The following is a 115,343-nucleotide window of genomic DNA, read 5'->3' on the forward strand; positions in this document are numbered from 1 at the left end:
CGAGCGGTGCGCGGCGGTCATGGCGTTCTGGTTGAAGCGCTGGCCGGAAGCGGTGCGGCTGCCCGACTCATTGCCGTAGAACGAGGCCATCCCCGAGAATGTGTGGCCGCCGGACGGCTGGATCGATGCATTGGCATCGCGCCAGGACAAACCTTCGGCGCGGGCCTGGTGATGATGGTGGTGACGATGATGGTGGTGCCTGGACTTCGCGGACGCCTCCGTCACGCTGCCCCCGACCAGAATAGTTGCGGCTACAAAAGCAAGCGCCGTACGCGAGCGGGTTATATTGCCCGCCGCCTTCTTGATATTCAGCATTGATAAGACCCTCAGACAGTATTGCCGCTAACACGGCAAGTGGAACCCCCGTCCCGTCGTTGACCAAAGCCGTTTGGTTTCGCAATGAGGCACGAATTGGGCAGTAATTCCCAATTGTCTCGGGCTGAAATATCTTGTTACCGCTTTAGGGTACTCAATCGAGGTTCCGTAATCTTGGCCTTTAACAAATTTTTAACCAAGAATATACTAGCGAATACTGATTAGTAGGCTAGCGGTAAGTTTTCGGTAAGTAATCGCCAAATGAAACGGCGGCCCGTTTCGGGTTCCCTGCGCGCTCGGCCATAGGCCCATGCAAATTTCGATGGAACAAATCTGCGGCGGCGCGAATCGGGGGCTGCGCGCTGAATTTCCGCGCGCCGAATTTTCCTGATTCGAGCGCCGGCTGCGGTCGCCAAAAACCGCATGCGACAAGGCGGCTCGCACGATGCCGTCATGTTGCACCTGCGCGATTGCTATGTTAGCAAAGCCGCGATTTTAACGATCCCGGCATGTCCTGTGCCGGTCGAAAATCGAAGTCCCGCTTGAATTCCAAGGGCTTGGATCGCTAGGCGCTGCTTTGGTGGCGACGGTTTTTCCCTTGCGAATTTGACAGCAAAAAAGAGCGAGCTCGTGGCTGCTGAAGATCCGTCCGTTTCGGGAGTGTCCGGTCGTTACGCAACGGCCCTGTTCGAGTTGGCGCGCGACGAGCAATCCGTCGATCAAGTCAGGGCCGATCTCGACAAGTTCGAAGCCATGCTCAACGAGAGCGCGGATCTCAAGCGCCTCGTCCGCAGCCCGGTGTTCGCCGCGGATGCCCAGCTGAAGGCGCTGACCGCGGTGCTCGACAAGGCCGGCATCTCCGGCACGTCGGCGAAATTCCTCAAGGTGCTCACCGCCAATCGCCGGCTGTTCGCCGTGGCCGATGTGATCCGCGCCTATCGCGCGCTGGTGGCAAAGTTCAAGGGCGAGGCGACTGCGGAAGTCACCGTCGCCGAGCAGCTCAGTGACAAGAATCTCGACGGGCTGAAGGCCGCACTGAAATCAGTGACGGGCAAGGACGTCGCGCTCAACGTGAAGGTCGATCCCTCCATTATTGGTGGCCTGGTGGTCAAGCTCGGCAGCCGCATGGTGGATAGTTCGCTTCGCACCAAACTCAATTCGATCAAGAACGCGATGAAAGAGGCAGGCTGATGGACATCCGCGCCGCAGAAATTTCTGCGATCCTCAAGGACCAGATCAAGAATTTCGGCCAGGAAGCCGAAGTCACCGAAGTTGGCCAGGTGCTGTCGGTCGGTGACGGTATCGCTCGCGTCTACGGTCTCGACAACGTCCAGGCCGGTGAAATGGTCGAGTTCGAGAACGGCACGCGCGGCATGGCGCTCAACCTCGAAACCGATAACGTCGGTATCGTGATTTTCGGCGCCGACCGCGAGATCAAGGAAGGCCAGACCGTCAAGCGCACCCGCGCGATCGTGGACGCACCGATCGGCAAGGGCCTGCTTGGCCGCGTCGTCGACGCGCTCGGCAACCCGATCGACGGCAAGGGCCCGATCCAGGCCACCGAACGCAAGCGCGTCGACGTCAAGGCGCCCGGCATCATTCCGCGCAAGTCGGTGAACGAGCCGATGGCCACCGGCCTGAAGGCGATCGATGCGCTGATTCCGATTGGCCGCGGCCAGCGCGAGCTGATCATCGGCGACCGTCAGACCGGCAAGACCGCGATCGCGCTCGATACCATCCTGAACCAGAAGCCGCTGAACGCCCAGCCGGACGAGAACCTCAAGCTGTATTGCGTCTACGTCGCGATCGGCCAGAAGCGCTCGACCGTCGCGCAGTTCGTCAAGGTGCTCGAAGAGCAGGGCGCGCTGGAATACTCGATCATCGTCGCCGCCACCGCGTCCGATCCGGCGCCGATGCAGTACATCGCGCCGTTCACCGCCTGCACCATGGGCGAGTACTTCCGCGACAACGGCATGCATGCCGTGATCATCTATGACGACTTGTCCAAGCAGGCCGTCGCCTACCGCCAGATGTCGCTGCTGCTGCGTCGCCCGCCGGGCCGCGAAGCCTATCCGGGCGACGTGTTCTACCTGCATTCCCGCCTGCTCGAGCGCGCCGCCAAGCTCAACAAGGAGCATGGTTTGGGTTCGCTGACGGCGCTGCCGGTCATCGAAACCCAGGCCAACGACGTGTCGGCCTACATCCCGACCAACGTGATTTCGATCACCGATGGCCAGATCTTCCTGGAAACCGACCTGTTCTTCCAGGGTATCCGTCCCGCGGTGAACGTCGGTCTGTCGGTGTCGCGCGTCGGTTCGTCGGCGCAGACCAAGGCGACCAAGAAGGTCGCCGGCAAGATCAAGGGCGAGCTCGCGCAGTACCGCGAAATGGCGGCGTTCGCGCAGTTCGGCTCGGACCTCGACGCCTCGACCCAGCGCCTGCTCAACCGCGGCTCGCGCCTGACCGAACTCCTGAAACAGCCGCAGTTCTCGCCGCTGAAGATGGAAGAGCAGGTCTGCGTGATCTGGGCCGGCACCAACGGCTACCTCGATCCGCTGCCGCTCAACAAGGTGAAGGCGTTCGAGGACGGCCTGCTCTCGCTGCTGCGCGGCAAGAACGTCGAGATCCTCGACGCGATCCGCACCAGCCGCGATCTGTCCGACGACACCGCAGCCAAGCTCAAGACGGTGGTCGAGGGCTTCGCCAAGACATTTGCGTAAGAAGACGTTTGCGTAAGAAGACCTTCGCATAAGGGCATCGCCTGGCCGTTGGCCGGGCGATAGGAACAGAGAGGCTTGCGATCTGACCGTTGCGGTCGGATTGCCGGGGTGGACGAAGAATGGCGTCACTGAAAGACATGCGGGTCCGCATCGCCTCGACCAAGGCGACGCAGAAGATCACCAAGGCTATGCAGATGGTCGCAGCCTCGAAGCTGCGCCGCGCGCAGAACGCCGCCGAGGCGGCGCGGCCCTATGCCACCAAGATGGATGCGGTGATTTCCAACATCGCCGCCGCGGCCAACGGCTCGCCCGGTGCGCCGGCGCTGCTGGCCGGCACCGGCAACGATCAGGTGCACCTGCTGCTGGTCTGCACCGGCGAGCGCGGCCTGTCCGGCGCTTTCAACTCAGCGATCGTGCGCCTGGCGCGCGAGCGGGCGAACGCGCTGCTCGCACAGGGCAAGGAAGTCAAATTCTTCTGCGTCGGCCGCAAGGGCTACGAGCAGCTGCGGCGGACGTTCGAGAAGCGGATTGTCGAGCACCTCGACCTGCGTTCGGTGCGGCAGATCGGTTTCGTCAACGCCGAGGACATCGCCAACAAGGTGCTGGCACGGTTCGAGGCCGGCGAATTCGATGTCTGCACGCTGTTCTATTCGCGCTTCCAGTCGGTGATCGCGCAGATCCCGACCGCGCAGCAGATCATCCCGCTCGAGGTGGCTGCACCCGCGGCCAGCGCGGCTCCCGCGACCTCGTACGAATACGAGCCGGAAGAGGACCAGATTCTCGGCAGCCTGCTGCCGCGCAACCTCGCGGTGCAGGTCTTCCGCGCGCTGCTGGAGAACAACGCCTCGTTCTACGGCGCGCAGATGAGCGCGATGGACAGCGCGACGCGCAACGCCGGCGAGATGATCCGTAAGCAAACCCTGATTTACAACCGAACCCGTCAGGCCCAGATCACGAAGGAGCTGATCGAGATCATCTCCGGCGCTGAGGCGGTCTAAGGCAGATTTTCGAAGGAGAACAGTCCATGGCTACAGCAGCCAATCAGATCGGTCGCGTTACCCAGGTCACGGGCGCCGTGGTCGACGTGCAGTTCGAAGGCCACCTTCCGGCGATTCTGAATGCGCTCGAGACCAAGAACGGCGGCAACCGCCTGGTGCTCGAAGTCGCGCAGCATCTCGGTGAATCGACCGTCCGCACCATCGCGATGGATATCACCGAAGGTCTGGTGCGCGGCCAGGAAGTCACCGACACCGGTGAGCCGATCCGGGTGCCGGTCGGCGAAGGCACGCTCGGCCGCATCATCAACGTCATCGGCGAGCCGATCGACGAAGCCGGTCCGATCAAGTCCGAAGGCCTGCGCGCCATCCACCAGGAAGCGCCGAGCTACACCGACCAGTCGACCGAAGCGGAAATTCTCGTCACCGGCATCAAGGTCGTCGACCTTCTCGCTCCGTACGCCAAGGGTGGCAAGATCGGCCTGTTCGGCGGCGCCGGCGTCGGCAAGACCGTATTGATTCAGGAACTGATCAACAACGTGGCGAAGGCGCACGGTGGTTACTCCGTGTTCGCCGGCGTCGGCGAGCGGACCCGTGAAGGCAACGACCTCTATCACGAGTTCATCGAATCGAAGGTCAACGCCGATCCGCACAATCCGGATCCGAGCGTGAAGTCGAAGTGCGCGCTGGTGTTCGGCCAGATGAACGAACCGCCGGGCGCCCGCGCCCGCGTCGGTCTGACCGGTCTGACGGTCGCCGAGCACTTCCGCGACCAGGGCCAGGACGTGCTGTTCTTCGTCGACAACATCTTCCGCTTCACCCAGGCGGGTTCGGAAGTGTCGGCGCTGCTCGGCCGTATTCCTTCGGCGGTGGGTTATCAGCCGACGCTCGCGACCGACATGGGCGCGCTGCAGGAGCGCATCACCACCACCCAGAAGGGTTCGATCACCTCGGTGCAGGCGATCTACGTGCCGGCCGACGACTTGACCGACCCGGCGCCCGCGACCTCGTTCGCGCACTTGGACGCCACCACGGTGCTGTCGCGCGCGATCTCGGAAAAGGGCATCTATCCGGCAGTGGACCCGCTCGACTCGACCTCGCGCATGCTGTCGGCGCTGGTCGTCGGTGAAGAGCACTACAACACCGCGCGTATGGTCCAGCAGATCCTGCAGCGCTACAAGTCGCTGCAGGACATTATCGCCATTCTCGGCATGGACGAATTGTCGGAAGAGGACAAGCTGACGGTCGCCCGCGCCCGCAAGGTCGAGCGCTTCCTGTCGCAGCCGTTCCACGTCGCCGAAGTCTTCACCGGCTCGCCGGGCAAGTTCGTCGACCTCGCCGACACCATCAAGGGCTTCCGCGATCTCTGCCAGGGCAAGTACGACCATCTGCCGGAAGCGGCGTTCTACATGGTCGGCACCATCGAAGAAGCCGTCGAGAAGGGCAAGAAGCTCGCCGCCGAAGCGGCCTAAGCTTTGGGATGTCGTCATCGCCGGACTTGATCCGGCGATCCATCGAACGAGAAGCATTTTGGCTGATGGACCCGCGGGTCGAGCCCGCGGGTGACAGCGCAAAGAACGGAAATAACATGGCCACCTTCCACTTCGATCTCGTCTCTCCCGAAAAGCTCGCCTTCTCCGGCGAGGTCGATCAGGTTGACGTCCCCGGTGTGGAGGGTGATTTCGGTGTGCTCGCCGGACATGCTCCGGTCGTCGCCACCATTCGTCCCGGTATCCTGACGATCACGACCGCCGGCAAGCGCGAGAAGGTGATCGTGCTCGGCGGCCTCGCCGAGGTGTCGGACAAGGGCCTCACCGTGCTCGCCGACGTTGCGACCACGATTGCTGATCTCGATCGCGCGAAGTTTGCCGAGACGATCAACGAGATGCAGGAGAAGCTCTCCGAGAAGGAAGGCTCCGAGCTCGACCACGAGATCGAGCGGCTCGATCACTTCAAGAGCATCCAGCACGAGCTCAACGCGACCGCTATGCACTGAGGCGCGATTGCCGACCAGCGATCGCGCCATAGCGTCGAGTGAGCCGACTCCCTTTGTGAAATCGCTCACACTTTTCCAGTCATCGTCTGCCAAGACCTGAACAATTCAACGCTCGCCGTACCCCGGCGGGCGTTGAATGCCTGTTGCGCCCGGAAGCGTCTGCGACGGCTGAAATGCGGTCGCGGTCGGGACGCAGGGCCGGGACTGGGATTGAAGGCCGAGAACGAGCAGAACGCGGTCAACGCCGCGCTCGGCGACTGCGCCAGGCGCGACAGCGATTGCCATGTCATCGCGGTCGGCCCGTCCACGGTCGGCCCGAACTAGAGCATGATCTGGAAAAGCGCGAAGCAGCTTTCCCTCGCGACGAACGCGTCTGTGCGGGAATCATGCGCAGATCGAGAGCCGAGGCGCGATGAGATTGCGATGAATCGTTATCGCGCTCTGGAACATGATCCGGAAAATGTGAAGCAGCTTACAGCAGGGATCGTGCACCAATGACAAGCTGTGCCGCGATGACGAATTGGCCCAATCGCATCGCGATGCTACTTCGGATGTAACGGACAAGATGCTGTGCTGACTTTCTCCACGGATGCTCTCCGCCCGCAGGACCGCTTCGAGCACTGGTGCGACGTGCGCGGCAAGAGCCTGTTCGGGGTTACCATCGAGCTCGAGCGCGACAAGCGGCCCGATTTCCGCGGACAGTTTTCCGCGACGCCGGTCGGCGGTGCGGTGCTGGCGGAAATGTCGGCATCCTCCTACCGCGTCAGCCGGACCTCATCTGATATCGCGCGCGTTCCGAGCGACAGCCTGCATCTCGCGTGGCAGGTGCGCGGTCCTGGCCACATCAATATCCGCCGCGACCGCATCCAGTATGTCCGCAACGGAGATCTGGCGTTCGGCCATTCCAATCGTCCGTTTGCCTCGACGCCCGAACGGACCGATGGCTTTCATTTCTTCAGCCTGAAGATTCCAGCCACCAGCGAACTCGTGCTAGAGCATTTCATTGCTTAACTGAATCGGAGGGGATTCCGGTTTTTGGCGGTTTGTGATTCAAGATGCTGACTGGATTGGAGGCCAGCATCGCATGACCCGACCTCTTTCCCTGGATCTTCGCGAGCGTGTGGTGGCGTCGGTTTTGGCGGGCGAGAGCTGCCGATCTGTGGCGGAACGGTTTGGTGTTGCGGTCTCGTCGGTTGTGAAGTGGTCACAGCGGCAGCGGGCGACCGGCTCGGTTGCGCCCGGCAAGATGGGCGGTCACCGCAAGCCCTTGCTTGATCCGCATCGTGCCTTCATTGTCGAGCGGATCATTCAGACGCCGCACCTGACGCTGCATGGTCTGAAGGCGGAACTGGCAGCTCGTGGGGTCAAGGTCTCACACAACGCGGTCTGGCTGTTCCTGCGCCGGGAAGGGCTGCGGTTCAAAAAAAACACTGTTCGCCCTCGAACAAGCGCGCGCCGACGTCTCTCGTAGGCGCCAGCGTTGGCGATCCTGGCAGGCCGGACTTGATCCGGGCCGGCTCGTCTTCATCGATGAGACTTGGATCAAGACCAACATGGCCCCTTTGCGGGGCTGGGGCCCCAAGGGCGCACGCCTGCGCGGCTTCGCCCCGCACGGTCACTGGCGTACCCTCACATTCCTCGGCGCGCTCCGCCATGACCAACTCACGGCACCCTGCGTCTTCGACGGCCCGATCAACGGCGAATGCTTCTGCGCTTATGTGAAGCACCTTCTCCTGCCAACCCTGCGCGAAGGCGACATCGTCATTCTCGACAACCTCGGAAGCCACAAGTCGAAAGCTGTCAGGCAAATGATCCAGGCTGCTGGCGCCAGGCTCTGGTACCTGCCGCCATACTCGCCCGACCTCAACCCGATCGAACAGGCCTTCTCCAAGATCAAACACTGGATGCGGCAGGCTCAGAGGCGCACCGTCGAAGACACTTGGCGCCACATCGGTCACCTCGTTCAGGACATCCAGCCTCGCGAATGCGCAAACTACTTCGCAAACGCCGGTTATGCTTCAGTCAAAATGTGAAACGCTCTAGGTGCACGGATCGAGGACATGCCGCCGGTCGCGCTGGCGCGTGATGCGAGCCTGACCCGGCTTGTCGGCACCATGTTCCGCGCCATGACGCGCGATCCGGCGCAAGCCGGGCAGTTCGCTGGTGAGGTCACGCATATGGTGCGGCTGGCGCTGCTTGCGCGCGGACGCTTGCGGCCACGCCAGGATGAGGTCCGTGCCGCGCTGCATGCCGGCTACCTTCATGCCGCGCGAGAAATCCTGCTGCGCGATCTGCATCGCGCCTCGCTCACGCCGGCCGCGGTCGCCACCGAGCTCGGCATTTCACTCCGGCAATTGCATGCGCTGTTCGAGCCGACCGGCCTGTCATTCGCGCGAACGCTGACGGCAGCGAGGTTGAAGGAGGCGAAGCGGCTTCTCTCAGCGATGCAGGAACGCGGGATCGACGAGATCGCGTTCTCGTGCGGCTTCGACAGCATCGCGACCTTCTATCGCGTGTTCCGCGCGACCTACGGGATGACGCCGGGCGATGCGCGGCGCCTTCCGCCGCAGGATCAGCCGGCGAATTCCGCGAACCGGATCGCGACCGCGCGATAGACATCGCGGCGGAACGGCACCACGAGATCGGCGACGCGATCGAGACGCTCCCAGCGCCATTGGTCGAACTCGGCGGGCTGGCCGTTGCGCGGCGTCAATGGATCGATATCCTCGTCGCGTCCGGTGAAGCGCAACGCAAACCATTTCTGCCGCTGGCCGCGGAATTTGGCCAGCCGATGCGATGCCGGCCCGTCATAGGCCGGGAATTCGTAGGTCATCCAGTCGGTCTCGCCGAGATAGTCGGCGTTGACCGCCCCGGTCTCTTCCCACAATTCGCGCATCACGGCCTCGCGCGGGTCCTCGCCAGCGTCGATGCCGCCTTGCGGCATCTGCCATTCGAGGCCGGGCAGCACGATCTCCGGACCATCGTCCTTGATCCGGTGGCCGATCAGCACGCGTCCGTCGCCGTTGAACAGCGCGATGCCCACATTGGGGCGATAGGGCTTATCTGATGACATCTCGACCGGTGCCGCCGCGCGTTGTCTGGCCGATCATATGGCCGTCTATTTGGCCGCCAGACCGGCGAATTCCTTCACGACGCGCTCATAGACCGGACGCTTGAACGGCACAATCAGCTCCGGAAGATTCTTCATCGGCTCCCAGCGCCAGCTGATGAACTCGGCCTTGTGGCCGCCGCCGGGGTGGGCGACGTTGATCTCGTTCTCGTCGCCGGTGAAGCGCAATGCGAACCACTTTTGCCGCTGGCCGCGGTAGCGACCCTTCCAGGCGCGGCCTGCGACGGTGCGCGGGATATCATAGATCAGCCAATCCGAGACCTCGCCGAGCTTCTCCACCGACTTGACGCTGGTCTCTTCATACAGCTCGCGCCGTGCGGCCTGAAACGTATCCTCGCCGGGATCGACGCCGCCTTGCGGCATCTGCCAGACATGCGCGTCGTCGACATGCTCGATGCCGCCGGCGCGGCGTCCGATGAAGACCAGTCCCGCCGTATTCAGCAGCATGATGCCGACGCAGGTTCGATAGGGCAGGTCTTCATAACGTGCCATGCCGCCGCTACCTCGCACAGTTCCTGGCGCCGCCCGACCCGGCCCCCCGGCAAGGTCTTAGGCTGCACCAACAGATTGATCTCTAGCCCGATTTTGATTTCAGCATCGCCGTTGTCAATGGCACAAGCATGATGCCCTTGGAGTCCAGTGTCTTGAGCCAGGCGCCGAGCCGCTCGATCGAGACCGGCAGCGCCGAGGCGACGCCCACGGCCGTGCCGCGTTCCTTGGCGATCGTTTCCAGCTTGACCAGCGCGCGGTCGATTTCCGCCGACGTCGGCACCGCGTCGATGGCGAAATCGGCCTTGGCGAACGGCAGCGATTGGCCGGCCGAGAGGCTCTGCGCGACGCTGCGCGGGGTGGAACTGTCGTCGAAAAAGCTCAGGCCGCGCTTGGCCGCCTCGCGCACGATGGGCTGCATCACGGGATCGGTCGCGACGAACCGGGCTCCCATGAAATTGGCGATCCCGGCATAGCCCTGCAGGCGGCTGAGGTGCCAATAGAGACGGTCGAGGTTCTGCTCGCTGCTCAACGTGGTCAGCAGGGTCTGCGGGCCCGGATCGTTGTCGGGATAGTCGAACGGCTCCATCGGGATCTGCAGCAGGATCTCGTGGCGCTGGGTCCGGGCGCGTTCCGCGAGCTTGCCGGGGTCGGCGCCGTAGGGCGTGAAGGCCAGCGTCACGGCCGGCGGCAGCTTCATGATGGCGTCAGTGGTCTTGGCGGCGCCGACCCCGAGGCCGGCGACCACGATGGCGACCACGGGCATCCGGGCGGCCTTGGCACGGTCGGCTTCGCCCGCATAGACCGTGAACGGCTTCAGGCCGTCGGCGACAACAGGGATCATGCCGTAGCGCGACTTTTCCAGCAGGCGCGGGTCGATCCCAGTCATCGCGAGCGGCGGCGCCTCGCCATCCGCCGTCTTTTCGGCTGGATCGCCGGCGCCGATCACCATGTCCTGGCGCTTGCCGCTGGAGCCATCGATGATGGTGACGGTCTTGGCGTCGTTCTTGGCATCGCCGGCTGCGGCCGGCGCTTTGGCGGCGGATTTGACCGCAGATTCGGCCTGCCCGGCCGGGGCGTGCTTGTCGTCGGCGGCTGGGGGCGAGGGATTACGGAGTGTGATTCGGGCGATCGGTTCGCCGCCGAGCGGGTTGTCGTTGAACAGCGCGACGCCGGCGAAGCCGACCAGCGCGAGGCCCAGCAGCACGGCGAGCGCCTGCATCGCCGTGAACGGCAAGCGGACACGGCGCGTCTTGCCCACGGTGTTCTGCCCAAGCGGCGTGCTCAGTTCGTCGGCCGCCTCTGCCATGACCCTCCCCGAATCAACAGCGCGAACGATAGCACGATGCGGTGCATTCCCGCGCGCCGGCCTGCCCGTCAAAGCACGGCTGGCAGTGGAGGGCGAAAGCAGAAAGGGCGGCCCGAGGGCCGCCCTGCTCGCTGAAAAGATTGGATGGGATCAGTTCGCGGACTTGTTGGCCGGCTTGTCGGCGGCGGCCTTGTCGCCGGTCGCCTTGTCACCGGACGGAGCGGCCGGTGCCGGCGTAGCGTTCGAGGTCGACTTGATGCCGTGCAGCAGGTCGTCGGCCATCTTCAGCGCCTTGTCGTCCTTGGCGTCCGGCGGAACGTAGGACTGCGAGCCGGTCTTCTCGTCGCCGTCGTTCTTCAGATGGCCGCGCAGCGAAGCCTCGCCCTTGGTGTCGGTGCGCGCCTTCAGCTCTTCCGGCACGTCCTGCAGCACCTCGATGTCGGGCACGATGCCCTTGGCCTGGATCGACTTGCCCGACGGCGTGTAGTAGCGCGCGGTGGTCAGGCGCAGCGCGCCATTGCCCGAGCCGAGCGGGATGATGGTCTGCACCGAACCCTTGCCGAACGAGCGGGTGCCGACCAGCGTCGCGCGCTTGTGGTCCTGCAGTGCGCCGGCGACGATTTCGGAGGCCGATGCCGAGCCGCCGTTGATCAGCACGATGACCGGCTTGCCCTTGGTCAGGTCGCCCGGATGAGCGGCGCGGCGCTGGGTTTCCTCGGCATTGCGTCCGCGGGTCGAGACGATCTCGCCGCGCTCCAGGAAGGAGTCGGACACGGTGACGGCCTCTTCGAGCAGGCCGCCGGGATTGTTTCTGAGGTCGATGACGTAGCCCTTCAGCTTGTCGCCGATCTGGCTCTGCAGGTTGGCAACCTCCTTCTTCAGACCTTCGGTGGTCTGCTCGTTGAAGGTGGTGATGCGGATATAGGCGATGTCGTCGGCCTCGACGCGCGCCCGTACCGAGCGGACGCGGATGTTGTCGCGCACCAGCGTGACGTCGATCGGATTGTCCTGGCCCTTGCGGATGATCTTGAGCTTGATCTTGGTGTTGACCGGACCGCGCATCTTCTCGACGGCCTGGTTCAGCGTCAGGCCCTGCACGGCTTCGTCGTCGAGATTGGTGATGATGTCGTTGGCCATGATGCCGGCCTTCGAGGCCGGGGTGTCGTCGATCGGCGAGACGACCTTGATCAGGCCGTCTTCCATCGTGACCTCGATGCCGAGGCCGCCGAACTCGCCGCGGGTCTGCACCTGCATGTCGCGGAAGCTCTTGGCGTCCATGTAGCTCGAGTGCGGATCGAGACCGGACAGCATGCCCGAGATCGCGGACTCGACGAGCTTGCTGTCGTCCGGCTTCTCGACGTAGTCGCTGCGCACCCGTTCGAACACGTCGCCGAACAGATTGAGCTGGCGGTAGGTGTCCGACGTCGCGGCGCGCGCGCTCGATCCCATCAGCACAGCGCGGGGCTGCGTGACGAAAAGCGTCAGGGCCGCGCCGGTGGCGGCGCTAAGGAGAATTACCGAAGTCTTGCGCATCATCCGCGAACCTTTTCGCCTTCATTTGCGGCCCACCATGGACCTGGATCGATTGGAGTGCCGTCTTTCCGGAACTCGACATAGAGCACTGGCTGGCTCGCATTGGTGGCGAGAATCGATGCAACCTGGGATGTCGACCCCATGGTCGCAACCGGCTCCCCCGTTAGCACAAACTGGCCGATGTTTACCGAAATACGCTCCATCCCGGCGATCAGGACATGATACCCGCCCCCGGCATTGAGGATCAAGAGTTGTCCGTAGCTGCGGAAAGGACCAGCGTAAACAACCCAGCCGTCACACGGGGTTGTGACCTGCGCGCCCGGTTTGGCGGCCAAAGAAATGCCCTTTTGTACGCCCCCCGCGCCGTCGGAACCGCCAAATTCGCGAATCTTGGTGCCATTCACGGGATAAGAGAACAGGCCCTTGGCCGAGGCGAAGGCGACCGCCGGGCTCATGCGGGCCGGGTCCTTGAGCGCCCCCAGATTGGGCTTGCCGTTCACGGTCGCCGGGGCGCCCTGGAGGCTGGCCGTGGCGGCGGCCTTGGCCGCGCTCTTGAGATCCTGCTCCATCCTGGCGATCAGGCTCTGCAGATCGGCGGCCTGCTTCGACAGCGCGATGGCGCGGGCGCCCTCGGCCTCCATGTCCTTTTCGGCCGCGCTTTGCTGGCGCTGCCGTTCGTCGACCAGCGCCGCCAGGCGAGCTTGGTCTTCCCTGAGCTTGTCGCGATCGGCCGCCAGCGAATCGCGCTCGGTCGAGATGGTCTTGCGCAGCGCCACCAGTTCGCCGAGATCGGCCGCAAGCTTTTCGGCGCGGACGCGCAATTCCGGCACCACCGCGCCGAGCAGCATCGCGGTGCGCAGCGATTGCAGCGCGTCCTCGGGCCGCACCAGCAGCGCCGGCGGCGTGCGCCGCCCGGCGCGCTGCAGCGCGGCCAGCACCTCGATCACCTCGGAGCGGCGTGAATCGAGCGAGCCGCGGATTTCGCGCTCGCGGCCGTCGAGCGGCTGCAGGCGTGCCTCGGCGTCGGCGATCCGTGTCTCGACGCCGCGCACCTGGCCGGCAATGTCGATCAGCTGCTGATTGAGCTTGCTGCGGTCCTGGCCGATCGCGGCGATGTCGGCCTTCAGCTTCTCCTGCAACTCGGTGGCCTTGCGCTGCTGTTCGCGCGCGGCCTCGAGCTCCTGCTCGCGCTGCTTGATGGCGTCGGGCGATGTCTCTGCCGTCGCGGCTTGCTGTGCCGGCGATGCGGACTGTTGCGCGGGCGGTGTCGCTTGCGCATGCGCTGCGGCCAGCGGAGCGGCGGCGAACATGGCGATCGACAAGGGCAGGGATGCCGGCAACCAACGGCGGCGCGCGGTGCCGAGATGCGAATCCGAAGCTGTGTCCCGCTTGTGCTGCATTCGCGTGCGTTCAGCGCTTTCGACTGTCCGTCACCGCGCCTCAGGCGCGATGATAGGGGTGGCCGGCCAAAATGGTCGCGGCCCGATAAATCTGTTCCAGAAGCATGACGCGGACCATTTGGTGCGGCCAGGTCGCGGAGCCGAATGCAATACGCAACGAAGCTTTGCGCTGCAATTCAGGCGAAAGTCCGTCCGCACCGCCGATCACGAAGACAGTATGTGCTGCCCCCTCGTCGCGCCAGCGGCCGAGTTGCTGCGCAAAGCTCGCGCTGTCGATGCTCTTGCCGCGTTCGTCGAGCGCGACCAGCATGTGCTTTTCCGGCAGCAGCGCCGCGATCGCCGCGGCCTCCTCGGCGATGCGCGCGGACGTATCGCGCGCGCGGCTCTCCGCAATCTCATGGATGTCGAGGCCGCGAAAGCCGAGCTTGCGGCCGATATCCTCGAAGCGCTCGCGGTAACGCTCGGCGAGCTCCCGTTCAGGGCCCTGTTTCAGGCGGCCGATGCAGATCACGACAAGGCGCATCAGCGCAAACTATATGCGCTGCAGCCGATTCGCATCGGCTTCGATACGTCTTAGACCGCCGCGACCGCCGGGTTCTGAGTCCACAACCGCTCGAGGTTGTAGAACTCGCGCACCTCAGGCCTGAACACGTGCACGATCACCTCGCCGGAATCGATCAGCACCCAGTCGCAATTGGGCAAGCCCTCGACATGGATGTTCTTGACCCCGTTTTCCTTGAGGCTCTTCGTCACATTTTCCGCGATCGCGCCAACGTGCCGGTTAACCCGGCCGGTGGTGACGATCATGTAGTCGGAATATGCGGATTTGCCGCGAAGGTCGATGGTGACCGTCTCTTCCGCCTTCATATCGTCGAGGCGAGAGAGGATCAGGCTCAGCGTCTTGTTGGCATCCGGTTTGTCGGCATCCGGTTGCGCCTGCAAGGCCGCGGTTTTCGTCGATGTTTTACGCGCAGTCTTGGGACCTGAAGTCTTGGGAACCTTGGGTAAAACAGACTTGGACAATACAGATGTGGCCAGGGACCATTCCTTTCACTGTATCGCGGGTGCCGAATCCTCGGCCCCACGCGCCATATTACGCATGTGGGGTTAATGGTTTCAATATTCCAGTAACCCTTTTGCGCTTCACGCCGTTCTCCAGCTCCCGTCCGGGTTCCGCAGTCCGGTCGAAGACAGATTGGATTTCATTCCTGTCAGGAACACCCAAGCCGGCGCCTGCTGATCGGCCAGCCGGGTCGCCTGATTTTCGGGCAAGCGATAGCGCATGAGCGCCTGCGCCGCCGGTGCGGCAAGGGCGCGGAAACTCTGGGGTGGACGGTCGATCACGGCAATCGGCACATCGGACGCGATGCGCCGCCAATCTTTCCAGCGATGGAATTGCGCGAGATTGTCAGCGCCCATGATCCAGACGAAGTGCACGCCGGAGACACGGCGGCGCAAGTGGATGATCGTGTCGACAGTGTAGCGGACACCGATGACAGCTTCGAGACAGCTGATGTCGATGCGCGGATCGTCGGCAACGCGGCGCGCAGCCGCGGCACGCTCGTTGAGCGCATGCAGGCCATCATGGTTCTTCAGCGGATTGCCCGGCGTCAGCAGCCACCATACGCGGTCGAGCTGCAGGCGCTTGAGCGCGAACAGGCTGATCGCGCGATGCGCGGCGTGCGGCGGGTTGAACGAGCCGCCGAGCAATCCGATGCGCATGCCGTTGGTATAGAACGGCAGTGCCTGGGCCTTCGGGGACGGCACGGTGGAAGCTTGTTGCAAGGATCTACCGTGCGCGTGCGACAATGATCACGGCCGTGTCTGCCCGGTGCCGTGGACGCGGTACTTGAAGCTCGTCAGCTGCTCGGCGCCGACTGGCCCGCGGGCGTGGAATTTGCCGGTGGCAATTCCGATCTCGGCGCCGAAGCCGAACTCGCCGCCGTCGGCGAACTGGGTCGAGGCGTTGTGCAGCACGATCGCCGAATCGACCTCGTTGAGAAATCTCTGTGCGGCAGCGGCGTCCTCCGTCACGATCGCATCGGTGTGATGCGAGCCGTGATGTTGAATATGCGCAATCGCTTCATCGAGACCGCCGACGATCTTCGCCGAGATGATCGCGTCCTCATATTCGGTGTCCCAGTCCTCGTCGGATGCGGGCTTCACCCTGGCATCGGCGCCTCGCACGATGTCGTCGCCGCGCACCTCGCAACCGGCATCGATCAACATCTCGACCAGCGGCTTCAGCTTCGTCGCGGCAGCGTTGCGATCGATCAGCAGGGTCTCGACGGCGCCGCAGACGCCGGGACGGCGCATCTTGGCGTTCAGCACGACCGCCTTGGCCATATCGAGTCTGGCGCTGGCATCGACATAGATGTGGTTGACGCCCTCCAGATGCGCGAACACCGGAACGCGTGCCTCCGCCTCGACGCGCGCGACCAGGCTCTTGCCGCCGCGCGGCACGATCACGTCGATGCCGCCGTTCAATCCCGTCAGCATCAGGCCGACGGCTGTGCGGTCACGGGTCGGCACCAGGGTGATCGCGGCCTCAGGCAGGCCGGCTTCACGCAGGCCCTGCACCAGACAATCATGGATCGCGCGGCAGGATCGGAAGCTGTCGGAGCCACCGCGCAGGATCACGGCGTTGCCGGATTTCAGGCACAGCACGCCGGCGTCGGCGGCGACGTTGGGGCGGCTTTCGAAGATCACGCCGATCACGCCGAGCGGCACGCGGACGCGCTCGATGGTCATGCCGTTGGGGCGCTGCCAGCTTTCGGTGACGGCGCCCACGGGATCAACAATCTCGCGCACGGTGGCCACGCCATCGGCCATGCCGGCGACGCGCGCCGGCGTCAGCGTCAGGCGGTCGACGAAGGCAGAGGTCATGCCGGCAGCCCGCGCCTCGGCGACATCCTCTGCATTGGCGGCGAGGATGGCCGGCGCGTTGGCCCGGATCGCGCGCTCGATCGCGGCGAGCGCCCGGTTCTTCTGCTCCGGCGGCACCAGCGCCAGCACGCGCGCGGCGGCGCGGGCCTTGGCGGCGAGGTCGGTCATCAGGGCGGCGAGATCGGCGTTGCCGTCGATCGCCTTCAGGGGCGCGCTCATGGAAGTCCCGGCTTTGGATTAAGGCCATGTTCTAGCATGGCAATTGAGGGGTGGCGAGGCGCGGAACCGGCATGGCAGGTGGTCGGCAGGCCCAGCCCGTCGGCAATAGCCTATCCAATGCCCTACTTGGCCGGGATCGCCCCGGCCGGGCCGATCACGAGGTCGTCGCGGTGGATCATCTCGGAGCGGCCGCTGATGCCCAGAATGGCCATCACGTCGGGCGAGGAGCGGCCCTTGATCTTCTCGGCATTCTCGGCGTCGTAGGCGACCAGGCCGCGGCCGATCTCATGGGTGTCGGGGCCGCGCACCACCACGGCGTCGCCGCGGGCGAACTGGCCGTCGACCCGGATCACGCCGGCCGGTAGCAGGCTCTTGCCGGCACGCAGCGCCGCCACCGCACCGGCATCGATCGTAAGTGTGCCCTTCGGCTCGAGCGAGCCGGCGATCCAGCGCTTTCGCGCGGTGACGGGATTGGCCGGGGTCAGGAACCAGGTGCAGCGTCCGCCGTCGGCGATCGCCTGCAAGGGGTGCTCGATCTTGCCGGAGGCGATCAGCATGTGGGTGCCGGCAGTGGTCGCGATCTTCGCCGCCTCGATCTTGGTGGTCATGCCGCCGCGCGACAGTTCGGAGCCGGCCGAGCCGGCCATCCCCTCGATCTCCGAGGTGATGCTTTCGACCACCGGGATCAGCTTCGCGTCGGGATCGACCGCGGGCGGCGCGGTGTAGAGGCCGTCGATATCGGACAGCAGGATCAACAGGTCCGCGCTCGCCATGGTGGCGACGCGGGCGGCGAGGCGATCATTGTCGCCGTAGCGGATCTCGGTGGTCGCGACCGTGTCGTTCTCGTTGATGACGGGCACCGCGCGCCATTCCAGCAGCTTGGCGATGGTCGAGCGCGCATTGAGATAGCGGCGGCGCTCCTCGGTATCCTGCAGCGTGACGAGGATCTGCCCGGCGCCGATGCCGTGATGGCCGAGCACCTCCGACCAGATTCGCGCCAGCGCGATCTGGCCGACTGCGGCGGCAGCCTGGCTCTCCTCGAGCTTCAGCGAGCCGCGCGGCAGCTTCAGGCGGCTGCGGCCGAGCGCGATCGAGCCCGACGACACCACCATGATCTCGCGGCCGCCCTTGTGCAGCTTTGCGATATCGTCGACCAGTGCGGCGAGCCATGACGCGCGGACCTCGCCGGCCTGCGAGTCGACCAGTAGCGATGAGCCGACCTTGACGACGATGCGGCGAAAGTTCTTGAGCGCGGGGCGTTTCATGGGTTTGGTCTGGCGGGAAGGTGGAAGCAAGAGGCGCCACGATGTGGCTTGGAAAGTCCAAGTGTTGTTCGGCTTGCGCCGTCAACCCTGCGGCACTGGCACAGCCCACGGCTCCGCCTGGCCCTTGGCCTTGTTGGACACCGGCGCCTCGCCGATCACCTCGACCAGCGCGCGCAGCGCATCCTGCACGCCTTCGCCGGTCGCGCCTGAGAGCAACAGCGGCGTCTTCTTCGCCGCCCGCTTGAGGCGGTCCTTCTGCTTCTTCAACTCGTCCGGCTCGACCGCGTCGATCTTGTTGAGCGCGACGATCTCGATCTTGTCGGCGAGCTGGCCTTCATAGGCTTCAAGCTCGGTGCGCACCGTCTTGTAGGCCTTGCCGGCGTGTTCGCTGGTGGCATCGACCAGATGCAGCAGCACGCGACAGCGCTCGACATGGCCGAGGAAGCGGTCGCCGAGGCCGGCACCTTCATGCGCGCCTTCGATCAGGCCGGGGATGTCGGCGAGCACGAATTCGCGGCCACCGTAATTCACGACGCCGAGCTGCGGATGCAGGGTGGTGAAGGGATAGTCGGCGATCTTCGGCCGTGCCGCGCTGACCACCGAGAGGAAGGTCGATTTGCCGGCATTGGGCAGGCCGACCAGGCCGGCATCGGCAATCAGCTTCAGCCGCAGCCAGATCCAGCGCTCCTCGCCCGGGGCGCCGGGATTGGCGTTGCGCGGCGTGCGGTTGGTGGAAGACTTGAAATGCGCATTGCCGAAGCCGCCATTGCCGCCTTCGGCCAGCACGAATTTCTCGCCGAGTTCGGTGAAATCGTGCAGCAGCGTCTCGCGGTCCTCGTCGAACACCTGGGTGCCGACAGGCACTTTGAGTACGATCGACTTGCCGTTGGCGCCATGGCGATCCTTGCCCATGCCGTTGGTGCCTTTTGGCGCCTTGAAGTGCTGCTGGTAGCGGTAGTCGATCAGCGTGTTCAGCCCGTCGACGGCCTCGATGATCACGTCGCCGCCGCGGCCGCCATTGCCGCCGGAGGGGCCGCCGAACTCGATGAACTTCTCGCGCCGGAACGCGACGCAGCCGTTGCCGCCGTCGCCGGAGCGAATATAGACCTTGGCTTCATCGAGGAATTTCATGATCCGTACTAGTTAGGGCAGGGGGGCCGCGGCGGCAACCCGGAAAGGCCCTGACTTCGGCGAAAAGCCTTAATTTTCGGGCCTTTTTGCGACCCCGAGCGGTTAAGTGGGCCGCCGCCGCACCAGGAATTTCTGCACCCCCTCCAACACCAGCTCGCGGCGCTGGTTGTGCACGGTCGAGCGCAGCGTCACGACGCCCGTGGTCCGGCCGGGTGCGAGCTCGACCACCTCCAGCGCGGGGTAGATGGTATCGCCGGCATAGACCGGTTTCAGGAACTTGCTCGATTGTTCCAGGAAGCCGACCAGCGATTCCTCCACGACATAGGGAAACAGCCCGGCGCCGGGCGCGGTGTGCACCAGGGTCTGGAAGCCGTGCGCGAGCAGGTCCGGCATGCCCCGCGTGCGGCAATATTCGACGTCGTAATGGATCGGATGGGTGTCGCCGCTCGCGGTCTGGAACGCCGCGAACACGGCCGAGGTCTGGGTCCGGCTCGGAATCACGAAGCGCTCGCCGAGCACGAAATCCTCGAACCACCGCTGCGCGGGGACCATGCGATGCTGGGTGGGGTCGAATTCGCTCATGCGGCGTTTCCTGCTCTGCTTCTTGAATGGCTGCCCTACCGGTAGCGCAGGCGCTGCACTGCGACAATTAGTTCGATCTGCAGCTGCCGGGGTTGTCCTGCGCAACGACGTCGGTAAAACCGGCGGCAGGTCCGGCCCGACTCAGAGGCGGCGACAACAAGAGAACAATGAGCCTGTTCGCAAAACTGTCCTCCTACGATGATCGATCGGCGCGGCTCGCCGGCATCGGGTTGATGCTGCTGTCGATCTTCATGTTCTCGTTCGGCGACGCGATGGGCAAATTCATCGTCGCCACCTATTCGGTCGGGCAATTGCTGTGGCTGCGCGCATGCGCGGCGCTGCTCGTGCTGCTGCCGATCGTGTGGCAGCGGCGTGCGGATTTCCTGCATTTGGAGCGTCCGTGGCTGCAATTGCTGCGCGTCACGCTGTCGACGCTGGAGGTCGCGGCGTTCTTCCTGGCGACCGTCTATCTGCCGCTCGCCGACGTCATCACCTACTATCTGGCGGGACCGATCTTCGTCACCGCGATCTCGGGTCTCGTGCTCGGCGAGCATATCGGCTGGCGGCGCTGGACCGCGATCCTGGTCGGCTTTTGCGGGGTGCTGATCGCGCTGCGGCCATCGGCGCAGACCATCAGCTGGCCGGCGATGATCGCGCTCGGCGGCAGCCTGTCGTTTGCGGTGCTGATGCTGATCACGCGATCGCTGCGCGCGACGCCCGATATCGTGCTGGCGACGTCGCAATTCGGCGGCACCTTCATCCTGGGCCTCGTGCTCTCGCCGTTCGGCTGGGTGACGCCGACGGCCGGCAGCCTCGTGCTGTTCTTCACCGCCGGCATCATCTCGGTTGCGGCGCTGCTGTGCGTGAACCGCTCGCTGAAACTCGCGCCGGCGAGCGTGGTGGTGCCGTACCAGTATTCGATGATCGTCTGGGCGGTGATCTTCGGCTTCGTGGTATTCGGCGACGTGCCGTCCTGGGCCACGATCATCGGCGCCGCCGTCATCATCGCGGCCGGCCTTTACATCTTCGTGCGCGAGCAGCAGCTCGGACGCACGGATTCCGCGATCAATCCGCCGGCGTAAGGCTCACCCTCCCCTGGAGGGGGAGGGTCGACGCGAATGCAATGAGCGGCGGGGTGGGGTGAAGGTCCCTCCTCATCCGACAGCGCCAGATGGGAGAGATCACCCCACCCCGTTGCGCCTTCCGCTGCGCTCCACGCGCAACGACCCTCCCCCTCCAGGGGAGGGTGAAGACCAGAAGCCTTAGCTCTCCCGCCGGGTCGAGTTGTTCCAGCTCTTCAGCGAAGCCCAGACGCCGCGCGACAGCCGGAAGGCATCCACCGGGCTCGATGAGCCCAGCGCCTCGAAGCGGTGCAGCTCGACGCCGCTCCACTGGAAGCCGCACTTCTCGAGGATGTTGCGTGACGACGGGTTGACGACGCGGGCGCCAGCGATCAGCTGGTCGAGATCGAATTCCTCGAAGAAGTAGTCGATCACCGCGCGCGCGGCCTCGGTGCCGAAGCCCTGGCCCCAATGGTCGACACCGAGCCAGTAGCCGAGTTCGGCCGCGGTCTCCTCGCGCCAGTCGATGCCGACCATGCCGATCGGCGTGTGATTGTTCTCGATCAGGAAGACGGTTTCGCGTCCGCCGGCGCCGAGCGCGCGCACGAAGTCGATGGCGTCGTCCTGCGTATAGGGATGCGGCAGGCGGCGGGTGTTCTCCGCGATGCGGCGATCATTGGCGAGGCGTGCGATGGCTTTTACGTCCGCGAGCGTCGGCTTGCGCAATGTCAGCCGTTCGGTCTCGAGGACGCAAGCTCTTGCTTCGCGCAAGGTCGACGTCGGGATGTCCTGCAACATGTCGAGCTCCTGTGATGCGACAATCGGTACGCAACGCTTGGAACGTTGCGCGCGGTCGAAGTCGAACGCGCGCAACAAAAAGGGGAGGCCGGTCATCCCGCCTCCCCCTGGAGCCCTTGTGCTGCTCCGCCGGTTCAACAGGACCCGGCGGACTCATGTGTGTCCACCGTCTACTCGGCCGCCTCTGCCATCGGAATAACCGAGATGAACGTGCGGCCATTGGCTTTGGCACGGAACTCGACATGACCCTCGACCTTGGCGAAGAGAGTATGATCGGTGCCCATGCCGACATTAAGGCCAGGATGCCAGGTGGTGCCGCGCTGACGCGCGATGATGTTTCCGGGGATCACGCGCTCGCCACCGAACGCCTTGATGCCAAGGCGCTTGCCCTTGGAATCACGTCCGTTGCGCGATGAACCGCCTGCTTTTTTATGAGCCATAGCTCGTCTCCGACTTCGCTTTGATCTCTAGATCAATTCCTTGACGGAATCATTTCACGTTTTGTCACGCATCACATCTGAAGGCGCGACGATCACTTCTTCTTAGCTCTTGGCCGCGGCCTTCTTGGCCGGAGCCTTCTTCGCGGCCGGCGCCTTTGCGGGCGCCTTCTTCTTGGCCGCCTTCGGTGCTGCGTCCTCGCCATCGGCGGGCGCTGCGACCTTTTCCTTCTTCGGCCGGGGGCCGACGGTCGGCTTGGCGTTATCGGCGAGGATCTCGGTGATGCGAAGCACCGTGAGCTCGTCGCGATAGCCGCGCTTGCGGCGTGAATTCTTGCGGCGACGCTTCTTGAACGCGATCACCTTGGCGCCGCGCTTGTGCTGCAGCACTTCGGCTGCAACGGTGGCGCCTGCCACGGTGGGCGTTCCCAGCACCGGCGTGTCACCGCCGAGCACCAGAACTTCGCCTAGCTGCACGATCGTGCCGACATCGCCGGCGATCTTGCCAATCTCGAGTACATCATTCGGAACGACACGGTACTGCCGGCCGCCGGTTTTGATGACTGCGAACATCGTTTGATTCCTTCGTGTTCGGTTCCGGCCTCGGACGGTTAGCCCGGGTCGGCTTTTTGTTCAGTCGCTATGGGTTATGTGTTTCGCGCGAAGGGAATGAATTCCCAAACTGGATCGCACAAAAACAATCGGCGCGAGAAAACTCCGCGCCGGATGGGCGGACTTATAGCTGCTGGCGACGCGGAGTCAAGGTAAGGCAAGGCAAAAACCGGCCAAAAATGAAGGGTTTGGCGTGTTTTCGGCCCGCATTGCCCTCAGGCGGCGGTCTTTGCCGCGGCCCGCGCGTGCCGGCGGATGGTCTGCGGCGGCTGGCCCAGCACCCGCAAGAACGCCCGCCGCATCCTTTCGCGATCGGCAAAACCGGTCTCTACAGCAATTTCGTCCATTGAATGGCGGCCGTCGCCGATCAATTCTCTGGCAGCCTCGACCCGGAGCTGCTCGATTGCCTTGGCCGGCGACTGCCCGGTCTCGGCGCGGAAGGCGCGGCTGAACTGGCGCGGGCTGAGCCGTGCCACCTCGGCCAATTCCTCGACCGAGAGCTCGTTGCGCGGGTGCGCCTTGGCGTAGTTGAGGGCGTTCTGGATGCGGTCGGATTTCGGGTCGAGCTCAAGCAGCGCCGAGAACTGCGACTGGCCGCCGGTGCGGCGATGATAGACCACGAGCTTGCGGGCCACCGAACGGGCGACCTCGACGCCCAAATCATGCTCAATCATCGCCAGCGCCAGATCGATCGTCGCGGTCATGCCGGCCGAGGTCCAGATCGGCCCGTCGACGATGTAGATGCGGTCCTGCTCGACCTTGAGCCCGGGAAATCGGGCCTGCAATTCCGGGGCGAATTGCCAGTGCGTGGAAACGCGCCGGCCGTCGAGCAGGCCGGCTTCAGCCAGTGAGAAGGCGCCGATGCAGGGCGCGGCGATGCGCTGCGATGTCGTCATGGCGCGTCGCATATAGTCGATCAGCTTCGGGGATGCCGGGTGAAGCTCGTGGCCGGCGCCGATGAACAGCGTGTCGAAGCTGCGATCGCCAAAGGCTTCGGTTTCGACATTGAAGCCGGCGGAGGATCGCACCGGGCCACCGTTCTCCGACAGCAGCGTGACCTCGTAGAAGGGCGCGCCTGCGATAAGGTTGGCGACCTCGAAGGCGGTGATGGCGGTGAAGCCCATCACCTGGAAGTCCGGGAAGATGACGAAGCCGATCTCCTGCATGGAACCCTCCGACCGAGCCTATGTCCTAAAAAGGTGTATATATGACATTTGAGACATGCAAGGGCGCCTGTAAAACCTGAGCAGCGGCCAAGACCGGCCGTTCGGGTCAAACAGGAGACCAACATGACCAAGTCAGCCAAGGGAACGGCGCTCGTTACCGGTGCGTCGTCCGGAATCGGTGCCATCTATGCGGACCGGCTCGCACGGCGTGGCTACGATCTGATCCTCGTTGCACGTAACCGCGAGCGCCTCGATGGGCTTGCCAAGCGTCTTTCGCAGGAGACAGGCCGATCGATCGAGATCGTTCCCGCCGACCTCGCCAAGCGCGGCGATGTATCGCGGATCGAATCCGTTCTGCGCAGCAACGAAGGCATCAGCGTGCTGGTGAACAACGCCGGCGTCGGCGCCACCGCGCCATTGCTCGCATCCGATGTCGACAAGATGAGCGACTTGATCGCGCTCAATGTCGACGCGCTGATGCGCCTGACCTATGCGGCGGTGCCGGGATTCGTCGCGCGCGGCGGCGGCACCATCATCAATATCGCCTCGGTCGTCGGCGTCCAGCCGGAACTGCTCAACGGCGTCTACGGCGGCAGCAAGGCCTTCGTGCTCGCACTGACCCACTCGCTGCAGCACGAGCTGAAGGACAAGAACATTCGCGTCCAGGCCGTGCTGCCGGGGGCCACGGCCACCGAGTTCTGGGACATCGCCGGCACGCCGGTCGAGCATCTGCCCGGCGAGATCGTGATGAAGGCCGAGGACATGGTGAACGCTGCGCTGGCCGGCCTCGACCAGGGCGAGGTCTTCACCGTGCCGTCGCTGCCGGATGCCGCGGATTGGCAGGCCTATGAGGCGGCTCGCCAGAAGCTGATGCCGAATCTGTCGCGCAGCACGCCCGCGGCGCGCTACAGGGCAGGCTGTGCGAAAACGCCAGCGGCCGACCGCATCGCCAGCAAACTTCGGCTGAGGCGAAGCGAGGCCCCACCTCAGTTCGGTGTAATTACCTTGTTCCGAAAGTGTTGGCCGCGTGGAGAATATTGAAGGCCATGATCGATAACGCGGCTTCCGCCTTCACCGCCCTGAGCCCTCTCGTCAGGAACCTTCCGCCGCCCGACATTCGTTTAATCGTGCCGAACGGATGCTCGACCGTGCATCTCCTGATCGTCATCAGACTGGGGTTAGCATGGATTCGGGCCTCCATGCGGTCGAGAGCGCTTTGATCGACAAGCCGATGGATCGTGCGCTGCGCCCCGGGCGTGAATTTCGATTTGAGGGCACAGGTCGTGCAGGCGGAGGTGCGATAGCCGATCGCTCGATTGCGAGTATGGATTCCGGATGGGCGCAGTGTTTTCCCTCCGGGACAACGGATCGTGTCGCTGTCCTCATCGTAGATGAACTGCACCGGCCGAAAATGTTCGGAATTCATTGCACCACGTTTGATCGGCGCGGCGACCTCGATGTTCTCACGTTCGCAGCGAGCGACTTCCTCCGCGTTTGAATAGCCGCCATCGGTGAGCACCTGGAGCTGATCTACCTCCAGCACAGCTTTGGCCGCGACAGACATCGGATGAAGAAGATGGCTGTCGTTCGCATGGGCATATCCCATCGGCTTGGCCTCGGGCTCGCCGAACACGAGCACCTTCTCGTCCCGTCGCTCGAGTTCGTGCTGTCGCCGGGCCAACCGATCCTTCCGGCGCTGCAAGGGGGCGATGGCGGTCTTGAAGCCCTCGCGGTGCAGCGGTTGATCTTCGAAACCCTGCCCTACGGTCTCGTCGATAATGTCCAGGCGATCGAGATAATAGGCGATCTCTTTTTCGGTATGCGCAATGTCCCGAGAGAGCCGCTCCGCTCCGGCGATGTTCTTCGGACTGGCGACAGCCCGCATCTTAGTGCCGTCTAGCGCGACCGATCGACCGCCCACCAAGTTCTGTTCGCGACAGAACAGTACGAATGCTGCGCTGGCCGCTACGATCGCGTCGGGATAGTCGTGCCGGAACGCGGCAATGGTCCGATAATCTGGCACGAGCTGGCGCATCAGCCACATCGCCTCAAGGTCACGCTTGCAGGTGCGCTCCAGATGCCGCGATGATCGGACCTGATTGAGGTAACCCCAGATATAGAGGCGAAGCATGTCGCCGGGATGATAGCCTGGTCGTCCGGTCGATGCCGCAATAGCGCGCGTGAAGCCAAGCTTGAGCAGGTCCAGACTGTCGATGAAAGCATCGACGACACGGACGAGTGTGTCAGGCCCAACATAGTCATCGATACAAGGAGGAAGCAGGTTGGACTGATCTCGCGCTGTACCCTCAATGAAGCTCATAGCCACCTTGGCGAAGCAGATCAGGAGAGGTTTGATTCTACATTTTTTTGTTTTCGATAAAGAGCTCCTGTGCTGGGTTCGAATACCTACACGAACGCGGGATCGCGGCATCTCCCCGACCTTCCAGACTTCCGAAATGGCGGAAAGCCGATAGACAGGCTTTTCGGTCGCGCCAACGCATAAGCCGCCATATAATGAGTCCACTATTAGGCGGTCGAATGGGAGGCAGCTGTGCGAGTGTTCGTAACCGGTCCAACTGGCAGCGGCAAATCCACCTTTGCCGGTAGAGTGGCAGACGGGGCGGCACTGCCACTGTATTCGTTGGATGACATCCATTGGGTGAAGCAACCCGGCGGGGATCGTCGGCGTGCGCCGGATGAGCGATTAGCGATGCTCTTGTCGTTGGTTCAGCAAGGCGGCTGGGTCATTGAGGGGGTTCAGTTCAAATGGGCTGACCCAGCTTTGGATAGCGCCGACAAGATCGTCGTTTTGGACATTCCTCGATGGTCCAACACCCTTCGCATTTTGCGGCGCTTCGCCCGTCGCCGCCGTGCTTCGAAAGAGAACCCGCGCGCAACTTGGACAGCGCTGCGGGAGGAATTGCGTTGGTCTAGCGACTATTATCGCTATGAGCGCGCGCTGCTCTTTGAAAAGCTGGCCCGGTATCGAGAAAAGGTCATCGAGATCCATGACGAACGAACCCTGCGCCGTGCGCTCGCTCACACTATCGTCGCGACCGCTATCGGGCAGCCTGCAAATTTACCTGCGTGACCGAAATTGGACGGAAGTAGCCAAAAGCCACGCCATAGAGGGTATTAAATTACTCGCTGCGCTCGCACGATAGGTGGGTTTTAGCACAGCCTGGGGGGGAGGCCGCCTGAGACATTTGCGAAATGGCGTCCCGCAACCGGCCACGCGCCGCCGTGCGGGACGCAACCATTTGAGTTCCCCGTCGTTAGTGCAGGGAATCTCAAGCGGGCAGGGCGAATGGCCGAAGACACTGGACTGACCACGGGAATCGCGCACCACGGTGCCGCGCGGCTGCCATCCGTCGAGATCGACAGCTTCAACATCGAGCTGAAGGACGACGAGGGTTTTCTCGGCGATCGCGCCTCCAAGGGCGCTTTCCGCAAGATCCTCGACCGCTGGCGCAAGCCGCTGCGCAAATCGGAGGAGGATCCGTTCGGCGACGAGCCCTCGGACCAGATCAGCAAGAAGAAGCTCGACGAGTTGCTGGTCGGCGAGGACACCGAGGCCTCCGCGGTCGTGCACAGCGCGATCGAGGAGTTTGCGCAGGAGCTCGCCTATGTGACGCGGCGCTTCCTCGGCACCAAGGCATGGGCCAGGACCGAGCGCATCGTGGTCGGCGGCGGCTTTCGCGACTCCAGGCTCGGCGAACTCGCCATCGCGCGCACCGACATCATCCTGAAGTCGGAGGATTTCAAGGTCGATCTGGTGCCGATCCGCTTTCATCCCGATGATGCCGGCCTGATCGGCACGCTGCATCTGGCGCCGTCGTGGATTTTCGAGGCCCATGACGGCGTGCTCGCCGTCGATATCGGCGGCACCAATATCCGCTGCGGTATCGTCGAGACGCGCTGGAAGAAAGCGCCCGATCTCTCCAAGGCGGCGGTCTGGAAATCGGAGCTGTGGCGCCACGCCGATGACGAGCCGACGCGCGAAGGCGCGGTGAAGCGGCTGGTGAAGATGCTGAAGGATCTGATTGCAGCCGCAGGGAAGGACAACCTCAGGCTCGCGCCGTTCATCGGCATCTCCTGTCCCGGCGTCATCAACGAGGACGGCTCGATCGAGAAGGGCGCACAGAATTTGCCGGGCAATTGGGAGAGCAGCAAATTCAACCTGCCGGCGAGCCTGGTCGACGCGATCCCGCAGATTGGCGACCATGACACCGCGATCGTGATGCACAATGACGGCGTGGCGCAGGGACTGGCCGAGGTCCCGTTCATGCAGGACGTCTCGCGCTGGGGCGTGCTGACCATCGGAACCGGCCTCGGCAATGCCCGCTACACCAACCGCAAGAAAGACAACGGCAAGGACGAGAAGAAGAGCGAAAAGAAGGACCAGGCCGACGAGGGCGAAAAGGGCGAGAAAAAGGCCAAGAAAGCCAAGAAGGCCGATGCCTGAGCGGCTTGGGTGGCCCGATCGCCAGGTAAGGTTGATCGGTTAGGTTAAGATCGGGTTCGCGTTGCTGATCCAGCGCCGGCCGCTACCGTGGACAGTGTCGCTCCCGCCGACCGGCGAAGCCGCACTTCCCGGCCGGCAATATTGAGAAGCGGCACGGGACCGCCAGTTTTTGTCGCGTCCTGGCGGTCCCACCACTTTCTACTTCCAATTGATCCGCGCGAAGAAGCCGGCGATCTCGGCGGCGGCGCGGTCGGAATCCTCGCGATGCGGGAAGTGCCCGACATCGGGGAACATCTTCAGGTCCAGATTCGAGAAGGTCTCGCCCAGCCGGTCGGTCCAGGCATAGGGAAACAGCGGGTCGTGCTCGGCCCAGCGGATGCAGGTCGGCACCGTGATCGGCGGCAGCGCAGGCGCTTCGCCCTGCATCATCTTCACGCGCCCCGCATGGGAGGCGCGATAATGCGCGAAGCCGCCGGCGAGGTTGCCGGGCTTGAAGAGGTTGTCGGCGAAGTCCTCGATCACGTCGTCGAACGCGGCCTTGCGGTGCGTCCAGTTGTGCAGGAAATGGCCGATATACGTGCGGCAGGTCTCGCGGCTGGCGCCGACCAGCGCGGGCGCCATGTCCATCTGGTGGAACGACTGGTACCAGATGTGGTTCAGCCGGTCGGGCGTGGCCATCCGCGCCCCGATGCCGGGATAGACGAAATCGAAGAAAAACAGCCCCGCAATGCGCTCCGGCGCCTTGCGGGCGAGCGGCTGCATCACGGCGCCGCCGACGTCGTGGCCGACCACGCCGGCCTTGTCGATGTCGAGTGCGTCCAGCAGCGCCAGCATGTCGTCGGTATGCTGATCGGGGCCGTAAGGGCCCTGCGGCTTGTCGCTGTCGCCGAAGCCGCGCAGGTCGGGCGCGATCAGGGTGTAGCGATCGGCGAGGCGCGCCATCACCGGCTTCCAGGTCAGCCAGAATTCCGGCCAGCCGTGCAACAGCAGCAGCGGCCTGCCGCTCCCGGTCCGTGCGACGTGGAACGCCGCGCCATTGGCTCGAATCGTCACATGCTCCATGGGCCGCTCCTGCTGCTTTTGCTTCGCCCGCGCGCCGATCGAACCCGAACCGTCCCGCTAGCGCTTTGTTTCGGCGCGCTTTCTTGCTTCATTCCGTGCTTCGCTGGGGCGAGCCGCCGGTGACGGAAATATTATTGCAGCGCCTTGTCTGGCCCGCCATCCTCGCCTAGAACACGCCCCGACCGCGGGTGGCGCAAATCACCCGGGCCATCGGAGAGGTGGCAGAGTGGTTGAATGCACCGCACTCGAAATGCGGCATAGGTGCAAGCCTATCGGGGGTTCGAATCCCTCCCTCTCCGCCACCCTGCCCCCTGCCGGGCTTCGGGTGGCAGGCCACCCTTTCAGACCAGCGCGAAGTTTGTCTCCCGAAGGTTCGCGAGGAGCACGGGGCCATCACTTCTGGTACGTCTTCGTGCCGGGCCACTGACCCAAGCGCGGCTTAGGGGATGAGTCTGCTTTCGTTCTCATTCATGCGGTAGTGCTAGCCGGCCTTTACCCTGATTGCCTGGCTTGATTTTCGCAGTGCCCTTAATCGGTTGGCGGCGTTTGCAGTGGGGGGCATCGACCTTACGCCCATAGGGGAATTTTATGGGGTCACCAAGCCGTTCCTTACGTGATTCTCCGTAAGGGAAATCACGGGGCACCGGCCAGAGTGCTCAACCAAGAACGTTCCATGTCTTTTGTGGATTCTGTCCCACGCCCTAGGAACAAGTGTTCACTTTGTAACTTAATTTCTCGCCTCGCTGGAGGGGCAAGTCCATGGGCGCAATCGGGCAGAGAATCCAAGAGATCGAAAACCAACAACCGGCCAAACCCTGTCGATGCGGCAAGCCGCAAGATTTGGTCCGGACCATGCTGAGTATCCACACTGGCAAGCACGTCCGCATGTTCGAGTGCAGCGCATGCCACGAGCGAACCTGGGACGATGACTAAGGCCGACTCCAATCTGCGGTGCCACCTAAGTAGGCCGCGCCCGGACATTCACTTTAGCATCGTCCGGTCGCTGCACCTAACAGCCAGCCGAGCGGCTCACCTGTCGCCACATCCCGCGACTACTCCGATTCCGTGAGGCCGCTTCAGTTGGCGGGCTCTTTCTTTATCAGATCAAGCTTGCCATGTCGCTTGATGGCCCTTTTCGGAAGTGCTGCGTTAGCTATCGAAAGTCCGGTGTCGGGGGAGAAGCAGACAAGTCACGATCATCCGAGTTTGACCCAGAGCGGTAAGGCCGTGGGCTCGATCACCGAAAGGCGACATAGGTGATGAGCAAGCCAATGATGAAGAAGGCCGTTAGAGTGCCTGGTGCGCGCTCAACAGCGACGTTCAAGAAAACATAAAAAATGATGATGCCACCGAAGATCACGAACCCGTAGAAGAAAATTAAGAGAGCCCCTGCCCCCATAGAGGTGGCCCCGGCATGGCGCGCCTCCGCTGATTGAATGCCGTTCGACCGTAGCCCGACGACGGCTAATTCCGTGCAAGCCGAACAAATGTCCGGGCCGCTCCGACGTTCCGGCACCGCTTGCAATACAGTTTCAACTCGCACTTCCGCTAATCACTACGATTGATTTCGGTCAATCAGCGTAATTGGTCTGGCGCTAACATTTATGATCTTGCTCTATCCTCCGGGGGGACACTTGGATGTCGGGGCTACTGACTGAAAGGATGTTTCGACGAGCATTGATTGCGATAGCGCTTGGGGGGCTCGCTTTTGGAGTTGTGGCTTGGGCCAACGGGCGGAGCGATGTTGCAAATTGGTGTTGGGGCGCCGGCACTTTGCCGGTGGTCATAGGTCTGTTGATTTCCATGATCCGCGACTTCTTGGCGGGTCGTATTGGGGTGGATTCGGTCGCCTTCGTCTCAATGTCGGGCGCGCTCGTGCTCGGTCAGAATTTGGCCGGCATCGTCGTCGCCATCATGTACGCGGGCGGAAATCTGCTCGAGGACTTTGCGGTCGCACGGGCTGAGCGTGATCTTAGGTCGTTAATTGATAGAGCACCAAGAATTGCCCATCGTTGCATCGACTCGATTATCGATGACGTGCCTATCGAGCAAGTCGAAGTAGGTGATTACATTCTCGTTCGCGCAGGCGAGGTCATACCTGTCGATGGGTTCATAACCAGCCAACTGGCCACGATCGATGAGGCGGCGCTCACCGGGGAGCCGATTCCGGTTTCCCGTCAAGCTGGTGAACTCGCTCGAAGCGGCTCGCTCAACGCTGGAGATACATTCGAACTCCGCGCATCCGCCCCGGCAAGCGAAAGTACCTATGCGGGCATTGTCCGCATGGTCAGTGCGGCGCAGACGGCAAAGTCGCCATTCATACGCCTGGCAGACCGCTTTGCGCTGCTGCTCTTGCCGATCACGCTGGCAATTGCTGGCGGCGCCTGGTTCTTCTCTAACGATCCTGTCCGCGGACTTGCCGTGCTGGTTGCAGCAACGCCATGCCCGCTTATTCTGGCGGCGCCGGTCGCCTTCATCTCGGGGGTCGCACAGGCCGCAAAGCGCGGAATTCTCATCAAGGGCAGTGGGCCGCTCGAAGCGCTCGCTCGCACTCATACGGTGATGTTCGATAAGACGGGTACGCTGACGGTCGGCGGGGCGCGGCTCGTTGCAATCGAGGTCGCTCCCGCCCAAAGCGCTGACGAAGTTCTGCGGATCGCAGGTTCCTTGGAACAAGCCTCACATCATGTAGTCGCTGCGGCGATCGTCGAAGCGGCCATGGGGAAGGGGCTCAAGCTCACTATTCCATCCGAAGTCCGAGAGACCATGGGCTCTGGTTTGGAAGGTGTGGTTGACGGACAGACTGTTCGAGTGGGCTCGTATCAAATGGTCCATGGGGCTCGCAAGCCGGAGACCTGGGCGTCTCGGGCCCTGAGACGTGCGACATGGCGCTCCGCGCTGAGTGTATTTGTGGCCGTAGGTGGACGCACAATCGGCGCAGTATTGCTCGCTGACGAGCTTCGACGCGAGACGCCGCGCGCCGTACAATCGCTGCGAGCGGCCGGAGTTGCGCGGATCGTCATGGTGACGGGCGATCGAGCAGACGCCGCTGAGACTATCGGCGCCGCGCTTGATCTCGATGCGGTTCTTGCTGAACGGGAGCCGGCCGACAAGGTCGATGCCGTCGCAACCGAGCAGCGCCAAAGCCCCACCGTGATGGTCGGTGACGGTATCAATGATGCGCCTGCGTTGGCGGCAGCTAACGTCGGCATCGCCATGGGGGCCCGCGGTGCAAGTGCTTCGTCGGAAGCAGCCGATGTTGTAATTCTCGTCGATCGTCTCGATCGAGTTTCCGATGCCGTCGCCATCGCACGGCGTACCCGCGGCATCGCGCTGCAGAGCATAGTTTGCGGAATGGCACTCTCTGGATTGGCAATGTGCTTTGCCGCCGTCGGCCTGTTGCCGCCAATCGCAGGCGCTTTGACGCAGGAAGCCATCGATGTTGCGGTGATCCTCAATGCGTTGCGCGCGCTGACTTCCGGCCACGAGTTTGGTCATAAAAAAATGCCGGCGGCTGCAGCTACAGCGCTGCGCCAGGACCACGAGCGAATGGAGCCGACGCTCGACCGGCTGAGAGAGATTGCGGATGCGCTTGATGCCGTTGAGGGAGCGGGAGCGGTGACGCTGATTTCCGAAGCTGACGATATCGTTTCGAGGCAGATCGCCGAACATGAGCGCGACGATGAAAGTGTCGTGTATCCGCGCGTCGCTAAATTTTTGGGAAATCGCCACGGGCTAGGGGCAATGAGCCGAGCGCACCGCGAGATTATACACATGGCGCGACTTCTGCGTCGGCTCGCCGATGGCCTCACTCCTCCGGATACGGACCATTACCTGATTAGGGACGCGCAGCGCGTCATTGAGGGAATTGAAGCGCTTGTGCGTATCCATAATGCCCAGGAGGAAGATATCTACGAGCAAGCCATTGGAGCTTAGTTGCGAGCACGATATTTCCTGGACACGTCAGGCGGCTCTCGTGTGGGTGCGATGACCTCTAATGGAATAATCCGGCCGTGCTCCGCGACGTCTGAAACTGCCCCCTGTGCGGGCGCCAGATCGTAGGCGGTCGTATATTCTCTAATTCCAGCGTGCCGTGGCTTCCGGTAGCATACGGCGGTTGTTCGTGGCCCGCCATCCACGAACAGATCCGATCCCGCCAAGGCCATCCAGTATGATGCATGGTGTCCTCTGCTGCTGCCATTGCAGAAGCTGGGACAAGGCAGCGCGTCGAACGTGACATGCCCCCGAGCCTTCGTCCGGAGGATGTTGCTCCAATTGACAGCCACTCAGGCTGGAGCGGTGGCTGCTGGCTACTTTGCATGGGGTTGTTTTCGATATTTTGGCGGGAGCGCCGTGGCAGCCGGGCGCGATCGACCCTTGCCAAGGGATGACCCCGACGATCCGATCTGTCGTCACCGGGTATAGGCGCCGAGCTCGATCCTGCGGGTGACCGCGATCGCCTCGAGGGAGGCTTCATCGTGGCTGACAACCAGCCGCGCGTCGGTAACCTTAATTTTCTGTTTCGATTGTCGATAAAATTTTATCGATTATCCTCGTGACAGTTGAGCGGCGTGACGAACCGCACGATGAGAGGCGACAGCCGAGTGGCTTGACGACCTCTCTGGAATCGAAGGGGTGGGCAGAGCGCAGTGCCAGCCACCTTTCGGGCCGTCCGGTTGCGGCCGGCGGGGCAAATCAATTCTGAAGTGCATTTGATTGCCAGGTTGCGGTGCATGTCGCGCCGCATGAAGCTTCTCAATTGGGATTTCCAAGATGACGTTCGCGCATTTCTTGATCGCGGCCGGTGGCGGCTTTTTGCTGCTGGCAGGCTTCGTCGCATTTGCCCTCTGGAGAAACGCACTCCATTCGACGGCGCGGATTTAGCAACAGACGAGATTTGGTTCCGACGGCCTCGCTCACGGGGTGAGCGTGGCTGGCGGATGGCCGCACCGCCGCGCGGCCCGACAGCCGAGCACCGCGCCTACAACCTGCCCCAAGGCGACGCGTGCTCGGCTGTTCACTTCCTGACCAACCTTCGTCGCTCGAAGCATTGATCGTGATGGCAATTCCTCCAAATCTCCGCATCACCGCCACGAAGCGAGATCCAACCTGCGGGTGATTGCGATCGCCTCGAGGAAGGTCTCGTCGTGGCTGACCACCAGCAGCGCGCCGTCATAGGCGCGCAGTCCGGCCTCGACCGCTTCCATCGATTCGATGTCGAGGTGATTGGTCGGTTCGTCGAGGATCAGGAGCGGCGGCGGGCTCACGCCACCCAGCACACAGGCCAGGCCGGCGCGGAGCAACTGGCCGCCGCTGAGGCTCGCGACGCTCTGCAGCGCTGCATCGGCGCGAAACATGAAACGCGCCAGCGCGGCGCGGCAGGCGTTCTCATTGGCATCCGGATTGATGCGCCGGAAATTATCCAGGATGGACACGGACGCATCGAGCAGGCTGACCGCCTGATCGAATATCGCAAAGCGGGTCATCACCTCGACGCTGCCGCGCGCCGGGGTCAGATCGCCGCTGACGAGCTTGAGCAGCGTCGTCTTGCCGGCGCCGTTGGGACCTGTGATCGCGACGCGCTCCGGACCCGACATGGAGAAGGTGAGATCGCGCAGGATCGGCGCGCCCGCGCTGTAGCCGGCATCGGCACCTTCGATCCGCAGCACCATCCGCCCCGCCGGCAGCTGCGTCGACGGCAGCTGCACCGAGAACGGTTGCAGCACCTCGATGCGCTGGCGCGCCGCGGTGGCCAATTCGAGCGCTTGCGTCCGCCGCCGCTCGGCGAGACGGGCATTCTCGCCGCCGGTGTCCTCGCTGCGATCCTTGCGCAGCCCGGCGGCGATGCGCGGCAGACCGCCCTTGGCGCGCTTCTTCGCGCCGGCGCCGTCCTTGCGCGCCTGCCGTTCGGACGTTTCCCTCGCCCTGCGGTCGATCTCGGCGACGCGCTTCTCGGCATCGGCCAGATCGTGCCGTGCTGCCGACAGCTCGATGGCCTTGCGCGCACGGTACTGGCTCCAATTGCCGCCGTAGCGTCGGGCCTCCAGTGAGGTCAGTTCAACGATCGCATCCATGGTCTCCAGCAGCTCACGGTCATGGCTGACGATGATGGCGCCGTGCCGCCAGTCGGCGAGCAGGTCGATCACCGCCTGGCGTCCCGCGCGGTCGAGATTGTTGGTGGGTTCATCCAGCAGCAAAAAGTCAGGTTGCGCGAATGTCAGTGCGGCGAGGCGCGCCCTGGTGGCCTGTCCGCCGGACAGCGTCGCCAGCGGGGCTTCCAGAACATCGCTCAGTCCGACGCGCGCGAGCGTGGATGCGATGCGCGTGTCGAGCGTCCAGTCGATATCCGCAAGCTCTTCAGTGCTCGCAAGGCCCTGTTCGGCCCGGCGCAACGCGGCCAGCGCACCGCGCGCGCCGAACAGGTCGACGACGCCTTCTTCCGGCTGCACCTGAACCGTCTGATGCAGCATCGCGACGCGTCCCTGAACCGAGACCGTGCCGGATTGCGGCGCGCGCGCGCCTGCGATCAGGCCGAGCAGCGTCGTCTTCCCGACGCCGTTCCTGCCGACAAGGCCGGTCCGTTCGGGTCCGAAACTGAGATCGATATTGGAAAGGAGAACCCGGCCGTCAGGCGCGGACAGGGTCAGATGGGAGAGCGTGATCGATGCAGTCATGGCAATGGATATCCCCGTGGGCAAGGCTGATGGGCATTGCTGTCCGGATGAAATCCATGGCTGTCGGCATCCTCTCGAATTGATGACTGAACAGATGTAATCGTCTATTGAGCCCCGATCAAGGCACGACGCTCTTCGTCACGCCGCTTCGGCGAATGTCCAGCGGTCGGGATCAGGCGTGCGGCCGATCAGCGCGAGGCCATAGGCGATCGATTCGAATTGGTCCGCCGAGGTCAGCCGCGCTTCGCCGAAACGCTCGGCGAACAGGCGCTGCACCGCCGGCACGAACGAGGTGCCGCCGGTCAGGAATACCTTCTCCACGTCGCGCGCGGTAATGCCCGACTTTGCCAGCGCCTCGTCCACCGTTGCGCCCAGCCGCTCGATGTCGTCGGCGATCCAGGATTCGAAATCGTCGCGCGTCACGGTCGCGCCGATATCGATGCCTGCGCGGGCAAAGCGGAACTCGACGCGGTCGCGGCTCGACAGCGCGACCTTGGTGTCGGACACGGCGCGGTACAGCGCAAAGCCGAGATCATGGTCGACGATGGTGATGAAGTCGTGCAGCGGCGCCGGATCGATCGCGGTGCGCGCGAGCTGCTGCAACTCGCGCAGATCGCCATTGCCTCTCATCATCGCGAGCTGATGCCAGCGCGCGAGGCTCGAATAATAGTGATTGGGGATCGGCAGCACCTTGTCGAACGAGCGGTAGTTGGTGCCCTTGCCGAGCCGCGGCGAGACGACGTGGTCGACGATGCGGTAGTCGAAGGTGTCGCCGGCGATGCCGATGCCGGAATGTCCCAGCGGCTCGGCGCGCAGCACGCCGCCCTTGCGCGAGAAGCGCATCACGGAGAAGTCGCTGGTGCCGCCGCCGAAATCGGCGACCAGCACGGTCGCATCGTGATCGAGGCTGCGCGCGAAGGAGAACGCCGCGCCGACCGGCTCGTAGACATAGCGCGCGTGGCCGGCGCCGAGCCGCTCGAACGCGGCCCGGTAGCGCTGCATGGCGAGTTCGTCATTGGGATTGCCGCCGGCAAACTTCACCGGGCGGCCGACCATGATGGTCGGCGCGCCGAGGTCGAAGCCTTCGCCGGCATGGCGGGTCAGCGTGCGCAGGAACGCCGCGAGCAAATCCTCGAACTTGTAGCGCTGCCGGAAGATCTGGGTGGTGTTGAACGCCGAGCTTGCCGCAAAGGTCTTGAACGACTGGATGAAGCGATGGATCGTGCGTCCCTCGAGGAACTGCTCGATCGCCCACGGGCCGCCCTCGGCGCGCGGATGCAGGCTGGCGCCGGGCCGGTCCTCCCAGAAGCACAGCGCGGAGACATAGACGCTATGCGTCCGGCCGCCATGGTCGAAGCGGATCGCCTCGACGCGGCCGTCGCCATCGGACAGCGCAACCACGGTGTTGCTGGTGCCAAAATCGACACCAATCGAGACGGCGGGCGGGGCGCTCGTCATGTCATGCTCGGATTGTCTGTGAAAGGGGGCGGACCTTTAGCGGCTTTGGCCGGTCTTGCCAACCCTTCCGGACGCTATCCGGGTTGGGCCAGTTCCACCTCCACTTGCAAAGGGGAGGTCGCTTTGCGCGCCAGAGCAAAGCGGGTGGGGATCCACTCTCTCCTCAGGAAGCATCGCCTGCTGCTGGACCCCATCCCGACCTTCCCCCTTTCAGAGGAGAAGGAGAAGAAAGATTACGGCCTCGATGAAGCAACTCAATCCTTCAGTGCGTAGGCGATGACATAATCGCCCCGCTTGGTGCCGAACGAGCCGTGGCCGCCGGCCGCGGTGACGACGTACTGCTTGCCGCCGACCTCGTAGCTCATCGGCGTCGATTGGGCGCCGGCAGGCAGGCGATCTTCCCAGAGCACCTTGCCGTCGCGCACGTCGTAAGCCCGGATCGTGTACTCATAGGTCCCAGTGTAGAACGCGACGCCGCCGGCGGTGGTGATCGGCCCGCCCAGCATCGGCACGCCCATTTTGAACGGAAGCGGCAGCGGCGTGGTGTCCCTGATCGTGCCGTTGGGATGCTGCCAGACGATCTTCATCGTCCGGAGATCGATCGCTGCCATCGAGCCCCATGGCGGCCGGTAGCACGGCACGGAGAGCGGCGAGAGGAAGCTCGAGATGTCCACCCCGAACGGCGTGCCGTACATCGGCTGCGTCCCGACCTCGCTGCCGACCGGCTTCTCGGCGGTCGGTGCCGGGGGATTCTGCGGGCCGCGCGGAACGAGTCTTGAGACGAAAGGCAGCGACATCGGATTGGCGATGGCGATCTGCCTGACAGGATCGACCGCGATGCCGCCCCATTCGAACATGCCGAGATTGCCCGGGAAGACCAGCGTGCCCTGCAACGAGGGCGGCGTGAACGTGCCCTCGTAGCGCAAGCGGTGGAACATGATCCGACACAGCAGCTGATCGAAGATCGTGCCGCCCCACATGTCGGCGCCGGTCAGCTTTGCCTCCGGTCGGAATGTCAGCTCGGAAAACGGCTGGGTCGGTGCGGAGCGGTCGCCGGGCGCGGGGCCCTGCGGCACCGGACGTTCCGGCGCCGGCACGATCAGTTCGCCGGTCCTGCGGTCGAGCACGAAGATGTTGCCCACCTTGGTCGGCTGGATGATCGCGGGGACGACGCCCTTGGCCGTCGTCACATCGACCAGGCTCGGCTGCGAGGGAACGTCCATGTCCCAAAGATCGTGATGCACGGTCTGGTACGACCAGGCGCGCTTGCCGGTGTCGACATCCAGCGCGACGATCGAGCTGGAATAGCGCTCGACCAGCGCATCGCGATTGCCGCCCCAGATGTCGGGCCCGTTGTTGCCGGTCGGGATGTAGACCAGATTCAGTTTCGGGTCGAACGAGGCCGTGATCCAGGAATTCGGCGAGCCGTTGGTGTAATGGCGCGTCGGCGACGGCAGCGCGTTCTCGTCGGCCGCGGCGGAGTCCCAGGCCCAGACCAGTTTGCCGGTGTAGACATCGAAGCCGCGGATCACGCCCGAAGGCACTTCGACGCCGTAATTGTCGATCACCGCGGCGGCGACGACCAGGATCCTGTCACTGACGACCGGCGGTGACGTCGGTTCGAAGAAGCCGGCGGTCTTGATCCCCATCCCCTGCTGTAGGTCGAGGATGCCGTGATCGGCAAAGCCATCGCAGAGCTTGCCGCTGTCCGCATCGAGCGCGATCATGCGGCCGTCATTGACCGGCAGGAAGATCCGACGCGGGCATTCGGCCGGCGCCGGACTGCCGCTGCTGTCGACGGCACCAGCCGCGGTCTCGTGATAGGAGACCCCGCGGCAGGTCATGTGCTGGAACGTCTTGTTGTGCACAAGCTTGGGGTCGTATCGCCAGCGCTCCGTGCCGGTCCTGGCATCGAGCGCAAACAGCACCTGGTGCTGCGAGCAGAGATAGAGCGTGTCGCGCACCTTGATCGGGGTGACCTCGAAGGTGGTCTCGCCCGAATCCTCCGGCGTCGACACGTCGCCGGTGCGAAAGGTCCAGGCGACTTTGAGGTTGCCGACATTGTCGGGCGTGATCTGCTTCAGCGGCGAATAGCGCTGTCCAAATTGCGTGCGTCCATAGGCGCGCCAATCGCCATCCGGTTGCGGATCGGCCTCGCTTTGCTGCACGGCAGGACCGGCTTCCGCAATCGTGCCATTGATGTCGTGATAGCTCGATAGCAGCCCGGCCACGAGGACCGCCGCAGCCGCCACGACGCCGACCCAGAGTGGCGCGGTCGCACGCCTGTAGGATACCGGCTCGTTTCGTTGCAGCCCGCGAACGATCACGGGTGTCAGCAGCCAGAGCGCCATCGGGAAGATGATGTCGCCGCGCGCCGCGAGCGGCCACCAGTCGAATTTCACCTCGTAGACGGCCCACGCCAGCGTGCCGACCAGCACGATCGCAAACAGCCAGAGCGCCTGATGTCGCTGCGCCAGCAAGAGCGCAGCCGTGGCGAGAATGCCGACGCCGATGACAATGTGGGAGATGGATCCACCCAGCGCGGCGAGCCAGATGCCGCCGCCCGCGAGGATCAAGCCGATCAAGGCGTAGACGATACCCGTGACAAAGACGGCCCTGGATCGCTGCATGGCTGCACCGGTGCGGAAGAGGCACCGGGCTTGTCCTGCGCAAGCGCAACAGACCGCGTCCACTTTCAAGAACTGTGGTTCAATCAACCGCAACTTGCAACCGGGAACTGCGACGTTGATGCAACACAAGCGTGCAAAGTTGCGATATCAATTCTTGCCGAAGCAGGATCATTCAAACTGCGCGCACTTTGTTCAACAAGGGGCAACGCCAGGCGCCTGGCACTGACGCAGAGGTGTCCTCAGCGAATCTTGACTCGACGCGCTCTTCCGGTTCTGTACCAGCGCAGCTTGATACCGTTCCGCAGATCTCATCGCAGATGCCCGGCTCGCAGGAGAAGCGGCAATGTCACTGAACCCTACGGCCAGGAATTATCGCGTCGCCGTCGCCGCCTATGAGGCGGGCCGCCCCAGCTATCCGGCGGAGATCGTCGCCGCGCTGCCGCTGCAGGCCGCGCGCTGCGTCGTCGATCTCGGAGCCGGAACCGGCAAGTTCACCCGCCTTCTACTTCCGCATTTGTCCGAGACGGCGCGACTGGTCGCTATCGAGCCGGTCGCCGAGATGTCGGCAAAACTCGCGAACGAAGCCGGGATCGAGGTCGTCAACACCCGCGCCGATGCGATCGGCCTCGAAACCGGCAGCGTCGATCTCGTGACCTGCGCGCAGGCGTTCCACTGGTTCGACAACGAGCCATCCGTCGCCGAGATCGCACGACTGTTGCGTCCCGGCGGTACGCTTGCGCTGGTCTGGAACAACAGGGATGACCGCGCGCCGTGGGTCGACGCGTTATCGGTCATGATTGAAGGCTACGCGGGAGACACACCCCGGCAACGCTCCGGGCACTGGCGCTGGATCTTGCAGGATCCCCGCTTTGCACTCGAAAGGGAAATCGTGCAGGAGCATCCGCATCGGATGGCGCGCCAGGGTGTCTATGAGCGCGTCGTGTCGACGAGCTATGTCGCCAATCTCCCTGATGCGGAGAAGGCGGCCCTTCGCGACAAGACCGACGCCATCCTGCGTGAGGCAGGCCTCGGTGACGCCGACGAGGTGGTGTTTCCCTATGTCACGCAGCTCTTCTTGCTGAAGCGGACGTAGAGCGTTTTCGAGAGCTCGCTATTGCGCGGCACGTCCTTGCTCGACGGCCTGCTTCAGGCGCGGCAGCGCCATGCGCCAGTAGAATGCGACGTGCTTCGCGCCGGAATCTGCGCCGATTTCCCATCCGTTCCCGCGGCGGATTGGCGATGGCGGCACCTGCTGGGTGACGGTCAGCATTGTCTCGCCGCCGCTGGCCGCGAGCGTCATCGTGACCGTCGCATAGGATTGCGGAATATCCGGCAGGCCGGAGACCTGCGACCAATAGGAGTAAGCGAGCAGCGCTGGCGGCTCGACGTGGAGGACGCGGCCCTTGTCGCGATAGCGCTTCGCGCCGATCTCGGCCTCGATCTCGATCGGTGCGCCGATCTGCCAATCGGTGTTGAAATGCGCGTTCCGCCATATCTCGCCGGCCCTGGGATCCGTAATCGCGTCCCACACCTGTTCTGGCTGCGCGGCGATTCGGATCGATTCGGTGACAGTCTGCAAGGTGCGGGATTCGTCCGTCATCGCATGCTCACTTGCCGCTCACGACTTTCCATTTTCCGTCCGCGCCACGCCGCAGCGCCGGATCGCCGATGCGGATGTGTTGTGCAAGAAAATCGATGAAGGCGCGGACCCGCGCCGGCAGCGGGCCGGCGTGGCCGACATAGACCGCATGGATGTCCTCGCGATCGCCGGGATTGAGGTTCTGCAGCACCGGGACCAGGCGTCCGGCTTCGATATCGGGGCCGATGTGGAACAGCGCCAGCCGTCCGAGCCCGATGCCGCCGAGCGTGAGTTGGCGCGCGGCTTCACCGTCGCTGACGCGGGCGACCGGCGGCGGCAGCGCCTCATCGATTTTTTCAGCGCGGCGGAACGGCCAGCCGCGGATGCTGCGCGGAAAGGTCCAGCCGATGCCGCGATGGGCGGCGAGGTCCGCCGGGGTTTTCGGCGTGCCAAAGCGCGCGAGATAGGACGGTGCGGCGACCACCACCATGCGGCTGGTGCCGAGCTTGCGTGCGATCAGCCGCGATGCGCCGAGCGGGCCGACGCGGATCGCGACGTCGGCGCGCGCCTGCATCAGATCGACCAGCGTGTCGGTCAGCACGATGTCGAGCGTGATGTCGGGATGCTCGCGCATGAAGCGCGGCAGCAGCGGCATTACATGCAGCATGCCGAACGGGATGTTGCTGTTCACGGTGAGATGGCCGCGCGGCACGCAGGATGCGGCTTCGCGTTCAGCCTCGTCGATGTCGGCAAGGATGCGCTGGGCGCGCTGGTAGAACGCCTGGCCCTCCTCGGTGAGTTGGAGCTTGCGGGTGGTGCGGTTGACCAGCCGCGTGCCGAGCCGCGTCTCGAGCCGGGAGACCAGCTTGCTGACGCCCGACGGCGTCAGGCCCAGGCTGTTCGCGGCAGCCGTGAAGCCGCCGAGATCGACGACGCGGACGAACACGTCCATCTCCCCGGAGCGGTTGGTGTCTGTTCGAGACATCTTGAATTCACGTCACAAATGATTGGATTGCGGTCATTCTAATCCTTCCTCGTCCGGACCGCTATGTCGCATTGCGGAATCCTCACCCTCCGGAGCGACACATGCCTGCTGCAGTCCTTGCCTTGACCGCCGGTGCCTTTGGCATCGGCACCACCGAATTCCTCATCATGGGGCTGTTGCTGCAGGTCGCCGCCGACATGCACGTGTCGGTCTCCGCGGCGGGGCTGTTGATTTCCGGCTACGCGCTCGGCGTGTTCGTCGGCGCGCCGATCCTGACGCTGGCCACGCGGCGGATGCCACGCAAGGCGGTGCTGCTGGCGCTGATGGCGATCTTCACGCTCGGCAACGCGGCCTGCGCGCTGGCGCCGAACTACGAACTGCTGATGGCCGCGCGCATTCTGACGTCGCTGGCGCACGGCACTTTCTTCGGCGTCGGCTCGGTGGTCGCGACAAGCCTCGTGCCGGAGGACAAGCGCGCGTCGGCGATCGCCACGATGTTCATCGGGCTGACGGTCGCGACCCTGCTCGGCGTTCCCTTCGGCGCCTGGTTCGGCCTGATGCTCGGCTGGCGCGCGGCGTTCTGGGCGGTGGCGGTGATCGGCGTGATCGCCTTCGTTGTGCTGGCGATGCTGGTGCCCGGCCTTGTCGGAGCCAACGACAAGCCGGTGCCGCTGCGCGAGGAACTTGCCGTGCTCGGCCGCCCGCAAGTCCTGCTCGGGCTTGCCATGACGGTGTTCGGCTTCGGCGGGCTGTTCGCGGTCTTCACCTATGTGCAGCCGATCCTGACGCGGCTCACCGGATTTTCCGACACCGCGGTGTCGCCGATCCTCTTGGTGTTCGGCGCCGGCTTAGCGATCGGCAATGTCGCGGGCGGCCGGCTCGCCGACAAGGGAGTTGCGCGTGCGCTGCTGGTATCGCTCGGCGGCCTCGCCGCCGTGCTCGTCGCGCTGGCGGCGGTGATCTCGATCAAGGCACTGGCGGTCGCCCTGTTGTTCGTGCTCGGCATCGCCGCGTTCGCGACCGTCGCGCCGCTGCAGCTTCGCGTGCTCGAAGCTGCCGGCGTGGAAGGGCGGACGCTGGCCTCCAGCCTGAACATCGCGGCCTTCAATCTCGGCAACGCGCTCGGCGCCTGGGCCGGCGGCGTCACCATCGATCGTGGCTTCGGCCTGGGCGCGCTGCCGCTGGTTGCCGCCGTCATCACCGCGGTCGGGCTGCTGCTTGCGCTCTGGAGCCTGCGCCTCGACCGGCCGGTGGTCCTCGCCACGCAGTGCCCTGCGGAATGAACCGGATCAAAGGAGTATGACGATGGAATATCGTAATCTTGGTGCGTCCGGCCTGAAGGTCCCGGTGCTCAGCTTCGGCACCGGCACCTTCGGCGGCCAGGGACCCTTGTTCTCGGCCTGGGGCCGCAGCGGTGTCGACGAAGCGCGGCGGCTGATCGACATCTGCTTCGAGGCCGGCGTCAATTTGTTCGACACCGCCGATGTCTATTCGAACGGCGCATCGGAGGAGATCCTCGGCGCCGCGCTCAAGGGCCGCCGCGACAAGGTCTTGATCTCGACCAAGACCGGCCTGCCGATGGGCGACGGTCCGCTCGATGCCGGCACGTCGCGATACCGCCTCGTCGCTTCGGTCGACGCCGCGCTGAAGCGGCTCAACACCGACTATATCGACCTCCTGCAACTTCATGCCTTCGACGCCTTCACGCCGATCGACGAGGTGCTGTCGACGCTCGATGCGCTGGTGCGTGCCGGCAAGCTGCGCTATGTCGGCGCCTCGAATTTCTCCGGCTGGCACCTGATGAAATCGCTCGGCATCGCCGAGCGGCACGGCTGGCCGCGCTATGTCGCGCACCAGGTCTATTATTCGCTGGTCGGCCGCGACTATGAATCCGAGCTGATGCCGCTCGCGCTCGACCAGGGCGTCGGCGCGCTGGTCTGGAGCCCGCTCGGATGGGGCCGGCTCACCGGCAAGATCAGGCGCGGGCAACCGTTGCCCGCGAACAGCCGGCTGCACGAGACCGCGCAGTTCGGGCCGCCGGTCGACGACGAGAAGCTTTACGCGATCGTCGACGCGCTGGACGTCGTCGCCACAGAGACCGGCCGCAGCGTGCCGCAGGTCGCGATTGCCTGGCTGCTCACGCGTCCCAGCGTGTCCTCGATCATCATCGGCGCGCGTGATGAAGCGCAGCTTCGCGACAATCTCGGCGCGGTCGGATGGTCGCTTTCGGCAGACCAGATCGCGCGTCTCGACAGGGCGAGCGCGGTGATGCCAGCTTATCCATACTACCCTTACCGAATCCAGGAAGGTTTTGCGCGATTGAACCCGCCGCCGGTGTGAGCCGGCCGCCGGGCCGCCGGCATCATGGTCTCACGATTGCGCGGAATGTTTGCAGACTTGCCGGCGATATTCCGCCGGCGTGACGTTCATGTGCTGCCGGAAGACGCGATTGAGGTGGCTTTGATCGGCGAAGCCGCTCAGCAGCGCGATCTCCTTCAGCGCAACGCGGTCCTTGCGCAGATGCTGGCACGCGTGCTCCACCTTGCGCCGCAGGACATAGGCATGCGGCCGCGTGCCGTAATGCACGCGGAACTTGCGGGCGAACTGGATCGGCGTGCAATTGCAGATGTTCGCCAGCTCTTCCAGCGTGATGTTCCGGAAGATGTTCTGCTCGATATAGTCCTCGATCAAGCGAGCATGTGCCGGGCGAAAGCGTCCTTGCGCGCACGGCATCTTGAATTCGATCGCCGCATATTTCCGCAGGATGTGCACGCTGGCTTGAAGCGCCAGCGCGTCATAGCAGAGGCGTCCGCCCGGACCGCCTGCGGCAACTTCCTGAACCATCTGGTCGTTGATCCAGGTCAGCATCGGATCATCGGCCTTGAGCAGATCGTGAAGTTCGATCGCCTCGGCGTCGCGGTCGAAGGCATCGCTCGCGGTCTTCATCATGAGCGCTGGAGCGATATAGAAATGGGTGACTTCGATGTCGTTCTTCCAGTTCCAGCTTGATGGCTCGGCGCGGGTCAACAACGAGGTGACGCCGCGACCGACGTGATCCTGCTTCCAAGCGCCGGTGACGCGACGGTTCATCGACGTCACGCCGTCGCGATAGAGCACGAGCAGGAAGTTTTCCGACGGGGGAACCCAGATATCCGATGGTCCATAGCGGAAAATCCGCAGCCGGAAGTCGTTCCTTCCGACTGAGGCGCTGTCCAGCTTCAGCTCACCGGGCGCATAGCGCGGCAGCTCCTCGACCGTGATCAATTGGCCCATCGCGCGAGCCTCCTCCGTGGAATCCGTGGCGCGGTTGACGCTTCTTCTTGGCCGGACGTTTGAGCGCAGGATAGGCCGCTCTTGCCGTTTGCCAAGCCGACCAACGGCCGATGCGCGATTGAACAGCCGCGTTCCAGAGATTGTCGGTTTCATCCAAGCCGCTCGGTCGCACGACCCGTAGCCTGCTCTGCGTCTCGGCTACAGCGTCCGAGACCCAATTGACGCAGCGCACCATTTCCCGGCGACACGGTCGGTTGGGAGCGCTTGCGAAGCCAGACAACAGGAGGAAACGATGACCGAGACCGTCACACGGTCGAATGGAAGTAATGGTGCGCGTGCGACGACCAAGCTCGACGCCGTGGTCGTCGGCGCCGGCGTCGCCGGTCTTTATCAACTGTTCCGCCTGCGCGAGCAGGGACTGAGCGTGAAGGCGATCGATGCCGGGTCAAGCGTCGGCGGCACCTGGTACTGGAACCGCTATCCCGGCGCCCGGTTCGATTCTGAAGGCCACACCTATCAGTATCTGTTCTCCGAAGAACTTTACAAAGGCTGGAGCTGGAGCGAGCGGTTCCCGGGCCAGCCGGAGATCGAGCGTTGGCTGAACTACGTCGCCGACCGCCTCGACCTCAGGAAGGACATCCAGTTCGGCACCACGGTCAAGAGCGCGCACTTCAACGAGGCGACACAGCGCTGGCTGGTGACGACGGACCAGGGCGATGTGATCGACGCGCAATTCCTGGTCACCTGCTGCGGCATGCTGTCGGCGCCGCATGTGTCCTTCCCCGGACAGGAGACCTTCAAGGGCGAGTTGTTCCACACCGCGCGCTGGCCCAAGAGACCGATCGAACTCGCCGGTAAACGTGTCGGCGTGGTCGGCAACGGCGCGACCGGAATCCAGGTGATCCAGTCGATTGCCGGCGAGGTCGGCCATCTCAAGGTCTTCATCCGCACCCCGCAATACATCATTCCGATGAAGAACCCGAAATGGGATGCGGCGGATGCCGAGGCCTACAAGTCGAAGTTCAAGTTCCTTACCGAGCGGCTGCCGAAGACGTTTACCGGATTCGAGTTCGACTTCGAGCATGTCTGGGCCGACCTGACGCCGCAGCAGCGCCGCCGGGTGATCGAGGACTGCTGGAATGACGGATCGCTCAAATTGTGGGTTTCGTCCTTCGCCGAATTGTTCTTCGACGAAGCCATCAACGCCGAGATCACCGAGTTCGTGCGCGAAAAGATGCGCGAGCGGATCAAGGACCCCAAGCTGTGCGAGCAGCTGATTCCGTCCGATTACGGTTTCGGCACGCATCGGGTACCGCTGGAGAGCAATTTCCTCGAGGCCTTCCACCGGCCCAATGTCGAGATCGTCGGCGTCAAGAACAATCCGATCGCCCGCATCACGCCGGAGGGCATCCAGACCGCCGACGGCACGGTGCACGCGTTCGACGTCATCATCCTGGCCACCGGCTTCGACGCCGGAACGGGGGCATTGACGCGCATCGACATTCGCGGTCGCGACGGACGATCGCTGAAGGACGATTGGGGCAGGGACATCCGCACCACGATGGGCTTGCAGGTCCACGGCTATCCGAACCTGTTCACGACCGCGGTGCCGCTCGCGCCCTCGGCGGCGCTTTGCAACATGACGACCTGCCTGCAGCAGCAGGTCGAGTGGATCGCCGACTGCATCAAATACCTGCGCGGCAAGAACCTCAACGTCATCGAGCCGACCAGGGACGCCGAGGATCAGTGGGTGGCGCACCACGACGAGACCGCCAACGCAACGCTGATCGCCAAGACCAACTCCTGGTACCTCGGCTCGAATGTCGAGGGCAAGCCGCGCCGTGTGCTGTCCTATTGCGGCGGCGTCGGCACCTATCGCCAGAAATGCGACGAGGTCGCCGCGAGCGGCTATCAGGGCTTTGCCATGCAGTAGCTCCGATCGTGACGTGGCGCTGCGGTCTTCGTGAACCGGCAGTGCCGCTTGCGATCGACGACATCACAATCATTATGGGAGAAAGACAATGAGCACGAATTTCGGTGCGACGGCAGATGCGATTCTCGACGGTGTGGTGACCTCTAACCCGCGCGTTCCCGGCGTCGTTGCCATGGTGACCGACCGCCATCGCAACATCTATGAAGGCGCCGCCGGCAAGCGCCGGCTCGATCAGGCCGCGGACATGACGACCGACAGCGTGTTCGCCATCTTCTCGACCACCAAGGCAATCACCGGGACGGCCGTCCTGCAACTCGTCGAGAAAGGCAAGCTCGATCTCGATGCGCCTGCCAAGACCTATGCGCCCGACCTCGGCAAGCTCCAGGTCATCGAGGGATTCGACGACGACGGCGAGCCTCGGCTGCGTGCACCGAAGCGCGACATCACCACGCGCATGCTGATGGTCCACAGTGCAGGCCTGGGCTACGACTTCATCAATCACACCTACAATCGCCTCGCGCAGGAGAAGGGGCAACCCAGCGTGATCACGGCGTCCAAGGCTTCGTTGATGACGCCGCTGCTGTTCGATCCCGGCGAGCGATGGGAGTACGGCACCAACCTGGATTGGTGCGGCCAGATCGTCGAGTCGATCGCCGGCCGCCGGCTCGGCGAGGTCTTCAAGACACGGATCTTCGAGCCGCTCGGAATCCAGGACACGGCATTTGAGCTCACCGACGCGATGCGCCGCCGGCTTGCCGGCATTCACGCCCGCAACGCCGACGGCTCGCTCACGACGATGGATTTCGAGCTGCCGGCCAATCCGGAGATCCATATGGGCGGCCACGGGCTCTACGGCACCATCGGCGACTACATGCGCTTCATCCGGATGTGGCTGAACGACGGCGCCGGCGAGCATGGCCGGGTCCTGAAGGCCGAGACCGTGCGGATGGCGGAGAAGAATCATCTCGGCAACAACAAGGTTACCGCCATTACCGGCGTGATCACCTCGCTCGCCAACGACGCCGAGTTCTTCCCCGGCCAGTCGAAGTCCTGGGCGCTGAGCTTCATGATCAATGATGAGCAAGCTCCGACCGGCCGGCCCGCCGGCGCGCTCGGCTGGGCCGGCCTCGCCAACCTGTTCTACTGGATCGATCGCCAGAACGGTTTCGGCGGATTCTGGGCGACGCAGATCCTGCCGTTTGGCGATCCGACATCCTTCATCGGCTACATCAATTTCGAGACCGCGTTCTACGAGGCCCTCAAGCTGCGCAAGGCGGGCTAGAACGTTTTCGAACGACCTGGACTCAGGTTCGCGTAAAGAAGAATGCGCCAAAACAAGAAACGAGAGCGCCGTTCCGATGCCATCGGAGCGGGCTCTTGTGTCGCGGCGCGCCTCGACCGCCTCCGCTCGATCAGCACGCCGTCTGAGCCTTCGGGAACACCATGCGCATGCAGGCGCCGCCGGACGGTGCCTGATCAACCTCGATCCGGCCGCCGTGCAGACGCATGATGCTCTGCACCAGATCGAGGCCGAGGCCGGCGCCGCGTCCGCCTGGTTGCAGCCGACGGAATGGCTCGAAGATCTGCTCGCGCTCGTCGGGCGGAATGCCGGCGCCATCGTCGCAGACCTCGATGCAACCGGCTGTCGTCACCCGGACCAGGATCGTGCCGCGCCGCTGTCCGTGGTCGACGGCGTTCTGTACGAGATTGGTGAGGGCCCGCTCGAGCGATGTCTGGTCGCCGCTCACCATGACCGTCTCGACGTCGTACTCAAACGACATTTCATATCCCGCCGCGAAGGCGAGCGGCGCGAGGTCGAGGACGACCTGCCGCGCGATGCCGACGAGATTGACGGGCCCGAACGTGTCGGCGCGCTGATCGAGCCGTTGCAGGTCCAGCAGTTGGCCCGCCATGACGCTGAGGCGTGTCGCGTCCTCGAGCAGATGGGTCTTCTCCGGCCCGGCTTCCAGCGAAGCGACCCGTGTCGAGAGAATCGCGATCGGGGTGCGCAGCTCGTGCGCGGCATCGGCGAGGAAACGGCGGTGACGTTCGTAACCCTTGTCGAGGCGGTCGAGTGCGGCATTGATGGCCTTGACCAGCGGGGTGATCTCGATCGGCACCTCGTCGAGCGGCAACTGCGCGCCGCGCTGGTCGATGTCGATGCGCTCGGCCTGCGCCGCGACCTGTGCGAGGCCCTTCATGGCCCGGCGCACCACGAATGGAGTCGCGATCAGCGTCGCCAGCGTCATCAGCACGACGATCGGCAGGATCATGTTGAGGAACAGCAATGGTGTGCTCTCCAGCGCGCGCCACATCGAGAGCTGGCCGTATGTGCCGGTCAGGATCTGGATCCGTCCGGCCGCCGTGTCGACCCATTTGACGAGACCCGCCGGCCGCGTGGCTTCCTCTGCATTCCATTTGAGCCGCGCCTCGCTCACATGATCGAGGGCTGAGGCGATCGGCGCGAATTGTGCGGGCACCGCGCCTTCGGCCAACTGGTGTCCCTCGGTGTCGCGGATGACGAACCAGAAATCGGCGTGCTCGCCGCGCAGGGCGGCCAGCTCCGGCGTTTGGCGCAGCATCAGTCCGCCCGCTTCATCGCGGGTGACGGCGTCGCGCAGCGTATCGAGCGTGCTGCCTTCGTACTCGCCGATCAGCAGTCCCGCCCGCAGCAGACCGATCGCGGCGGCTCCGATCAGCAGAATCAGGAGGGTCAGCGTGACGGCCTGCAGGCCCGCGAGCCGCCCGATCAGGCGCCAGGTCAGGGATCGCGGTCGCAGCACGCTCACGGTGTTTCCCGCAGCACATAGCCGAGGCCGCGAACGCCGTTGATGGTGACGCCGGCGTCGGCCTCGGCGAGCCTGCGGCGCAAACGCGACACATGACTGTCGAGCGCATTGGGCTGCACCTCGTCGTCGAGGCCGTAGACCGCCTCCATCAGCGCGGAGCGCTGCACCATGCGTCCCATCCGATGCAGCAGCGTCTCGAGCACCAGCCGCTCGCGACGCGGCATCTCCAGGGGATGTCCATCGACGCTGGCCTCGCGATGGGTGAAGTCGAACGACAGGCGGCCGATCCGCGCGGCATGCTCCTGCACGCTCGCGGGGCGGCGCAACAGCGCGCGCAGCCGCGCCAGCAACTCCTCGAATGCAAATGGCTTGCCGAGATAATCGTCGGCGCCGCTATCGAGACCCGAGACCCGGTCCGCGAGCTCGCCGCGGGCGGTCAGCACCAGCACCGGCACGGTGTTGCCGCTCGCACGCAGTTTCGGAATCAGCGACAGTCCGTCGCCGTCAGGCAACTGGCGATCCAGCACGATCGCGTCGTAACTTCCCGCTGCGGCAATCGCCTCGGCTTCCAAGAGATCCGGCGCGTGATCGACCAGCATGTCGTGGCGCGCGAGTGCCGCACGCAGCGCCGCGACCATGTCCGGCTGGTCTTCCACCAACAGCACGCGCATTCGTCGTCCCTATCCCTGCATCGGTTCGTCATTCGATCCGCCGACTTTATGCCCGATTCATTGCGGCAACCTTGCGGTTTTCTCCGCGCGAATGCCTCGCGAGCCAAAATTTCGCGCGCGCGCATTCGCGACAGGCTAGCGCAACCTTCGCATGAGACAGAGGCGTCGGTCGGAGCGGGTCGAATCGTCCCGTCACGGTCCAGCACTGCTCAACTGGCGGGAGCCTCCCACACACGGTGGTGGGCACCCACAATGTGAAAGACACACGAATGGCCTTGTTAATGAATCCGTGGCGCCAGACCGATTGCGCGCTCATCGTGCGGGAGCTCCAGCATGTCGGCCGCTGACATCCTGCCGTTCGTCCGCGCCTGGGTGCGTAATCCGTTGCGTGTCGCCGCGGTCGCGCCGTCGGGGCCCGCTGTCTCGTCGCTCATGGTGCAGGAGATCACCGCGGACACCGGCCCCGTGCTCGAGCTTGGCCCCGGCACGGGCGTCTTCACCCGCGCGTTGCTGAAGCGCGGCGTCAGGCAGCAGGATCTGACGCTGGTGGAGTACGGCTCCGAGTTCATCCCGCTGCTGCAGCGGCGCTTCCCGGGCGCGCGGGTGCTCTGGATGGATGCGGCCTGGCTGCGGAGGGAAAGGCTGTTCGACGGGGCACCGGTCGGTGCGGTCGTGAGCGGCCTCGGGCTCCTCATGATGCCACCGGAGAAAGTCATAACCATCCTCAACGGCGCCTTCGGCTATCTTCGCGCCGGCGGGGCGTTCTACCAGATCACCTATGGTCCGCGTTGTCCTGTCGCAGACGCGATCCTGGATCGCCTCGATCTGCAGGCGAGCTGCATCGGGCAGACGTTCCTCAACCTGCCTCCGGCTTCCGTGTACCGGATCAGCCGCCGCCACTCCCACGCTTGATCGAGGCGCCATGGACACGTCGAGCACGATCGCGATGTTTCTGCACTTCGGCCTGGTGGGGGTTGGCTGCCTCGCCGTCGCCGAGAAGTTCATTCCGTTGCTGCCGTCCTACGTGCTGCTGATGCTTCTCGGCTTGACGGTCTCCGACGGCACGATGCTTGCGATGACAATCCTCGTGACCAGCGCCGGGTCGGTCGTCGGTGCCATCGGCTGGTACGGGCTCGGGCGCGTGCTCGGCTCGCGGCGCATCGAAGGGCTGGTGGCGCGCTATGGCAAGTTCGTGTTGCTGCGGCCTTCGCTCTACCGACAGCTCACCGACGCCTATCGCGGCAATCATTTCTGGGTGACGCTGATCGGTCAGACGCTGCCCACCGTGCGGATTTACCTCGCTCTCCCAGCCGGTGTGTTGCACCTGGAGCCACGCGCCTTCGTGATGGCAACGGCGATCGGTACCGTGATCTGGAACATGCCGTTCCTCACGCTTGGCTATGTCCTGCGCGGCAGCGGCCACGATCCGATCAGCCTTGGCTTCTGGGTGGTGGTCATCCTGATCGCTGTGGAGGTCGCGCTCTTCCTCGGATTTCGCTTCTACAAGCGCTCGCTCGCGGCGCGCCCTCTCGGGAAGCCGCGCGCGCTCCCCTCACGCTTGCCGGTGGAGGAAGGCGTATGAGAACCCTGTTATCCCGCCTGAGGCCGGGCTCGGATACGCTCGAGCGCGCTGCCGCGACGCTGCTGGTCCTGGCAGCGAGCTATCAGTTCGGTCACGCGGCTTCGGGCGGGAGATATCGCGCGGCCGAGTTCGCGCTGCTGGTGCTTATCGCAGGCATCTATTGGCACCGCTCGATCTTCAGGCGATGCGCCAGCCGCGATGTCACGAAAGTTCTCGCGGGATTGGCCGAGGCCATGGCGGCGGCGTTTCGGCCGGACGGCGGCATGCACCGGGCTGGCGATCGCGCGGACGGCAGGCGGGTCTCGCCGCGGGACGTCGTCAAGGTCAGGAGCCTGTTCGTCTCCGATGTCCATCTCGGGACCCGGGGATGCCAGGCCGAGCGGTTGATCGACTTCCTCCGCCACCATGATGCCGAAACGGTGTTCCTGGTCGGCGACATCGTCGACGGCTGGTGTCTGCGGTCGAGCTGGTACTGGCCCACGGCGCACAATGCGGTCGTGCGGGAGCTGATCGAGCTCGCGCAACGGGGCCGGCGCCTGGTCTACATTCCCGGCAATCACGACGAGTTCCTGCGTGACTATTCGGGTGCGGCGTTCGGCGGCGTCGAGATTGTCGATCGGGCGATCCATCGTGGCCTCGACGGCCGCGACTATCTCGTCGTTCACGGCGATCATTTCGATCTCGTGGTGCGGCATGCGCGCTGGCTCGCGCTGATCGGCGATGCCGGCTATCGGGCCGCGCTCGCCTGCAATATCTGGCTCAACTGGATCAGGCGCCGATTTGGGTTCGGCTATTGGTCGTTCTCCTCCTGGGCGAAATTGCGGGTCAAGAATGCGGTCAACCACATCGGCCGGTTCGAGGAGGTGCTGGCGTCGGAGGCCGCGCGCAGCAACGTTCAAGGCGTGATCTGCGGCCACATCCATCACGCGGCGCTGCACGACGATTTCGGCGTCCGCTACATCAACACCGGGGATTGGGTGGAGTCCTGCACGGGCGTGGTCGAGCGCTATGATGGGCAGTTTGAAATCGTCCGATGGACGGAAGAGCGGAGCGCGTCGGGTACTGCAGACCTCGCGCCGCTCGCGCAGGCGGCCGCCTGATGCGCGTGCTGGTGGCAACCGACGCCTGGCGCCCGCAGGTCAATGGTGTGGTCCGCTCGCTCGAATATCTCGCCAGTGAAGCGCCGGCGCTCGGCGCGGATATTACGTTTCTGACGCCGGCCGATTTCCGCACCGTGCCGTTACCCGGCTACCCGGAGATCCGCCTCGCGCTGCCGACGATCGGGCGGATCGCGCGCGCCATCGCGGCTGCGCGCCCGGACTCGGTGCACATCGCGACCGAGGGTCCGATCGGCTGGATCAGCCGGCATGTCTGCCAGACACGCGGCTATCCGTTCACGACCAGTTATCACACGCGCTTTCCCGAATATCTCGCCGCGCGGCTACCGGTCCCGCTGCGGTGGAGCTACGCGGCGTTGCGCCGTTTCCATAACGGTGGAGACGGCATCATGGTCGGCTCGCCGTCGCTTGAGCAGGCGTTGAAGGCGCATGGCTTCCGCAAATTGATGCCATGGTCGCGCGGCGTCGATGCCGAGCTGTTTTGCCCGCGGACAGAGCGGCCGCTCGCCTTCCCGGAGCCGGTGTTTTTGTATGTCGGCCGCGTCGCGGTCGAGAAGAATCTCGATGCCTTTCTCGGTCTCGACCTGCCGGGCTCGAAGGTCGTGGTCGGGGACGGGCCGCAGCGCAGCACATTGCAGACCCGGTTTCCGCAGGTCCATTTTCTCGGCACGCGGACGGGCCGGGCGCTCGCCGATGTCTATGCGTCCGCTGACGTCATGGTGTTTCCAAGTCTCACTGATACGTTCGGGATGGTGATCCTCGAGGCGCTCGCCAGCGGCCTGCCGGTTGCGGCCTTTCCGGTGATGGGACCGCTCGACGTGATCGGCAAGTCAGGCTGCGGTTGCCTCGATCACGATCTGCGCCGCGCCGCGCTCGGTGCGCTGCTGGTGCCGCGCGAGAAGTGCCGTGCCCACGCCCTGACCTTCACCTGGCAGGAAAGCGTGCGTCAGTTCCTCGACAATATCGGGCGGGCGCACGCCTCGCCGTCGCGCGCAGCCGCCGCGGGCTGACTAGAGCTTCGATTCTTATTGAATCAGAACCGAAGCTCTAGCTTCTTGTTGTGACGCATTTTCTTCACGCGAACCGGTGCCTACTTCGCTCGAAAACGCTCTAGGTGCCCAGCAGCTCCGTGATCAGCCCGGCTGCCTTGATCCCGGTCCCGCTGATGATGACGACGGTGCGCTCTGTCGGCCGGATCGCGCCGCGCGCCGTCAGGACGTCGAGTGCGGCGGCGGCCGAGGCGGAGGTCGGCTCGACGAACAGGCCGGTACGCGCCAGCCGCCTCAATGCGGCGACGATGCCATCTTCGGGAATCGCGACGGTGGCGCCGCCGCTCTCCTTCAGCGCCGCGATCATCTGCTTCAGGCGCAGCGGATACTTGATCGCGGTACCTTCGGCGATGGTCTTGCGGACCGCGCGATCGACCGGCGTGTCGACGCCGGCGGCGAAGCTGGCATCGACCGGCGAGCAGTTGAGCGGCTGGGCCGCGAACAAGCGCGGCAGCCGCGTGATCTGTCCGGCCGCCAGCAGCTCCTTGAAGCCGATATAGCAGCCGAGCAGGCTGCTGCCGGCACCGACCGGCATGATGACATTGTCGGGCGCGGTGAAGCCGAAGTCTTCCCAGATCTCGTAGGCCAGCGACTTGGTGCCTTGCAGGAAGAACGGCTGCCAGTTGTGGCTGGAGTAGAAGATCTGTTTCGACTGGCGGATCGCTTCCGCCTCGGACTCCTCGCGCGGGCCTTCGACCAGTTGCACCTCGGCGCCGAAGGCGTGCATCTGGGCCACCTTCATCGGCGATGTCGTCGTCGGCGCAAGGATCCTGACCCGCATGCCGCCCGCCGCGCCATAGGCCGAGACCGACGCGCCGCCATTGCCGGAAGAGTCCTCCAGCACCGCGTCGACGCCGAGCTGGCGCAAGAAGGACAGCATCACGGTGGTGCCGCGATCCTTGAAGCTCGCGGTCGGATTGAACCATTCGAGCTTGAAATGCGGCCGCAGATCGCCCCACGCCTTCTCGACCGCAGGTGTGCAGCCTTCGCCCATCGTGATCGGCTGCTTGATCTCGACCGGCAGCGCCGCGCGATAGCGCCACAGCGAGCGCGTCCCGCGCTCGACCTCGTCGCGGGAGATGCCGGGCAGCGGCGTGACGAGCAGCGGCTTGCCCTCGTCGGAGCACCAGCGCGGAACATCCAGCGGGTAGAGCTTTCCGTTGAGCGGGTCGATGTAGCTGGGTGATGGCATCTCGGTTCGGTCCTCAAGTCGCGCGCCGGCCGGACATCTCGCGACCGAGCACGAAGGCCGGCAAGGTCGCAAGGTTGTCACGAACAACGATCGGGGCGGGCGCCCCTTCCGGCGGGTTCATTCCGGCACGATTATGCCACCAAGTCGGCAACTGCACACGTGCCGTGCCGAACAGATCATAGCCCGATCCCGCGACGAACAGGCATCGATCGGCGGGGACCGGCAGTTCGTCGAGGGCGAGCTGATAGGGTTGCGGCTGCGGCTTGTAGTAGCCGGCGCGTTCGGCCGTCACGAACACGGTGAGGGGAACGCCGATGCGATCGGCCGCGATGCGACCGAGCCGCTCCGAGCAGTTCGTCACGACGCCGAGCGCGACGCCGTCGCTGTGCAGCGTTTGCAGGATATCGAAAACCTCGGGCCAGGGATCGAGCTCCGCATAGCGTGCGCCGAGCTCCTCGGCCAATTCGAACGGCAGCCCGACATTGCGCGCGGCCTCGCCCACCAGATCCTCATAGGGACGATAGCGTCCGGTGGCATAGGTGTTTCTGAGATATTCGGCCCGCCAGCGAAGCCCGGCGTCGTCGGAGCCCGCCACCTTGTTCCAGAGCGTCCAGCTGTCGAGCAACGCGGTCAGCAGATCGAACAGAACGGCGTCATAGGCTCGGGTCATGGGCTGCGCTCCGTTTCCTACCATCCGCGAAATCGCTCCCATTGCCTGACCGAGCCGGCGCCTGTGGCGACGACATGATAGCGGTCGTGCTGGGCTCCGGTCGCGCAGGCATGGTTCGGCAGGATCCGCACCTTGGCGCCGACCGGCAGCGTTACCTGGGGCTCCGTGCTGCCGGGGCGGCGGGCGATGATGCCGTGCTCCTGATTGGTTTCGGTCACGATCAGGTCGGGATAGGGCCGTCCATCGATGTCGCAGACGATGCCGTAGCCCTGGTCGATCGGCTGCTTCGCGGTGCCACGATCGCGCGACAGCGCCATCCAGCCGGCGTCGATGAAGGTCCAGCCGCGGTCGGCGCGATGGCCGATCACCGTCGCGAGCACCGACAGCGCTATGTCCTCGACCGCGCAGACCCCGATCCCGGCCATGACAAGGTCGAACATCACGAACACGCCGGCGCGCACCTCGGTGACGCCATCGAGCCGGCGCGCAAAATGCGCTGTCGGCGTCGAGCCGACGCTGACCACGGGGCAGGGCAGTCCGGCCGCGCGCAACGCCTCGGCGCAGGCGACCGCGGCGGCGCGTTCCTGCTCGGCCGCCTGCTCGAGCGCCGCCGCGTTGCGGCAGGAATAAGATTCGCCGGCATGGGCCATCACGCCGCGCAGTTCAGCGCCGCCTTGGTGCAGCGCGCGGCCGATCTCGACCAGCAGCGGGTCGCCCGCGCCGACACCGGCGCGATGGCTGTCGCAATCGATCTCGATCAGCACGGGAATGCGGTCATTCGTTGCGCGGGCCATCGTGGTGACGGCGGCCGCCTGCTCCATGCTGTCGAGCACCACGGACAGGTCCACGCCCTGCCGCCGCAGCGCCGCGACGCGATCGAGCTTTTGCGGCGCGATGCCGACGGCATAGAGGATGTCCTTGACGTCTGCCGCGGCAAACATCTCGGCCTCCTGCAGGGTCGAGACCGCGGCCGGGCCGCCCGGGCCGTCCATCACAGCGCGTGCCGCCGGAATGGATTTCGCGGTCTTCAGATGCGGGCGCAGCGGCACGCCGAGCCGCGACAGCCGCGTCTTCAGGCGGGCGATGTTGTGCAGCATCCGGTCTTCGTCGAGCACGAGGCAGGGCGTCTCGATCCCGGCAAGCGGATGCGGTGCGTTCACGGCAGGGGCTGCTGACATGCGGCGAGACTAGCCGTTTTCATGCTAAGTACAATTTACCGAATGTCATTCTTATATTAAGTCTGGACTTAATGATCTCGACCGACGACATCCGCTTCTTCCTGGCCATCTCTGCGGCTCGGTCGCTCGCGGCCGCGGCCCGGGCGCTCGACGTGACGCCATCGGCGGTCTCGCAGCGGCTGCAGAGCCTCGAGCAGCGCCTGGGCGTTCAACTGGTCAGCCGTTCGCCCCAGCGGCTGACATTGACCGATGAGGGCGAGCTGCTGGTGCTGCGCGGCGGCACGCTCCTCGACGAGACGACGGAACTGACGGAAGCGCTGCAGGCGCGGCGCGGGACCATCGCCGGCCACCTGAAGATTCTTGCGCCGCTCGGCTTCGGACGCCGCTACGTCGCGCCGGTCGTTGCTGCCTTCCGGTCCCGCCACCCCGATGTGTCGGTCGAGCTCGACCTGTCCGATCGGCCGGCGCGTGCCATTGCGAGCGCGTGGGACGTCATGATCCATATCGGCGCGCTGAAGGATTCCACGCTTCGCTTGCAGCGCCTCGCGCCCAATGAACGCTTTCTTTGCGCCGCGCCGGCCTATCTGAAGCGCCACGGAACGCCGGCGAGCCCGCAGGAGCTGCGCGGGCATCAATGCATCGCGTTGCGCGAGAACGAAGAGGACGTGACGCTCTGGCGCTTCTCGCGAAGGCGCGCGGCGGCGGAGCCTGACGTCGTCAGGATCGAGCCGATCCTGTCGAGCAATGACGGCGAGGTCGTGAAGGCCTGGGCTCTCATGGATCACGGCCTGATCGTGAGGTCGGAGTGGGATGTCACAGAGGAGCTCGCCGGTGGCCGGCTGGTGCGGGTCCTGCCGAACTTCCGCCTGCCGCCGGCCGATATCGTTGCGCTGCTCAATCCGGGCCGCAGTGGCCGGGCCAGGCGCACGCAGGCTTTCGTCGAGCATCTGCGCGCCGCCCTCGCGCCGCCGCCATGGCGCAACAGGCTGCGATGATCGACGGCGCGATCGCTTATGCCGCGCCGGCTTGCCTGCTCAGATAGCCCTTGGCAAAGTCGAGATACCAGTCGAGGCAGCCGGGATTGGCCATCGCATCGCGGTTGATGACCTTCTCGACGGGGTGGCCGAGCAGCAGCTTCTTGACCGGAAGCTCCTGCTTCTTGCCGGACAGCGTGCGCGGAATTTCCGCCACCACGAAGATGTCGTTGGGCAGGAAGCGGCGCGACAGCCCGGCCTCGACCGCCTTGTTGATCTTCGCCTTCATCAGGGCATCGAGGACAATGCCCTCGCGCAGCACCACGAACAGCGGCATGTAGCTGTCGCGGCCGAGATATTCGAGGTCGACGACCATCGAATCCAGCACCTCCGGCAGCGCCTCGATCGCCGAATAGAGCTCGCTGGTGCCCATCCGCAAGCCGTGGCGGTTGATGGTGGCGTCGCTGCGGCCGTAGATCACGCAGGAGCCGTCGGGGTTGATCTTGAGCCAGTCGCCATGCCGCCACACCGGGCCGCGCCCGGTGCCGTCGAAATTGTCGGGATAGGTCTCGAAATAGCTCGCCATGTAGCGCGCGTTGCCGGGATCGTTCCAGAAGCGCAACGGCATCGAGGGCAGCGGCTCGGTGCAGACGAGCTCGCCGACCTCGTCGATCACGGCACGGCCCTGCTCGTCGAAAGCTTCCACCGCGCAGCCGAGCAGCCGGCATTGCATGATGCCCGGGGTCTGCGGCAATTCGCGGTTGCCGCCGATGAAGGCGCCGGCGAAATCGGTGCCGCCGGAGATATTGGCCCACCACATGTCGGCCTGCGCGGCGTTGCCATTCTGCTTCGAAAGCGCGGCGAAGCGTTCGTTGAACCAGGCTTGCGTGTCGGCGCTGAGCGGCGAGCCGGTCGAGCCGAGCGTGCGCAGGCCGGAGAGGTCGCCGACATCAGCGAGATCGATTTCCGCCTTGGTGCAATTGGCGAAGAACGCCGCGCCCGCGCCGAAGAAGGTCGCCTTGGCATCGGCGACGAAGCGCCACAGCGTGGTCCAGTCCGGCTTGTCCTTGGTGCCGCCGGGACTGCCGTCGAAGATGCAGCAGGTCGTGCCGTTGAGCAGGCCGTTGGTCTGACAGTTCCACATGATCCAGCCGGTCGACGAGTACCAGTGAAAGCGTTCGCCGAACGAGCTCGGCTGGTAGCTGCAGCCGATGTCGTTGTGCAGGGTCGACAGCGGTAGCGCCACGACGATCACGCCGCCATGGCTGTGCAGGATCGGCTTCGGCAATCCCGTGGTGCCCGAGGAATAGACAATCCAGAGCGGATGATCGAATGGCAGCCATTCCGGCTCGAAGGCGTCGATCTCCGCGCTCTGGGCCGCAAGGATGGACGAGAGCCGCGTCTCGGACGGCGCGGCATCGCTGTGCAGGATGACATGCTCAACCGTCGGCAGCGCGCGCCGCAATTCCTCGATCACCGACTTCCGGTCATGACGCCGGCCGGCATAGGTCACGGCGTCGCAGGCAATCAATACCTTTGGCTCGATCTGCTTGAAGCGGTCGATCACGGCGGGCGCCGCCATGTCGGGCGCGCAGACGCTCCAGATCGCGCCGATACTCGCGGTCGCAAGAAACGCGATGATCGTCTCCGGGATGTTCGGCAGATAGGCCGCGACGCGGTCGCCGGCGCGGACGCCCTTGGACTTCAGATGCAGCGCAAGCGCCGCTGATTTGCGCTGCAGCTCCGGCCAGCTGGTCTCCGAAAGCTTGCCGTCCTCGCCGCTCGAGATCAGGGCCGGCTGGCCTGCGGCATGCGCCGGCGCGACGTGCCGGAAGACCTGACGCGCATAGTTCACCGAAGCGCCGGGAAACCACACCGCGCCCGGCATCTTGCGCTCGGCCAGAACCGCCGAATGCGGCGTCGGCGAGCGCAGGTCGAAATAATCCCAGACGCTCTGCCAGAAGGCGTCGATATCGGTGACCGACCAGCGCCGCATCGCCTCGAAATCCGCAAACGCGAGGCCGCGCGTGTCCTTCAGCCATTGGCGGTAAAGGGCCATTTGCGGGACGTAAGGTGCTGTCATGGGCGTTTCCGAAATGTCTTGTGTTGTGGCATGCGCGATCGAGGCGTGCCTGCGTGTCTTAACATAGTGAAGCGAACGCGGGGAACGCAGTCGCGCAGCAAGCCGCGTCATATTCTTACCGTCGTCGCAGCGTGCTATTCCGTAGGGGTGCGGGCTGATTCCATGTGCACCCAATGAGCGAGCGGCGATGTCCGTCGGCGAACTTTTCATCCTCGGCTTCCATGGCAAGGTCATCCCGTCCTGGCTGAGGGAATTTGCCGCGCGGTTCGGGCTGGGCGGGGTGATCCTGTTCGATTACTCCTGCCAGACCCGGCAATACGACAACAACGTCGCTTCGCCCGCGCAGCTGCAGTCGCTCTGTGCCGAGATCGCGGCGCTGCCGTCACAGCCGCTGGTCTTCATCGACCAGGAGGGCGGTCTGGTGCGCCGGCTCAAGGACGGGCTGGGTTTCCAGCCGCTGCCGAGCGCGAAGGATTTCAACCGGCTCGGGCATGCGGAAAAGCAGACGATCCTGGCTGCAAGCTATGGCGAGCTGCGTCGGCTCGGCATCCGCTACAACCTCGCGCCCGTCATCGACGTCGATTACAATCCCGACAATCCCAACATCGGCAGGATCAAGCGGTCGTATTCGTCCGAGATCGGCGAGGTCGAGGCCAATGCCCGCCTGGTCGACGCCGCGGCGCGGCAGGCAGGCGTGGGTCTTTGCCTGAAGCATTATCCGGGCATCGGCGGCGCGCATGTCGATTCACATCTCGAGTTCATGGACATTTCCGATGCGCTGCGGCCGGAGCAGGAAGAGCTGTTCTACGCGTTGGCCCCGGATATCTTCGGCGATGCGGTGTTGGTCAGCCACGCCATTGTCCGCCAGTGGGACGCGCAGCATCCGATGACCCTGTCGCCGGCGGGAATCGGCCGGCTGCGCCACCGGCTGCCCGCGACGCTGCTGATCACCGACGACATGCAGATGCAGGGGCTGCAGAAGGCGCTCGGCACAAGCGCGGCCAGCCTGCAGGCGATCGCCGCCGGCATGGACATGATCTGCATCGGCAACAATCTGCTCGATCAGGAGCAGGCGATGGCCGGCATCGCCACAGCAGTCGCGGGTGCAGTGCACGACGGATCGCTGGATCAGGCCGCGGTGCAGCGCTCCATTGCGCGGGTGCAACAGCGCAAGGCACTGCTCGCCTGACGGCATTGAACCAAATTCTCTGCCGCGCGACCATAGGGAGCGGAACCAAATTTCATTGCCGCGATTTAACAACGACGCTCATCGGGGCTAACAACCATGAAGATGCTCAAGCGTCTCTTCCGATTGACCTGGCTACGCCGCGTCGCACGCAGCCCAGCCGATCTTCCACCTGCCTCCATCGATCCCGACGAATTCAGCCGCTTGCTTTGCAGCGGGCGCCGCAAGGATTTGCGGACACTGGCAAAGCGGCTGAGCCAGCGCACGCGGGCCCACGCATAGGCAATGCATCGGGTCAAAGGTGAGCCGGTTCTGACTGATTCAGAACCGGTAAGTCCGGCGCATGGCTTCAACTCTACTCTTGCGACCGGCTATTGTTTTGCCTTTTCATGCTTGTCGACTCCGACCGCCTTGTAATCGTAGGTCGGATAGAACTCAGTGTGGTAGGCGCCCCAGGCACTGTTCTCGATGACGCGGTTGACCTCGCGCAGCCGCGAGGCCGGTAGCCGCAGGGTCACCACCTGGCCGACCCCCATCATCACGTACCAGCTCACGACCTCGACACCTTCGGGTGGAAACGCCTTGTAGAAGCCCTGCCGCTCGAGTTGCGCATTCAACTCACTGAGCGGGCGTGACTGATCATGCTTGAAGAAGATGGTGACCATGATCGCGCTGTCTGACGTCGGCGCTGCATTGCCGGTCGGGGGCGTGGTCTGGGCCTGCGCACCGGTACCGAACAGCAGTGCTGCGGCGAGCGCCCCAATCGTCATCCAGGATCCATTCCGCCCGTTCCGCCCTCGCTTCATTGTCGCGCCCTTTGTTGTTGATCGAGAGGCGGCGATCATCGCGGCGCATGCCGGGGCTGTAAATTGACATTCGGCTGGCCCCGACGCCCTCCCGCGCCACCTCTGGGCCGATGTGATCCGTCTCATACGCGCGGCGGCCGGCGTGCGGTAAGCCGATGCGATCCTGATGGCCGGAGGGGTGGTCGATGACGACCCGGCGAATGGCGTATTGGTGGTTCAGGTTCGTCCTTTCGGGACGGTTCCTGCAGAAATTCCCTCGGCTCCGGCGTCCTTGATGTCTGACGGGCGGCGCGCATCCCGCCCATTTCAACCTGAAGCCAGGGGCGAGCGAATGCGGCCGGGAGCGCCTCAGGAAGGTAAAGATCCACCTGTGGGATCATCGAGCTAAAGCGCCTCGATGTCCCGTAAGACTACTGTCCTTCGACTCAAACAAGCGAGATTCGTTGCCAAATCAGCGGTAATCTGCGCCTGCTTGGCAGGTCGGGGCCCGAGGTCACAGTTGCGCCACCCGTAGTTCTACGGAGCCCCGTGTTAACGCGGCCACAAGTTCACCTTCGGTAAACCATACTTATGACGCAACATGACAATCGAGCCGAGGCGCGCCTTCCGCCATGGATAGGCGGAACCGCGACGCTCGAGGCGCAGCCGCCTGAGATTCAGGGAGCCGCCGGGCCGCGAACGCAGGTGACCGCGGACGCCGGGGCGGCGATCGTCCGGCAGTTTAACGGGCCGGTGACGGCGCTGCTGCTCTACATGAACGAGCTCAAACAGCACAGTCAACAGTTCGCGCATGCGCCCGGCAACGGCGTCTATCTGCGGCAGGTGATCGAGAACGCGCTCGAGCAGACCGAGCGAGTGTCTGCGATGCTGAAGCAGATCTCCGATCTCTACCCGAATGCGATACCGGCCACCGATCTCAGGCCGCCGCTTGACGACAAGCCGGCAGGCGCCCGGTCACCCGATGTCATGTTCACGCCGGAGGCAGGCCGCAAGCCGCTGACCAAGCGCGAGCGTGAGGTGCTCAGCCTGATCAGCGACGGCTATTCCAACAAGCAGGGGGCGCTGCGGATGAACATCAGCCCGCGCACGTTCGAGAGCCATCGCGCCGAGGCCATGCGTAAACTGGGTGCGCGCAACACGGCTGATCTGGTCCGCAAGGCCTTGTTGCATTCCGCCTAGAGCGTTTTCAAGCGAAGCCTGCCTCGCAAGTCCAGAGCCCGTCCGATTCCATCGGAGCGGGCTTTGAGCGGTGTTCGCGGTTCTCAGAAATCGTCTTCCGCGGCGAAGCACAGGCGCGGCGCGAGCCGCGCGGCGGAGGAGGCTGTCTTCGGCTCGTCAGGAACGATCGTGACCACCCAAGCCGCCGTTGCGCCGGACTTGCTTTCGACGATCGCGCGCACACGTCCCGTGACTGTCGCGCCGGCGGACCTGATGGTGGCGGTCCGGCCGTTGAACTGGGCCATGCGGAAGCGCCGGGCTTCCTTCCGGTCGGTCGTCTCGTACGTGAACATCGGCTCCCCCGTGCGTCGACGCGACTTTGCGGATGCAGCGTTATCCGACGGTGAAAATCGTACGCCGTAGAAGTACGGCATGTGCGCCGGCAGGAGCACTTTCGCGCAAAACGGGTAGCGGTTCGCGTGAAGAAGACGCGTCAAGAATGGCAGCTCTAAGCCATGATCCGGAAAAGTGCGAAGCGGTTTTCCGAAAAGATCATGCTCAAACGGGGAGCCAAAGCGCGATGACGATTCAACCTGATCTCATCGCGCTTTAGCCGCCGGTTTCCTGGCAGCCCAGCAGCCTCGCATACTGCGCCTTGACCGTGGCATAGCATTCGCACGCGGTCCTTATCAGTCCATCCGCATTGGTGATCTCGATGTGGCCGCGGCTGTAGTGGATGAAATTCGCCTGTTGCAGGGTATGCGCGACCAGCGACACGCTGTTGCGGCGTGCGCCGATCATCTGGGCCATCGCCTCCTGCGTCAGGGCGATCTTGTTGCTGCCGGAGAGATCGCGCGTCTGCAGCAGGCATCGCGCCAGCCGCGACTCCACGGTGTGCGCGGCGTTGCAGCCGGCCGTCTGCTGGATCTGGGCATAGACGGCGAGACCGTGCCGAATCAGCTTCGCTCGCAGAGTCGGGCTCTGGCCGGCGGCCGTCCGCAAGGCTTCGACCTCGATCGTCGAAGCGACGCCCGGCACCAGCACCACGGCGCTGTTCAGCGTGGGGGCTTCACCAAGCCCCGCGAACGCACCATAGATACTGCCGCGGCCGACCATCGCGATCTGCACGCACACGCCTCTTGCCAGCTTGACCACCAGCGAGATCACCCCCTTGTGCGGCATGTATGTCCGCTTGAGCATCTCGTCGGTCTCGATCAGGACCGAATCGGCGGCGAGGTCGATCGTCCGCAGATAGGGCCGGATCAGCCCAAAATCGCTCTCCGAGAGCGAAGACAAAAATCCGTTGGGCGATCGCGGAACCGTATCCAAAGCAACCTCCGGCCTCCCGGCAAAGCTTGTCTCTGGTTATCAGGATTTTCGCGTGCAGTTGAGCCGTTATGCAACTTATTCTGGCACGTCTTAGTTCCAATGGAAACATATCTTGGTTCCATTAGGAATACATATCGCCGCGGGATCGCGTTTGTGTGGCCTGGCAATCAGTTGAGCGTGCGCGCCGCCCCGATCAATCTTCCGGCCCGATCAATTGTTCGGCGTGCACCTTGACGGTCGCATAGCATTCACACGCCGCCTTCCGCAGACCGTCGATATCGGTGATTTCGATATGGCCGCGGCTGTAGCGCAGGATACCGGCCTGCTGAAACCCATGCGCGACGATCGAAACCGCATTGCGCCGGACACCGATCATTTGCGCCAGCATCTCCTGGGTCAGCGGCAAGGCTTCGCTGCCGCACAGGTCGCGCGCGCGCAGCAGCCAGCGCGATAGCCGCGCCTCCACCGGATGCGACACGTTGCAGGCGACGGATTGCTGTGTCTGCGCCATCAGCGCCTGCTCATACAGAGCAACCAGGGTCCGGAACTCCGCGCTGCGATTGGCGGCCTCGCGGAAATCTTCCGCCCGCACCATCGATGCCGTGCCCGGCACCACGACAATCGCGTCGGCGAGCAGCGGCCGCTCATGCAGGGCGGCGGATGCGCCGACGATGCCGTCACGACCGATGGTTGCAATCTCGACGGATTGCCCGTCGGACAGATTGACCATCATCGAGACCACGCCGCCGTGCGGGAAATAGATCCGCTGCACCGGCGCGCCGGCATCGGCGAGCACCGTTTCCTTGGTCAGGTCGACGGTTTCCAGAAGGGGATGAAGTTGCGCGTATTCCGTGGAGGGAAGTGCTTGCAACAGACGATTGGGCGGACGCGATACCGCAGACATTGGGGCTCCTGCCGAGGGCGGGAGCACTACGGTCTCGCATCACCTACTCTTGGCGTGTGGAGTGCGAACATAGCTTGCCTGTCCAATAGCACAAGGGTTGTGGTGCGAACTCTATACCCTCTAGGGGGCAGACGGTCGGCAATCGCATCGGCCTGCGCGATGTGCGAGGCGATTCGAATGCCGCGCATCCCGGACGAGATGGTTGCGGCATTGTCTCGCATTTATTGATTTCCATTAACTCTCATGCGTACCTCAGCGTGCGCCGTCGCGATTGCCGTGGCGGATGTTGAAGCGCGCGGTCGGCAACGCGAGCATGTGGCAAGTCCCGCAAATGCGAGGACAAATTCGCCGTCACGAGATTGATCCGTCGGCGGATGCGCGCCGCTCGGCCGGGCGTCTGCGCCGGCGGCCGTAGAATTACCGGCAAAGCCATTCTGGGTATTTGTACGGAGCGGCCCTTTAACGAACGGGTAGCGCGGACGGACCAGTGTGGCACCGGTCGCCGTGCGAAATTTACGGCGTCGCGTCAATCGTGTTCATCCAGAAGGGTATCAGTATGTCCGGCATCGTCCTCTCGGCATCGGTCCGTCAAAACCTGCTTTCGCTGCAGTCGACGGCCGACCTGCTCGCCACCACGCAGAACCGCTTGTCCACCGGCAAGAAGGTCAACACCGCTCTCGACAATCCGACCAACTTCTTCACGGCGCAGTCGCTCGACAACCGCGCCAGCGACATCAACAACCTGCTGGACGGAATCGGCAACGGCGTGCAGGTGCTGCAGGCTGCCAACACGGGCATCACCTCGCTGCAGAAGCTCGTCGACAGCGCCAAGTCGGTCGCCAATCAGGCCCTGCAGGCCGCGGTCGGCTATTCCCAGAAATCGCAGGTGACGACCGCCGTGGTCACTGGCGCGACCACCGACGATATCCGCGGCACCGCCACCTACAGCAATGCCACCCTGGCTGGTACGGTCGTCAACAACAATCTCACGGTGCCCGCGCCGATCACCGCCGCCACCAAGCTCGTCACTGCGACCAACTCCGATACCTTGGCGGCGACCCCGACCGGTACGATCAGCGTCAACGGCAAGTCGATCACGTTCTCGACCTCGCAGACCACCGCGACGACGGACTCGTCGGGCAACGTGACCCTCGGCACGGGCGCGGGCAGCACGCTGACGGTCGGCGACCTGCTCACCGCGATCGACGGCATCACCGGCACGGCCACCGCCTCCACCGTGGCGGCTGGTGCGCTCCAGATCAGCACCGGCACCAACCAGGATCTCAACATCTCCGGCTCGGGCCTCGCCGCTTTCGGCCTTACCGCCGGAACCAAGGCACGCACCGTGGCAACGCCTTCGCCGCTGGATGGTTTGACGCTGACGATCGGCGCGACCGGCAACGGCAAGGCCACCAACATTACGTTTGGTAGCGGCGCGGGCCAGGTGAAGTCCCTCAACGACCTGAACAACGCACTGTCCGCGAACAACCTGCAGGCGTCGCTCAGCGCGGGCGGAGCGCTCACCATCAGCACCACCAACGATGCTGCGTCCGCGACCATCGGCACGATCGGTGGCACGGCAGCCGGCGCCGGCAAGCTGTTCAACGCCCTTGTGGGCAGCGCCCCGGTGCAGGATCCGAATGGGCTGGCGAACCGCGCCAACCTGGTCAACCAGTACAACAACATCCTGGACCAGATCACCACGACCGCCCAGGACGCGTCGTACAACGGCATCAACCTGCTCAATGGCGATCAGCTCAAGCTGACCTTCAACGAGACGGGCTCCTCGACGCTGAAGATCCAGGGCGTCACCTTCGATGCCTCCGGCCTCAACCTCACCAAGCTGACCGCTGGCACGGACTTCATCGACAACGCTTCGGCCAACGCCACGCTGAAGACGCTCAACAGCGCGAGCGGTCTGCTGCGCACCCAGGCTTCGACCCTCGGTTCGAACCTGTCGATCGTGCAGATCCGCCAGGACTTCTCGAAGAACCTGATCAACGTGTTGCAGACCGGCTCGTCCAACCTCACGCTGGCCGACACCAACGAGGAAGCGGCCAACAGCCAGGCGCTGTCGACCCGCCAGTCGATCGCGGTGTCCGCGCTGGCTCTGGCCAACCAGTCGCAGCAGAGCGTGCTGCAGCTGCTCCGCTAAGCGTAGCCGCGACAGACAACGACTATCGAGGCGGCGGAGGAAACTCCGCCGCCTTTGCTTTTGGTTTTGCTTAACCAGCCCGCCGGTTTCAACCCATGGGCGATCGCGTCCTGATGCAGGCGGATGTCATGGCCGCCAGCGTTTCGCTGGATTTTCGTTCAAATTGCGACGACAGGTGGAACGGGCTCTTTCCCGTCCGGGTGGTAAGGGCCTGTTGCTGTGAAGCCGGCCGTGATGTCGTGATGCGTCCGTTCTTGAAGGGCTTCATCGTCCGTATTTGCACGGACGACAAAATTAACGTCGCCGTGAAGCCGGCCAAGTTATCGATGCAAGGCGAGCGTTCCGTAGCACCTTGAGGGGACCGATTCATGGACGATCTGTTGCGCGAGTTCCTGACGGAGAGCAGCGAGAGCCTGGATACGGTCGACAATCAGCTGGTGCAGTTCGAGCAGGATCCGAACAACGCGAAGATCCTGGATAACATTTTCCGGCTTGTGCACACGATCAAGGGGACCTGCGGCTTCCTCGGGCTGCCGCGGCTGGAAGCGCTGGCGCACGCCGGCGAGACCCTGATGGGCAAATTCCGCGACGGCATGCCGGTGAAGGCGGAAGCCGTGACGCTGATCCTGTCCTCGATCGACCGCATCAAGGAGATCCTTGGCGGGCTCGAGGCGACCGAGGCCGAGCCGGAGGGCAACGACCGCGACCTGATCGATCAGCTGGAAGCGATGGTCGAGCACGGCATGGTGGCGATGGCTGTTGCTGAAGAAGATGTGCCCGTCGTCGAAGCCCCGTCGGTGCAACCGGCCATGACCGAAGGCACGCTGGTGGTGCAGACGCTGGAGCGTCCGCTGCGCCCGGGGGAGGTCTCGCTCGACGAACTCGAGCGCGCCTTCCGCGAGACCGAGATCGAAGTCGCAGCACCCGCGCCGGTCGCGAAGCCCGTCGCCGCTGGCCCCGCAGCCGAGCCGGCCGAGGCTGCGAAGAAGCCAGCCCGCAAGGCCGCCACCGAGGACGTCCAGGAAGGCGACAAGATCGCCAACCAGTCGATCCGGGTCAATGTCGACACCCTCGAACACCTCATGACCATGGTCTCCGAGCTGGTCCTGACCCGCAACCAGCTGCTCGAGATCTCGAGGCGCAACGAGGACACCGAGTTCAAGGTGCCGCTGCAGCGGCTCTCCAACGTCACCGCCGAGCTGCAGGAAGGCGTCATGAAGACGCGCATGCAGCCGATCGGCAATGCCTGGCAGAAGCTGCCGCGCATCGTCCGCGATCTCTCCGGCGAACTCGGCAAGCAGATCGAGCTCGAGATGCACGGCGCCGACACCGAGCTCGACCGCCAGGTGCTCGACCTGATCAAGGATCCGTTGACGCACATGGTGCGCAACTCCGCCGATCATGGCCTGGAGACCACCGCCGAGCGGGTCGCTGCCGGCAAGCCCGAACAGGGCACCATTCGCCTCAGCGCCTATCACGAAGGCGGCCACATCATCATCTGCATCGCCGACAATGGCCGCGGGCTCAACACCGAGCGGATCAAGGCTAAGGCACTCCAGAACGGTCTCGTCACCGAGACCGAACTGGAGAAGATGACGGAAGCCCAGATCCACAAGTTCATCTTCGCGCCGGGCTTCTCGACCGCCGCGCAGGTGACCTCGGTGTCCGGCCGCGGCGTCGGCATGGACGTGGTGCGCACCAATATCGACCAGATCGGCGGCACCATCGATATCAAGAGCGTGGCCGGCGAGGGCGCCTCCGTCACCATCAAGATCCCGCTGACGCTTGCGATCGTCTCCGCCCTGATCGTGGAAGCCGGCGGCGACCGTTTTGCCATCCCGCAGCTCTCGGTGGTCGAGCTGGTGCGGGCCCGCGCCAACTCCGAGCACCGCATCGAGCGGATCAAGGATACGGCAGTGCTGCGGCTGCGCAACAAGCTGCTGCCGCTGATCCATCTGAAGAAGCTCCTGAAGATCGACGACGGCGCGACCAGCGATGCCGAGAACGGCTTCATCGTGGTGACGCAAGTGGGCAGCCAGACCTTCGGCATCGTGGTCGACGGCGTGTTCCACACCGAGGAGATCGTGGTCAAGCCGATGTCGACCAAGCTGCGGCACATCGACATGTTCTCCGGCAACACCATTTTGGGCGATGGCGCTGTCATCATGATCATCGACCCCAATGGGATTGCCAAGGCGCTCGGCGCCTCCAGCGCGGCGGCCCATGACATGGCCGACGACAATGCCGCCGCGCATACCTTGAGCGGCGAGCAGCTCACCTCGCTTTTGGTGTTCCGCGCCGGTTCGAGCCAGCCCAAGGCGGTGCCGCTCGGCCTCGTCACCCGGCTGGAGGAGATCGCAACCGACAAGATCGAGCTCTCGAACGGCCGCTACATGGTGCAGTACCGCGAGCAGCTGATGCCGCTGGTGCAGATGGCCGGGGTCGAGGTGCAGACGCAGGGGTCGCAGCCGATCCTGGTGTTCGCCGACGACGGCCGCTCGATGGGGCTCGTGGTCGACGAGATCATCGACATCGTCGAGGAGCGGCTCAACATCGAGGTCGCGGGCTCGCAGGACGGCATTCTGGGCTCGGCCGTGATCAAGGGCCAGGCCACCGAGGTGATCGACGTCGGCCACTTCCTGCCGATGGCGTTCGCCGACTGGTTCTCGCGCAAGGAGATGCGCCCGTCGGCCTCGGCGCAGTCGGTGCTGCTGGTCGATGACTCGGCGTTCTTCCGCAACATGCTGGCCCCGGTCCTGAAGGCCGCCGGCTACAAGGTCAGGACCGCGGGAGGCGCGCAGGAAGGGCTCGCCGCGCTGCGCTCGGGGCAGGCCTTCGACGTCGTGCTGACCGACATCGAGATGCCCGAGATGAACGGCTTCGAGTTCGCCGAGAACATCCGCTCTGACCACAACCTCATCGGGCTGCCGATCATCGCGCTGTCGGCGATGGTGTCGCCGGCGGCGATCGAGCGCGGCCGCCAGGCCGGCTTCCACGACTATGTCGCCAAGTTCGATCGTCCCGGGCTGATCGCGGCGCTGAAAGAGCAGACCGCCGAACTGCGCCGGGCGGCATGACGGAATCCAGGGAAACAGCATCGATGAGCAGCAAGACCGAGACCAGTGAAGGCGCGATGGCCGAATACGTCACTGCCGTGATCGGCGGGCAGCTGTTCGGGCTGCCGATCTCGCGGGTGCAGGACGTGTTCATGCCGGAGCGGCTGACGCGGGTGCCGCTGGCCTCCAGCGAGATCGCCGGCGTGCTCAATCTGCGCGGCCGCATCGTCACCGTGGTCGACATGCGGGCCCGGCTCGGCCTGCCGAAGGCCGACGACGGCACGCCGCCGATGGCGGTCGGCGTCGACCAGCGCGGTGAATCCTACGGCCTGCTGATCGACCAGATCGGCGAGGTGCTGCGGCTGCCCGACGACAGCCGCCAGGACAATCCGGTCAACCTCGATCCCCGCATGGCCAGGCTCGCCGGCGGTGTTCACCGCCTCGACGGCCAGCTCATGGTCGTCCTCGATGTCGATCGCGTGCTCGAACTGGTGCCGAAGACACTTGCTGCAGCATAACGCTCCGCCGCGGAGACGGCGGACTCTACAAGGAGGCCAACATATGAAGACATGTCTTGTCGTCGACGATTCCGGTGTGGTGCGAAAAATCGCACGCCGCATCCTCGAAGGAATGGAATTCACCGTCATCGAAGCCGAGGACGGCGCGGTCGCGCTCGAAGCCTGCAAGCAGGCGATGCCGGACGCGGTGCTGCTCGACTGGAACATGCCCGTCATGGACGGCTTCGAATTCCTCGTGCAACTCCGCCGCATGCCCGGCGGCGATGTGCCGAAGGTGGTGTTCTGCACCACCGAGAACGGCATCGACCACATCTCGCGGGCGCTGCATGCCGGCGCCAACGAGTACATCATGAAGCCGTTCGACAAGGACATCGTGATCGCGAAATTCCAGGAAGTGGGTCTGCTGGCGCTCGATGCGCCGGCCGAAGCCTAATACCCAGTTTCACCCTTTGTCTTTGCGAGGCTCCCGTGACGCCCCCCGACTACGAGTATCTGCGTAAGCTCCTGAAGGGCCATTCCGGTCTCGACCTGTCCGCGGACAAGCAATATCTGATCGAGAGCCGCCTGCTGCCGCTGGCGCGCAAATGTGGTCTGTCCGGCATTCCCGACCTGATCGCCAAGATCAGGGCCGGCTCGTCCACGCACACCGTCCAGGTGGTCGAGGCGATGACCACCAACGAGACGTTCTTCTTCCGCGACAAGGTGCCGTTCGATCATTTCCGCGACACCATCATGCCCGAGGTCCTGAAGGCGCGTGCCGCGCGCCGCAGCGTCCGGATCTGGTGCGCCGCCGGCTCGACCGGCCAGGAGCCCTACTCGCTGGCGATGTGCCTCAAGGAGATGGGCGCAGCGCTGGCGGGATGGCGGGTCGAGATCACGGCGACCGACCTGTCGCAGGAGGTGCTGGAGAAGTCGAAAGCCGGCATCTACAGCCAGTTCGAGGTGCAGCGCGGGCTGCCGATCCAGATGCTGGTGAAGTATTTCAAGCAGTCGGGAGAACTCTGGCAGATCAATCCCGAGTTGCGCGCGATGGTGCAGCACCGTCCGCTCAATCTGCTGCACGATTTCTCCCAGCTCGGCACGTTCGATGTGATCTTCTGCCGCAACGTGCTGATCTATTTCGATCAGGACACCAAGATCAACATCTTCAACCGGCTCGCCCGGTTGATGGAGGCCGACGGCTTCCTGGTGCTCGGCGCCGCCGAAACCGTGGTCGGCCTGACCGATACCTTCAAGCCGATTCCCGAGCGGCGTGGCCTGTACCGGCCGAGCGGGGTGCGGCCTGCGCTTGCGATGCCGAGGACTGCCATGGCGGTCGGATATTGAGCGATGACGGAGGACGGCAAATCCATTGAGCGTGTCACGTTCAGCCGGGGCGTCGATGTCTGCATCATGGCCATCGACGGCACCTGGCGGCGCGACTGCCAGCTCAATGCCATCTCGGACAATGACGCGGCGCTGACCGTCGAGGGTTCCATTCAGGGGCTCAACCTGAAGGAGTTCTTCCTCTTGCTGTCGTCGACCGGGCTCGCCTATCGCCGCTGCGAGCTGGTCCGTGTCAACGGCACCGAAATGGACATCAGCTTCCTCAAGGGCAAGCCGAGCAAGCGGCGGTCGGGCTCCGACGAAGAGCGGGCCAGAGCCTGATATCAAGAAGGCCTGACGTGAAGAAGGCCTGACCCGGCTGGATGGTCGATGCCTGCCGTCAATCCGAATGTGGAACGGATGGCCGCCTCGAGGGTTGGGGCGTCGTCGGCACAATCTGCACGATGGCGCCGAATTCGGTGGCGGCCGGTCCGGCTGATCAGTTCAGGAGACGCGCTAGCGCCTCTGGATCGCGCAGCCGATCGAGCGCCATGCCGAGACCGGCGTCGCAGGCCTTCAGGGCCGTGGACGCCACGGCGTAGCGCGGGGTGACGTCGTCAAGCACGAAGATGTCGGCGGCGGCGTCCTGCTCCGCCAGAAATGCCTCGCGCGCAATCGCCGCCTCGATCAGCCGCAGGCTCGCCTGGACATGGCCGATCAGCGCGACCAGGTCCATCACGATCAGGCTGTAGGGATCGCTGCCCTCGTCCAGGCACACCGCAACGCCGTCCGCCGCTGCATTTTCCATGCATGTTTCTCCACTGCCCCCACTTTTAGGGAACGCGGTGCTACTTGTGCGTTAAGCGGACGTCCCGTACAAATACGGGTCCATTGATCGAGATGGTCGAGTTACTTCTTGTGCAGTCTGGGCAGCACGCTTCACCACTGATGGACGAGACATATGGTTGAGAATGGCGCTCCTCGCGGGGAAATCTTTGTAGTCGACGACGACCCTGCCGTTCGCGAGACGCTTTCCGTGGTCCTGTCGACCGCCGGCTACAAGGTGATCTGCTTTGCGGACGGCGCGGCGCTGCTCGCGGTGGCGCGCAGCCGGACGCCGGCCTGCATCCTGCTCGACGTGCATATCCCCGGCAAATCCGGCCTCGATATTCTGAAGGAACTGCACGGCGAGGATTATCCGGCGCCGATCTTCATGATCTCCGGTCAGGGCGACATCACGATGGCGGTCAGCGCCATCAAGAACGGCGCGCTCGACTTCATCGAGAAGCCGTTCCGCGGCAACGAGATCGTCAGCCGCCTCAATGAGGCGATCGACGCCTATACCAGGCGCCAGGCCGAGACCTCGGCATCGCGCATCGCCTCGCTGCACTTTCCGGGGCGCGAACCGCTGACCCGCCGCGAACGCGAGGTGCTCGAGCAGTTCACCGCGGGCGCTTCCAACAAGGAGGCCGGGCGTCACCTCGGGATCAGCCCGCGCACCATCGAGGATCACCGCGCCAACATCATGAAGAAGCTGGGTGCGCGCAACGCCGCCGACCTCGTCCGCATCGTGATGACGGCGCAGCAAAAGTAAGCCAGGGCCGGCCCAGCCCGGTTTACGCTCCGATTTCGACATCGCAGGGTTTGTGCGGCGCATGCCCGGCACACGGGCGGCGAACGGCACGTCTGCGCCGCGCGCGGGACGACAGGTCCGAAAATCCTGTATACGCGAGGCGCAGGGGATGCGTGCCGAGACCGCGCGCGGGCGAGCAGTATCGAGACACGCGATATCGAAACACTCAATATCGAAGCATATGGCGCCAAGATGACCAAGAAGAACAAGACCCCGGATCAATTGCGCAGCGCGCGCTGGTTTGCGCCCGACGATCTCAGAGCCTTCGGGCATCGCTCGCGCGCGATGCAGATGGGTTACGCGCCGGAGGAGTGGCGCGACCGGCCGGTGATCGCGATCATCAACACCTGGTCGGACGCGCAGCCCTGCCACATGCACTTCAAGAGCCGGGTCGACGACGTCAAGCGCGGCGTGCTGATGGCCGGCGGCTTTCCGCTGGAGCTGCCGGCGTTGTCGCTGTCGGAATCGCTGCTGAAGCCGACCACGATGCTCTACCGCAACATGCTGGCGATGGACGCCGAGGAGCTGTTGCGCGGCCATCCGGTCGATGGCGTGGTGCTGATGGGCGGCTGCGACAAGACCACGCCCGGCCTGCTGCTAGGGGCCACCAGCATGAACCTGCCGGCGATCTATCTGCCGGCCGGTCCGATGCTGCGCGGCAACTGGAAGGGGCGCACGCTCGGCTCCGGCTCGGACGCCTGGAAATACTGGGACGAGCGCCGCGCCGGCAAGATCTCCGACAAGGACTGGGTCGACATGGAGGCCGGCATCGCCCGCAGCTACGGCACCTGCATGACCATGGGCACGGCCTCGACCATGACCGCGATCGCCGAAGCCATCGGCATGACGCTGCCCGGGGCCTCGTCGATCCCCGCGGCCGATGCCAACCACATCCGGATGAGCTCGGAAGCCGGCCGCCGCATCGTCGAGATGGTGTGGGAGGATCTCACCCCGCAGAAGATCCAGAGCCGCAAGGCCTTCGAGAATGCCATCACGGTCGCGATGGCGATGGGCTGCTCGACCAACGCGATCATCCATCTGATTGCGCAGGCGCGCCGCGCCGGCCAGGACATTTCGCTCGATGATTTCGAGATCGCGAGCCGCAAGGTGCCCGTGATCGCCAATGTGCGGCCGAGCGGCGACCTCTATCTGATGGAGGATTTCTTCTACGCCGGCGGGCTGCCCGGCCTGATGAACCGGCTCAAGCAGCATCTGCATCTCGACTGCATGACCGTTACGGGCAAGACTCTCGGCGAGAACATCGCAGGCGCGGAGGTCCATAACGACGATGTCATCCGCACCGTCGACAACCCGATCTACAAGGAGGGCGCGCTGGCGGTGCTGAAGGGCAACCTCGCGCCGGACGGCTGCGTGATCAAGCCGAGTGCCTGCGATCCGCGCTTCCTCAAGCACACCGGGCCGGCGCTGGTGTTCGACGACTATCCGTCGATGAAGAAGGCGGTCGACGACCCCGATCTCGACGTGTCAGCGGATCACGTGCTGATCCTGCGCAATGCCGGCCCGCAGGGTGGGCCCGGCATGCCGGAATGGGGCATGCTGCCGATCCCGACCAAGCTCGTGAAGCAGGGCGTGCGCGACATGGTGCGGCTGTCGGATGCGCGGATGAGCGGCACCAGCTACGGTGCCTGCATCCTGCACGTCTCGCCGGAATCCTATATCGGCGGCCCGCTGGCGCTGGTGAGGAACGGCGACCGCATCACGCTCGACGTCGCCGCGCGCACCATCGATCTCGATGTGCCGGAGGCGGAGCTGGCCAAGCGCCGCGCGGAATGGAAGCAGCCTGAGAAACGCTTCGAGCGCGGCTATGGCTGGATGTTCTCGAAGCACATCAAGCAGGCCAATGAAGGCTGCGACTTCGATTTCCTCGAGACCGGCTTTGGCAAACCGGTGGGCGAGCCATCGATCTATTGATGCTGTCATTCCCCGGTGCGCAATTGCGCACCTGAGGACATCGCGCAGCGATGAGCCCGGAATCCATTGTGCCGCGTGCGCTGTGGTGAGATGGATCCCGGGCCTGCGGCTTCGGCGCATCCTGGAATGACGAATGGAGAGAGCAAGCAAGTCATGTCAAAACTCAGCGACGCCACCCGCAACAAGCTGAAATCCGTCTCCACCGCGACGGTTGCGACCGCGCTGTTCAAGCGCGGCTTGCGCATCCAGATGATCCAGGATGTATATCCCCTGAGCCCGGATCAGCCGACCATGGTCGGCGAGGCCTTCACGCTGCGCTACATTCCGGCGCGCGAGGATCTCAACACGATCGAGGTGTTCCGCGACCGCGCGCATCCGCAGCGCAAGGCGATCGAGGACTGCCCGCCGGGCAGCGTGCTGGTCATGGACAGCCGCAAGGATGCCCGCGCGGCCTCGGCCGGCGCGATCCTGGTGACGCGGCTGATGAAGCGCGGCTGCGCCGGCGTCGTCACCGACGGCGGCTTCCGGGATTCGGCCGAGATCGCCCGGCTCGGCTTCCCGGCGTTTCATCATCGCCCGAGCGCACCGGCCAATCTCACGCTGCACCAAGCGATCGAGATCAATGTCCCGATCGGCTGCGGCGATGCGCCGGTGTTCCCCGGCGACGTGATCCTCGGCGACAGCGACGGCGTCATCGTGATCCCGGCGCATCTCGCCGACGAGATCGCGAACGAGACCTTCGAGATGACCGCGTTCGAGGATTTCGTCACCGAACAGGTCCAGAACGGCCGCGGCATCTTCGGCCTCTATCCCGCGACCGACGAGCAGACGCTGAAGGATTTCGCGGTCTGGCGGAAGGCGAAGGGGCGCTAGCGGCTCACTCTCCGCCGTCGTTCTTGATAGGCGATCGCCACACATTCCGCCGTCTTGATGAGCGACCGCCATACATTCCACTGTCGTCCCTGCGAAGGCAGGGACCCAGAACCACAGGGAGGAGTTTGGCCAAGACTGGCAGTTGCGTTGTGTGCCGTGGTACTGCGACTTCCTTGCTCGATAGATCACGCGGTATGGGTCCCGGCCTTCGCCGGACGACGATGGGGAGGGGACCGCGCAAGCCAACCGGCACCTTACACCTCGGCCTTGTCCGCCATCCCGACTGCCCACAGCGCGAAGGCGTAGACGATCGCGACCTCGTCGAGACGGTTGAAGCGGCCGGAGGCGCCGCCGTGGCCGGCGCCCATGTTGGTCCGCAGCAGCACCGGGCCGCCGCTGCGCATGGTGGCGCGCAGCCGCGCGATCCATTTCGCCGGCTCCCAATAGGTTACGCGCGGATCGGTGAGCCCGCCCATCGCGAGGATCGCCGGATAGTCCTTTGCCGCGACATTGTCATACGGCGAGTAGGACAGGATGGTGCGGAAATCCTTCTCGCTCTCGATCGGATTGCCCCACTCCGGCCATTCCGGGGGCGTCAGCGGCAGCGTGTCGTCGAGCATGGTGTTGAGCACGTCGACGAACGGCACCTCGGCGACGATGCCGGCGAACAGCTCGCCGGCGCGGTTGGCGACCGCGCCCATCAGCATGCCGCCGGCCGAGCCGCCATGGCCGACGATGCGTTTTTCACCCGTGTATTTCGCCTCGATCAGCGCGCGCCCGGCGGCAGCGAAATCGTCGAACGTGTTCGTCTTCTTCTCGCGCTTGCCGTCGAGATACCAGCCCCAGCCCTTGTCGGCGCCGCCGCGGATATGCGCGATAGCATAGACGAAGCCGCGGTCGACCAGCGACAGCCGGTTGGCGGCAAACGAGGCCGGCATCGCCATGCCGTAGGAGCCGTAGCCATAGAGCAGCAGCGGCGCGTTGCCGTCACGGGCAAAGTCCTTGCGGTGCAGGATCGAGACCGGCACCTGCGCGCCGTCATGCGACGTCGCCATGATGCGCGTGGTGACGTAGTCGGCCGGGTTGTGGCCGGAGGGAATCTCCTGCCGCTTGCGCAGGACACGCGTCCGCGTCGCCATGTCGTAGTCATAGACCTCCGACGGCGTCGTCATCGACGAATAGACGAAGCGCAGATTGGTGGTGTCGAATTCGTAGCCGCCCATGGTGTCGAGCGAATAGGCCGCCTCGTCGAACGCGATCGCGTGCTCCTCCCCGCTCCTGAGGTCGCGGATGATGATCGCCGGCAGCGCATTGGCGCGCTCCAGCCGCACCATGTGGCCGGCATAGAGCTCGACGTCGAGCACATAGACGCCCTCGCGATAGGGAATCAGGTCGCGCCAGTTGGCGCGTTCCGGCGACGCAAGCGGCGCGGTGACGACCTTGAAGTCGATCGCGTCGTCGGCATTGGTCAGGATGAAGAGCTCGTCACCGCGGTCGGCGATCGAATATTGCACGCCTTCCTCGCGCGCCGCGACCAGCCGCGGCGGCGCGTCGGGATTGGCGAGATCGATCAATCGCTGCTCCGAGGTCTCGTGGTCGCCACCGGCGATCACGCAGAAGCGGCCGCTCGCGCTCTCGTGCAGATGGGTGAACCAGCCGGAATCCTGCTCCTCATAGATCAGGGTGTCGTCGGCCTGCGTGGTGCCGAGCCTGTGCCGCCACACCTGCATCGGGCGGTGATTGTCGTCGAGCTTGACATAGAAGAAGCTTCTGGAATCCGCGGCCCAGACCACGCCGCCGTCGGTTTCCTCGACGAGGTCGTCCCGGTCGCCGCCAGTTGCCCAGTCGCGCACGCGGATCGAGAAATATTCGGAGCCCTTGGTGTCGGCGCTCCAGGCGTGCAGGCGGTGGTCGTTGGAATGCCGGCTGCCGCCGAACTTGAAATATTTGTGGTCTTTTGCCAGCGCGTCGCCGTCGAGCACGACATGCGCGTCGCCGCCATCGCGCGGCGTGCGGCAGTACAATTCATGCTGGCCGCCCTCGCGGAACTTGCGGAAATAGGCGAACGGACCGTCCGGCGACGGCACGCTGGAATCGTCCTCCTTGATCCGCCCGCGCATCTCCTTGACCAGCCGCTTCTGCAAGCCGTCGGTGTGGCCGAGCAGGCTCTCGGTGTAGCCGTTCTCGGCTTCGAGATAGGTCCGGATGTCAGGATCCAGGATCGAGGGATCGCGCAGCACCTCCTGCCATTTCGGATCCTTGATCCACGCATAGTCGTCCGTCACCGTGATGCCGTGGGTGGTGAAGGAATGCGGCCGGCGCGGCGCGACAGGGGGCGATGTTGTGGTGGCGGATTTTGTCACACGATCCTCATGGTGCGGGGTTCCGCTTTATATCGGGACGAATGTGGCGATTGCCAGATGGGGCGCGCATTCCCGCGCGCTCGACGGCATTGCGCTGAGAGGTCGAGCTACCCGTTGCGCAGCTTCGCGCCTGCATTGCCGCCGGACATCGGGATCTGGTTCACCGCCAGCACCACGGCGAATGTGATCACCAGCATCGCGATGCCGAGCACCGCGATCGCGGCGAGGTCGCCGCCTTCGTTGAGATCGTAGATCAGGACCGACAGCACCTTGGTCTGCGAGGTGAACAGCACGATCGCCGCCGACAGTTCCCGCATCACGCCGATGAAGATGAAGCACCAGGTCGCGATCACGCCGGTACGCAGCAGGGGCGCGGTGATCTGGCGCAGCGCCTGCAGCCGCGTCGCGCCGAGGATGCGGCTCGCCTCCTCGAGCTCGGGATGAATGGTCGTGAATGCCGCCTGCAATTGCTGATAGGCCGACGGCAAATTGATGGTGAGGAACGCCAGCAGCAGAATCCACAGCGTGCCGTAGAGCACGAAGGGCGGCCGCGTGTAGCTTAGAAAAAGGCCGACGCCGAGCACGATGCCGGGGACGGCCACCGGCGCCGTGGCGAGGAACCCGAGGATGCGGTGGCCCGCGATCACCTTCCGCGTCGTGACATAGGCGATGACCAGCGCGAGGAGGGTGCCGATCGTCGCGGTCGCGGTGCCCAGGATCACGGTGTTCTTGAGCGCGAGCTGGGTCGACGACAGCTCGGTGAATACGAAGACGACGTTGTGCAAGGTCAGGGTCGACGGCGTCACCAGCGTGGTGGCGTTCGGCGAGAATGCGGCGTTGAGCAGCGCGAGGTAAGGCAGGAAGACGGGATTGAGCAGGACCAAAAGGCAGAAGCCGAGCGCGGCCCAGCGCCAGCCGCGCAGCTCGACCCGGCGCGGCGCGCCATATTTGCCCCCGATCACCGAATAGCCGCGGCGGCCGAGCAGCGCCTTCTGGCCCTGCAGCAGCAGGATGGTCAGCACCAGCAGCGGTACCGCGGCGGCGGCCGCGAGCTCGAGCTTCGGCGGATACTGGAACAGGCTCCAGATCTTGGTCGTCATGGTGTGGAAGCCGGCCGGCAGTGCCAGGATCGCCGGCGAGCCGAACAGCGTCATCGCCTGCAGGAAGGCGATCAAGGCGCCCGCGACCAAAGCGGGCAGCGCCAGCGGGATGGTGACCCGCCGCGCCGTGGTCCAGGCATTGCCGCCGAGGATCGCGGAGGCGTCCTCCAGCTCGCCCGGCATGGTGTCGAGCGCATTGGCCACCAGCACGAACACGAACGGGAACGTGTAGCAGGAGATCACGAAGATGATCCCGGTCATCGAGTAGATGTTGAACAGCGCGTCGGCATCCTCGCCTGCGAACAGCCGGTAGAGCTGGTTGAGCAGCCCCGAATTCGGCGCCGCCAGCAACTCCCAGGCGACCGCGCCGAGGAACGGCGGCGTCACGAACGAGGCCGTCACCAGCGCGCGGATGGTCTGCCGGCCCGGCATATCGGTGCGCGACACCAGCCAGCTGAGCGGCGCCGCGACGATGCAGCAGATCAGCGCCGACGTCGTCGCGATGATCGCGGTGGTCAGCAGCGGATCGAGGAAGTCCGGATTGCTGAACAGCGTAACGAAGTTCTGCAGCGTCGGATGGCGGTTCTTGTCGGTGAAAGCGTAGACCGCGAGCCACGACAGCGGCAGCAGGATCAACAGCACGAGCACCGCCGCGAACAGCCACAGCACGGGGCGCGTCCAGTCGATGCGGGCGCGGGCGGTGGGGGAGGTGGTTGTAAGAGTCATGCGAGATATCTCCCCGCGTCATTCGCGGTGCGCAATTGCGCACCTGAGGGCATCGCGAAGCGATGAGCCTGGAATCCATCGGGCCGCAGGTGCAGGCGGAGGGCTCGCGCGGAGCCTGTCATCGGGCCGCGCTCTGCTCGGACCGTTGGCGCGCCCCGGAATGACGATAGTGAGGGTTACGTCGCATCTTCAAACCCGAAACAGCCGCGCATAGCGCGTCTTGATCTCTTCGGTCATCGCCTCCACACCCGCCGGGTCCTCCTTCATCAGCTTGATGTCGGAGAGCTTGCGCCGGCCGGCCTTCGGCTGTACCTGCGCGTGCACCGAATATTGCCCGGTGAAGTCGACGAAGAATTGCTGGGTCGCGCGGGTGTGCAGCCAGGCCTGGAACAGCTTTGCTGCGTTCGGATGCGGCGCGCCCGCGAAGATGCCGGTCGGTCCCGAGATCGTCGGCGTGCCTTCGGTCGGGTAGACCGGCTCGACCGGCTGTCCGGCTTCCTTCAGGAGCACGATGCCGTATTCATTGCCGTCGGCCATGACAGCGCGCTCGCCGAGCGAGAGCTTTTTCGGCGGATCGGTCGAGGACTGCACCTGCATCACGCGCTGCTTGGCGAGTTTCTCCAGATAGGGCCAGCCGAGCTCGCGGACGATCTGGAACGTCGCGGTCATGATGGTGCCGCTATAGGCCGGATGGCCCTTCACCATCTTGCCGGCCCATTTCAGGTCGAGCAGATCGGCAAAGCTCTTCGGCGCATCCTCCGCCTTCACCAGATTGGTGTTGTAGGCGATCGACGACAGCCACAGCCGCGTGGTCACGGCCATGCCGTCCGGGTCGCGATAATTTTCGGGAAAATGTTTCGCGACGTCCTCCGGCATGAACGGCATCAGCCAGCCGCTCTTTTTCCACGGGATGAAGTGCGAGGCGTCGGCGCTGTTGACGACATCGGCAGCATGGATGTTGGAATCGAATTCCTGCGCCACGCGCTGGAACAGCCGCTCCGAGCCCGAGCGCTCGATCTGCACGGCGATGCCGGGATAGGCGGCCTCGAACGCCTTGCCGAGCTTCTCGCCGACCGGCAGATCCATCGACGAATAGAACACGAGCTTGCCTTCTTTGGTCGCGGCCGCCACCAGATCGGGCGTGATCGCGGCCGGATCGGGTGGCGCGGCGCGTGCGGGCGAAGCAAATACCTTGCCGAACGCAAGCGCCGCAGAGCCTTTCAGGACGTGCCGTCTGGAGACTTGCTTCCGCATCACGTCCCTCGGTTTCTTGTTCGTTATCGGCTGAGTGCGCGGCAGCGTTCCGCCGGCAGTGTCAGCCAGACCTCGCTGCCCTTCTCGACCGCGGTCTCGGTCGGCGTGGTCACCCGTAGCGGGGTGCCGTCAGAGGTTTCCACCATGTAGTCGCGGTTCATGCCGAGATAGACCTGCCGCGTCACGACGGCTTTCAGCGTGTTCTGCGCTGCTGCGGGGGCTTGCGTCGAGAGCCGGATCTCATGCTGGCGGATCGCGACCGGCGCGCTCCGGCCGGCCGTGAGCCTGGCGCCGACCACCGCGAGAACAGCGCCGGCGAACTCGACATGGCTCGCATCGCGCGCGGTGCCCTTGATCACATTGGCCGCGCCGATGAAGCGCGCCACGAATTCGGATTCCGGCCGCGCATAGATGTCCTCAGGGCTGCCGAGCTGGTCGATCTTGCCGGCATTCATCACCGCGATCAGATCGGCCGTCGTCATCGCCTCGGATTGATCGTGGGTGACATAGACGGTGGTGTAGCGATATTCGTCGTGCAGGCGGCGGATTTCGAACCGCATCTCCTCGCGCAGATTGGCGTCGAGATTGGACAGCGGCTCGTCGAGCAGCAGCGTCTCGGGGCCGACGATCAGCGCACGCGCCAGCGCGACGCGCTGCTGCTGGCCGCCGGAGAGCTCGCCCGGATAGCGCTGCGCCAGCGGTTCCAGCCTGGTCGTCGCCAGGATCGCGGCGAGCTTCTTCCCGATCGTGTCGCGATCCATTTTGCGCAAGCGCAGCCCATAGACGATGTTCTCGGCCACCGTCATATGCGGCCACAGCGCGTAGCTCTGGAAGATCATCGACATGTTGCGCTGCTCGGGCGGCAGCGTGCGCGCCTTCGATGACACGACGCGGTCGCCGACGCGGATCTCGCCGCCGGATAGTTCGAGGAACCCGGCGATCAGCCGCAGCGTCGTGGTCTTGCCGCAGCCGGACGGCCCGAGCAGGCAGACCAGCCGGCCGTGATCGATCGTGAGCGAGACGTCATCAACCGCGACAAACGATCCAAACCGCTTGACTAGGCCGCGCAATTCCACCGATGCCAAGCGATCCCTCCATTTTGTTCTGTCGCAGGGATCCGTGCCCGGCTGTTGCCGGCAGTAAAGCCGAAAATGATGACGGCGAATAGTGTTGGGGCCTTAGCAATGCGTTGCATGCTGCCTCCCGTCATCCTTGTGAGCGCATCATTTACAAGCGACGCTAAACATTCAGTGTCGTCCCGGATTTCGCCGGAACGACAGCGGAGCGTGCGGCCTCGATCGTACCCAGGATGACCGGTCGCTGCCTGCGCTTGGCCTACGCCTTCACGTTCTCGCCGAGCCACTGGATGGCGGCGTCGGCGCCGGCCTTGCCGTGCGGGATGTTCAGCGCGGTGAGCGCGACTTCGACGACGCCGAGCGTGCCGAGGATCATCGGCGCGTTGACGTGGCCCATATGCGCGATGCGGAAGGCCTGGCCCTGCAGGTCGCCGATGCCGGTGCCGAGCACCACGCCGCATTTCTCCTTGGCATAGCGCTGAATGGCGGCGGGATCGGCTCCCTTCACCGTCACGGTCGTCACCGTGTTGGAGCGCTCGGCGGGTTCAGTGATGTTGAAGCCGAGCACCTGGCCCTCGCCCCAGACGGCGACGGCGCGGCGCACCGCTTCGCCGAGCAGCCGGTGCCGTTCGAACGCATTCTCCAGGCCCTCGGCGTGCAGCATGTTGATCGCCTCGCGCAGCGCGAACAACAGATGCACTGGCGCGGTGCCGGCATATTTGCGGTAGTGCTCAGAGCCCTCGCGTTCGGTCCAGTCCCAATAGGGCGTGCGCAGATCGGCCTTCTTGTGTGCGTCCCAGGCGCGGTCATTGGCGGCGACGAAGCCGAGGCCGGGCGGTGTCATCAGGCCCTTCTGCGAGCCGGACATCGCGACGTCGACATACCATTTGTCCATCTCGAACGGCATGCAGCCGAGCGAGGCGACGGTGTCGACCATGAACAGCGCGGGATGGCCTGCCGCCTTGATCGCCTTGCCGATCGCCTCGATGTCGTTGTAGGCGCCCGACGCGGTGTCGACCTGCACGGCGAGGATCGCCTTGATCTTGTGCTCCTTGTCGCGGCGCAGCCGCTCCTCCACCTCGGCCGGGCGGATCGCGCGGCGCCAGTCGCCCTTCAGCACCTCGACATCGGCGCCCATCGCGGCCGCCGCCTGGCCCCAGCCGATCGCGAAGCGCCCGCTCTCCAGCACCAGCACCTTGTCGCCGCGCGACAGCACGTTGGAGAGCGTCGCCTCCCAGGCGCCGTGTCCGTTGGCGATGTAGATGTAGGATTTGCCCATGGTGGCGAACAGCTTCGAGAGATCGCGCAGCAGGCTGTCAGTCAGTTCGAACATCTCGGCGGAGTAGATATCGAGCGCCGGGCGATGCATCGCCTGCAGCACCTGATCAGGCATCGTGGTGGGCCCGGGGATGGCCAGAAATTCCCGGCCCGCGCGAACGGTCATCGTCCTGTTCCTTTTGGATAAAGCTACGCAAATCAAGCGTCTGAGGGGGTCAAGCGTTAAGGATATTCCATCACGGTCGCGATTGCGAGCCGGACGAAGCAATCCAGCGTTTCCTAAAGCGCGGGACACAGCCGGCCTTATTTGTTGATGGTCTCGACCACTGCACGCCAGATCTGGTCCTTGAACTGGGTCGCGGCGGGGCTTGGAATCTGCTCGACGGTGCCGTCGTTCTTGCGGCAGGCCTCGACCAGCCGCATCACCCAGATTTCGCCGTCGGTGTAATAGAGATCGCCGCCGCCATTATGCCCGGCGAAGGTCGGGCCGATGCCGGTGACCTGGTATTTCGCTGTGACCATGCCGGCGGACTCCAGGTCGGTCGCGAGCAGCGCGCGTTCGGCGTCGAGATCGGCCGCGATATGATGGGTGACCGCGCCGGTGTAGTGGCTGACACCGACACTGCGGTCGAGCGTCGCAGCGCCGAGCCACACCGGGCGCTTCTCCTCGCCCTGATCGAGCACCCGCCAGAAACGGACGTGGTTGCGGCGATCCGCGCTAGATCCGACCGGCCGTTCGAAGGCGAGGTCCTCGCGGCGGCCGAGATAGAACAGGTTGCTCACCGGCGCATCCTTGTAGGGACGATCGAGCAGCACGGAGCCTACGATTTCGATCGAGGATTTCAGTGTGACCGGATCGGCCGGAAACCAGCCGGCCTCGTGCATCGCGCAGACCACGTCCTTGGTGTCGCCGATCAGCCCGACATTCATGGGGTCGCCGGGAATGCCCTGCGCGGTGCGGGTCACCATCGGCAGATTGGCGAGGCCCTTCTGGTGCTCGTGATGGGTCCACAGCGCCGGCAGCACCAGATAGGCCGCGATCAGGTAGATGACGAGGACAAACAGCAGCAGCTGCAGATAGCGCACGCGTTTGCGACGGCGCGCCGCAGGAGGATTGGTCTCGACGTTGGTCACGGCCGCCTCCTTACCTCTCCCGCAAGCGGGAAGGTAGCGCATTGCCGATGCTGCCGCACGTCAATCTCATTCCATCGTTTATCAGCGCCGCGTCTCGCGGCAGCCGGCGGCTTCGGCTTCCTCGACCGAGCAGAACCAGCGCGTGCCCTTGCTGATCTTCATCTCGATCTTGGCGTACCAGCGGCTGGTCGGCTGGTGAAAGATGCATTCGCCGGAGCGGTTGACGTTGCCCTTGATGGTGCAGTCGGGCGAGGGCGCCACCGGGCCGGAGGCCGATGCGAGCAGGATCGAGTGTGCACTCTCCGGCACTTTCACGGCGCCGAGCACGGCGGTCTTCTTGTTGCGCACGCGCCAGTCCCACGGCGCGATGAATGCGCCCTGCCACATCCCGGCCTTGGCCTCGCGCGCCGCCCTCTCGTCCGGCTCGTAGTCATGCGAGACGCGGGTGTAGGCCAGCGCCCAGCCGCTCGCCACCATCCATTTCTGGATGTCCTCGCCGTCGACCTCGCAGCGCGCAATGGTGCGGCCGCGGCGATCGACCGTGCGGGCGTGGCAGGTCCAGCTCTTGTTGCCGGCATGCTTGATCAGCTCGTCGCGCGCGGCGACGCCGCAGGTCCAGCGCTCACCCTTGGTGTTGAGGCAGAGCTGGTCGGTCGACGGCGCGTCGATCCCGCCGAGCCGGATCTTGACGCTGCCGATCATGAGCTGGTCGCCGTCGCGGATCTTCGGCACGCCGGTGATGTCGGCGGCGACAGCCAGCGTCGGCAGCGTCAGCAGCAGGCCAGCAGTGAGCAGCGTCTTGAGCATCGGCGTTCCCGGCCAGTCTTTCGTTCAGCGTTCAGGGCCCAAAGGATCGGAGAGGATTGTGCGGGCAATTGGGCAACCCTGCCAGTGGTGTCGTGTTTCCGCCAGTTTCAACTTCGCATCATCCCGCTCCGCGATGTCATCCTCCCCTGGAGGGGAGGATCGGTTCGCATGAAGCGTAGCGCAATGCGAACCGAGGTGGGGTGACAGTCTCTCCGCAGAAACGGTGCCCTCCCCCTCCAGGGGAGGGTGAACCGGGCGACTGCGCTCTACCCACCCTACATGGCTAGGAAACCTTCGCCATTCGTTTCCTGGCCAGCGCGAGGGCCATCAGCACGAAGGCCGACGTCACCTCGGGCCCGCCGACCAGGATCCGCGTCGGCGTCTTCATCTTATTCCATTCGTAGGCCTTATAGGGTCCCTTGCGGCCGCCTTCGCCGAGGCCCTGCACGATGCAGTGCAGCGCCGGCGTGAAGGTCGAGACCTCGGCGCCAAGATGCGCCAGCGCCATCAGCGCGAGCGCCGCGTCGAACGGGTTCATCTCATGCGCGATCAGCTCGCCCTGGACGTAGCCGAGCACGCGGGCGCGGATCAGCCCGAACACATTGCCGGGATCGATGACGCGCTGCGCCGGCGGCGGCAGCGCGATGAAGGCGGCGTAGCAGCGGCCGAAATAGGCCGAATAGAGCTCCGGCAGATAATAGATATGCGAGCGCGGATTCCTGAACGCGCCGCTTTCGACCAACCTCTTCTGGAAGGCGATGATGCGATGCACCGTCTCAAGCCGCTGCGGCGTCTCGATGATCCGCCAGCGGGCGAGGTTGCGGAACGAGACCTCGAGGATGTCGAGGTTGAGCGTCGGATCGAGGTCGTTGCCATAGGGCCGCTCACCGGCGAGATTGTCGATCCAGGTGACGACGCCGCCCTCATATTCGATGTTGTCGTTGAGCGGCACGGTGACGCGCGGCTCGTTGGCGCTCGCGCGGACCTGGTAGCCGCGGTAGAAATCCAGCAGCGGCTGCTGCAGGATCGGATCGTCGGAACCGGCTTGCGTCGCGGCCGAGAACGCGCACGCCGTGGTGTCGCAGTCGGGCACATAGACGCCGAAGCCGAGGTCCTGCTTGATCTGGGCGAAGAAGCGCGAGAATCGCGGATGCCGCCCCGGCGCCAGCGCGGTGATCACCTTCACGACCGAGCCGTCATGCGACGGTACCTCCTCGGCGCTGGTCTTCAGGCAGAACTCCACCATCTCGGCGACCGCGCGCCGTGCCGCGCCTGCCTCATCCGGTGACGCGAGCCCGGTCTCGACATAGCTCAGAAGCGCCTCGGTGAAGAAGGCGTCGTAATAGGCCGAGCGATGGCGGATCTGCACCGGCTCCCACATCGGCTCGGCGATGCCGCGCCATGGCGGGTTGATCAGCGCGCGCGCCGGCGAATGCGCGATGAAGACCCGCGCCAGGCTGAACAGCAAGGTCGAGTTCTTGTAGCCGCGGGCGTTCAGCCCGGTCAGTGCCATCAGCATCTCGCGCCCGCCGATGTCGGCATCGCCGATCAGGTTGAAGGCGGCATAGGTCGGGATGAAGCCGCATCTGCCGAACGAGCCGAGCAGATGCGCGCCGGTCAAGCGGATCACCCGGTCGATCTCGGCTGTCGCCGGCGGATGGCGAGCCGCGGTTGCGGCCGGCGGGGAGGGGTGGCGCACGCCGATGCAGTCCATCAGGTCGGCGACGGGGGCGCCGATCGCGGCCCAGTCCGGCGCCGCGGCGTCGCGTGCCTCGGTCAACGCCGCGCGCAGGCCCGCGAGGCGGTCGGGGTCGTTGAGGGCGGGCAGGCCGGTGCGGCGGAGCAGCGCGCGCAGCGGCGGATTGCCGAGCGCGGTCCGGTAGAACTTCCCCAGATGGGCATCGCCGCCGCGATAGGCCTGCAGCACGGGGTCGCAGACGTCGTAAAGCGACGGGCCGTCCTTCTTGGCGGTCAGCGCCCGGCACACCGCGCCAGCGATTTCGTGAAGGCTCATGAATCCCTTTCTCAGGGAACCGGTTAACGCCGCCGCCCCGGCGGTGTTTCCTCCGGTCCTCCCCCCAAACGCGCAAGCCTTTGGAAAGCTATATGAATCCGTACAGAATACAAATGTGACCGAAGTCACGTAACGGGATCTTAACGGCGTCAATGGCCTGTGCCGGGCGGCAGCATGCTGCAAACCGGGTTGCTCCGGCCGTCCGGCCGGGTTAAGGGAGTGTTTGTTGCGGCGCCGCAAATTGAGCTGAATTCAACGGCACACACACCTCAACCCCATTAAACCTGATCGTCACTGACGCGACTAACTGGCGCGATTTCGCTCGAACGCCATCGGGATAGAGATTGGGACTAGAACGTTATGAACCTTAGGCAGCTTCATATTTCCCGTCGCACCATCGCCGTCTGCGTGGCGGTGGCCGGCACGGTGTCGCTGGCGATCGGCGCCCATGCCGCGCTCAACAAGCGGACACCGGATGTTGCCAGGGGGACTGTCGCCGGGTCCGTCACCGCCGGGCAGACCGGCAGCATTGCGGGCGGCTCCTCCCGCCTCGCGCTGATCATCGGCAACGGCCATTACCCGGACGCCGCAGCGCCGTTGGCCCAGCCGATCAACGATGCCCGCACCCTGTCGTCGGAGCTGCGCCGCGAGGGCTTTGACGTCGACGTCGTCGAGGACGCGACCAAGGACGACATGTTCCGCGCGGTCGAGCGCATGAAGGCCAAGATCCGCCCCGACACCGTCGTGATGCTGTTCTTCGGCGGCTACGGCGTGCAGGTCGGCCGTGAGAGCTACATGATCCCGGTCGATGCCACGATCTGGAAGGAAGCCGACGTCAAGCGCACCGGCGTCAGCGTCGAGTCCGTGCTCGATGCGATGAAGGAGCGTGGCGCCAAGGCCAAGCTCGTGGTGCTAGATGCCTCGCGCCGCAATCCCTATGAACGCCGCTTCCGCGCCTTCTCGCACGGCCTCGCCCCGATCAGCCCGCCGGAGAACACGATCGTGCTGACGTCGACGACGCCGGGCAAGGTCGCCGACGATTCCAAGGGCGCCAATAGCGTGCTGGTCTCCGAGCTCATCAACAACCTCAACGCCCAGGCCGGGGCAGAGGCTGCCTTCAACAAGACCCGCGTCGCGATCTCCCGCGCCTCTGAAGGCGAGCAGGTGCCGAGCGTGTCGTCCTCGCTGCTGGAAGACATCAAGCTCGGCGGCTGAGCCCCAGCTCTATCCCCACGTCGTCCCGGCGAAGGCCGGGACCCAACCACAGGGCTGCGTCGTTGAAGCGCGCTGTGGCCACAGCTCTTCAAGACAATTCGCATTCGTGGTTATGGGTCCCGGGTCGCGCTTCGCTTGCCCGGGACGACACTGTACGTGTGGCGGCGCCTACTTCGTCTACTTCGCGTCCGCGCTCGCGCCCACCGGCCGCACCGGATCGCCTTCGCGCAGCAGGGCGCCGGCGCGAGCGACGACGATGTCGCCTTCCTGGATGCCGTCGCGGATCTCGACCTGGCCGGCAGACATCAACCCGGTCTCGACCCGCCGCGTTTCGACGCGGCCGCCGCGCACCACCTGCACCACGGTGCCGGCGGTGGAGTAGAGGATCGCGGTCAGCGGCACCGCGACGCCGCAGCTCTGCCCGGTCTTGATCTGCGCCCGCCCGCTCGAATTCACCAGCAGCCGCTGGTTCGAGGTGATGCCGACGAACACCTGGCCGAGCTGGCTGTTCGGCTCGATGGTCGGCGCGATCGTCCGCACCTTGCCGTCCATCTCGCCGGCGCCGATGATCTTCAGCCGCGCGGTCTGCTCGGTCTTCAGCTTGGCGATGTCGCGGGTCGGCACCATGCCGACCAGATCGTATTCGTTTCTGGCGATGATCGAGAACAGCGCATCCTTGCCGGAGGCCGGCGCGCCGACGATGGCCGTTGAGGCCGAGATGGTGCCCGCCACCGGCGCCGTGAGGTTGACCGCGTTGGTGCCGTCGGTCAGCCGCGCCAGCACCTGGCCCGCGGTGACGGTATCGCCGGGATCGGCCTTCACCTCCGCCACCTTCAGCCCGAACCGATCGGGCCGGATCTGCTGCTCGTCGCGCGGCAGCACGATGCCGGAAACCTCGACGATATTGCCGAAGCAGAATTTCGAGGCCTTCAGCACCGTCACCGCCGCGCCCTTCGGCACGGCGTCGGCCTCGCCCGCGGCGAGCGCGGGAGAAGCCGCGAGCAGGATCAGCGCGGAGGCGGCAAGAGCGGCAGCGCGCAGACGAGGCAACATCATCGGCAAACTATTCCCAAAATGCAGCGCGTTTTCGAGCGAAGTGGGGACCGGTTCGCGTGAAGCAAACGCGTCAATTGAAGCCCCTCCTGAATACCAGATGCGGCCTCGCCGAGCCAGCCGGCTGCGCCGCGGCGGCAGCCGCCTCTGCCGGCCCGGCACACGCGGCGAGCTCCAGCTTCGCCAGCTCCTCGGCGCGCCAGTTGTGCCGCAGGATCTCCGGATTGACCCGCTCGGCATGCGTCACCGGCAGCATGTGGCCGGCCGCCGGCAGATGCCGCATCTCGGCGCCATCAATGATCTCGGCGAGTTTTGCGACAATGCGCTGCGTCACATAGGGCGACAGCCCGCCCGATACCAGCAGCGTCGGTACCCGCAACGCACGCGCGGCTGCCGCCACGGCGTCGAGATCGAGCGCGGCGTTGAAATCGTAAGGCAGCTTGTCGGCCTGCTCGATCATCCGCAGGATGATGGAATTGATACCGTCATTGCGAGGAGCGATAGCCGTGCGCGAGGTGGGATCGATTGCTTCGCTTCGCTCGCAATGACGGCGGTCATTGCAGCAGCCACAGCGCAGCGTCAGCGCACGATGCGCTTCACCCGCGCTTTCTTCTTGGCGATGGGTGCCGGCGCCAGCTCGGCCTCGGCGGCGGCCTTGGCCTCGCGGGCTTCGCGCAGCGCCCGCAGCCGCTCCATGTTCTTGCGGATCGCGGCGCCGTCGCGCTCGACCATCGGCGATGGCGCGCGCGCCTTCCTCGGCCGCCAGCCGCTGGCGGTCGGCCCTGGCGAGGCTTGCGGGCGATGGCGTGGGCTTTCTGGCGGTCATCGGCATTCTCTCCAAGGCATCATCCCTCTGCGAACGCTTCGCGTCTGTTGCACGGAACGGCGCGATGCAGCGTGCTTTGGGATCACGCGCAGCAAGACATGCTAAAACCCGCCCAATCCGGGTGGATCGAGCGGGCAGCAACGTCATCCCAGTACATCCGTGGAATGACGAACCGGCATGATCGCGACAAACGCGGAACGCGTTTGCGCGGAAATCATGCCGAAGTAAAAAGCTCAGACGATCTGAAGATTCTCGGCGCTGGTCTTGCCGCGCATCTTGTCGGTCTTCAGCTCGAACGAGACCTTCTGGCCTTCAGCCAGGCCGGTTAGACCGGCACGCTCGACGGCGCTGATGTGAACGAACACATCCTTGCTGCCATCGCTCGGCTCGATGAAACCAAAACCCTTCTGGCCGTTGAACCACTTCACAGTACCTGTCGCCATCTTCTCTTCTCCAAAATGCGCGTTTGCGCGTGTGTTGCGCAGAATCGCGCGCCATCCATTCAACTGACGATGTCTTTGGAGGAGGGCCGTTCTGACCATTCAACAAGGCGCAACGGCTAATCGAATGCCGGGTACTATACACACTTTCCGCGCGAATGCAAGGTTCCGACGGTAGTGGGTTCCCGCTCGGAAATGAGGCCGGCGGGGCCCGTCATTGCTTCGCTCTTCGCAACGACGAGTGGAGAAAGCGTCGCCTACTCCGCTGCCGCTTCCGCTGACGGCTCGCCCTTCCAGCGCAAAATCTCCGCGGCGAGGATCGGGTGATTAAAACCCTTCAGCACGAGGTCGTCGATGGCGCGGCCCTCGACATGCGGCTCGACCATGCCGTAGACGCGGCGGCTCACCACGATCTGGCCGGCCTTGGCCTCGCCGCACAGGCGGGAGGCGAGGTTGGTGACGCTGCCGATCGCGGCATATTCCAGCCGCTGCTCGAAGCCGACCTGGCCGAGCGTGGCATAGCCGAGCGCGATCCCCATGCCGAAGCCGAGGCTATGCCCGCGGTTGCGCCACTTCTCGGTCAGCGCGCCGATGGTGTCGCGCATCTCGACCGCCATCTTCACCGCGCGCAGCGTGTGGTCGGCGAGCTGGATCGGCGCGTTGAACAGGATCATCACGCCGTCGCCGGCATAGCGGTCGAGCGTGCCTTCGTACTTGAAGATCAGCTTGCCGAGCGCCGCGTGATATTCGCGCAGCACGTTCATCGCCTCTTCCGGCTCGGTCGCCTCGGTGAAGGCGGTGAAGCCGCGCAGGTCGCAGAACACGACCGTGACCTCGCGGCGATGGCTGTCGAGCAGCCCCTCATGGCCGTCGGAGGAGGCGATCAGCTGCGCCACCTGCGGCGCCAGGAATCGCTCGAGCTTGCGGATGCGTTCGATCTCCGTGAGCTGGGTCTCGACGCGTGCCTCCAGCGACTTGTTCCAGTCGGTGAGCTCTTCGGTCTGCTGCCTGAGCTTGTCGGCCTGCTCGCGCACGGTGGCGTTGGCCTGCTCCAGCGCGTGGCTCTTCTGGTCCACTTCAGTGAACAGCCGCGCATTGCGCATCGCCAGCACCGCCTGGTGCGCAAAAGTCTTCATCAGGCCGATCAGGCTCGCGGGAAAATCGCCGGTCGCCTTGCGCAGCACTACCAGCGAACCGAGCACGCCCTGCTGATCGACCAGCGGCACCACCAGCACCGAGTGGAAGCCGGCGCCGACCACGACATCGCGCAGCGGATGATCGGCGCTTGCTGCGAGATCAGAGAAGGTGAGCGGCTCGCCGTTGGTTGCGGCCTCGGCAAGCGGGCTGTTCGCCGCGTCGATCGCACGATGATGGCCCTCGGCGTCGGCGTCGATGCCGATCGATTGCGTCAGGTTGAACGTGCGCTGTGCGGCGTCATAACCATAGATCAGCACGGCGTCGGCATGGGTGATCTCGAGCGCGCGGGCGGCGACCGTCGGCAGCACGGCGTTGAGGTCGAGCGAGGACGCCACCGCGCGGCCGACCTCCTCCAGCACCTTCAGCTCGTTGATCGATTGCGCGAGATCGCGTGTGCGCTCCTTCACCTTGCCTTCGAGGCCGGAGTAGGTCTCGGCGAGCTGCGAGGCCATGCTGTTGAATTGCCCGGCGAGCTCCTCCAGCTCATCCGCGGTCTTCACTTCGATGCGGTGGCCGAAATCGCCGGCCCCCAACCGCCGCGCGCCGGTACGCAGCGCCGTGATCGGCACCAGCATGCGCCGCGCCAGGATCGTGCCGGCGATGATCGCGACCACGAGGCCGAGCGCGATCAAAAGTGCAATGCGCACCAGCTGGTCGCGGATCGGCGACAGCGCCTGCGCCGTCGGCTGCTCGACAAAGACGTGCCAGCCGAGGTCCGGCGCCGATGTTGCGGTCGTCAGCACAGCGTTGCCGTCGACATCCTTGCCGGAGGTGATCGGCCTGCCATTGGGCGAGAGCACCGCGGCGACCTGCGGCAGCGCGGCAAGATCCTTGCCGACCTCGGGGCCCTTCGACGAACTTGCCAGCACGCGGCCCTTGGCGTCGACCAGATAGGCATAGGCCGTGCGGCCGACCTGGGAATCGCCGAAATAGTCACCCAGGAAGCGCAGGTCGATCTCGGCCACGGTGACGCCGGCGTTGAAGCCGGAATGCTGCTCGCCGATCGACATATACGGCCGCTCGTCGCGAAAGTACGCCGGCGCGTAGGCGGTGCCGCGCTCGATCGCCTCGGTGAAGCGGAGGTCGCGAGAGAAGTCGGCGTTGGAGTTGACGGTGTAGGTCTGGCGCGACAGCCGCAGCACCTCGCGGCCCTGACCGTTGATCAGGGTGAGCTGGTTCACCGCCGGCACCTGGCCGAGCAACTGGGCATAATCGGCGCGGCGCAGCTCGATCGTGTTGGAGGAGGCGCGGGTCACCCAGGAGATCTGCCGCTCCAGATCGGCGATCGACTGCTCGATGCGCTTGGCGGTGGCGTCCGCCTTCTCGCTCATCGCGTCGGTCAGCGTGCTCCTGATGCCGCGATAGCTGATCCAGGTCTCGAGCGCGCCGTTGACCGCGAGCACGAACACGACGAGGCCAACCAGCGCGAGGACGTATTTGGCGAACAGGCCGCCGCGCAGGAACCAGTTCTTGCCCTTGTCCGTAGCCCCGTTCATCCAGCCTCGTCCGTTCCCCTCCAATCAGTCGGGTGCGCCACTGTATCGTTGCTGTTTAGCACGGATCGGCGGGGCAGGGCGGGGCCTCCCGTCGCATGGTTAGCCCTGCATTCTGGCGGGGGATATCCGGGAATATTTCAGCGGTTGAACAGTTGCCGCAGCACGTCGTTCATCGCGGGATTGTCGTGCTGCTCGGCGGTGTCGGCCGGCGGAGGGGTGGGCGGTGGCGCGTCCGGGGCGGGCTGGGCCAGGCTGCGGCTCGGGCGGGAGGCGCTGCCCTGATTGAGGGTCGAGAGGCCCTGCTGCAGCAGGTTCCCGATGGTGTCGCCGAGCTGCCCGCCGAGCGGGTTGTTCTGGCCCGCGGTCACACCGCCAGGCGTCTGGCCCGTGCCGGGCTGTGCGCCGGTTCCGCCGCCCTGCACGCCGTTGAGGAGGTTGCTGAGCCCGTTCAGGCCTTGGCTCAGACCCTGGCCATTCGCGCCGAACAGGCCCTTGCCCATCTCCTTGAGCTTGGCATAGGCCGCCTCTGGATTGTCGAGGATGCCCTGCATCTCCGGATATATCCGCGGGCTGACCCAAGGCCCCTCGATCATGACGGGAATGCCGAGACCGACCGGATTGCCAGCGCGGCCCTGGCCTTCGGTGGTCATCACGAGCTGCGGCTCGACGCGGAACCCGATCTGGCGGGTGTTGAGATCGACGGTGCCGACCCCGCCCATCTTCACCAGCGGGCCGATCAGATTGAGATCGGTGGTGACGGCCTGGCCCTTGTCGAGCTTGAACGAGGCCGAGAGCTGGCTGAGATCGGTCGACAGTGCCTCGCCCTGCTGCCAGCCCGACAGCGTGCTGGTGGTGAGGTTGCGGATCATCTGCGCGACGTTGAGGCCGAGGATCTTGCCGTCCTGGAATACGACGAACGCGGTGCCGCCGAGATTGCCGACGATGGCGCGCGCGCTGGTGCCCTGCGAGGTCAGCGCGATCTTCGCCTGCATCTTGCCGTCGAGCTTGTCGAATTCGGCAAGACTCCTCAGCACCGGCAGCGCGCGCACGCCGGCGAGGTCGAGCCGCAGCGCGTAGGTTGGAGTGGTGGTTCTCGCATCGATCGTGACGTCGCCATTGGCGGTGCCCTCATAGGCGCCGAGATCGGCGAGGCGGGCCTTCAGCACGCCGCTGTCAACAGATGCATCGATCTCAGCCTGCGCGAAGCGGCCGTCGCCGATCACGAGCTCCGCCGCCGAGATGCGCGCCTGCGCGTCGACATAGTTGAGCCCGCCAAGGTCGATCGACACATTGCTCCAGCTGTTGGTGCCCAATGGCTGCGCCGCATCGGGCTGGCCCGGCCTCAGCGCCATCGTCATGCGCTGGAAGTCGAGATCGAGCTTCACCAGCGGCTTGTTGCTGGCGAAGTCGACCGAGGCCCAGCCGGTGAAGCCGCCATCGCCGAGCGTGCCGGATACGCCGTTGAACAACACCACCGTGCCGTTCAGGCGCACTTCCGCATTCGCCGTGATCGCCGCGGGCAACAGGCCAGGTGCGTCGATGTTGAACTCGGCCGGCACGTTTTGGCGTTCCAGCGGTGCCTGCGGCGCGGTCGCGCGGATCTCGAACTTCAGTGGCTTGTCACTGGTGCTCGCACTGCCCGTGACGACAATCTTGCGGTCGTTGCCGATGGTCGCATCGGCATTGAGCGTCTCGATCCGGTTCTCGACCCGGTCGCGCACATTGGAGAACACGATGGTCCCGCCAGTGACGCTGACATGCCGGATCGTGAGGCCGCCGCTGTCGGACGCGGAAGACTTCGCCGGCGGATTGTGGTCGCGGGTGCGCTCGCGCTGCAGCGGCAGATTGATCACCGGCTTGACGATCACGAGGTTCGTGATGTCGGGCTGGCCCGACCACAGGCTCGACAGCGCCACCTCGGCGTCGACCCGATCAGCAGCGAGCCGGTTGTTGACCTCGCGCTCCCGCGGATCCTGCAACACGACGTCGCGCAGCGTCAGACTGACGGCCGGCCAGAGACTAACTTTGGCGCCGCCATTGATGGTGAGCGTGTAGCCGGTCTCCCGCTCGCCCCGATCGGTGATGGCCGAAATGAGGAACGAGGACGGGATCCCGACCGCGGCCACCAGCGCGATGATCACGATCACGGCAGCGATGGCGGCCCCGGCGAATTTCAGTGCTCTCATGTCGATATTCCAGGCCGGGCAGACAGGTGCCCGCCGCGGAAAGGCACGGCCGAACGGGCGAGATTATCCCGCAAACGGGACCTCGCTCCAACGGTTGGAAAAATAATCCGTTACCAGCATGAACTTATGTGACCTCTCACACACTCTTATGAGGGTGATTGTTGCTAACCGGGCGTCGGGGGACCGCTCGGATGGATTTGGAAGGCAATACAATGAGCAAACAGGCCGAATTTGCGGTCATTCTGAAAATGAACCCGATGTTCGCCGATCTCGGTGCGGACGAATTGGCGCGGCTTGCGGGCCTTTGCCACACCCAGCAGCTCGCTGCCGGCGAGGTGCTGTTCCAGAAAGGCGATCCCGGCGACGCCCTGTTTGGGGTCCGCCGCGGCCAGATGCGCATCGAAACCGGCGCCTCCGACGGCAGCCGGCTCACATTGAACTTCATGGGATCCGGCGACCTGTTCGGCGAAGTCGCCGTCCTCGATGGTCAGGAGCGCACCGCGGATGCGACCGCGGGCGAGCCCACCGAATTGTTCGTCCTGCGGCGGGAGGATTTCCTGGGCTTCCTCGAGCGCGAGCCGAAGGTCGCGGTCCGCCTGATCGAATTGCTGTGCCAGCGCATCCGCTGGCAGAGCGAGCGGATGGAAGAATCCGTGCTGCAGCCGTTACCGGTCCGCCTCGCACGTCGGCTGTGCGCGCTGGCCGAGGATTTCGGTTCCGAGGTGCACATCTCGCAGGAACAGCTCGGCATCTTCGTCGGCGCGGCGCGCGAGAGCGTCAACCGGCAACTGCAGACCTGGCGCAAGGACGGCATCGTCGACCTGCAGCGCGGCCGGATCATGCTGCACAACATGACCAAGCTGACGGCGGTCGCACGCAACGACTAAGCGGTTGCATGCAACGCGCGCGCGAGGATCGCGTCCTCTCGCGCGCCTTGCTTGCGAATGTTGACGCACTCCTGCCTAAAAGACTTGCTTGCATGAGAAGGCGGGTATCGCTTTCATCCGCGTGCCGGTCCTTGGGGTGACACCCAGCCTTGCTGGCCTCACGCCATCCACCTGCAAACCCCTGCGGTCTTTCCCGTTGACCGCAGGGGTTTTGCGTTCCGCGAGTGCGTGACGCGAATTCGCCTATCTCATCACCACTTCGGGATCGGCCCAGCGCAGATACTGGCGCGGCGCGGCGCCGAGCTCGCGCTTGAACATCGCGGCGAACGCGCTCGGGCTGTCATAGCCGACGTCGAGCGCGACGCAGGTGACGGCTTCGCCGGCGCCGAGCCGGGCCAGCGCTTCGAGCAGCCGCACCCGCTGGCGCCAGGCCGCAAAGCTCTGTCCGGTCTCGCGACGGAACAGGCGCGTCAATGTCCGCCGGCTGAGCTGGCAGCGGTCGGCCCATTCGTCGAGCGTCAGATCGGAGCTCGGATCGACCAGCACCGCTTCGCAGATCGTGGCGAGCCGCGGATCGGGCGGCACCTGCACATGCAGCGACACTTCGGGCATCCTGCCGATCTCGTCGAGCAGGAAATCGACCAGCCGGCCGTCGCGCCCTTCGGGATCGTAACGCGTCGGCATATGCACCGCTTCTTCCATCAGTGCTTCGACCAGTGCGGAGACCCTGATCAGGCGGCAGGTTGCCGGCGCATTCCGCACGCGGTCCGGCGTGACATAGATGGTCTGGATCTCGACCTCGCCCCATGCACGCGACTGGTGCGCGACGCCGGCCGGAATCCAGAGGCCGTGGCCAGGCGGCACGACGAAGTGGCCGCGCTCGGTCATCATCGAGGTCACGCCTGCGGTCTGCAGGATGAACTGATCGCGTCGATGCGCGTGTCGCGCGCTCGTGCTTTCGTTCGGATAAGAGGCCGCCATGGCCGCGAGCGGCCGTTCGACCTGTTGCAGTTGTCCGGCATAATGCGCGGCGGCTACGGGACCGGATTGCTTGCGGCACACGCGCAAGCCGGTGGTGTCATTTCGTCGCGCTGCGACTTTCAAGTGTCGTGAGCTCCTGATCGATCGTCGTTTTCGCAGGGTGCTCATGCATCTTCCGGGCCAGTTGGCCCGATCGCGATGGTTGTTGTCCCCATTCAGGTAGCGCGGGATATGGCATTTGGCAACAATGCCTCACCCCGCGACATTCGCCGAAATCGGATGCCTGACGCGCGGCGACGGAGAGGTCCGATGAACAGACGCGAATTCACCAAGGCGATGCTGGCCTGCGGTGCAGCCATCCCGTTCGGCATCACGCGGGCGGCGGGCCAGACCCGCGGTGGAACGCTCAACACCATCATCCAGCCGGAGCCGCCGGTTCTGGTGACCGCGCTGAACCAGCAGCAACCGACCCTGACGCTCGGCGGCAAGATCTATGAAGGCCTGCTGAAATACGGCGCCGACCTCAAGCCGATGCCCGGCATGGCGCAGTCCTGGGAGGTCTCGCCGGACGGCCTGACCTACACATTCAAGTTGTTTCCCGGCATCACCTTCCACGACGGCAAGCCGATGACCTCGGAGGACGTGGTCTTCAGCTGCATGAAGCTGCTGGTGGAGACGCATCCGCGCGCGCGGCAGAACTTCGCCCGCGTGGCGTCGGCTGAAGCGCCCGATCCGCTCACCGTCGTGTTCAAGCTGAAGCAGCCGTTCGCGCCGTTCATCGGCTGCTTCGACTGCACGTCCGCGCCGATCGTGCCCAAGCACATTTACGACGGCACCGATTATCGCAAGAACCCGGAGAACGACAAGGCGATCGGCACCGGTCCCTTCAAGCTGAAGGAATGGGTGCGCGGCTCGCATGTTCACCTGGTCCGCCACGACGGTTACTATCTGAAGGACGAGCCTTATCTCGACGAGATCGTCTATCGCGTGATTCCGGATGCGGCGTCGCGTGCGCTCGCGCTCGAGAACGGTACGGTGCAGCTCGTGCAATGGTCCGATGTCGAATTCTATGATGTACAGCGCTTCAAGGCGCAGAAGAACCTCGAGTTCACCACCAAGGGCTACGAGTATTTCGCACCGCATCAGTGGCTCGAAATGAACAACCGCATCGCGCCGATGAACGACAAGCGGTTCCGGCAGGCGGTGATGCATCTGATCGATCGCGAGGCGTTCAGCAAGCGCGTGTACTTCGGCAACGCCAAGGTCGCGACCGGTCCGATCTCGTCGAAGACGCGGTTCTACGATCCGAACGTGAAGCGCTACGAGTTCTCCGTGGACAAGGCCAAGGCGCTGCTCGACGACATGGGATTGAAGGCAGGCGCCAACGGCAAGCGGGCCGAGATCAAGTACATAGTGCCGCCCTACGGCGAGTCTTATCAGCGCGCCGGCGAGTTCTTCCGGCAGAGCTTTGCACGCGTCGGCATCGATCTCGTGCTGGTCGGCACCGACATGGCCGGCTGGGCCGAGAAGGTCGGCAACTGGGATTATGAGATGACCCAGAACCTGCTCTACCAGCTCGGCGATCCCGCGCTCGGCGTAGCACGCACATATATTTCGTCGAACATCAAGAAGGGCATCCTGTTCTCCAACACGCAAGGATACTCAAATCCCGAGGTCGACAAACTGTTCGACGAGGCCGCAATCACGCTCGATGAAGCCAAGCGCCAGGAGCTCTACAGCAAGGTGCAGCAGATCCTGGTCGAGGATGTGCCGGTGGCCTGGACGCTCGAGATCGAATATCCGATCATCTACGACAAGTCGTTCAAGAACATCGTGACCACGGGCATCGGCTCGCACGAAACCTTCGGGTCGGTTTACAAATCGTGACGCCACTCGGGAGCGCAGCGGCGATCGGGCTCCAGGCGATCAGCCGCATCGCCCAGCTCGTCGCCGTGATCCTCGTCATCGCGACGTTCAACTTCGTGCTGGTGCGGGCTGCGCCCGGCGACCCGGCGCAGGTCATGGCCGGGCAATCTGGCGCGTCCGATCCAAAGCTGCTCGACGATCTGCGCAAGGAGTACGGGCTCGACAAGCCGTATTTCGTCCAGCTCGTGAGCCACCTCGGCCGCGTTGTCAGGCTCGATCTCGGCTATTCCTATCGTCAGCGCCGCCCCGTCGTCGATCTGATTCTCGAACGGCTTCCGGCGACGCTGCTGCTGACGGTCACGGCGTTCTGTCTCGCGCTCCTGATCGGCACCGCGCTCGGTGCGCTGGCGGGGCTCGCGGCCGGCAGCGTGCTCGACACGGTGTTCACCGTGCTCTCGCTCGTGCTCTATGCGACGCCGGTATTCTGGCTCGGCCTGATGCTGGTGCTGGTGTTCTCGGTGGCGCTCGGCTGGCTGCCGCCGTTCGGCTACGAGACCATCAACGTCCAGCTCTCGCCGATCGAGCACGCGCTCGACATCATGAAGCACATGATCATGCCGGTGACTTCGCTTGCAGCGATCTATCTCGCGATCTACGCGCGGCTGATGCGATCCTCGATCATCGAGGTCGCCCAGCAGGACTTCATCAAGACGGCGCGCGCCAAGGGCCTGTCCGGGACGCGTATCGTCGTCGGTCATATGCTGCGCAATGCGCTGGTGCCGGTCGTCACCGTCGCCGGCATGCAGGCCGGCGCGCTGGTCGGCGGCGCCGTGGTCATCGAGACGGTGTTTGCCTGGCCCGGCCTTGGCCGCCTGACCTTCGAGGCCCTGCTGCAGCGCGACTATCCGGTCCTGCTCGGTATCTTCCTGATCCTCTCGATCGTCGTGATCGCGCTCAACCTTTTCACCGACCTGGTCTACCGGCTGATCGATCCGCGCATGACCACGGGAGCGGCGTGATGGAGACGGTGCGCGCCTTCCTGCGTCATCCCAGCGGCATGATCGGGCTTGTCTTGCTGCTCCTCGTCGTGGTCGTCGCGATCATCGCGCCGATCGTGTTTCCGGTCTCGCCCTGGGAGATGGTCGGTGCGCCGTTCACGCCGCCCGGCGAGGACGGGCTGTGGCTCGGCGGCGATACGCTCGGCCGCGATGTCGCGGCCGGCGTCGCCTATGGCGCGCGCGTCTCGCTGCTGATCGGCATCGCATCGGCGCTCGCGGCGATGGCGATCGGCGTCGTGGTCGGTGCGATCTCGGGCTATTTCGGCGGCAAGGTCGATCTGGTGCTGATGCGGATGACGGAATTGTTCCAGACCATTCCGGCCTTCGTGCTGGCCATCTTGCTGGTCGCAACCTTCAACCCGTCGCTGCTGACGATCATCCTGACGATCGGGGCGGTGAGCTGGCCGCCGCTGGCGCGGCTGACGCGTGCGGAATTCCTGCGCCTGCGGCATCGTGAGTTCGTCGAGGCGGCGCTGTGCCAGGGCGAGCGCACCTGGCGCATCGTGCTCGGCCATATCTTGCCGAACGCGATCTCGCCGATCCTGGTCGTGACCTCGCTGACGGTGGCGACCGCGATCTTGCTGGAAAGCGCGCTGTCCTTCATGGGTCTCGGCGATCCCAATTTGATGTCGTGGGGCTTTATGATCGGCGCAGGGCGAACCGTGATCCGCAATGCGTGGTGGATGAGCGTGTTTCCCGGCCTTGCCATCCTCGTCACCGTGCTGGCGATCAACCTGTTCGGCGAGGGTCTGTCCGATGTTCTCAACCCGCGCGTCTCGAGGCGCCGGTCATGAGCGAGACCATGCAGTCCAGCGCGCCGGTTCTCGCCGTCGATCGCCTCTCGATCGCGCTCCCCAAGGGGGGCGACCGGCCCTTCGCGGTCGAGAATGTGTCGTTTGAGATCAAGCCCAACGAGGTGGTCTGTCTGGTCGGCGAATCCGGCTCCGGCAAGTCGATGATCGCCCATGCGGTGCTTCAGCTGTTGCCGCGGGGCGTCGACATCGTGTCCGGCACCGTGATGGTCGCGGGGCAGGATCCGTCGAAGCTCGACGGCCGCGGTCTGCGGAACTTGCGCGGCGGCAATGCCGCGATGATCTTTCAGGAGCCGTTGTCCTCGCTCAATCCGCTCAAGCGGGTCGGCAAACAGATCGAGGAGATGATCCTTGCGCACCAGCGGCCCACGCCATCGATGGCGGAGGTCCGCGAGCGGGTGCAGACGCTGCTGACGCAGGTCGGGCTGCCGAATCCGCTTCTTCTGGAAAAGAGCTATCCGTTCGAGCTGTCCGGCGGCCAGCGCCAGCGCGTGATGATCGCGATGGCGATGGCCAACCGGCCCGCGCTGCTGATCGCCGACGAGCCGACCACCGCGCTCGATGTCACGACCCAGCGCCAGATCCTGCGCCTCATCGACGATCTCCGGCGCGAGCGCGGGATGGGTGTGCTGCTGATTACCCACGATTTCGGCGTCGTCGCCGATGTCGCCGACCGCGTCGTGGTGCTACGCCACGGCAAGGTGGTCGAGCAGGGCACGGCCGGCGAGGTGCTGCGCAATCCGCAAGCCGCCTACACGCGCGAACTGATCGACGCGGTCCCGAAGGCGCGGCTCGCCGAGATCCATGGCACCATCGTGCGGCGTGAGCCGCTGCTGGAGGTCGTCGGCCTGCACAAGACCTTTCGGGTCAAGCGCGGCTGGCTGCAGCCGCCGCGCGAGGTGGTCGCCGCTGATGGCATTTCGCTGACCTTGCACGAGGGCGAGACGCTTGCCGTCGTCGGCGAATCCGGCTCCGGCAAGTCGACGCTCGGGCGCATGATCCTGCGGCTGACCGAGCCGGATGCCGGCGCCATCCGCTTCGGCGGCGCCGACCTTCGGCAGCTGCGCGGTGAGGCGCTCCGTCAGGCGCGGCGGCAGCTTCAGATCGTGTTCCAGGATCCGTTTGCCAGCCTCGATCCCCGCCAGAAGATCGGCGATGCCATCGCGCGCGGCCCGATGGCCTACGGCACATCGCGTGCCGAAGCGATGGCGCAGGCGAGGAAGCTGCTGGTCCGGGTCGGCCTGTCCGAGACCGCCGCGGATCGCTATCCGCACGAATTCTCCGGCGGCCAGCGCCAGCGGATCTGCATCGCGCGGGCGCTCGCGCTCAAGCCGCGGGTCTTGATCGCCGACGAGGCGGTGTCGGCGCTCGACGTCTCGGTGCAGGCCCAGGTGCTGGCACTGCTCGCCGAGCTACGTCAGGAAATGCGGCTCGCGATGATCTTCATCACCCACGATCTGCGCATCGCCGCCGAGATTGCCGATCGTGTGATCGTCCTGCAGAAGGGGCGTATCGTCGAGGAAGGCACCACGGTGGAGGTCTTCACCGCGCCGCGCCGGGCCTATACCCGCGATCTGCTCGATGCGATTCCCGGCCGCGATTTCTTCGACCAGCCGGGCTTTGCGGCCGCGGACGGCGCACGCCAGACGGCGAGGATCGATTCCGGCATCGACGCGGTATAAACTAACAACAAAGGGAGGTTCGCTATGGGTCACGAGGGCGCAGGCGGCAAGCCGCCGGTCAAGTCGCGGGGGGATCTTCGCGCGCATTTCGGGCAATTGAGCCCGCTCGCCGAGAAGAAGGTGCTCAACCATCTCGACAAGTTCTGCCGCGATTTCATAGCGCTGTCGCCGTTCCTGGTCATCGCCTCCAGCGACGGCAAGGGCCATGCCGACGCCAGTCCGCGCGGCGATGCGCCGGGCTTCGTCTCGGTGATTGACGACAAGACGCTGCTGATCCCGGACCGCCGCGGCAACAACCGCGTCGATACGTTCGGCAATATCCTGGCCTCGCCGGGGTTGGCCTGATCTTCATGGTGCCGGGCATCAACGAGACCCTGCGCATCAATGGGCGGGCCGAGATTTCGCAGGAGCCGGATCTCTTGACGCCGCTGACGGTGCAGAACGTCACGCCGATCATCGGGCTGAAGGTGCATGTCGATGAGACCTACTTCCATTGCGGCAAGGCGCTGATGCGTTCAAAGCTCTGGAACCCCGCCGCGCAGGTCGAGCGCCACAGTTTTCCGACGCTCGGCCGGATCATCGCCGAGCAGACCGCGGCGGTCGAGGTCGAGGTCGCCGAGAAGACGATGGAAGAGGCCTATCGCACCAGGCTGTATTAGCGCGGGATGAGATTAGGACGTCTATAAATCCAGCCTCCCGAACCGCGCCCGCATGACCGTCGGAAGCGGACAAAAGAGGCGCGCTTGGTCATGTCGGCTACGGGCTGCGGGCCACTAACGGAACAGTAGCGCTCTAGCTATTTGGAAGGCTTCTTGGTCTAAAGGCAGGTGCCATTTGCAAGGCAGGCCCTGTTCCCGCGAGATGGTTCTATGGACGCGAAATCAGCCGCACGATTTGAACAGCATGTAGAGCGGGTCATTGAGGAGTTATCCCTGGCGCTCACGCTCGCCAAAGAAGCCTCTCCGGCAGATGAGTTTCTGAGATTGAGGACGTCGGTCGGCGATATCATCGCTCGGATAGACACCGTGCTTCAGGACAACATTTACAAAGATCATCCCGGTTTAGAACCACTACCGCTCGAGGCTCAAATGCCAATTGATAAAGATGCGTCACGGGTCTGGCGAAGCCGTCTGAGAGAAGTGTTGAACCGAGACTGGGACCCTATCGGCGGATGCCCAGAGGACGAATATGACGGCTATGTCGGTAAGATAGCGGCCATGCTTCGTGTCGACGCAAGCGACGAAGAACTACTTGCATATCTGAAATGGGCCGAGGTCGAGCATATGGGCCTCGGTCCCGCTTCGCATTTTGATAGAGGCCGCGCCATGAGGGTGATTGCCGCTCTACGAACAATCGGGGCACCCCCATAATCTGTCCGGGAGGCGGTCGTCCGCTCAGGGGTCACAAGGCGATAGCCTTAACCGTCAGGTCGCGTGTCTGGTTCGCCCCTGAAGGCGTGCTTCCCAGTTCATGAGTACGCGCCCTTAGGTCGAATAGCGACCGCAACGGCGCTGCGCTCCCTCGCCCCGTTCGTACGGGGGCGAGATAAGCGAAGCTTGCCCTTAGAGGTTAGGGGCGCTTGCACGATTTCGGAATATTGGAAATGTAGCCCTGAGTTGCCCGACGTGTCAAGTTGTCTTGGCGAACGCTGGCGGCCGGCGGCTCCCTTTGCATGGGGTTGTTTTCGATATTTTGGCGGCGCGCACCGGCGGCGGTAACTTCATAGTCCTCTGGTCGAGGCGCGCTCGGCTCATTCCGCCGCCGGCGAGATCATGTTCGGCGGGCCGCCCTGCCGCTTGGCCTGGTCATCCTGACGATCGACCGGGGTCAGCTCGTGGTCGGCATGCGAGACGATCAGCCGTTTGCCGAAGCGCCAGATCAGGGCACCGATGTCGTCCATCACCATGAACATCGCCGGCACGAACACCAGCGACAGCACGGTCGAGAAGATCAGGCCGCCGATCACCGCGAGCGCCATCGGCGAGCGGAACTCGCCGCCAGCGCCGAACGCCAGCGCTGACGGCATCATGCCGGCGGCCATCGCGATCGTGGTCATCACGATCGGGCGGGCGCGCTTCATGCCGGCGTCGATCATCGCCTCCTCGCGCGGCTTGCCGTCGCGGATCGCCTCCACCGCGAACTCCACCAGCATGATGGCGTTCTTGGTGACGATGCCCATCAGCATCAGGATGCCGATCCAGACCGGCGTGGTGAGCTGCTTGCCGGTGAGCAGCAGCGCCGCGATCGCGCCACCGATCGAGAGCGGCAGCGAGAACAGGATGGTGATCGGCTGCAGGAAGGTGCCGAACAGCAGCACCAGCACGGCGTAGACCATCATCAGGCCGGCGGTGATCGCGGTGGCGAAGCCGTCGGACAGTTCGGCAAGGCTCTCGGCGTCGCCGGACGGGCTGACCTTCACGCCCTTCGGCAGGCTCTTCATCACAGGGAGGTCGTAGATCAGCTTGGTGGCGTCGCCGAGTGCGGCGTTGCCGACGAGGTCGGCCGCGACGGTGGCCTGCCGCTCGCGGTCGTAGCGGTTGATGCTGGTCGGGCCCTGGTCGAGCTGGATGTCGGCGACGACGGACAGCGGCACGCCGCCGCGTTCGCCGCGCTGACCGAGCGGCACGCGCAGTTGCTCGAGCATCTGAAGGTCGCTGCGCGCACTGTCCTCGAGCTGGACGCGGATCGGCACCTGACGGTTGCCGGCGTCGAACTTCGCCAGCGCCGGGCCGACGTCGCCGATGGTGGCGACGCGAATGGTCTGCGACAGGCTCTCAGTCGAGACGCCGAGCCGTGCCGCGAGCTCGGCGCGCGGACGGATGCGCAGCTCGGGCCGGTCGAGCGCGGTCTCCGAGATCACGTTGGCGATGATCGGGATCCGCTTCATCTGCGTCGCCAGCTCGCTGGCGACGTTGTTGACGATGTTGCTGTCGGTGCCGGTGACGACCAGCGAGATGGCGCGCAGGCCGTTCTCGTCGAGGAACCAGAACCGGATATCGGGGACGTTGTCGAGCTCCTTGCCGATCGCGAGCTCGAGCTCGCGCTGGGTGATCCTGCGGTCCGCCTTCGGCGTGTAGTTGATGATCAACGCGGCGCGGCGGACTTCCTGGATGCCGGGCGGCACGCGGCCGCCGTCGACGAACACGCTGCGCACCTCGGGCCGCTTGCGCAGCCGCGCCACGATCTCCTCGGTGACCTTCTCGGTATAGGCAAGCTGCGAGCCGGGCGGCAACTCCATCGCCAGCAGCGATCGCGCGGTGTCCTGCGCCGGCAGGAAGCCCTGCGGCAGCAACGTGATGCTCCAGATCGATGCGGCGAACACCGCAAAGCCGATCAGCACGGTGATGTAATGGTGCTTCACCGACCAGGTGACGAGGCCGTGATAGCTGCGCAGGATGCGGCCGGGCGGCGGGTCGTCGTGGTCATGATGCTTGAGGAAATAGGCGGCCAGCATCGGCGTCACGAAGCGCGCGGCGAGCAGCGAGAAGAACACCTGCACCGACACGGTGATGCCGAACTGCTTGAAGAATTGCCCGGCGATCCCGGACATGAAGCTTGCGGGTGCGAAGATCGCGATGATGGTGAGCGAGATCGCGATCACCGCAAGCCCGATCTCGTCGGCGGCTTCAAGCGCGGCCCGGTAGGGCGTCTTGCCCATCCGCATGTGGCGGACGATGTTCTCGATCTCGACGATGGCGTCGTCGACGAGGATGCCGGTCGACAGCGTGATGGCGAGGAAGGAGACCAGGTTGAGCGAGAAGCCGAGCAGGTCCATCGCCCAGAACGCCGGGAAGATCGACAGAGGCAGCGAAACCGCGGCGATGATGGTGGCGCGCATGTCGCGCAGGAACAGCAGCACGATGATGACGGCGAGGATCGCGCCCTCGAACAAGGTCGAGATCGCGGCCTCGTAATTGCCCTTCGTGAATTCGACCGAGGTGTCGATCAGCTTGAGGTCTACGTCTGGATAGGCAACTTTCAGGGCGTCGATCCGCTTCTGCACCGCGGCCGCGACGACGACGTCGCTGGCCCCCTTGGAGCGCTTGATGCCGAGCGCGACCACCGGCTCGCCGTTGAAGCGAGCGAAGGTGCGCCGGTCGGCGATGGTGTCGGTGACGGTGCCGAGATCGTCGAGCCGGATCTCGCCGCCGCCGAACAGCGGAATCATCGTGCCGGCGAGTTCGTTCAGCGTCTTGGCGCCTGCCAGGGTGCGGATCGCCTGGTCGTTCTTGCCGATCTCGGCGCGGCCGCCGGCGACGTCGACATTGGTGCCGCGCAGGATCTGGCTGACATTGACCGCGGTGAGCCCCACCGCCTGCAGCTTGTCGGGATCGAGCGAGACCAGGATCTCGCGCTCGACACCGCCGATGCGCTCGACCTGGGCGACGCCGCGCACGCCCTGCAGCGCGCGCTTGACCACATCGTCGACGAAATATGACAGCTGCTCCGGCGTCTTGCCGGGCGAGATCGCAGCGTAAGTCACGATCGGCAGGCCGATCACGTCGACGCGCTGGATCAAGGGCTCGGTGACGTTCTGCGGCAGGTTGGCGCGCACCCGCGTCACGGCGTCCTTGACGTCGTTGAGCGCGCGGTCGGTGTTGGTCTCCAGCGCGAACTGGATCGTGGTCACCGACAGGCCGTCGGTGATCGAGGAGGAGATGTGGCGCACGCCCTCGACGCCGGAGACGCCGTCTTCGATCGTCTTGGTGACCTGCGACTCAAGTTCCGAGGGCGCGGCGCCGAACTGCGACACCGCGACCGAGATCACCGGAATGTCGGCGCTCGGCAGCCGCGTCACTGCGAGCTTGGTGAAGGAGACCCAGCCCAGCACCAGCAGGATGATCGAGAAGACGATCGATGGAAGCGGGTTCCGGATCGACCATGCCGAGATGTTCAAAGCCATTAGCGTGCCCGAATTAGCGTGATCGCGTGCGATCGAGTTCGTCGGCGAACATGGTCTTGATCTGGTCGCCGTCATGCAGCGAGGTGCCAGCATCGGCCACGACGATTTCGCCGACGTCGAGGCCTTCAAGGATTTCGGTCGAAGTGTCGGAGGTCAGCCCGACGCGCACCCTGCGGGTCTCGACCGTGTTGCCCTTCACGACCTGCAGGGTCAGGCGGTCGATCGCGGTGCGCGGCACGGCGACGCCGCAGGACCGCTTGGCGTCGATATTGGCGCGCGCGAACATGCCGACCTTCAGCGTCGGATTGTTGTTGATGGTGATGCGGACATGCCCGAGCTGGGTGGCGCGGTCGATCTGCGGCGAGATCTGACGGACCTTGCCGACGATGTCGGGCGCGTCGTCGCGGCTGATCCGGACATTGGCGCCGGGATTGAGCTTCAGCAGCTGGAAGCCCGGCACCTCGGCGTCGAGCTCGATCTCGTTATTGACGGAGATCCTGAACATCGGCGGAGCCTGCGGCGAGGCCGGAGCGCCGGGCGCGGTGCGCACCTCGGTGACGAGGCCGGCGGCCGGCGCGCGTAGCACGATCGGCTTGGCATTGCCCTGCGCCGCCTGCTGCGGCGGCGGGGTGAGCCGCGCCAGTTCCTGGTTCTCGGTCACGGTGTCGCCCTCACGAACGAGCACGTCGGTGACCTTGGAGCCGTCCTGGTCGACATTCACCTGCGCCTCGCGGCGCGGCACGATGAAGCCGGTGACGCGGACCATGTCGGAGAAGCAGGCATTGGTCGACTTCGTCACCACGACCAGCGCCTGGCCCGGCGTCTCCTTCTCCTCCGGATGGGAGCGGTGCTCGAACTTGTAATAGGCGACAGCCAGCGCGAGGAAAACCACAGTGCCGAGCGCAGGCTTGAGGTATTGGGAAAAATTCATCGCCTGATCAATCCAGAACTTGGCGCGTATCGACAGTGATTGTCTTGGGCGCTCGTCGAAGTCTCATCTCGCCGTCGTATTGTGTGGGCATCGGAAAGGCCGGGGTCCATTGTTCCGGATCATGCCCCTGATGTCATGCGAGGCGGGTCACCTGTGGGCCGCTTTGGGCGTTCGCCCTCAAGCAAATGCGCCCCGCCGGGGTGCGGGACGCATTGTAACCTCAAAACGCGGCCGCGCCACCGCCCATCACCTCTAGATCACTTGGACGCGGTGTCCTTGTTTTCCACGTTCACGACCTGGACGCGCCGGTTGACGTCCGCCATCGGGTGGCTCGGGTCCTTCAGCTTGCTCTTGCCATAGCCGACGGTGACAAGATCGCTGCCGTTGATGCCATATTTGTCGACCAGATAGCGCTTGATGGCGTCGGCGCGGCGCTCCGAGAGGCCCTGATTGTAGTCCTCGCCGCCGGCGGCGTCGGTGTGGCCGGCGACCACGAAGGTCGAGCCCTTCAGGTCCTGATTGGTCAAGGCGCGGCCGAGCGCCTGCACCGAGGGCAGCGACTTCGCGCTGATGTCGGCGGAATTGTAGTCGAAGTTGATCTCGAGATCGATCTTCGGCTTGTCCTGGACGATGGTCGCGATTTCCTCGCGCTCAGTCGAGGACAGCGAGCGAGTGGCGCGGCCACGGACGCTCTGCACGAACTTGGCCTGGTCGGCGTTCAGCCCGGGCGAGGTCTGCGGGCCGACCGAGAGGCCGCGTGTCAGCGGCTTCTTCTCGGGCGTCAGCGCCTTGATGATCTGGTCCTCGGTGACATTGTCACCGGCACGGGCGGCCGCCATGCCGAACGACAGCACGGCGCCGACGGTCACGATTGAAAGGATCGCGGCCCTTGCCGACGGCTCGAACATTTCGGTCCCTCCTGCGCCGGCTGGCGCGGTTCCATGCAACTGTTCGGATTGATCGCGGGCATCGCTGCCCGGCACACACCCGCTGATTAGTCGCGCAATTTCGCCCGTGGTTCGAGCCGCGGGCAAGCCTCGTTCATTTGTCACTGCACGCCGTAGTCGGCGAATTCCTTGACGATGTTCGGGTCCATCGCCTTGGCGTTGGCGATGTCGAGATCGCCTTCGGCGACCGCGCCGTTGCGCTTCTTGGCAAGGCCGCGCCCGTACAGCGACGAGGTCAGCCGCGGGTTGATCTTCAGTGCGGCGTCGAAATCGGCGATGGCGTTCTTGTTCTGCCCGCCCTTCAGGTTCATCAGGCCGCGGCTGTCGAGCGCATCGACGAAGTTCGGGCGCAGCCGCAGCGCCTCGTTGCAGTCCTTCAGGGCCGCCTGCAGGTCGCCGATCACGGTGCGAACCCAGCAGCGATTGTTATAGGCCTCGACATCCTTCGGGTTCAGCCGCAGCGAATTGGTGAAGTCCTTGACCGCGAGGTCATAGGCGCCCTTGCTGGCAAAGACCTGGCCGCGGCGATACAGCGCGGCCGCATCATCGGGGTTCTTGTCCAGCCGATCGCTCAGGCTCTTGATGGTCGGATCATCGGCCAGCACAGGCGAATTGCTCGGTGCCGGCGTCGGCTGGATCACCACGGGCGGCGGGGGCGCGGGTGGCGGCAGCGCGATCTCGGGTGCCTTCGGCGGCGCGGGCGGCGGCGACGTGGTGGGGGCCGTCGCGACCGACGGCTTCGGTGGCGCCGGTGGTGGCGTCGGCGCCGTTGCCGCCGGAGGCGTCGGTGTCGGCTTCGGCGTTGCAACGGGCGGGGCTGGCGGCGGCGAGACCGGCGGTGCCGTTGCGACCTCGGTTGACGGAGTTGCGGCGGGTGCCAGCCCAGCGCTCGGAACTCCCAGTGCGCTGCTTGGCGCTCCCGGCGCGCCGCCCGGACTGAACGAGAAATCCTCGGCCAGCGACGACGAGATCCACGGCACCTGTTCCTGCCGCGAGGCGCGGGTGACGCCGACGCGGGTGCGGTTCAGCGTTTCCTCCGCCATCAGGTCGGGGGTGCGGATCTCCTTCAGCAGTTCCCGCACGAACAGGCTGCGGTCGCTGCCATTGTCCGAGACCACGGACGACAGCGCGGCCGAATACATCACCAACGTACCATTGGGTGCGATCACCGGGGCGAGCCCCGCCGAGAAGCTGCGAAAGCGGCGCTCGAACGGGTTGCGCCTGGAGGCATCGATCAGAGCGATCTTCACCCCGGCACCGCGGCTGTTGATCTCGCCGAGCACGGTCTCGAGGCTGAAGCCGTCGCGGCGAACGTCGGCCTCGGCCCAGATCTGGGCATCGATCGGGATCATGTAGCTCTGCCGGTTCGACTGGATGCCGTAACCCGAGAAGAAGATCAGCGCGACCGAGCCGGGCTTGATCTTGCCATAGAGCCGGTCGAAGGCGCGGCGCATGCCGTCGCCGGTCAGGTTCTCGCCGACCTCGACGGTGAAGCCGTCACGCTTGAGCTCGTCGGCGACGTCACGCGCGTCGTTGACCGGCTCCTTCAGCGGTGCGTCGGCGTCGGGATATTTGGCGTTGCCGATGACCAACGCAAAACGATCGCCGGCGGCGACGGACAGGGTTGGCGACGCGATTGAAAAAATCAGCGTGGCGAGCAAGGCAAGGCGGATTTTCATAATCGCAGCAAATCCAGATCGCGGCGTTGCAATGAAATGGCGCCGCTTTCGGCCTGCGCCCCGGGGACCTTACTCTAGCGAAAAACCATTATCAAACCACGGCCAAACCCCCGTCAACGGCTTGCTGCACCATCGCTAATCGCCGCGGCCGTAACGAGGCCGCAGTGCAACAGCCGCGATCATGGCGGCCATCGCCCCCGTGGCATAGTGCAGGTTCCTGCGACCGGATAGTGATTGCATTCACAGAGGCTGCGGCTGTCCTGTCATGCGCTCGTCGCACTTTGCGCGGTTTGACCTTTGCGCGAGACGATGGCTTTGTGGTCGGGACGCCGAACCATTCAAGAACAGCCAACAAGAGCGAAACCGATGGGAAACGCCTACGAAATCTACGCCCTGCGCTATGCAACGATGTCGCCGCGCACGCCCCACCTCAATTTCCTGGTGCCCGATCCGCACGACACCACGGCGCAGGATCTCGATTATTTCGTCTGGCTGATTCGCGGCCACGGCCGCGATATCCTGGTCGACACCGGCTTCAACGCCGAGGAGGCCAAGGCGCGCGCCCGCAAGCTGACGCTCGACCCGGTCGATGCGCTGGCCGGCTTCGGCGTCAGCGCCGATGCGATCCGCGACGTCATCGTCACCCATCTGCATTATGACCACGCCGGCAATCTGGATCGCTTCCCGAGCGCCAAATTCCATCTGCAGGAACGCGAGATGAGCTACGCGACCGGCCGCTGCATGTGCAACGGCATGCTGCGCCATCCGTTCTCCATTGAACACGTCACCCAGATGGTGCGCCACGTCTATGGCGAGCGCGTCACCTTCCATTCCGGTGACGGCGAGATCGCGCCCGGCGTCACCGTGCATCGCGTCGGCGGCCATTCCGACGGCCTTCAAGTGGTGCGGGTCGAGACCGCGCGCGGGCCGGTCGTGTTGGCGTCGGACGCCGCGCATTATTATGCGAACCTGCACAAGCGCAGCCCGTTCCCGATCGTCTACAATGTCGGCGACATGGCGCAGGGCTGGGAGACCGTCGAGCGGCTTGCCGGTCATCCCGACCGCTTCATCCCGGGCCACGATCCGATCGTCAGCGAGATCTATCCGCGCGCCAGCGACAAGGTCGATGCGTTCGCGCTGCATCTGGCGCCGTCGCGATCGTTCGCGA

Annotated in this window: 99 protein-coding genes, 1 tRNA gene and 2 pseudogenes (2 of these 102 cut by a window edge); 46 read left to right on the plus strand and 56 right to left on the minus strand. The window is 64.7% G+C overall.

Annotated elements, in window-relative coordinates; translation table 11 throughout:
- Positions 1-315 carry the 5' portion of a septal ring lytic transglycosylase RlpA family protein gene (locus HAP47_RS02220; protein ID WP_173639625.1) on the minus strand. Its footprint begins 177 nt before the window's first position, so only the first 315 of its 492 coding nucleotides appear in the window; it begins with the start codon at positions 313-315; its stop codon lies off the left edge, out of view.
- Positions 316-945: 630 nt separating this feature from the next.
- Between HAP47_RS02220 and HAP47_RS02225 the strand changes: the two genes are divergently transcribed.
- The 8 genes from HAP47_RS02225 (at position 946) to HAP47_RS02260 (ending at position 8,641) form a co-directional block, all read left to right on the plus strand.
- Complete coding sequence (locus HAP47_RS02225; protein WP_173639624.1) at positions 946-1,506, plus strand: F0F1 ATP synthase subunit delta; 561 nt, start codon at positions 946-948, stop codon at positions 1,504-1,506.
- On the plus strand, positions 1,506-3,035 hold the full coding sequence (gene atpA, locus HAP47_RS02230) for a F0F1 ATP synthase subunit alpha (RefSeq protein ID WP_092121635.1): 1,530 nt from the start codon (positions 1,506-1,508) through the stop codon (positions 3,033-3,035). Before HAP47_RS02225 ends, atpA begins: the two co-directional genes overlap by 1 nt.
- Positions 3,036-3,154: 119 nt before the next feature.
- The gene (locus HAP47_RS02235) at positions 3,155-4,033 is read left to right on the plus strand and encodes a F0F1 ATP synthase subunit gamma (RefSeq protein WP_173639623.1); all 879 of its coding nucleotides are present in this window, start codon (positions 3,155-3,157) and stop codon (positions 4,031-4,033) included.
- 26 nt (positions 4,034-4,059) lie between these two features.
- Positions 4,060-5,502, plus strand: a complete 1,443-nt coding sequence (gene atpD, locus HAP47_RS02240) for a F0F1 ATP synthase subunit beta (RefSeq protein ID WP_092121637.1) — start codon at positions 4,060-4,062, stop codon at positions 5,500-5,502.
- A gap of 116 nt (positions 5,503-5,618) precedes the next feature.
- Positions 5,619-6,026: a F0F1 ATP synthase subunit epsilon gene (locus tag HAP47_RS02245; protein WP_173639622.1), complete on the plus strand. Its 408-nt coding sequence runs from the start codon at positions 5,619-5,621 to the stop codon at positions 6,024-6,026.
- A gap of 570 nt (positions 6,027-6,596) precedes the next feature.
- On the plus strand, positions 6,597-7,037 hold the full coding sequence (locus tag HAP47_RS02250; RefSeq protein WP_231168714.1) for a hypothetical protein: 441 nt from the start codon (positions 6,597-6,599) through the stop codon (positions 7,035-7,037).
- Positions 7,038-7,110: 73 nt separating this feature from the next.
- A protein-coding gene (locus HAP47_RS02255; protein WP_173637148.1) for an IS630 family transposase occupies positions 7,111-8,059 on the plus strand; the annotation gives its coding sequence in 2 pieces (ribosomal slippage) (positions 7,111-7,446 and positions 7,448-8,059; 948 coding nt in all).
- Between the two features lie 27 nt (positions 8,060-8,086).
- Positions 8,087-8,641, plus strand: coding sequence for a helix-turn-helix transcriptional regulator (locus tag HAP47_RS02260; RefSeq protein WP_371821727.1), 555 nt, complete (start codon positions 8,087-8,089; stop codon positions 8,639-8,641).
- Here the strand turns inward: HAP47_RS02260 and HAP47_RS02265 are convergent.
- From HAP47_RS02265 to HAP47_RS02320, 12 genes are all read right to left on the minus strand, one after another.
- The gene (locus tag HAP47_RS02265; protein ID WP_173639621.1) at positions 8,599-9,099 is read right to left on the minus strand and encodes an RNA pyrophosphohydrolase; all 501 of its coding nucleotides are present in this window, start codon (positions 9,097-9,099) and stop codon (positions 8,599-8,601) included. The two genes, HAP47_RS02260 and HAP47_RS02265, sit on opposite strands and share 43 nt — an antisense overlap.
- Before the next feature lie 45 nt (positions 9,100-9,144).
- Complete coding sequence (locus HAP47_RS02270; RefSeq protein ID WP_173639620.1) at positions 9,145-9,648, minus strand: RNA pyrophosphohydrolase; 504 nt, start codon at positions 9,646-9,648, stop codon at positions 9,145-9,147.
- Positions 9,649-9,730: 82 nt separating this feature from the next.
- The gene (locus HAP47_RS02275) at positions 9,731-10,954 is read right to left on the minus strand and encodes a divergent polysaccharide deacetylase family protein (RefSeq protein WP_173639619.1); all 1,224 of its coding nucleotides are present in this window, start codon (positions 10,952-10,954) and stop codon (positions 9,731-9,733) included.
- Positions 10,955-11,104: 150 nt separating this feature from the next.
- Complete coding sequence (locus tag HAP47_RS02280) at positions 11,105-12,490, minus strand: S41 family peptidase (RefSeq protein ID WP_173639618.1); 1,386 nt, start codon at positions 12,488-12,490, stop codon at positions 11,105-11,107.
- The gene (locus HAP47_RS02285; protein ID WP_173639617.1) at positions 12,487-13,887 is read right to left on the minus strand and encodes a murein hydrolase activator EnvC family protein; all 1,401 of its coding nucleotides are present in this window, start codon (positions 13,885-13,887) and stop codon (positions 12,487-12,489) included. Before HAP47_RS02285 ends, HAP47_RS02280 begins: the two co-directional genes overlap by 4 nt.
- A 40-nt stretch (positions 13,888-13,927) precedes the next feature.
- Positions 13,928-14,410 carry a 23S rRNA (pseudouridine(1915)-N(3))-methyltransferase RlmH gene (rlmH, locus tag HAP47_RS02290; protein ID WP_173639616.1) on the minus strand — a complete coding sequence of 161 codons (483 nt, stop codon included), beginning with the start codon at positions 14,408-14,410 and terminating at the stop codon, positions 13,928-13,930.
- A gap of 50 nt (positions 14,411-14,460) precedes the next feature.
- Positions 14,461-14,829, minus strand: coding sequence for a ribosome silencing factor (gene rsfS, locus HAP47_RS02295; protein ID WP_173640701.1), 369 nt, complete (start codon positions 14,827-14,829; stop codon positions 14,461-14,463).
- A 201-nt stretch (positions 14,830-15,030) separates the two neighbouring features.
- Complete coding sequence (locus HAP47_RS02300; protein ID WP_231169046.1) at positions 15,031-15,609, minus strand: nicotinate-nucleotide adenylyltransferase; 579 nt, start codon at positions 15,607-15,609, stop codon at positions 15,031-15,033.
- 90 nt (positions 15,610-15,699) lie between these two features.
- Positions 15,700-16,992, minus strand: coding sequence for a glutamate-5-semialdehyde dehydrogenase (locus tag HAP47_RS02305; RefSeq protein WP_173639614.1), 1,293 nt, complete (start codon positions 16,990-16,992; stop codon positions 15,700-15,702).
- Between the two features lie 122 nt (positions 16,993-17,114).
- Positions 17,115-18,257: a glutamate 5-kinase gene (gene proB / locus HAP47_RS02310; protein ID WP_173639613.1), complete on the minus strand. Its 1,143-nt coding sequence runs from the start codon at positions 18,255-18,257 to the stop codon at positions 17,115-17,117.
- 81 nt (positions 18,258-18,338) lie between these two features.
- Positions 18,339-19,388, minus strand: coding sequence for a GTPase ObgE (obgE, locus tag HAP47_RS02315; RefSeq protein ID WP_173639612.1), 1,050 nt, complete (start codon positions 19,386-19,388; stop codon positions 18,339-18,341).
- A 102-nt stretch (positions 19,389-19,490) separates the two neighbouring features.
- Complete coding sequence (locus tag HAP47_RS02320; RefSeq protein ID WP_173639611.1) at positions 19,491-19,970, minus strand: MaoC family dehydratase; 480 nt, start codon at positions 19,968-19,970, stop codon at positions 19,491-19,493.
- 167 nt (positions 19,971-20,137) lie between these two features.
- On the opposite strand from HAP47_RS02320, the gene HAP47_RS02325 reads away from it, so the two are divergent.
- Positions 20,138-21,052: a DMT family transporter gene (locus tag HAP47_RS02325; protein WP_173639610.1), complete on the plus strand. Its 915-nt coding sequence runs from the start codon at positions 20,138-20,140 to the stop codon at positions 21,050-21,052.
- 180 nt (positions 21,053-21,232) lie between these two features.
- Here the strand turns inward: HAP47_RS02325 and HAP47_RS02330 are convergent, their stop codons facing one another.
- The 4 genes from HAP47_RS02330 to HAP47_RS02345 form a co-directional block, all read right to left on the minus strand.
- Positions 21,233-21,829 (minus strand): GNAT family N-acetyltransferase, encoded by a 597-nt coding sequence (locus tag HAP47_RS02330; RefSeq protein ID WP_173639609.1) that lies wholly within the window; start codon positions 21,827-21,829, stop codon positions 21,233-21,235.
- A 170-nt stretch (positions 21,830-21,999) separates the two neighbouring features.
- Positions 22,000-22,269 carry a 50S ribosomal protein L27 gene (gene rpmA / locus HAP47_RS02335; RefSeq protein WP_024583287.1) on the minus strand — a complete coding sequence of 90 codons (270 nt, stop codon included), beginning with the start codon at positions 22,267-22,269 and terminating at the stop codon, positions 22,000-22,002.
- Between the two features lie 102 nt (positions 22,270-22,371).
- Positions 22,372-22,839 carry a 50S ribosomal protein L21 gene (gene rplU / locus HAP47_RS02340; protein ID WP_173639608.1) on the minus strand — a complete coding sequence of 156 codons (468 nt, stop codon included), beginning with the start codon at positions 22,837-22,839 and terminating at the stop codon, positions 22,372-22,374.
- A 254-nt stretch (positions 22,840-23,093) separates the two neighbouring features.
- A complete protein-coding gene (locus tag HAP47_RS02345; RefSeq protein WP_173639607.1) occupies positions 23,094-24,044 on the minus strand; it encodes a GlxA family transcriptional regulator in 951 nt (316 codons plus the stop codon).
- A 123-nt stretch (positions 24,045-24,167) separates the two neighbouring features.
- Here HAP47_RS02345 and HAP47_RS02350 point away from each other — a divergent pair, with 123 nt between their 5' ends.
- A complete protein-coding gene (locus tag HAP47_RS02350; protein WP_173639606.1) occupies positions 24,168-25,085 on the plus strand; it encodes an SDR family NAD(P)-dependent oxidoreductase in 918 nt (305 codons plus the stop codon).
- Here HAP47_RS02350 and HAP47_RS02355 read toward each other — a convergent pair.
- Positions 25,045-26,364, minus strand: a complete 1,320-nt coding sequence (locus HAP47_RS02355; protein ID WP_173639605.1) for a transposase — start codon at positions 26,362-26,364, stop codon at positions 25,045-25,047. The genes HAP47_RS02350 and HAP47_RS02355 overlap by 41 nt on opposite strands.
- A 231-nt stretch (positions 26,365-26,595) precedes the next feature.
- Here HAP47_RS02355 and HAP47_RS02360 point away from each other — a divergent pair, with 231 nt between their 5' ends.
- Both HAP47_RS02360 and HAP47_RS02365 read left to right on the plus strand, forming a co-directional pair.
- A complete protein-coding gene (locus HAP47_RS02360; RefSeq protein ID WP_173639604.1) occupies positions 26,596-27,135 on the plus strand; it encodes a hypothetical protein in 540 nt (179 codons plus the stop codon).
- Positions 27,136-27,351: 216 nt separating this feature from the next.
- Positions 27,352-28,509 (plus strand): ROK family protein, encoded by a 1,158-nt coding sequence (locus HAP47_RS02365; RefSeq protein WP_173639603.1) that lies wholly within the window; start codon positions 27,352-27,354, stop codon positions 28,507-28,509.
- 198 nt (positions 28,510-28,707) lie between these two features.
- Here the strand turns inward: HAP47_RS02365 and HAP47_RS02370 are convergent, their stop codons facing one another.
- Complete coding sequence (locus HAP47_RS02370) at positions 28,708-29,571, minus strand: alpha/beta fold hydrolase (protein ID WP_173639602.1); 864 nt, start codon at positions 29,569-29,571, stop codon at positions 28,708-28,710.
- Between the two features lie 212 nt (positions 29,572-29,783).
- Between HAP47_RS02370 and HAP47_RS02375 the strand changes: the two genes are divergently transcribed.
- A tRNA-Ser gene (locus HAP47_RS02375) sits at positions 29,784-29,873 on the plus strand.
- A gap of 935 nt (positions 29,874-30,808) precedes the next feature.
- On the opposite strand, the gene HAP47_RS02380 is transcribed toward HAP47_RS02375, so the two are convergent.
- Entirely contained in the window at positions 30,809-31,114 is a 306-nt protein-coding gene (locus HAP47_RS02380; RefSeq protein WP_173639601.1) for a hypothetical protein, read from the minus strand.
- 95 nt (positions 31,115-31,209) lie between these two features.
- Here HAP47_RS02380 and HAP47_RS02385 point away from each other — a divergent pair, with 95 nt between their 5' ends.
- Positions 31,210-33,507 (plus strand): heavy metal translocating P-type ATPase, encoded by a 2,298-nt coding sequence (locus tag HAP47_RS02385; protein ID WP_173639600.1) that lies wholly within the window; start codon positions 31,210-31,212, stop codon positions 33,505-33,507.
- A gap of 1,148 nt (positions 33,508-34,655) precedes the next feature.
- Here HAP47_RS02385 and HAP47_RS02390 read toward each other — a convergent pair.
- From HAP47_RS02390 to HAP47_RS02400, 3 genes are all read right to left on the minus strand, one after another.
- Positions 34,656-36,245 carry an ABC-F family ATP-binding cassette domain-containing protein gene (locus tag HAP47_RS02390; RefSeq protein WP_173639599.1) on the minus strand — a complete coding sequence of 530 codons (1,590 nt, stop codon included), beginning with the start codon at positions 36,243-36,245 and terminating at the stop codon, positions 34,656-34,658.
- A 138-nt stretch (positions 36,246-36,383) separates the two neighbouring features.
- Positions 36,384-37,703, minus strand: a complete 1,320-nt coding sequence (locus HAP47_RS02395) for an Hsp70 family protein (RefSeq protein WP_173639598.1) — start codon at positions 37,701-37,703, stop codon at positions 36,384-36,386.
- Positions 37,704-37,957: 254 nt separating this feature from the next.
- Complete coding sequence (locus HAP47_RS02400; RefSeq protein WP_173639597.1) at positions 37,958-40,333, minus strand: glucose/quinate/shikimate family membrane-bound PQQ-dependent dehydrogenase; 2,376 nt, start codon at positions 40,331-40,333, stop codon at positions 37,958-37,960.
- A 343-nt stretch (positions 40,334-40,676) separates the two neighbouring features.
- On the opposite strand from HAP47_RS02400, the gene HAP47_RS02405 reads away from it, so the two are divergent.
- Positions 40,677-41,426 (plus strand): class I SAM-dependent methyltransferase, encoded by a 750-nt coding sequence (locus HAP47_RS02405; RefSeq protein WP_173639596.1) that lies wholly within the window; start codon positions 40,677-40,679, stop codon positions 41,424-41,426.
- 18 nt (positions 41,427-41,444) lie between these two features.
- Here the strand turns inward: HAP47_RS02405 and HAP47_RS02410 are convergent, their stop codons facing one another.
- Both HAP47_RS02410 and HAP47_RS02415 read right to left on the minus strand, forming a co-directional pair.
- Entirely contained in the window at positions 41,445-41,933 is a 489-nt protein-coding gene (locus HAP47_RS02410; RefSeq protein WP_173639595.1) for an SRPBCC domain-containing protein, read from the minus strand.
- A gap of 7 nt (positions 41,934-41,940) precedes the next feature.
- Positions 41,941-42,897, minus strand: coding sequence for a LysR family transcriptional regulator (locus HAP47_RS02415; RefSeq protein ID WP_173639594.1), 957 nt, complete (start codon positions 42,895-42,897; stop codon positions 41,941-41,943).
- Between the two features lie 101 nt (positions 42,898-42,998).
- Between HAP47_RS02415 and HAP47_RS02420 the strand changes: the two genes are divergently transcribed.
- Both HAP47_RS02420 and HAP47_RS02425 read left to right on the plus strand, forming a co-directional pair.
- Entirely contained in the window at positions 42,999-44,180 is a 1,182-nt protein-coding gene (locus tag HAP47_RS02420; protein WP_173639593.1) for an MFS transporter, read from the plus strand.
- Between the two features lie 22 nt (positions 44,181-44,202).
- Positions 44,203-45,237: an aldo/keto reductase gene (locus HAP47_RS02425; RefSeq protein WP_173639592.1), complete on the plus strand. Its 1,035-nt coding sequence runs from the start codon at positions 44,203-44,205 to the stop codon at positions 45,235-45,237.
- Between the two features lie 30 nt (positions 45,238-45,267).
- On the opposite strand, the gene HAP47_RS02430 is transcribed toward HAP47_RS02425, so the two are convergent.
- On the minus strand, positions 45,268-46,170 hold the full coding sequence (locus HAP47_RS02430) for a helix-turn-helix transcriptional regulator (RefSeq protein ID WP_173639591.1): 903 nt from the start codon (positions 46,168-46,170) through the stop codon (positions 45,268-45,270).
- Positions 46,171-46,462: 292 nt separating this feature from the next.
- Here HAP47_RS02430 and HAP47_RS02435 point away from each other — a divergent pair, with 292 nt between their 5' ends.
- Together HAP47_RS02435 and HAP47_RS02440 are read left to right on the plus strand one after the other, a co-directional pair.
- Positions 46,463-48,103: a flavin-containing monooxygenase gene (locus HAP47_RS02435; protein WP_173639590.1), complete on the plus strand. Its 1,641-nt coding sequence runs from the start codon at positions 46,463-46,465 to the stop codon at positions 48,101-48,103.
- 88 nt (positions 48,104-48,191) lie between these two features.
- Positions 48,192-49,385 carry a serine hydrolase domain-containing protein gene (locus HAP47_RS02440; RefSeq protein ID WP_173639589.1) on the plus strand — a complete coding sequence of 398 codons (1,194 nt, stop codon included), beginning with the start codon at positions 48,192-48,194 and terminating at the stop codon, positions 49,383-49,385.
- 130 nt (positions 49,386-49,515) lie between these two features.
- On the opposite strand, the gene HAP47_RS02445 is transcribed toward HAP47_RS02440, so the two are convergent.
- Both HAP47_RS02445 and HAP47_RS02450 read right to left on the minus strand, forming a co-directional pair.
- Positions 49,516-50,883 (minus strand): sensor histidine kinase, encoded by a 1,368-nt coding sequence (locus tag HAP47_RS02445; RefSeq protein ID WP_173640700.1) that lies wholly within the window; start codon positions 50,881-50,883, stop codon positions 49,516-49,518.
- A 5-nt stretch (positions 50,884-50,888) separates the two neighbouring features.
- Entirely contained in the window at positions 50,889-51,563 is a 675-nt protein-coding gene (locus tag HAP47_RS02450; protein WP_173639588.1) for a response regulator transcription factor, read from the minus strand.
- A 333-nt stretch (positions 51,564-51,896) separates the two neighbouring features.
- Here HAP47_RS02450 and HAP47_RS02455 point away from each other — a divergent pair, with 333 nt between their 5' ends.
- The 4 genes from HAP47_RS02455 to HAP47_RS02470 all read left to right on the plus strand — a co-directional run bounded on the left by HAP47_RS02455 (position 51,897) and on the right by HAP47_RS02470 (position 55,273).
- Positions 51,897-52,475: a class I SAM-dependent methyltransferase gene (locus HAP47_RS02455; protein WP_173639587.1), complete on the plus strand. Its 579-nt coding sequence runs from the start codon at positions 51,897-51,899 to the stop codon at positions 52,473-52,475.
- A gap of 10 nt (positions 52,476-52,485) precedes the next feature.
- A complete protein-coding gene (locus HAP47_RS02460; RefSeq protein WP_173639586.1) occupies positions 52,486-53,145 on the plus strand; it encodes a DedA family protein in 660 nt (219 codons plus the stop codon).
- Positions 53,146-53,408: 263 nt separating this feature from the next.
- Positions 53,409-54,245: a UDP-2,3-diacylglucosamine diphosphatase gene (locus HAP47_RS02465; RefSeq protein WP_173640699.1), complete on the plus strand. Its 837-nt coding sequence runs from the start codon at positions 53,409-53,411 to the stop codon at positions 54,243-54,245.
- Entirely contained in the window at positions 54,245-55,273 is a 1,029-nt protein-coding gene (locus HAP47_RS02470; RefSeq protein ID WP_173639585.1) for a glycosyltransferase family 4 protein, read from the plus strand. The genes HAP47_RS02465 and HAP47_RS02470 overlap by 1 nt, the downstream gene beginning before the upstream one ends.
- 100 nt (positions 55,274-55,373) lie before the next feature.
- Here the strand turns inward: HAP47_RS02470 and HAP47_RS02475 are convergent, their stop codons facing one another.
- From HAP47_RS02475 to HAP47_RS02485, 3 genes are read right to left on the minus strand one after another with little or no spacing between them, the layout of a single operon-like run.
- A complete protein-coding gene (locus tag HAP47_RS02475) occupies positions 55,374-56,504 on the minus strand; it encodes a threonine synthase (protein ID WP_173639584.1) in 1,131 nt (376 codons plus the stop codon).
- 13 nt (positions 56,505-56,517) lie between these two features.
- Positions 56,518-57,174, minus strand: coding sequence for an HAD-IA family hydrolase (locus HAP47_RS02480; RefSeq protein ID WP_173639583.1), 657 nt, complete (start codon positions 57,172-57,174; stop codon positions 56,518-56,520).
- Between the two features lie 17 nt (positions 57,175-57,191).
- Positions 57,192-58,352, minus strand: coding sequence for a DSD1 family PLP-dependent enzyme (locus tag HAP47_RS02485; protein WP_173639582.1), 1,161 nt, complete (start codon positions 58,350-58,352; stop codon positions 57,192-57,194).
- Here HAP47_RS02485 and HAP47_RS02490 point away from each other — a divergent pair.
- On the plus strand, positions 58,325-59,347 hold the full coding sequence (locus HAP47_RS02490; protein WP_231168715.1) for a LysR substrate-binding domain-containing protein: 1,023 nt from the start codon (positions 58,325-58,327) through the stop codon (positions 59,345-59,347). The two genes, HAP47_RS02485 and HAP47_RS02490, sit on opposite strands and share 28 nt — an antisense overlap.
- Before the next feature lie 16 nt (positions 59,348-59,363).
- Here the strand turns inward: HAP47_RS02490 and HAP47_RS02495 are convergent, their stop codons facing one another.
- Positions 59,364-61,409 carry an acetoacetate--CoA ligase gene (locus tag HAP47_RS02495; RefSeq protein ID WP_173639580.1) on the minus strand — a complete coding sequence of 682 codons (2,046 nt, stop codon included), beginning with the start codon at positions 61,407-61,409 and terminating at the stop codon, positions 59,364-59,366.
- A 187-nt stretch (positions 61,410-61,596) separates the two neighbouring features.
- Between HAP47_RS02495 and HAP47_RS02500 the strand changes: the two genes are divergently transcribed.
- Both HAP47_RS02500 and HAP47_RS02505 read left to right on the plus strand, forming a co-directional pair.
- Complete coding sequence (locus HAP47_RS02500) at positions 61,597-62,598, plus strand: glycoside hydrolase family 3 protein (protein WP_173639579.1); 1,002 nt, start codon at positions 61,597-61,599, stop codon at positions 62,596-62,598.
- A 96-nt stretch (positions 62,599-62,694) separates the two neighbouring features.
- The gene (locus HAP47_RS02505) at positions 62,695-62,877 is read left to right on the plus strand and encodes a hypothetical protein (RefSeq protein ID WP_173639578.1); all 183 of its coding nucleotides are present in this window, start codon (positions 62,695-62,697) and stop codon (positions 62,875-62,877) included.
- An 89-nt stretch (positions 62,878-62,966) separates the two neighbouring features.
- On the opposite strand, the gene HAP47_RS02510 is transcribed toward HAP47_RS02505, so the two are convergent.
- Positions 62,967-63,365, minus strand: a complete 399-nt coding sequence (locus tag HAP47_RS02510; RefSeq protein WP_231168716.1) for a hypothetical protein — start codon at positions 63,363-63,365, stop codon at positions 62,967-62,969.
- A gap of 606 nt (positions 63,366-63,971) precedes the next feature.
- Between HAP47_RS02510 and HAP47_RS02515 the strand changes: the two genes are divergently transcribed.
- Positions 63,972-64,580: a helix-turn-helix domain-containing protein gene (locus HAP47_RS02515; RefSeq protein WP_173639576.1), complete on the plus strand. Its 609-nt coding sequence runs from the start codon at positions 63,972-63,974 to the stop codon at positions 64,578-64,580.
- Between the two features lie 83 nt (positions 64,581-64,663).
- Here HAP47_RS02515 and HAP47_RS02520 read toward each other — a convergent pair whose 3' ends face one another.
- The 3 genes from HAP47_RS02520 to HAP47_RS02530 all read right to left on the minus strand — a co-directional run bounded on the left by HAP47_RS02520 (position 64,664) and on the right by HAP47_RS02530 (position 66,792).
- A complete protein-coding gene (locus HAP47_RS02520) occupies positions 64,664-65,056 on the minus strand; it encodes a hypothetical protein (protein WP_231168717.1) in 393 nt (130 codons plus the stop codon).
- A 112-nt stretch (positions 65,057-65,168) separates the two neighbouring features.
- The gene (locus HAP47_RS02525) at positions 65,169-65,888 is read right to left on the minus strand and encodes a Crp/Fnr family transcriptional regulator (protein ID WP_173639575.1); all 720 of its coding nucleotides are present in this window, start codon (positions 65,886-65,888) and stop codon (positions 65,169-65,171) included.
- Positions 65,889-66,081: 193 nt separating this feature from the next.
- Entirely contained in the window at positions 66,082-66,792 is a 711-nt protein-coding gene (locus tag HAP47_RS02530) for a Crp/Fnr family transcriptional regulator (RefSeq protein WP_231168718.1), read from the minus strand.
- Between the two features lie 556 nt (positions 66,793-67,348).
- On the opposite strand from HAP47_RS02530, the gene HAP47_RS02535 reads away from it, so the two are divergent.
- The 7 genes from HAP47_RS02535 (at position 67,349) to HAP47_RS02565 (ending at position 74,168) form a co-directional block, all read left to right on the plus strand.
- Positions 67,349-68,947 carry a flagellin N-terminal helical domain-containing protein gene (locus HAP47_RS02535; RefSeq protein WP_173639574.1) on the plus strand — a complete coding sequence of 533 codons (1,599 nt, stop codon included), beginning with the start codon at positions 67,349-67,351 and terminating at the stop codon, positions 68,945-68,947.
- Positions 68,948-69,042: 95 nt separating this feature from the next.
- The gene (locus HAP47_RS02540) at positions 69,043-69,303 is read left to right on the plus strand and encodes a hypothetical protein (protein ID WP_173639573.1); all 261 of its coding nucleotides are present in this window, start codon (positions 69,043-69,045) and stop codon (positions 69,301-69,303) included.
- Positions 69,304-69,315: 12 nt separating this feature from the next.
- Positions 69,316-72,024, plus strand: coding sequence for a hybrid sensor histidine kinase/response regulator (locus HAP47_RS02545; protein ID WP_173639572.1), 2,709 nt, complete (start codon positions 69,316-69,318; stop codon positions 72,022-72,024).
- Between the two features lie 23 nt (positions 72,025-72,047).
- Positions 72,048-72,521, plus strand: a complete 474-nt coding sequence (locus HAP47_RS02550; RefSeq protein WP_173639571.1) for a chemotaxis protein CheW — start codon at positions 72,048-72,050, stop codon at positions 72,519-72,521.
- Between the two features lie 43 nt (positions 72,522-72,564).
- On the plus strand, positions 72,565-72,954 hold the full coding sequence (locus tag HAP47_RS02555) for a response regulator (RefSeq protein WP_173639570.1): 390 nt from the start codon (positions 72,565-72,567) through the stop codon (positions 72,952-72,954).
- Between the two features lie 35 nt (positions 72,955-72,989).
- Positions 72,990-73,847 carry a CheR family methyltransferase gene (locus HAP47_RS02560; protein WP_173639569.1) on the plus strand — a complete coding sequence of 286 codons (858 nt, stop codon included), beginning with the start codon at positions 72,990-72,992 and terminating at the stop codon, positions 73,845-73,847.
- A gap of 3 nt (positions 73,848-73,850) precedes the next feature.
- Complete coding sequence (locus HAP47_RS02565) at positions 73,851-74,168, plus strand: hypothetical protein (protein WP_050404430.1); 318 nt, start codon at positions 73,851-73,853, stop codon at positions 74,166-74,168.
- Positions 74,169-74,325: 157 nt separating this feature from the next.
- Here HAP47_RS02565 and HAP47_RS02570 read toward each other — a convergent pair whose 3' ends face one another.
- Positions 74,326-74,634 (minus strand): hypothetical protein, encoded by a 309-nt coding sequence (locus tag HAP47_RS02570; RefSeq protein ID WP_173639568.1) that lies wholly within the window; start codon positions 74,632-74,634, stop codon positions 74,326-74,328.
- Between the two features lie 153 nt (positions 74,635-74,787).
- Between HAP47_RS02570 and HAP47_RS02575 the strand changes: the two genes are divergently transcribed.
- The 3 genes from HAP47_RS02575 to HAP47_RS02585 all read left to right on the plus strand — a co-directional run bounded on the left by HAP47_RS02575 (position 74,788) and on the right by HAP47_RS02585 (position 78,264).
- The gene (locus HAP47_RS02575; RefSeq protein ID WP_173639567.1) at positions 74,788-75,420 is read left to right on the plus strand and encodes a response regulator transcription factor; all 633 of its coding nucleotides are present in this window, start codon (positions 74,788-74,790) and stop codon (positions 75,418-75,420) included.
- A gap of 231 nt (positions 75,421-75,651) precedes the next feature.
- Complete coding sequence (gene araD, locus HAP47_RS02580) at positions 75,652-77,391, plus strand: L-arabinonate dehydratase (RefSeq protein ID WP_173639566.1); 1,740 nt, start codon at positions 75,652-75,654, stop codon at positions 77,389-77,391.
- A gap of 153 nt (positions 77,392-77,544) precedes the next feature.
- Positions 77,545-78,264: a ribonuclease activity regulator RraA gene (locus HAP47_RS02585; RefSeq protein WP_173639565.1), complete on the plus strand. Its 720-nt coding sequence runs from the start codon at positions 77,545-77,547 to the stop codon at positions 78,262-78,264.
- Between the two features lie 254 nt (positions 78,265-78,518).
- On the opposite strand, the gene HAP47_RS02590 is transcribed toward HAP47_RS02585, so the two are convergent.
- The 8 genes from HAP47_RS02590 to HAP47_RS02625 form a co-directional block, all read right to left on the minus strand.
- Entirely contained in the window at positions 78,519-80,627 is a 2,109-nt protein-coding gene (locus HAP47_RS02590; protein ID WP_173639564.1) for a S9 family peptidase, read from the minus strand.
- A gap of 107 nt (positions 80,628-80,734) precedes the next feature.
- On the minus strand, positions 80,735-82,453 hold the full coding sequence (locus tag HAP47_RS02595) for an ABC transporter permease (RefSeq protein WP_173639563.1): 1,719 nt from the start codon (positions 82,451-82,453) through the stop codon (positions 80,735-80,737).
- A 189-nt stretch (positions 82,454-82,642) separates the two neighbouring features.
- Complete coding sequence (locus tag HAP47_RS02600; protein WP_173639562.1) at positions 82,643-83,707, minus strand: ABC transporter substrate-binding protein; 1,065 nt, start codon at positions 83,705-83,707, stop codon at positions 82,643-82,645.
- A gap of 23 nt (positions 83,708-83,730) precedes the next feature.
- Positions 83,731-84,783, minus strand: coding sequence for an ABC transporter ATP-binding protein (locus HAP47_RS02605; RefSeq protein WP_231169047.1), 1,053 nt, complete (start codon positions 84,781-84,783; stop codon positions 83,731-83,733).
- A 259-nt stretch (positions 84,784-85,042) separates the two neighbouring features.
- The gene (locus tag HAP47_RS02610) at positions 85,043-86,227 is read right to left on the minus strand and encodes a pyridoxal-phosphate-dependent aminotransferase family protein (protein WP_173639560.1); all 1,185 of its coding nucleotides are present in this window, start codon (positions 86,225-86,227) and stop codon (positions 85,043-85,045) included.
- A 137-nt stretch (positions 86,228-86,364) separates the two neighbouring features.
- Positions 86,365-87,195, minus strand: a complete 831-nt coding sequence (locus HAP47_RS02615; protein ID WP_173639559.1) for an LssY C-terminal domain-containing protein — start codon at positions 87,193-87,195, stop codon at positions 86,365-86,367.
- An 81-nt stretch (positions 87,196-87,276) separates the two neighbouring features.
- On the minus strand, positions 87,277-88,002 hold the full coding sequence (locus HAP47_RS02620; protein ID WP_173639558.1) for a thermonuclease family protein: 726 nt from the start codon (positions 88,000-88,002) through the stop codon (positions 87,277-87,279).
- A gap of 283 nt (positions 88,003-88,285) precedes the next feature.
- A complete protein-coding gene (locus HAP47_RS02625; RefSeq protein ID WP_173639557.1) occupies positions 88,286-90,016 on the minus strand; it encodes a hypothetical protein in 1,731 nt (576 codons plus the stop codon).
- A gap of 360 nt (positions 90,017-90,376) precedes the next feature.
- On the opposite strand from HAP47_RS02625, the gene HAP47_RS02630 reads away from it, so the two are divergent.
- Complete coding sequence (locus HAP47_RS02630; protein ID WP_173639556.1) at positions 90,377-91,231, plus strand: caspase family protein; 855 nt, start codon at positions 90,377-90,379, stop codon at positions 91,229-91,231.
- A 177-nt stretch (positions 91,232-91,408) separates the two neighbouring features.
- On the opposite strand, the gene HAP47_RS02635 is transcribed toward HAP47_RS02630, so the two are convergent.
- The 6 genes and pseudogenes from HAP47_RS02635 to HAP47_RS02660 all read right to left on the minus strand — a co-directional run bounded on the left by HAP47_RS02635 (position 91,409) and on the right by HAP47_RS02660 (position 98,429).
- Complete coding sequence (locus HAP47_RS02635) at positions 91,409-92,287, minus strand: efflux RND transporter periplasmic adaptor subunit (protein WP_173639555.1); 879 nt, start codon at positions 92,285-92,287, stop codon at positions 91,409-91,411.
- A 70-nt stretch (positions 92,288-92,357) separates the two neighbouring features.
- A complete protein-coding gene (locus tag HAP47_RS02640) occupies positions 92,358-92,744 on the minus strand; it encodes an alpha/beta fold hydrolase (RefSeq protein WP_173639554.1) in 387 nt (128 codons plus the stop codon).
- Between the two features lie 119 nt (positions 92,745-92,863).
- Positions 92,864-93,110: pseudogene (locus tag HAP47_RS02645) on the minus strand (hypothetical protein).
- A gap of 233 nt (positions 93,111-93,343) precedes the next feature.
- Positions 93,344-93,553, minus strand: a complete 210-nt coding sequence (locus HAP47_RS02650) for a cold-shock protein (RefSeq protein WP_029084280.1) — start codon at positions 93,551-93,553, stop codon at positions 93,344-93,346.
- Positions 93,554-93,807: 254 nt separating this feature from the next.
- A complete protein-coding gene (locus HAP47_RS02655) occupies positions 93,808-96,243 on the minus strand; it encodes an adenylate/guanylate cyclase domain-containing protein (protein WP_173639553.1) in 2,436 nt (811 codons plus the stop codon).
- Between the two features lie 137 nt (positions 96,244-96,380).
- Positions 96,381-98,429, minus strand: a complete 2,049-nt coding sequence (locus HAP47_RS02660; RefSeq protein ID WP_173639552.1) for an AsmA family protein — start codon at positions 98,427-98,429, stop codon at positions 96,381-96,383.
- Positions 98,430-98,641: 212 nt separating this feature from the next.
- Here HAP47_RS02660 and HAP47_RS02665 point away from each other — a divergent pair, with 212 nt between their 5' ends.
- Positions 98,642-99,316, plus strand: a complete 675-nt coding sequence (locus HAP47_RS02665; RefSeq protein WP_092121855.1) for a Crp/Fnr family transcriptional regulator — start codon at positions 98,642-98,644, stop codon at positions 99,314-99,316.
- A 243-nt stretch (positions 99,317-99,559) separates the two neighbouring features.
- On the opposite strand, the gene HAP47_RS02670 is transcribed toward HAP47_RS02665, so the two are convergent.
- Positions 99,560-100,420 carry an AraC family transcriptional regulator gene (locus tag HAP47_RS02670; RefSeq protein ID WP_173639551.1) on the minus strand — a complete coding sequence of 287 codons (861 nt, stop codon included), beginning with the start codon at positions 100,418-100,420 and terminating at the stop codon, positions 99,560-99,562.
- Between the two features lie 186 nt (positions 100,421-100,606).
- On the opposite strand from HAP47_RS02670, the gene HAP47_RS02675 reads away from it, so the two are divergent.
- The 6 genes and pseudogenes from HAP47_RS02675 (at position 100,607) to HAP47_RS02705 (ending at position 107,085) form a co-directional block, all read left to right on the plus strand.
- Positions 100,607-102,184 carry an ABC transporter substrate-binding protein gene (locus HAP47_RS02675; protein ID WP_173639550.1) on the plus strand — a complete coding sequence of 526 codons (1,578 nt, stop codon included), beginning with the start codon at positions 100,607-100,609 and terminating at the stop codon, positions 102,182-102,184.
- On the plus strand, positions 102,181-103,182 hold the full coding sequence (locus HAP47_RS02680; protein ID WP_173639549.1) for an ABC transporter permease: 1,002 nt from the start codon (positions 102,181-102,183) through the stop codon (positions 103,180-103,182). Before HAP47_RS02675 ends, HAP47_RS02680 begins: the two co-directional genes overlap by 4 nt.
- Entirely contained in the window at positions 103,182-104,015 is an 834-nt protein-coding gene (locus HAP47_RS02685) for an ABC transporter permease (RefSeq protein WP_173639548.1), read from the plus strand. Before HAP47_RS02680 ends, HAP47_RS02685 begins: the two co-directional genes overlap by 1 nt.
- Positions 104,012-105,715, plus strand: a complete 1,704-nt coding sequence (locus HAP47_RS02690; RefSeq protein ID WP_173639547.1) for a dipeptide ABC transporter ATP-binding protein — start codon at positions 104,012-104,014, stop codon at positions 105,713-105,715. The genes HAP47_RS02685 and HAP47_RS02690 overlap by 4 nt, the downstream gene beginning before the upstream one ends.
- Positions 105,716-105,739: 24 nt before the next feature.
- Positions 105,740-106,374: pseudogene (locus HAP47_RS41495) on the plus strand (pyridoxamine 5'-phosphate oxidase family protein).
- Between the two features lie 210 nt (positions 106,375-106,584).
- Positions 106,585-107,085, plus strand: coding sequence for a hypothetical protein (locus HAP47_RS02705; RefSeq protein ID WP_231168721.1), 501 nt, complete (start codon positions 106,585-106,587; stop codon positions 107,083-107,085).
- Between the two features lie 380 nt (positions 107,086-107,465).
- On the opposite strand, the gene HAP47_RS02710 is transcribed toward HAP47_RS02705, so the two are convergent.
- The 4 genes from HAP47_RS02710 to HAP47_RS02725 all read right to left on the minus strand — a co-directional run bounded on the left by HAP47_RS02710 (position 107,466) and on the right by HAP47_RS02725 (position 114,175).
- Complete coding sequence (locus HAP47_RS02710) at positions 107,466-110,618, minus strand: efflux RND transporter permease subunit (protein ID WP_173639546.1); 3,153 nt, start codon at positions 110,616-110,618, stop codon at positions 107,466-107,468.
- Between the two features lie 13 nt (positions 110,619-110,631).
- Positions 110,632-111,549 (minus strand): efflux RND transporter periplasmic adaptor subunit, encoded by a 918-nt coding sequence (locus HAP47_RS02715; RefSeq protein ID WP_173639545.1) that lies wholly within the window; start codon positions 111,547-111,549, stop codon positions 110,632-110,634.
- Between the two features lie 257 nt (positions 111,550-111,806).
- Positions 111,807-112,457, minus strand: coding sequence for an OmpA family protein (locus HAP47_RS02720; protein WP_173639544.1), 651 nt, complete (start codon positions 112,455-112,457; stop codon positions 111,807-111,809).
- Positions 112,458-112,597: 140 nt separating this feature from the next.
- Positions 112,598-114,175 carry a caspase family protein gene (locus tag HAP47_RS02725; RefSeq protein WP_173639543.1) on the minus strand — a complete coding sequence of 526 codons (1,578 nt, stop codon included), beginning with the start codon at positions 114,173-114,175 and terminating at the stop codon, positions 112,598-112,600.
- A gap of 366 nt (positions 114,176-114,541) precedes the next feature.
- Between HAP47_RS02725 and HAP47_RS02730 the strand changes: the two genes are divergently transcribed.
- Positions 114,542-115,343 carry the 5' portion of an N-acyl homoserine lactonase family protein gene (locus HAP47_RS02730; RefSeq protein ID WP_173639542.1) on the plus strand. 5 nt of this gene lie beyond the right edge of the window, so the window shows 802 of its 807 coding nt (coding positions 1-802); its start codon is at positions 114,542-114,544; its stop codon lies off the right edge, out of view.

Source organism: Bradyrhizobium sp. 41S5 (assembly GCF_011516665.3).
Classification (GTDB): Bacteria; Pseudomonadota; Alphaproteobacteria; order Rhizobiales; family Xanthobacteraceae; genus Bradyrhizobium; species Bradyrhizobium quebecense.

Bases quoted from the DNA above. Each gene is read 5' to 3' on its own strand.
- atpA (WP_092121635.1), top strand. From the start codon at position 1,506: ATGGACATCCGCGCCGCAGAAATTTCTGCGATCCTCAAGGACCAGATC.
- HAP47_RS02235 (WP_173639623.1), top strand. From the start codon at position 3,155: ATGGCGTCACTGAAAGACATGCGGGTCCGCATCGCCTCGACCAAGGCG.
- atpD (WP_092121637.1), top strand. From the start codon at position 4,060: ATGGCTACAGCAGCCAATCAGATCGGTCGCGTTACCCAGGTCACGGGC.
- HAP47_RS02245 (WP_173639622.1), top strand. From the start codon at position 5,619: ATGGCCACCTTCCACTTCGATCTCGTCTCTCCCGAAAAGCTCGCCTTC.
- HAP47_RS02260 (WP_371821727.1), top strand. From the start codon at position 8,087: ATGCCGCCGGTCGCGCTGGCGCGTGATGCGAGCCTGACCCGGCTTGTC.
- HAP47_RS02265 (WP_173639621.1), bottom strand. From the start codon at position 9,099: ATGTCATCAGATAAGCCCTATCGCCCCAATGTGGGCATCGCGCTGTTC.
- HAP47_RS02270 (WP_173639620.1), bottom strand. From the start codon at position 9,648: ATGGCACGTTATGAAGACCTGCCCTATCGAACCTGCGTCGGCATCATG.
- HAP47_RS02275 (WP_173639619.1), bottom strand. From the start codon at position 10,954: ATGGCAGAGGCGGCCGACGAACTGAGCACGCCGCTTGGGCAGAACACC.
- HAP47_RS02280 (WP_173639618.1), bottom strand. From the start codon at position 12,490: ATGATGCGCAAGACTTCGGTAATTCTCCTTAGCGCCGCCACCGGCGCG.
- HAP47_RS02285 (WP_173639617.1), bottom strand. From the start codon at position 13,887: ATGCAGCACAAGCGGGACACAGCTTCGGATTCGCATCTCGGCACCGCG.
- rlmH (WP_173639616.1), bottom strand. From the start codon at position 14,410: ATGCGCCTTGTCGTGATCTGCATCGGCCGCCTGAAACAGGGCCCTGAA.
- HAP47_RS02300 (WP_231169046.1), bottom strand. From the start codon at position 15,609: ATGCGCATCGGATTGCTCGGCGGCTCGTTCAACCCGCCGCACGCCGCG.
- HAP47_RS02305 (WP_173639614.1), bottom strand. From the start codon at position 16,992: ATGAGCGCGCCCCTGAAGGCGATCGACGGCAACGCCGATCTCGCCGCC.
- proB (WP_173639613.1), bottom strand. From the start codon at position 18,257: ATGAAACGCCCCGCGCTCAAGAACTTTCGCCGCATCGTCGTCAAGGTC.
- obgE (WP_173639612.1), bottom strand. From the start codon at position 19,388: ATGAAATTCCTCGATGAAGCCAAGGTCTATATTCGCTCCGGCGACGGC.
- HAP47_RS02320 (WP_173639611.1), bottom strand. From the start codon at position 19,970: ATGAGCGAATTCGACCCCACCCAGCATCGCATGGTCCCCGCGCAGCGG.
- HAP47_RS02325 (WP_173639610.1), top strand. From the start codon at position 20,138: ATGAGCCTGTTCGCAAAACTGTCCTCCTACGATGATCGATCGGCGCGG.
- HAP47_RS02330 (WP_173639609.1), bottom strand. From the start codon at position 21,829: ATGTTGCAGGACATCCCGACGTCGACCTTGCGCGAAGCAAGAGCTTGC.
- rpmA (WP_024583287.1), bottom strand. From the start codon at position 22,269: ATGGCTCATAAAAAAGCAGGCGGTTCATCGCGCAACGGACGTGATTCC.
- rplU (WP_173639608.1), bottom strand. From the start codon at position 22,839: ATGTTCGCAGTCATCAAAACCGGCGGCCGGCAGTACCGTGTCGTTCCG.
- HAP47_RS02345 (WP_173639607.1), bottom strand. From the start codon at position 24,044: ATGCAGGAGATCGGCTTCGTCATCTTCCCGGACTTCCAGGTGATGGGC.
- HAP47_RS02350 (WP_173639606.1), top strand. From the start codon at position 24,168: ATGACCAAGTCAGCCAAGGGAACGGCGCTCGTTACCGGTGCGTCGTCC.
- HAP47_RS02355 (WP_173639605.1), bottom strand. From the start codon at position 26,364: ATGAGCTTCATTGAGGGTACAGCGCGAGATCAGTCCAACCTGCTTCCT.
- HAP47_RS02365 (WP_173639603.1), top strand. From the start codon at position 27,352: ATGGCCGAAGACACTGGACTGACCACGGGAATCGCGCACCACGGTGCC.
- HAP47_RS02370 (WP_173639602.1), bottom strand. From the start codon at position 29,571: ATGGAGCATGTGACGATTCGAGCCAATGGCGCGGCGTTCCACGTCGCA.
- HAP47_RS02385 (WP_173639600.1), top strand. From the start codon at position 31,210: ATGTCGGGGCTACTGACTGAAAGGATGTTTCGACGAGCATTGATTGCG.
- HAP47_RS02390 (WP_173639599.1), bottom strand. From the start codon at position 36,245: ATGACTGCATCGATCACGCTCTCCCATCTGACCCTGTCCGCGCCTGAC.
- HAP47_RS02395 (WP_173639598.1), bottom strand. From the start codon at position 37,703: ATGACGAGCGCCCCGCCCGCCGTCTCGATTGGTGTCGATTTTGGCACC.
- HAP47_RS02400 (WP_173639597.1), bottom strand. From the start codon at position 40,333: ATGCAGCGATCCAGGGCCGTCTTTGTCACGGGTATCGTCTACGCCTTG.
- HAP47_RS02405 (WP_173639596.1), top strand. From the start codon at position 40,677: ATGTCACTGAACCCTACGGCCAGGAATTATCGCGTCGCCGTCGCCGCC.
- HAP47_RS02410 (WP_173639595.1), bottom strand. From the start codon at position 41,933: ATGACGGACGAATCCCGCACCTTGCAGACTGTCACCGAATCGATCCGA.
- HAP47_RS02415 (WP_173639594.1), bottom strand. From the start codon at position 42,897: ATGTCTCGAACAGACACCAACCGCTCCGGGGAGATGGACGTGTTCGTC.
- HAP47_RS02420 (WP_173639593.1), top strand. From the start codon at position 42,999: ATGCCTGCTGCAGTCCTTGCCTTGACCGCCGGTGCCTTTGGCATCGGC.
- HAP47_RS02425 (WP_173639592.1), top strand. From the start codon at position 44,203: ATGGAATATCGTAATCTTGGTGCGTCCGGCCTGAAGGTCCCGGTGCTC.
- HAP47_RS02430 (WP_173639591.1), bottom strand. From the start codon at position 46,170: ATGGGCCAATTGATCACGGTCGAGGAGCTGCCGCGCTATGCGCCCGGT.
- HAP47_RS02435 (WP_173639590.1), top strand. From the start codon at position 46,463: ATGACCGAGACCGTCACACGGTCGAATGGAAGTAATGGTGCGCGTGCG.
- HAP47_RS02440 (WP_173639589.1), top strand. From the start codon at position 48,192: ATGAGCACGAATTTCGGTGCGACGGCAGATGCGATTCTCGACGGTGTG.
- HAP47_RS02450 (WP_173639588.1), bottom strand. From the start codon at position 51,563: ATGCGCGTGCTGTTGGTGGAAGACCAGCCGGACATGGTCGCGGCGCTG.
- HAP47_RS02455 (WP_173639587.1), top strand. From the start codon at position 51,897: ATGTCGGCCGCTGACATCCTGCCGTTCGTCCGCGCCTGGGTGCGTAAT.
- HAP47_RS02460 (WP_173639586.1), top strand. From the start codon at position 52,486: ATGGACACGTCGAGCACGATCGCGATGTTTCTGCACTTCGGCCTGGTG.
- HAP47_RS02465 (WP_173640699.1), top strand. From the start codon at position 53,409: ATGCACCGGGCTGGCGATCGCGCGGACGGCAGGCGGGTCTCGCCGCGG.
- HAP47_RS02470 (WP_173639585.1), top strand. From the start codon at position 54,245: ATGCGCGTGCTGGTGGCAACCGACGCCTGGCGCCCGCAGGTCAATGGT.
- HAP47_RS02475 (WP_173639584.1), bottom strand. From the start codon at position 56,504: ATGCCATCACCCAGCTACATCGACCCGCTCAACGGAAAGCTCTACCCG.
- HAP47_RS02480 (WP_173639583.1), bottom strand. From the start codon at position 57,174: ATGACCCGAGCCTATGACGCCGTTCTGTTCGATCTGCTGACCGCGTTG.
- HAP47_RS02485 (WP_173639582.1), bottom strand. From the start codon at position 58,352: ATGTCAGCAGCCCCTGCCGTGAACGCACCGCATCCGCTTGCCGGGATC.
- HAP47_RS02495 (WP_173639580.1), bottom strand. From the start codon at position 61,409: ATGACAGCACCTTACGTCCCGCAAATGGCCCTTTACCGCCAATGGCTG.
- HAP47_RS02500 (WP_173639579.1), top strand. From the start codon at position 61,597: ATGTCCGTCGGCGAACTTTTCATCCTCGGCTTCCATGGCAAGGTCATC.
- HAP47_RS02505 (WP_173639578.1), top strand. From the start codon at position 62,695: ATGAAGATGCTCAAGCGTCTCTTCCGATTGACCTGGCTACGCCGCGTC.
- HAP47_RS02510 (WP_231168716.1), bottom strand. From the start codon at position 63,365: ATGACGATTGGGGCGCTCGCCGCAGCACTGCTGTTCGGTACCGGTGCG.
- HAP47_RS02515 (WP_173639576.1), top strand. From the start codon at position 63,972: ATGACGCAACATGACAATCGAGCCGAGGCGCGCCTTCCGCCATGGATA.
- HAP47_RS02530 (WP_231168718.1), bottom strand. From the start codon at position 66,792: ATGTCTGCGGTATCGCGTCCGCCCAATCGTCTGTTGCAAGCACTTCCC.
- HAP47_RS02535 (WP_173639574.1), top strand. From the start codon at position 67,349: ATGTCCGGCATCGTCCTCTCGGCATCGGTCCGTCAAAACCTGCTTTCG.
- HAP47_RS02540 (WP_173639573.1), top strand. From the start codon at position 69,043: ATGGGCGATCGCGTCCTGATGCAGGCGGATGTCATGGCCGCCAGCGTT.
- HAP47_RS02545 (WP_173639572.1), top strand. From the start codon at position 69,316: ATGGACGATCTGTTGCGCGAGTTCCTGACGGAGAGCAGCGAGAGCCTG.
- HAP47_RS02550 (WP_173639571.1), top strand. From the start codon at position 72,048: ATGAGCAGCAAGACCGAGACCAGTGAAGGCGCGATGGCCGAATACGTC.
- HAP47_RS02555 (WP_173639570.1), top strand. From the start codon at position 72,565: ATGAAGACATGTCTTGTCGTCGACGATTCCGGTGTGGTGCGAAAAATC.
- HAP47_RS02565 (WP_050404430.1), top strand. From the start codon at position 73,851: ATGACGGAGGACGGCAAATCCATTGAGCGTGTCACGTTCAGCCGGGGC.
- HAP47_RS02570 (WP_173639568.1), bottom strand. From the start codon at position 74,634: ATGGAAAATGCAGCGGCGGACGGCGTTGCGGTGTGCCTGGACGAGGGC.
- HAP47_RS02575 (WP_173639567.1), top strand. From the start codon at position 74,788: ATGGTTGAGAATGGCGCTCCTCGCGGGGAAATCTTTGTAGTCGACGAC.
- araD (WP_173639566.1), top strand. From the start codon at position 75,652: ATGACCAAGAAGAACAAGACCCCGGATCAATTGCGCAGCGCGCGCTGG.
- HAP47_RS02585 (WP_173639565.1), top strand. From the start codon at position 77,545: ATGTCAAAACTCAGCGACGCCACCCGCAACAAGCTGAAATCCGTCTCC.
- HAP47_RS02595 (WP_173639563.1), bottom strand. From the start codon at position 82,453: ATGACTCTTACAACCACCTCCCCCACCGCCCGCGCCCGCATCGACTGG.
- HAP47_RS02600 (WP_173639562.1), bottom strand. From the start codon at position 83,707: ATGCGGAAGCAAGTCTCCAGACGGCACGTCCTGAAAGGCTCTGCGGCG.
- HAP47_RS02610 (WP_173639560.1), bottom strand. From the start codon at position 86,227: ATGACCGTTCGCGCGGGCCGGGAATTTCTGGCCATCCCCGGGCCCACC.
- HAP47_RS02620 (WP_173639558.1), bottom strand. From the start codon at position 88,002: ATGCTCAAGACGCTGCTCACTGCTGGCCTGCTGCTGACGCTGCCGACG.
- HAP47_RS02625 (WP_173639557.1), bottom strand. From the start codon at position 90,016: ATGAGCCTTCACGAAATCGCTGGCGCGGTGTGCCGGGCGCTGACCGCC.
- HAP47_RS02630 (WP_173639556.1), top strand. From the start codon at position 90,377: ATGAACCTTAGGCAGCTTCATATTTCCCGTCGCACCATCGCCGTCTGC.
- HAP47_RS02635 (WP_173639555.1), bottom strand. From the start codon at position 92,287: ATGATGTTGCCTCGTCTGCGCGCTGCCGCTCTTGCCGCCTCCGCGCTG.
- HAP47_RS02640 (WP_173639554.1), bottom strand. From the start codon at position 92,744: ATGATCGAGCAGGCCGACAAGCTGCCTTACGATTTCAACGCCGCGCTC.
- HAP47_RS02650 (WP_029084280.1), bottom strand. From the start codon at position 93,553: ATGGCGACAGGTACTGTGAAGTGGTTCAACGGCCAGAAGGGTTTTGGT.
- HAP47_RS02655 (WP_173639553.1), bottom strand. From the start codon at position 96,243: ATGAACGGGGCTACGGACAAGGGCAAGAACTGGTTCCTGCGCGGCGGC.
- HAP47_RS02660 (WP_173639552.1), bottom strand. From the start codon at position 98,429: ATGAGAGCACTGAAATTCGCCGGGGCCGCCATCGCTGCCGTGATCGTG.
- HAP47_RS02665 (WP_092121855.1), top strand. From the start codon at position 98,642: ATGAGCAAACAGGCCGAATTTGCGGTCATTCTGAAAATGAACCCGATG.
- HAP47_RS02675 (WP_173639550.1), top strand. From the start codon at position 100,607: ATGAACAGACGCGAATTCACCAAGGCGATGCTGGCCTGCGGTGCAGCC.
- HAP47_RS02685 (WP_173639548.1), top strand. From the start codon at position 103,182: ATGGAGACGGTGCGCGCCTTCCTGCGTCATCCCAGCGGCATGATCGGG.
- HAP47_RS02690 (WP_173639547.1), top strand. From the start codon at position 104,012: ATGAGCGAGACCATGCAGTCCAGCGCGCCGGTTCTCGCCGTCGATCGC.
- HAP47_RS02705 (WP_231168721.1), top strand. From the start codon at position 106,585: ATGGACGCGAAATCAGCCGCACGATTTGAACAGCATGTAGAGCGGGTC.
- HAP47_RS02710 (WP_173639546.1), bottom strand. From the start codon at position 110,618: ATGGCTTTGAACATCTCGGCATGGTCGATCCGGAACCCGCTTCCATCG.
- HAP47_RS02715 (WP_173639545.1), bottom strand. From the start codon at position 111,549: ATGAATTTTTCCCAATACCTCAAGCCTGCGCTCGGCACTGTGGTTTTC.
- HAP47_RS02720 (WP_173639544.1), bottom strand. From the start codon at position 112,457: ATGTTCGAGCCGTCGGCAAGGGCCGCGATCCTTTCAATCGTGACCGTC.
- HAP47_RS02725 (WP_173639543.1), bottom strand. From the start codon at position 114,175: ATGAAAATCCGCCTTGCCTTGCTCGCCACGCTGATTTTTTCAATCGCG.